The following is a 115,343-nucleotide window of genomic DNA, read 5'->3' on the forward strand; positions in this document are numbered from 1 at the left end:
GCGGGGTTGTTCGGGGACGTGATGCTGAGCCAGGCCGAAGGGCGTATCGGGGACCTGATCGTGGTTCCGACCGGGGCCGGCGGGATCATTCGCAGCGTGGAGGAGAAGCACCCCAGCCAGTGGCGCGGGCACCATGGGGCGTTGACGGACGCGGACCAGGTGGTGCCGCTGTTGATGTACTCAGGTTAGGGCCATCGCGGGCCAAGCCCGCTCCCACAGGTACCCCACTGCCCTTCAGAGCCGTGACATTCCTGTGGGAGCGGGCTTGACCCGCGATAGAACACCGCCGATCCGGGCCTAGCGCCGAACCAGCAGCACCCCGCTTTCCATATGGTGCGTATACGGGAACTGGTCAAACAGCGCACACCGCTCGATACGGTGCGTATCGCTCAACTGCTCGATGTTCGCCGCCAGTGTCTCGGGGTTGCACGAGATGTACAGGATGTTATCGAAGCGCCGGGTCAGCTCGCAGGTGTCCGGGTCCATGCCCGCGCGCGGCGGGTCGACGAACACGCTGCCAAAGGCATAGCTTTTCAGGTCGATGCCTTCCAGGCGCCGGAACGGCCGCACCTCGTTCAGGGCCTCGGTCAGCTCTTCGGCCGACAGGCGCACCAGGCGCACGTTATCCACGCCGTTGTCGTCCAGGTTGTGCAGCGCGGCGTTCACCGAGGTCTTGCTGATCTCGGTGGCCAGCACCTTGCGCACCCGCGTGGCCAGCGGCAGGGTGAAGTTGCCGTTGCCGCAGTACAGCTCCAGCAGGTCGTCCTCGCGCTCGCCCAGGGCCTCGTAGGCCCAGTTGAGCATCTTCTGGTTCACCGTGCCGTTGGGCTGGGTGAACGCGCCTTCTGGCTGGCGATAGCGGAAAGTGCGCCCGCCCACGGCCAGCTCTTCAACCGCATAGTCACGGCCGATCACCACGCGCTTGCCCTTGGAGCGCCCGATGATGCTCACGCCCAGGTCGGTCGCCAGTTGCCGGGCAGCGGCTTCCCAATGCTCGTCCAGTGGACGGTGGTAGCACAGGGTGATCATCGCGTCGCCCGCCAGGGTGGTCAGGAACTCCACCTGGAACAGTTTGAAGCTCAGCGCCGAACTGGCCTGCCACGCCGCCTTGAGCTGCGGCATCAACTGGTTGATGCGCTGGCTGGCGATGGGGAAGTCGTCGATCAGGATCGCCTGGTGCTTTTCACCCGGGGCGAACATCGCGTAGTGACGCTGCTCGTTCTCGCGCCACAGGCGAAACTCGGCGCGCAGGCGGTAATGCTCGCGCGGCGAGTCGAACACCGCCGGCTCCGGTGCGCCGAATGGCGCCAGCAGTGCGCGCAGGCGCTCGACCTTGGCCTCAAGCTGCGCGGTGTAGGTAGTCGGGTCGTAGACGGAACTCATGCGGCGTACCAGCCCAGCTTGATCACGAACAGGATGGAGAGCACCACCAGCGCCGAGTTCAGTTCATGCCGGCGGCCCGAGATCAGCTTGATCACGGTCCAGGAGATGAAGCCGAAGGCGATGCCGTTGGCAATCGAATAGGTCAGCGGCATGGCCAGCGCGGTGACCACCACCGGGGCGGCCTCGGTCACGTCGTCCCAGTTGATTTCCGCCAGCCCCGAGGCCATCAGCACGGCGACGAACAGCAGTGCAGGCGCGGTTGCGAAGGCCGGCACGCTGCCGGCCAGCGGGGCGAAGAACAGTGCCAGCAGGAACAGCCCAGCCACCACGATGGCGGTCAGCCCGGTGCGTCCGCCGGCACTCACGCCGGCCGCCGATTCGATATAGCTGGTGGTGGTCGAGGTGCCCAGCAGCGAGCCGGCCATGGCCGCGGTGCTGTCGGCGATCAGGGCGCGGCCCATCTTCGGCATGTGGCCGTCCTTGCCCATCAGCCCGGCGCGCTTGGCCACGCCGATCAGGGTGCCGGAGTTGTCGAACAGGTCGACGAACAGGAAGGCGAAGATCACGCTGATCAGGCCGACATCCAGTGCGCCCTTGATGTCCAGCTGCAGGAAGGTCGGGGCCAGCGAGGGCGGCATCGACACGATGCCGTTGAACGGGGTGTAGCCCAGGCCGATGGAGGCGACGGTGACCGCCAGGATGCCGATCAGCACGGCGCCGCGTACCTTCATCGCCTCGAGCGCGACGATCAGGAAGAAGCCCAGGGTGGCCAGTACCGGTGCCGGGTTGCGCAGGTCGCCCAGGCCCACCAGGGTGGCCGGGTTGTCGACCACGATGCCGGCGTTGTGCAGGGCGATCAGCGCCAGGAACAGGCCGATGCCGGCGGCAATTGCCGAACGCAGCGGCAGCGGAATGCTGTTGACGATCCATTCGCGGATGCGAAAGATCGACAGCAGGAAGAACAGCACCGCCGAAATGAATACCGCCCCCAGTGCCACCTGCCAGGTGTGGCCCATGTGCAGCACCACGGTGTAGGTGAAGAAGGCGTTCAGGCCCATGCCCGGCGCCAGCGCGATCGGGTAGTTGGCGATCAGCCCCATCACCGCCGAACCGATGGCGGCAGCCAGGCACGTGGCGACGAAGATCGCGCCCTTGTCCATGCCGGTCTCGCCGAGGATGCTCGGGTTGACGAACAGGATGTAGGCCATGGCCAGGAAGGTGGTGACCCCCGCCAGGATTTCGGTGCGCACGTTGGTATTGTGCGCTTTCAGTTGAAACAGCCTTTCCAGCATGCCAGCTCCCCGTGGCGCACTGCGGCGCCTTGAATGTTCGACCCCATCAGCAAAGCACAGACTGTACCGGACACGGGGTGCCGGACTGAGTGATTTTTGAATGGGCCGCAAAAAAGCCGCGCATCATATCAGCAAGACCGCCACTTTTGGACCAGGACCATGACCGTGCAGCTGATTCACTACGATGCGCTGACCCCGGCCCAGCGCGCAGGCCTGCCCGGCATCGAGGTGCTGGCGGCGCAGCGGGCGTTTTGCGGTGACATCGAGGGCGCGCTGCATACCCTGCTGAACCGGCCCGGCGACGATGTGCGCGGGCTGGCGCTGCTGGTGGGGGGCGTGCCGCAGGGCTTCCTGCTGCTCAAGCGTGGTGCACACCTGCCGCCGTGGGCCCGCCATGATGCGGCCACCTTGCATGCCCTGCAGGTGGACTGGCGGGCGCAGGGGCAGGGGCTTGGCCGCTGGTGCCTGGCGGCGCTGCCGGCGCGGGTGCGCGAAGTGTGGCCGCAGGTGCGTTGCCTGCAACTGTCGGTGGATACCGACAATCAGGCGGCGTTGAGGCTGTACCGCGCGGCGGGGTGGGTGGACAGCGGCGAGGGGTATCGCGGGCGGGTGGGGTATGAGCGGCAGATGACCCTGATGCTTTGATCTGGCTGGCCTCATTGCGGGTCAATCCCGCCCCCACAGATTCAGTGAGGCCCTTGTGGGAGCAAGCTTGACCCACGATTGGGTAAGCGCGGTCAGCCCTTTTTCTGGGTATGCATGTGATCGCGCCCCGCCAGCGTCGGGAACAGCTTGATCCACACGCCCGTCACCACCAGCGTGCCCACCCCGCCCAGCACCACCGCCGGCACGGTGCCGAACCAGTGCGCCGTGACCCCGGACTCGAACTCGCCCAGCTGGTTCGAGGCGCCGATGAACAACCCGTTCACCGCGCTTACCCGACCACGCATCTCGTCCGGCGTCTCCAGTTGCACGAACGCGCTGCGGATCACCATGCTGATCATGTCAGCCGCGCCCAGCACCGCCAGCACCGCCAGCGAGAACCAGAACGAGGTCGACAGGCCGAAGGCAATGGTCGCCGCGCCAAAGACCCCCACCGCCGTGAACATCACCCGCCCGACCTTGCGCTCGATGGGGAAGCGCGCCAGCCACACCGACATCAGCAGCGCCCCCACCGCCGGCGCCGAGCGCAACAGGCCCAGGCCCCACGGGCCGGTCAGCAGGATGTCCTTGGCGAACACCGGCAGCAACGCCGTGGCGCCGCCCAGCAGCACGGCGAACAGGTCCAGCGACACCGCGCCGAGCACGTCCGGGCGGCTGCGAATGAAGCGAATGCCCGCCAGCAGCGATTCCAGGCTCGCCCGGCCCCGGTTGGCCGGCTGGCGGGCGGCGCTCAGGCGCAAGGTCAGGCCGCAGGCGATCACGTACAGCACCACGGTCGGGCCATACACCCACACGCTGCCAAACGCATACAGAAAGCCCCCCAGCGCCGGCGCGACGATGGTCGCCGACTGCATGGCCGAGGCCGACGCGGCCACTGCCCGCGGGAACAGCGCCGAGGGCACCACGTTGGGTAGCAACGCCTGGGTGGCCGGCATCTCGAAAGAGCGCGCACTGCCCAGCAGGAACGCCAGCACGAAGATCAGTTCGCGGGTCACGCTGTGGGTGCTGCTGCCCACCACCAGCGCCAGGGCGATCAGCGCCTGGGCGAACTGGCACAGCGCTGCCACCCGGCGCCGGTCATAGCGGTCGGCCACATGCCCGGTGTGCAGCATGAACAGCACCCGCGGGGCGAATTCCACCAGGCCCACCAGGCCCAGGTCGAGCACGTTGCCGGTCAGCTGATAGAGGTGCCAGCCGATGGCCACGGTGAGCATCTGGAAGCCGCTGGCAGTGAAAATTCGCGCGCACCAGAACGCCAGGAAGGGGCGGTGATGGCGCAGCAGGAGCGGGGCATGGTCTGACATGTGCGATACAGAGCCTTTGCGGGGGCGGCGGGGCAGATTATCACCAGTTTGTAACAGCAGGTTGCGAAAGCCGTCATCCCCGTGCGGTAGGCGCACCGATTCGTGTGTGCGTAAAGGGGGTGAGGCAACCGGTCACGCGGCAAACCACCACACAACCATGCGGCCCGTTCAGGACTATGCTTTCAGGCAATCGTTGACCTGGATCAATTGTTGTTTTTGCAACTGTTTCAAATGCAACGATGTGGCCGGAGGGCCGAATTCCCTGCGATTGCAAGTTTTCAGAACAATTCCAACTCGCCGCACTCAATGACGTAGGGGCAGTTGGCGCCAAGGCCGTGACCCTGACGCCGGATAACCTGACAGAGGAAGCACTATGTTCGGATTAGAGGCTCTAGATCTCGCCCGAATCCAGTTTGCGTTTACGATCTCTTTCCACATCCTGTTCCCGGCCATCACCATCGGCCTGGCGAGTTACCTGGCGGTGCTCGAAGGCCTGTGGCTCAAGACCCACAACAGCGTCTACCGCGACCTGTACCACTTCTGGTCGAAGATCTTTGCCGTCAACTTCGGCATGGGCGTGGTCTCCGGCCTGGTCATGGCGTACCAGTTCGGCACCAACTGGAGCCGCTTCTCGGACTTCGCCGGCTCGATCACCGGTCCGTTGCTGACCTATGAGGTGCTCACCGCGTTCTTCCTCGAAGCGGGCTTTCTGGGTGTCATGCTGTTCGGCTGGAACAAGGTCGGGCGCGGCCTGCACTTCTTCGCCACCATCATGGTCGCCGTCGGCACGCTGATCTCCACCTTCTGGATCCTGGCGTCCAACAGCTGGATGCAGACCCCGCAAGGTTATGAAATCGTCAACGGCGTGGTGATCCCGGTCGACTGGTTCGCGGTGATCTTCAACCCGTCCTTCCCCTACCGCCTGGCGCACATGGCCACGGCAGCATTCGTGGCCACGGCCTTCTTCGTCGGCGCCTCGGCCGCCTGGCACCTGCTGCGCGGCAAGGACAACCCGGCGATTCGCAAGATGCTCTCGATGGCCATGTGGATGGCGCTGATCGTGGCGCCGGTGCAGGCGGTGATCGGTGATTTCCACGGGCTCAACACCCTCAAGCACCAGCCGGTGAAGATCGCCGCCATCGAAGGCCACTGGGAAAACGTCGGCGACGAGCCGACCCCGCTGATCCTGTTCGGCATCCCCGACATGAAGAACGAGACCACCCACTTCAAGCTGGAGATCCCGGCGCTGGGCAGCCTGATCCTGACCCACAGCCTGGACAAGCAGGTGCCGGCGATGAAGGAGTTCCCGCCTGAAGACCGGCCCAACTCCACCGTGGTGTTCTGGTCGTTCCGCATCATGGTCGGGCTGGGCATGCTGATGATCGCCGTGGGCCTGTGGAGCCTGTGGCTGCGCAAGCGCGGCACCCTGTACAGCTCGCGCCCGTTCCTCTACCTGACCCTGTGGATGGGCCCGTCCGGGCTGATCGCAATCCTGGCCGGCTGGTTCACCACCGAGGTCGGTCGCCAGCCGTGGGTGGTGTACGGGCTGATGCGTACCGCCGATGGCGTGTCCAACCACAGCTATGCGCAACTGGGCATCACCCTGGTGATGTTCGTGGTGGTGTACTTCGCGCTGTTCGGCGCGGGGCTCGGCTACATGATGCGTCTGGTGCGCAAGGGGCCGGAAACAGGCGAGGGCGACGAGCCGACCCATGGCGGGCCTGGCCAGCAACGCACCCCGGCGCGGCCGTTGTCGGCTGCCGACGACGACCATGCCGACGACCACGCCAGCCTGAGCAAGGGGAACTGACTCATGGGTATTGATCTTCCGCTTATCTGGGCCGTGATCATCATCTTCGGCATCATGATGTACGTGGTGATGGACGGCTTCGACCTGGGCATTGGCATCCTGTTTCCCTTCGTCAAGGGCGAGCGCGACCGCGATGTGATGATGAACACCGTCGCCCCGGTCTGGGACGGCAACGAGACCTGGCTGGTGCTGGGCGGGGCGGCGCTGTTCGGCGCCTTCCCGCTGGCCTATGCGGTGGTGCTCTCGGCGCTGTACCTGCCGTTGATGCTGATGCTGATGGGGCTGATCTTCCGTGGCGTGGCCTTCGAGTTCCGCTTCAAGGCCAAGGCCGACAAGCGCCACCTGTGGGACAAGGCGTTCATCGGCGGCTCGCTGGCCGCAACCTTCTTCCAGGGCGTGGCACTGGGCGCATTCATCGAAGGCTTCAAGGTGGTCGAACGCAACTACGCAGGCGGCTCGCTGGACTGGCTGACGCCGTTCAGCCTGTTCTGCGGGGTGGGGCTGATCGTGGCCTATGCCTTGCTAGGCTGCACCTGGCTGATCATGAAGACCGAAGGCCCGTTGCAGAGCAAGATGCATGACCTGGCGCGCCCACTGGCCTTCGTGCTGCTGGCCGTGACCGGTGTGGTGAGTATCTGGACGCCGCTGGCGCATCCGGACATCGCCACGCGCTGGTTCAGCCTGCCCAACCTGTTCTGGTTCCTGCCGGTGCCGATCCTGGTGCTGGTCACCCTGTACGGGCTGGTGCGGGCGGTGGCACGCCATGCCCACTACACCCCGTTCCTGCTGACGTTGGTGCTGATCTTCCTGGGCTACAGCGGGCTGGGCATCAGCCTGTGGCCGAACATCATCCCGCCGTCGATCTCGATCTGGGACGCCGCAGCGCCGCCGCAGAGCCAGGGCTTCATGCTGGTGGGCACGCTGTTCATCATCCCGTTCATCCTGGGCTACACCTTCTGGAGCTACTACGTGTTCCGCGGCAAGGTGACCCACGACGACGGCTATCACTAGGAGGGCCTGGCAATGACTGGCAAAGACACCTTCGAACCGGAGAAAAAGCCGCTGATGCAGCGCCTGGGCTGGCTGCTGCTGATCTGGGCAGTGAGCGTGGCAAGCCTGGCCGTGGTGGCCTGGCTGATGCGGATGTTCATGGCGGCGGCGGGCTTGAGTACCCACTGAGCCAAGGTATTTCCCATCCCGCCCTGGGCGGGTTTACACCCTGCGCCGCGTGAGCTGCGCAGGGTTTTTTTTGCCTGTCTCGGCCGCCTGGCGCAGGAGCCGCTTGCCGGCGAAGGTGTCGGCCCCGTACCCGGCCTACTTGCGCGCCTTGAGCACCACGAACTTCGGCGTGGCTGCCACCTGCTCCACTCCCCGGAACAATCGCGCCAGCTTGCTGTGATAGCCCAGGTGCCGATTGCCCACGATGTACAGCGCCCCGCCCACCAACAGTGCCTCGCGTGCCTGCTGGAACATGCGCCAGGCGAGAAAGTCCCCCACTACCTGCTGCTGGTGAAACGGCGGGTTGCACAGCACCACGTCCAGGGACTGCGGTGCCTGCCCGGCCAGCCCGTCGTCGGCGCGCACCGTCACGGCTCGCTCGCCCAGCGCCGCCTGCCAGTTCTGCTCGGCCGACTGCACCGCCATGTACGACTCGTCCACCAGGGTGTAGTGCGCCTGCGGGTTGGCCAGCGCGCTGACGATGCCCAGCACGCCGTTGCCGCAGCCAAGGTCGGCCACCCGCGCATCGCCCAGGTCGCGGGGCAGATGTGGCAGGAAGGCACGGGTACCGATATCCAGCCCTTCGCGGCAGAACACATTGGCGTGGTTCACCAGCTCCAGCGGTGGTTGCTCCAGCTGATAACGGGTGGGGTAGGGCGAGGCTGCCGCCGCCCTGGGCTCGGCCGTGGCGATCAGCAGGCGCGCCTTCTTGCGCGCCAGCGATGCCTGCACCGGGCCGATGTACTTCTCCAGCAGGTCGCCGGCTGCCCGTGGCAGGTGCTTGATCATCGCCCCGGCGATTACCTGCGCGCCGGGTGCCAACTGGCCCTGCAGCCGGATCAACTGCTCTTCGAGCAGCGCCAGGGTCTTGGGTACGCGCACCAGCACCCGGTCGAACGGCCCCTGCCAATGCTGGCTGGCGGCGATGAAGGGCACGCTGTCGAATGCCTGGCCATTGCGCACCAGGTTCTTCTCCAGTGCCAGCCGGGCCAGGTAGGAGTCGCCGCTGCCCAGCACCTGGGCATGGGCGCGCAGGCTGATGGCCAGCGCGCCGAAGCTGTCGTTGAGTACCAGTACCCGGCTCGTGGCAGGCAGCGCCTGCGCGGCCAGGTGTTCGAGCAGGTACTCGTCGGCCGCGTCGAAGGCCTGCAAGGGGTCGTTGGCGTATTCGGGCTGGCGAAGCAGCTCGAGCTCGGCGAAGGGGGTGATCAACAGGGGCATGGCGTAGGGCTCTGGGCTTTGGCGCGCGCGCTGGGGCTTGGCGCTGGACGGGCGCAGATTCTACAGCGTTTTTGCAGGTGGGGAGGGGGGTGTTGGCGAGCAGAACCTCAGATCAACCCGTACTGGGTGGCGATGGCGACCGCGCTGGTCTTGTTGGTGGTGTTGAGTTTGCTGGTGATGCTGCGGATATGAAAATTGACCGTGCTTCTGGACAGCGTGAGGATGCAACTGATGTCTTCGGCGGTCTTGCCGGCAGCGGTCCACTGCAGCACCTCGCGTTCCCGGGGCGAGAGTGCCTGCACGCGGGCCTTGGGCGGATGCAACTTGGCAACCATCAGGGTGTGCAGCAGGTTGCACAGCCACAGGGTCTGGGCCGACTTTTCGTACAGTTCCGCCATGCTCACTTCGCCCTGCCGGCGTGATACGCACAGCACGCTTTCGTTGCCGCGCAGGTCCTGGGTGCCCTGGCTCCAACCATGGCACAGGCCATGTTCGCACGCCGTCTGCCGCAACTCGGGGGCTTGCTTGTACAACTGCGGGGACCACAGCACCGGCATGTTCGAATGATGGCAATGCACAAGCACCGGGTCGATGCGCTCGTACTCGTTCTTCTTGTAGAGCTCGTTCCATTCGGCCGGGTAGTTGTTGAACATCATGACCTGCGGGCCTTCGGCGACCGTCCTGCCGTTCAGGCGGTATGCCAGAAACTCCATGTCCAGTTGCTCGGCCAGTGACAGTGCAGTGGCAAACATCTGTTGCTGGTTTTCCTCCTGCGTCAGTTGTTGCAACTGCTCCTGCTTCCAATATGGCATTTGAGCCTCCGTGCACCTTTGCAATTTAGTCACCCTGGATCGAGTGTAGGAAAAGTCGCACGTTGTTCTAGGTTTTTTTTGCTATAGAAATGTTCCAGTGCTCTACATAAAAATAGGGTTGTACAACCCGCGTTACATGTTTTGTTACGTGGTTGAAACACATGAGCGTAATGCCATTACATCGCGGCGGTGTTTATCCCGTCAGCTTTGCGCGACACTGTGTTTACCTGAATTGTGGAGCACACCATGACTGCCAGTGCGGAGAAGTTCACCCGCCAGACCCTGCTCGATGTCCAGCCGCTGACCCCCAACCTGTTCAGCCTGCGCGTAACCCGTGATCCCGGTTTTCGATTCCGGGCCGGCCAGTTTGCTCGCCTGGGCGTGACCCGTGCCGATGGCAGCGTGGTGTGGCGGGCGTACTCGATGGTCTCGTCGCCGTTCGACGAGTACCTGGACTTTTTCTCGATCGTCGTGCCCGGCGGCGAGTTCACCAGTGAGCTGAGCCGGCTGCGCGAGGGTGACCAACTGTTGATCGACCGCCAGGCGTTCGGTTTCCTGACCCTCGATCGCTTCGCCGACGGGCGGGACCTGTGGTTGCTGGCGACCGGTACCGGCATTGCACCCTTCATGTCGATACTGCAGGACTTCGAAGCCTGGGAGCGGTTCGACACCATCAAGCTGGTCTATTCGGTGCGCGAAGCCAGGGAGCTCGCCTATCAGCAGGAGATCGCCGGCCTGGAGCAGCGCGACTACCTGGCCGAACATGCGGGCAAGCTGCAGTTCATTCCGGTGGTCACCCGCGAGCAACACCCGGGTGCGCTGAACGGGCGTATCACCACCCTGATCGAGAACGGCGAACTGGAGCGTGCGGCCGGCCTGGCGCTGACCCCCGAACATTCGCGGGTGATGCTCTGCGGCAACCCGCAGATGATCGACGACACCCGCCAGGTGCTCAAGGCGCGTGATCTTCAACTGAGCCTCAGCCGCCGGCCGGGCCAGGTGGCGGTGGAAAACTACTGGTAGACAGCACAACGGCGCCCGAAGGCGCCGTTACGGTCAGGCAGGCCCGATTCAGGGCTGCTGGTTCTGCGCCTTGAGCAGGTCGCGAATTTCGCCCAGCAGTTCTTCTTCCTTGGTGGGTACCGGCGGCAGGGTCGGGGCCACCGCTTCTTCGCGCTTGAGGCGGTTGATCACCTTCACGCCCATGAAGATCGCGAAGGCCACGATCAGAAAGTCGATCACCGTCTGGATGAACTTGCCATAGGCCAGCACCACCGCCGGCGCGTCACCCTCGGCCGCCTTGAGCACCACCGCCAGATCACTGAAGTCCACTCCACCGATCAGCAGGCCCAGGGGTGGCATCACCACATCGCCAACAAACGATGAAACGATTTTGCCGAACGCGGCGCCGATGATGATACCGACGGCCATGTCGACCACGTTGCCCTTGACCGCGAAGGCCTTGAATTCACTGATCACGCCCATGGTTTATTCCCTGTAACAGATGAGATTGGTCATCGCAGTGTAAATCAGCTATGCGCTTCATGCTCCGCGTTGCAGTAAAAGACCCCGGCTATGCCGAATAGTTTTGTCGCCCAGGCGGCGCCCCGCAGCTGGGTCGGCTCGGCTATCATGGCCCCTTTTTCCAGGAGACTGCCCCATGGCCAAGGCCAAGCGCATGTACGGCTGCACCGAGTGCGGCGCGACCTTTCCCAAGTGGGCGGGCCAGTGCGGCGAATGCGGCGCGTGGAACACCCTGGTCGAGACCATGATCGAAAGTGGCGGCGCTGCGGCGCCTGCCGGGCGCACCGGCTGGGCCGGGCAACAGGCGCAGATCAAGACCCTGGCCGAGGTCAGTGTCGAGGAGATCCCGCGTTTCAGCACCGCCAGCGCCGAGCTGGACCGCGTGCTCGGTGGCGGCCTGGTCGATGGATCGGTGGTGCTGATTGGTGGTGACCCGGGCATCGGCAAGTCCACCATCCTGCTGCAGACCCTGTGCAACATTGCCACGCGCATGCCGGCGCTGTACGTCACCGGGGAAGAATCCCAGCAGCAGGTGGCCATGCGTGCCCGTCGCCTGGGCCTGCCGCAGGATCAGTTGCGGGTGATGACCGAGACCTGCATCGAAACCATCATTGCCACCGCGCGGGTCGAAAAGCCCAAGGTGATGGTGATCGACTCCATCCAGACCATCTTCACCGAACAGTTGCAGTCGGCGCCCGGTGGCGTGTCGCAGGTACGCGAGAGTGCCGCCTTGCTGGTGCGCTATGCCAAGCAGAGCGGCACGGCGATCTTCCTGGTCGGCCACGTGACCAAGGAGGGCGCGTTGGCCGGGCCGCGGGTACTGGAACACATGGTCGACACCGTGCTGTATTTCGAGGGCGAGTCCGACGGTCGCCTGCGCCTGCTGCGCGCGGTGAAGAACCGCTTTGGTGCGGTCAACGAGCTGGGCGTGTTCGGCATGACCGACCGCGGCCTCAAGGAAGTCTCCAACCCGTCGGCGATCTTCCTCACCCGTGCCCAGGAGGAAGTGCCGGGCAGCGTGGTGATGGCCACCTGGGAAGGTACCCGGCCGATGCTGGTGGAGGTGCAGGCGCTGGTGGATGAAAGCCACATGGCCAACCCGCGCCGTGTGACCCTGGGCCTGGACCAGAACCGCCTGGCCATGTTGCTGGCGGTGCTGCATCGCCATGGCGGCATCCCCACCCACGACCAGGATGTGTTCCTAAACGTGGTGGGCGGGGTCAAGGTACTGGAGACCGCGTCGGACCTGGCCTTGATGGCGGCGGTGATGTCGAGCTTGCGCAACCGCCCGCTGCCACACGACCTGCTGGTGTTCGGCGAGGTGGGCCTGTCTGGTGAAGTGCGCCCGGTGCCGAGCGGGCAGGAGCGCCTGAAGGAGGCCGCCAAGCACGGCTTCAAGCGCGCCATCGTGCCCAAGGGCAACGCGCCCAAGGAAGCGCCGCCGGGGCTGCAGGTGATTGCGGTGACGCGCCTGGAGCAGGCGCTGGATGCGTTGTTCGAGTAACACAAAAAAGGCCGGTGAAGATCACCGGCCTTTTCTCCTCGTGCTGTCTAGTGCTCGGCGGCAGTCTCTCGCCTCACCACCTTGCTCCCATGCTCATCCTTCTCCAGCAACGGAATCTCCTTGCCCTCGGCATCGAACAGCTTGCCGTCTTCGAAGTAGTCGCCGTCACGCAGCCCGGAAATGTCCGAGTAGTTCAGCGTGCGTTCGGAGGCGGCCACGAACACCGACTGATGATCGGAGTTGCCGGTCTTGAAGTGGTTGAACACCAGGTTCAGCAGAATCGCCATGATCGCCGACGAACTGATGCCGGAGTGGAAGATGGTCTCGAACCAGTTCGGGAACTGCGCGTAGAAGTTGGGCGCGGCAATCGGGATCATGCCGAAGCCCAGTGAGGCGGCCACGATGATCAGGTTCATGTTGTTGCGGTAGTCCACCTTGGACAGCGTGCGGATACCACTGGCCGCCACGGTGCCGAACAGTACGATCCCCGCGCCACCCAGTACCGAGGTCGGTACGGCGGCAATCACCCGGCCCATGATCGGCAGCAGGCCCAGCACCACCAGGATCACGCCACCGGTAGCCACCACGTAGCGGCTCTTCACCCCGGTCACGGCCACCAGGCCGACGTTCTGGGCGAATGCGCTCTGGGTGAACGAACCGAAGATCGGCGCCAGGATGCTCGAGGCCATGTCGGCACGCAGGCCATCGCCCAGGCGCTTGGAGTCGACCTTGGTGTCGATGATCTCACCTACCGCGAGGATGTCGGCCGAGGTTTCCACCAGGGTCACCATGATCACGATGCACATCGACAGGATGGCCGCGATATGGAAGGTCGGCATGCCGAAGTGGAACGGGGTAGGGAAGGCCACCAGTGGACCTTCGAGCACCTTGCTGAAATCAGCCATGCCCAGCGACCAGGCGATCAGGGTGCCGAACACCATCGCCAGCAGGATCGACAGCCGCGAGATCGCCGCGCTGCCCAGCTTGCTCAGTATCAGCACGATCAGGAAGGTCACCGCCGCCAGGCCGATGTTGGACATGCTGCCGAAGTCCGGTGCCTTGCTGTTGCCGCCCATGACCCAGCGCGCCGCGACCGGCATCAGGGTCAGGCCGATGGTGGTGATCACGATGCCGGTCACCAGTGGCGGGAAGAACTTGGTGATGCGCGAGAACACCGGGGTGATCAGAAACCCGATCAACGAGGCCGCCATCACCGCGCCCAGCACTCCCGGCAGGCCGCCGCCGCCCTCGCTGCTGAGAATCGCGCCCATGGTGGCCACGCCGGCAAACGAAACGCCCTGTACCAGCGGCAACTGGCAACCGAAGAACGGCAGGCCCAGGGTCTGCAGCAGGGTCGCCAGGCCACCGGCAAACAGCGATGCGGCAATCAGCAGGCCGATGTCGGCCGGGCCCAGGCCGGCCGCCTGGCCGAGAATCAGCGGTACCGCGACGATACCGCCGTACATGGTGAGTACGTGTTGCAGCCCGTACGCCAGGTTGGCGCCGAGCCCCAGGTTCTCGTCTTCAGGACGTGATGCCGTGGACGTGTCGGGGGAGGACGTAGTCATGGGAGCAGGTTCTCTGTTTTATTGTTGTGGCGCTACTGTAGACAACTCGTGCCATTCATTGCCAGAACAATTGTATACAATTTTTAGATTGGCACAGGAACAGTCAGGTCATTGGTTTGGGTGCAGGCGTGGATGCAGTTATCGTTCCAACACGCAGCACCAGGCCCGCCAGGGCTGGGTCCGGTGGCATGAACGGCTGTTTGAAAGCTGTCTGGGTGGACAGGAAGGCGGGGCGGAGTCAGGTCGGTAGCGGGCTAAAAGATTTCAAATGTCGATGAGTTGATGGAATTCGCGCTCCAGTTCGGTGCGATCGGCCAGGTTGAGCTCCACCAGGCGGCACAGGTGCTCCAGCGAATCGAGGTCGATGTGCTCGCAGATAAACCCCAGCTGGGTGTCGTCGACATGGCGCAGTTCCACCGTCATGGTGACAAACGCCTCTTCACCCAGGCGTATCTGCGCAGCGAACGGCCGCTCGAGGTCGGCGTCCCAGGCCTTGGGCGCCTCGATCAGCAGGCCCTTGAGCGACAGGTCGAGCAGGTTGACCGGCCAGCGTCGTTCGCCCTGGAGCAGTTCGGTCGGTGCATCGAAGGGTATGCGCTGGAAGCGCCGGCGTTCTGGGTGATCGCTCATGGTGGAGGCCCTTTGCAGTAGAACCTGGCTGGAACCTGACTGACTATAGCTCAGGGCTTGCCAGCATGATCGCGAACGCGCATAACGAGACTGTGGGCGGGGCTGCAGGCTCTAGACCAAAGCAAGTATGGCAATGCGCCAAGACTCGCCCTAGACTCGATGGGCGGTCTTTCATATCCACTAGCTGGAAGCAAACCATGAACAACAATAATAGCCTGCTACGCCATATACCGTGGCTGCTGCTGGCAGTCCTGGGGGCCTGTGCGCTGGGTGTGGTTGCCCTGCGCCGTGGCGAAGCGATCAACGCCTTGTGGATTGTGGTTGCCTCGGTAGCCCTCTACCTGGTCGCCTACCGTTACTACAGTCTGTTCATCGCCACCAAGGTGATGCAGCTGGACCCGCGCCGGGCCACCCCGGCGGTGCTCAACAACGATGGTCTGGACTACGTGCCGACCAACAAGCACATCCTGTTCGGTCACCACTTCGCGGCCATCGCCGGCGCCGGCCCGCTGGTGGGCCCGGTACTGGCTGCGCAGATGGGCTATCTGCCCGGTACGCTCTGGCTGATTGCCGGCGTGGTACTGGCCGGTGCAGTGCAGGACTTCATGATCCTGTTCCTGTCCACCCGCCGCAACGGTCGCTCGCTGGGCGACATGGTGCGTGAGGAAATGGGCCGCATTCCGGGCACCATCGCCCTGTTCGGCTGCTTCCTGATCATGATCATCATCCTTGCGGTGCTGGCGCTGATCGTGGTCAAGGCCCTGGCCGAAAGCCCTTGGGGCATGTTCACGGTGATGGCGACCATCCCCATCGCGATGTTCATGGGCGTGTACATGCGTTATATCCGCCCGGGCCGCATCGGCGAGATCTCGCTGATCGGTGTGGTGCTGCTGTTGCTGTCCATCTGGCTGGGGGGCCTGGTGGCCGCTGATCCGGTGTGGGGCCCGGCGTTCACTTTCACCGGCGTGCAGATCACCTGGATGCTGGTGGGCTATGGCTTCGTCGCCGCCGTGCTGCCGGTGTGGCTGGTGCTGGCGCCGCGTGACTACCTCTCCACCTTCCTCAAGATCGGTACCATCATTGCCCTGGCCATCGGCATCCTGGTGCTGGCGCCCGAGCTGAAGATGCCGGCGCTGACCCAGTTCACCGACGGCACCGGCCCGGTGTGGAAGGGCACCCTGTTCCCGTTCCTGTTCATTACCATCGCCTGTGGCGCGGTATCGGGCTTCCATGCGCTGATCTCCTCGGGCACCACGCCCAAGCTGCTGGACAACGAAGTCAACGCCCGCTACATCGGCTATGGCGGCATGCTGATGGAGTCGTTCGTCGCGATCATGGCCATGGTTGCCGCCTCGGTGATCGAGCCGGGCGTGTACTTCGCCATGAACAGCCCGGCCGCGGTGGTCGGTGCCGACGTGGTGTCGGTGGCGCAGACAGTCAGCAGTTGGGGCTTTGCCATCACCCCCGAGCAGCTCGAGGCGGTCGCCCGGGACATCGGCGAGCACACCGTGCTGGCCCGTGCCGGTGGTGCGCCGACCCTGGCGGTGGGTATCGCGCAGATCCTGCACCAGGTACTGCCGGGTGAAAACACCATGGCGTTCTGGTACCACTTCGCGATCCTGTTCGAAGCCCTGTTCATCCTCACTGCGGTAGACGCCGGTACGCGTGCCGGGCGCTTCATGCTGCAGGACCTGCTGGGCTCGTTCGTGCCGGCACTCAAGCGCACCGAGTCGTGGGGCGCCAACCTGCTCGCTACCGCCGGCTGTGTGGCGTTGTGGGGCTACCTGCTGTACCAGGGCGTGATCGACCCGCTGGGTGGCATCAACACCTTGTGGCCGCTGTTCGGCATCTCCAACCAGATGCTGGCCGGTATCGCGCTGATGCTCGGCACCGTGGTGCTGATCAAGATGAAGCGCCAGCAGTACATGTGGGTCACCCTGGTGCCGGCGGTATGGCTGCTGATCTGCACCACCACCGCAGGCTTCATCAAGCTGTTCGACCCGAACCCGGCGGTGGGCTTCCTGGCCCTGGCCAACAAGTACAGCGCGGCGCTGGACGCCGGTCAGGTACTGGCCCCGGCCAAGGACATCGCGCAGATGCAGCACGTGATCTTCAACGCGTACACCAACGCGACGCTGACCGCGCTGTTCCTGTTCGTGGTGTTCAGCATCCTGTTCTTCGCGCTCAAGGTCGGTATCCGCGCCTTGAACAAGAAAGAACGTACCGACAAGGAATCGCCGTTCCAGGCCTTGCCGGACGCGTAAACCAAGAGGATTGCAGACATGTTCAACGATCTCGGTCGACTGGGTAAGTACCTGGGGCAGGCAGCCCGCCTGATGGTCGGCATGCCCGACTACGACAATTACGTCGAGCATATGCAAACCCGGCACCCCGACCTGCCGCCGATGACCTACGAGGAGTTCTTCCGGGAACGCCAGGAGGCGCGCTACGGCGGCAAGGGCGGGCCCAAGTGCTGTTGAAAGACGGCACCGCCCGCGTGTGACAAACCTGTGGGAGCCCGGGCAGCCGGGCTCCCACAGTCATTTCAGTGTTCAGGAGATTTTCCGTGCAACCCATTCCCGTCACCGTGCTCAGCGGTTTTCTGGGGGCCGGCAAGACCACCTTGCTGCGCCACCTGCTCAAGGCCGAGCACGGCCTGAAAATCGCCGTGATCGAAAACGAGTTCAGCGACGCCGGCATCGACACCCAACTGCTGGGCGACGAACCGGTGCAGGTCATGACCCTGGCCAACGGCTGCGTGTGCTGCACCATCCACACCGACCTGACCAAGGCGCTGTTCCTGCTGCTGGAGCGTCTGGACAGCGGCGAAATCGCCTTCGACCGGCTGGTGATCGAGTGCACCGGCCTGGCCGACCCGGCACCGGTGGCGCAGACCTTCTTCATCGACGAAGAGCTGCGAGAGCGCTACATCCTCGACGGCATCATCACCCTGGTGGATGCCGCGCATGCCGACCTGCACCTGACCCAGACCATCGCCCAGGCTCAGGTCGGGTTTGCCGATCGCCTGCTGGTGAGCAAGACCGACCTGGTCGATGCGGCCGCGTTCGAGGCTTTGAGCCAGCGCCTGGCGCGGATCAACCGACGTGCGCCGATCCGTGTGGTGGACAACGGCAGGATCGACCTGGCCGAGATGCTGGATGTGCGCGGGTTCAACCTCAACGCCAGCCTCAACCTGCGGCCTGTTGTGGCGGCGGGCAACAGCCTGGACCGGATCTCCAGCATGGTGCTGCGTACTGATGTGCCGCTGGATATCGACCGGCTGAGCGAGTTCATGAACCAATTGCTGGAGGCGCATGGCAAACAGCTGTTGCGCTACAAGGGCGTATTGAACATTGCTGGCGAGGATCGGCGGCTGGTGTTTCAGGGCGTGCTGAAGCTCTATGGCTTCGACTGGGATACCGAGTGGGCCGAAGGCGAACAGCGCGAGAGTGTGATGGTGTTCATTGCCGATGACCTGCCCGAGGCGAAGATTCGCGAGGGGTTCGAGGCCTTGGGTCGCCCCTGAGGGCCCATCGCGGGTCAAGCCCGCTCCCACAGGTTTACTACCCATCTGGAGGGCTATGAAATCCTGTGGGAGCGGGCTTGACCCGCGATGCCACAAAAAAGCCCGGCTGGGAGCCGGGCTTTTTCACATCAGGTACCTGCGATCAGTTGCCGTACACCGGCAGCTTGGCGCAGATGGCCTTGACCTTCTCGCGAACGGCGTCGATCACCGCTTCGTTGTTCAGGTCGTCCAGGATGTCGCAGATCCAGCCCGCCAGTTCCTTGCACTCTGCTTCCTTGAAGCCGCGAGTGGTCACGGCCGGGGTGCCGAAGCGCAGGCCGGAAGTGACGAACGGGGAGCGTGGGTCGTTTGGCACGGAGTTCTTGTTGACGGTGATGAAGGCTTTGCCCAGGGCAGCGTCTGCGTCCTTGCCGGAGATTTCCTGCTTGATCAGCGACAGCAGGAACAGGTGGTTTTCAGTACCGCCCGACACCACGTCGAAGCCGCGCTCGATGAACACGCCGGCCATGGCCTGGGCGTTCTTCACCACTTGCTGCTGGTAGGCCTTGAACTCAGGCTGCAGCGCTTCCTTGAAGCAGATCGCCTTGGCCGCGATCACGTGCTCCAGCGGGCCGCCCTGGGCGCCCGGGAATACGGCGGAGTTCAGCTTCTTCTCGATGTCGGCGTTGGCACGGGCCAGGATCAGGCCGCCACGTGGACCGCGCAGGGTCTTGTGGGTGGTAGTGGTGACCACGTCGGCGAACGGTACCGGGTTCGGGTACACGCCAGCGGCGACCAGGCCAGCCACGTGGGCCATGTCGACGAACAGGTAGGCACCGACCTTGTCGGCGATTTCGCGGAAGCGCGGGAAGTCCAGCACCTGCGAGTAGGCCGAGAAACCGGCCACGATCATTTTCGGCTTGTGCTCGACCGCCAGGCGCTCGACTTCGTCGTAGTCGATCAGGCCGTTGGCGTCGATGCCGTACTGGATGGCGTTGTACAGCTTGCCCGAGGACGACACGGCAGCGCCGTGGGTCAGGTGGCCGCCGTGGGCCAGGCTCATGCCCAGGATGGTGTCACCGGCCGACAGCAGGGCCAGGTAGACGGCAGCGTTGGCCTGGGAGCCGGCGTGCGGCTGCACGTTGGCGTAGTCGGCGCCGAACAGCTGCTTGGCGCGGTCGATGGCCAGTTGCTCGACCACGTCGACGTATTCGCAGCCACCGTAGTAGCGCTTGCCCGGGTAGCCTTCGGCGTACTTGTTGGTCAGTACCGAGCCTTGAGCTTCCATCACCGCAGGGCTGGTGTAGTTTTCCGAAGCGATCAGCTCAATGTGCTCTTCCTGGCGCTGAGCTTCTTGCTCCATGGCGGCAAAGAGATCGGCGTCGTACTTGGCAATGGTCAAATCACGGCTGAACATGGCGGTCCTCAAGGATCGTGCTGAAATAGGCGGGCATTCTACCTCATCGGCTTTTGTCTGGCATATGAAAGGGCATCATGTCGCAGACAAGCGGGGCTCATTCAGGCTCGGTGTGAACTTATCGCGGGTCAAGCCCGCTCCCACAGGTCTGGTATCCGCTCTCGGGGGCCGAGAACATCCTGTGGGAGCGGGCTTGACCCGCGATGCGTCATTCGAACATGAACAACGTTTCGTTGCTGAACTGCGCCTCGAACTGGTTGGCCGGCATCGGCCGCCCGAACAGGTAGCCCTGCACCTCGTCGCAGCCGTGCTCGCGCAGAAACTCCAGTTGCTCATGGGTCTCCACACCCTCGGCAATCACCGCTAGGTTCAGGCTGTGGGCCATGGCGATGATGGCGCGGGCGATCTGCGCATCCTGCTCGCCCTCGGGCAGACCGTCGACGAAGGTGCGGTCGATCTTGAGCACGTCGATGGGGAACTGCTTGAGGTAGTTGAGCGACGAGTAGCCGGTGCCGAAGTCGTCCACCGCAATGCTCAGCCCCAGATTCTTCAGGCTGTCGAGGATCACCATCGCCTCGTTGACCTCGCGCATCAGGATGCTTTCGGTCAGTTCCAGCTCCAGGCACGCCGGCGGCAGCCCGGTATCGGCCAGGATGGTGGCGATGCGCGTGCCCAGTTGGCCATCGGAGAACTGGCGCGCCGAAATGTTCACCGACACCTTGGGCACTCGCACCTTGGCCTGGTGCCAGGCCTTGAGCTGGCGGCAGGCTTCGCTGATGACCCAGTCGCCCACGTCCACCACCAGCCCCAGTTCCTCGATCACCGGGATGAAGTCGCCCGGCGGCACCAGCCCGCGGCGCGGGTGGCGCCAGCGCAGCAGGGCCTCGGCACCGGTCAGACGCTTGCCGTCGCCGCTGAACTGCGGCTGGTAGTAGAGGATGAACTCGTTCTGCTCCAGCGCATGACGCAGGTCGCTTTCCAGCTCCAGGCGCTCCAGCGCACTGGCGTTCATGTCGGCCTGGTAGAACTGGAAGTTGTTCTTGCCGCGCTCCTTGGCGTGGTACATCGCGGTGTCGGCGTTCTTCATCAGCTGGCTCAGCTCGCTGCCGTCCTGCGGGCTGAGGGCGATGCCGATGCTGGCAGTGACGAAGAACTCGCGGTTCTCCAGCACGAACGGTCGCACCAGGCTGCCCAGGATCTGCTCGGCCACGTGGATCGCGCGGTTGAGCGCGATTTCGCGGGTGGCCTTGGGTTGCAGCAGCAAGGTGAATTCGTCGCCGCCCATGCGTGCCACGGTGTCGTCGTCGTGTACGCAGTCGAGCAGGCGTTCGGCCATGTCCTTGAGCATGCGATCGCCTGCGGCATGCCCCAGGGAGTCGTTGATCGGCTTGAAACGGTCCAGGTCCAGGAACATCAGCACCACCCAGGCCTTCTGCCGCTCGGCCTGCTGCAGCGCGGTGTGCAGGCGGTCCTGGAACAGCGTGCGGTTGGGCAGGTGGGTCAGGGCGTCGTAGTAGGCCAGGCGGTGAATGCGCTGTTCGCTGGCCTTGCGCTCGCTGATGTCGGTGAAGAAGCACACGTAGCTGGCCAGGTCACCCTCGTCGTCGAGCACCGCGGTGATGCCGACCCACGCCGGGTAGTGCTCGCCGCTGCGGCGCTTGAGCCAGACCTCGCCCTCCCAGGTGCCGCGCTGGTGCAGTTGCTTGAGCACGTAGTTGAGGTGGGCTTCCTGCTGTTCGTCGACGGTGAGCAGGCTCGGCAACTGGTCGAGCACGTCGCTCACCGCGTAGCCGCTGACCCGGCTGAAGGCTTCGTTGGCCTGCACGATGTAGCCGGCCGGGTCGGTGATCAGGATCGCCGAGGTGGAATGCTCGAACACCGTGGCGGCCATGCGCAGGTCTTTCTCGGCGCGGCGTTGCTGGCTGATGTCGCGGCCGACGCCCAGGATGCCCTCGAAATGGTTGTGCTCGTCCCACACCAGTACCACGCGCAGCTCGATCGGGATCTTGCGGCCGTCGGCGCGCAGACAGTCGAACAGGAACAGCTGGGTGGTCACCTCGGTGCGCAGGCGCTCCAGCGCGGCGGGTTCCTCGAGGGCCCGCTTGACCCGTTCGAACAGGGTGAACACGCCGGTCAGCTGCGCCGGGTTGGCAATGGTCGACTGCCAGCCGTTGGCGAAGATCCACGGCACGTCGTAGCCCAGTACCGTCTGCACCGAAGGGCTGACGTAGTTGAGCTGCAACTGCGGGTCGGTGGAGAAGATCACGTCGCTGATGCTCTCGGCGAGCATGCGGTAGCGCTGCTCGCTGTCGCGCAGCGACTCGCTCGCCTCGATCTGGTCGGTGACGTCCTTGCCCACCCCGATGATGCGCAGCACCGTACCGTCAGGGTCGCGGGTCAGGGCCTGTTCGCGAATGTCGTAGCGCCGCCAGCTCTGGTCGTGGTGAAGAAAACGCAGTTGGCAATGCAACTGCTCCACATAGCCGCTCTGGCGCTGCTGCTGGCGCATCTGGCGAAACAGCTCGGCGTCCTGCGGGTGCAGCAGCACTTCCCAGAAGTACTCGCCCATCTGCGCCAGCTCGCTGCGCGAATAGCCCAGGGTCTGGCCCAGGTGGCGGTTGCTGAAGATCATGCGCAGGCTGTGCACATCCTGCACGTACAGCTGGTCGGGCACGGTGCGCACCACGTCCGACCAGAAGCTTTCGCGCTCCAGCAGCGACAGCTCCACGCGCTTGCGGCTGGTGATATCGCTGATGCTCAGGATCACGGCCTGGTAGTCACGCCGTGCCTGGGGGAAGCGCACCATCAGCCACAGGTGCTGGTCCTGGCCCTGGGGGTCGCTGAGCCGCACTTCCAGCTCCAGCAGGCGCAGGTCCTGCACCACTGCCTCGACCAACTGCATGCCCACCCCTTCGGCGCCCGGCGAGTGGCCTTCGATCAGGCGCTGCCAGGCGCTCTCGCAGCAGCCGGCGCCCAGCAGTTGCAGGGCCACCTGATTGACTTCGGTAACCTTCAGCTCGCCCAGCAGGCTGTGGCGCAGCGATACATCCCGGGCCAGGCGCTGGGCCAGCTCGGCTGTGCTGCGCAGGCGCAGGCGTTCCAGCAGTTCGGTCAGCCCCGACAGGTCGAGTACGCACAAGGCCACGCCCGTGCCTTCGAAGATGTCCTGATAGCGTCGCCGACCTTCCTGCAGGGCGCGGTGACGGCGGCGCATGCTGATCAGCGCCAGCAGCGGGATCAGCGCGCACACCAGGCCCAGCACGCACTTGCCGATCAAGGCCGGCAGCAGTTGCTGGCGGCTGTAGGCGGCATCGAACAGGCCGCGCAGTTGCCAGTCGCTGTTGTTCAGGTACGCCAGCAGCACGCTTTGCGGCGGCTCGATGCTGGCCTCGCGCGCATCGAGCGGCGGCGCGTGGCGATCGATGACCTGTGCCGTGCGGCTGTTTTCCAGCAGCCACAGCGGTGGCGCGGCGTGCTCCAGGGGTTGGCTCAGTTGCTGGTAGTACTCCGGGGCCAGGCGCAGCAGCCAATAGCCACGGGTGTCGCTGTCGGGGTGCTGCAGCAGCAGGTAGACCAGGCTGTTGTCGTCGCTGTTGCTGAAGTAGTACGGGCGCTCCTGGCCCAGGTGCAGCAGCTCCTGGAGCGCCTTGCGGTCGGCACTGATGCCCGCGCTGTCGCGCAGCAACGCGCCCTGGGCGTCCACCCACACCAGGCTGCGCAGGGCGGGCAGGCGTGCGTGCAGGTGTTCGAGCAGCGGCGGCAGGTCGGTGACGGCCGGTGCGGCGGGGTAGGGTTGCAGCAGGGTGAGGGCTTTTTGCGCGTTCAATGCCAGGCTCAGGTTGAGCTGGCTGGCCAGTTCGGCACTTGCATCCAGGCTCTGCTGGCGGCGATCGGCCTGGGTATGGCGGAACTGTTCGAACACCTGCCAGAACAGCAGCGCGAGCAACAGCAGCACCAGGATGGCCAACGCGCCTTTGAGCGAGCCACGCAAGGGCGAACCGGACGCACTCGTGGCTTTGCGCGGGGATGAAGGCTGAGTCAGATTGGTCAAACGCTGTTCCTGCGTGAGGCTGTGGCAGGTGATCGCTACGCAGCGACAAGCGGCGCAGTGTGCGGTAGTCCTGTCGCATCCCGGTTCCAGGCGCGCACTATAAGCTGCACGCCCGAAGGGCGGCTAGCATGCCTTGAAGTGTGGCAAAGTGCCAGTCCTGTTCGTCAGCGGAATGGTTTCCTGCTTTTTGATACAAATTGCACACGCTGTGTTGATTGCAATGTGCCATTTCCCTATCTAGGATGTGCCCCCTCACTTAAGGCAGCGAACCCACGGATGGGTGTTTGACGCTGTTTTGGTAGGCCCCGTGCCGCCTGGGCTTTTTCGGTCGGCGCGGGGCCTGCAGTCCAACTACAGGCCAAGGATGTCCTACTCAAGCAAGTTGCACGCTCGTTACCACGAGGTTGCCCGGCAGGCTGTATCACCAGACTGTTTTGCGGGCGAGGACGTGCGTTTTTCCAGTGAGTACGAAGCACTGGAAGGCGAGTTGAACAAGGCTCAGTCCGTTCACGAGAGCGGCCAGATCGACTGGCTCCGCGTGCTCGAGAACAGCGAGACGCTGCTGCGCACACAGTCCAAGGACCTGCGGGTTGCCGCCTGGTTGACGTGGGCGTTGTATCAACGCGAATCCTTCCCGGGCCTGCTGGCCGGCGTGGGGCTGTTGCAGCACCTGTGCGAGCAGCACTGGGCGCAGGTGCACCCGGCCAAGCCACGCACGCGGGCCGCGGCCATCGGCTGGCTGGTGCCGCGCCTGGAGCAGGTACTGGGTGAAAACGTCGCGATCAAGGAGCAACTGGCGCTGTTCCGCCGCCTGGTCGACAGCCTGCAGGCGCTCGATGCAGCCCTGACCACGCACCTGGGCGATGAGGCGCCGCTGTTGCTGCCGTTGTGCCGACGCCTGTCGAGCATGGTGCAACGTGCTGCCGACAATCAGCCCGAACCTGGGGCCGTGGGCGCGGTCGTGGCCCAGGTCAAGCAGGCCGCCACCCAGTTGCTCACCCCCGGCGCCCCCGTCGACAGCGAAAAAGACGCGCACAAGGTGTTACGCACCCTGCAGGATGGCGCTCGACCGTTATCGAACTGGTGGCTCAAGCAGAAGGCCACCGACGTGCGCGCCTTGCGCCTCAACCGCACGCTGCTGTGGTTGCAGATCGACGCGGTGCCCGAGCGCAATGCCGAACAGGTGACCGTGCTGCGCGGGTTGCCGGTCGACCGCCTGAAGATCTACCAGGAACGCTTTGCCAACGGCCAGTACGCCGACCTGCTGATGGAGCTCGAGGCCAGCCTGGCCAAGTCGCCGTTCTGGTTCGACGGCCAGCGCATGGTCTGGGAGTGCCTGCTGGAGCTCAACGCCGAGCAGGGCATGCGCGAGGTGGAGTTCCACTTCGCGCAACTGCTGCAGCGCCTGCCCGGGGTGGTGGAGCTGCGCTTTCATGACGGCACGCCGTTTGCCGACCCGGCGACGCGGGGCTGGATCAACGCCAGCGTCATGCCGCACCTGCAGAGCACCAGCGCACCGCGCAAGGTCGAGACCGACCTCGCGACCAGCCTGCCACCCTGGGAGCTGGCCCTGGAGGCGGTGCTGCCCGTGCTGCGCAAGGACGGCCTCAAGCCTGCCGTGCAGATACTCAAGCAGGGCAGGCAGGCGGCTCAAGGCGGGCGTGTGCGCTTTTTCTGGCAGCTCAGCCAGGCGCGGCTGTGCTTTCTGGCCAAGAAGTACGAACTGGCCAAGACCCAGCTCGAAGCCCTCGATCACGAACTGCAACAGGCCGGCCTGCATCAGTGGGAGCCGGACCTGGCACTGGAAGTACTGCGTCTGCTGCACAGCTGTTGTGAGCTGCTGCCGCAGAACCACGCCGTGCGCGAACGCAAGGATGAGGTTTATCGCAGGCTGTGCCACCTCGACCTCGAAGTGGTACTCGACTAGGCCCCCGGGCCGCAAACGCAAGGAGAAAAGCCATGGCCAAAGAAGGCTCGGTAGCCCCCAAGGAACGCATCAACGTCACGTTCAAACCTGCCACGGGCGGTGCCCAGGAAGAAATCGAACTGCCCTTGAAGCTGCTCGCGATCGGTGACTACACCCAGCGTCCGGACGAACGCAAGGTAGAGGACCGCAAGCCCATCAGCATCGACAAGATGACGTTTGACGAAGTGCTCGCCAAGCAGGAGTTGAGCCTGACCCTCAGCGTGCCCAACCGCTTGCAGGACGACGAAAGCGCCAGCGATGAGCTGGGCATCAGCCTGCGGGTCAACTCCATGAAGGACTTCAACCCGGCCAGCCTGGTCGAGCAGGTGCCAGAGCTCAAGAAGCTGATGGAACTGCGCGATGCGCTGGTGGCACTCAAGGGCCCGCTGGGCAACGCACCGGCTTTTCGCAAGGCCATCGAAGGCGTGCTCGCCGACGATGAGTCGCGCACCCGCGTACTCGGCGAACTGGGCCTGAGCGCCACGCCGACCACCGACGCTTGAGCCTCCCCCGTCAAGGAAGAACACCATGAGCACCAGCGCAGCACAGCAAACCAGCAGCACCGATGGCGAGTACAGCATTCTCGACAACATCATCGCGCAAACCCGCCTGACGCCCGACGATGAAGCCTATGACATTGCCAAGCGCGGCGTGTCGGCCTTCATCGAAGAGCTGCTCAAGCCGCACAACGACGGCGAACCGGTCAAGAAGGCCATGGTCGACCGCATGATCGCCGAGATCGATGCCAAGCTCAGCCGCCAGATGGACGCGATTCTCCACCACCCCGACTTCCAGTCGTTGGAGTCGGCCTGGCGTGGCCTGCAGTTGCTGGTCGACCGCACCAACTTTCGCGAAAACATCAAGATAGAAATTCTCAACGTCTCCAAGCAGGACCTGCTGGACGACTTCGAGGACTCGCCCGAAGTCATGCAGGCCGGTCTCTACAAGCACATCTATACCGCAGAGTACGGCCAGTTCGGTGGCCAGCCGGTGGGCGCGATCATCGCCAACTACTTCATGTCGCCCAGCTCCCCCGACGTCAAGCTGATGCAGTACGTCTCCAGCGTTGCGTGCATGTCCCATGCGCCGTTCATCGCCGCTGCCGGTCCGAAGTTCTTCGGCCTCGAAAGCTTCACCGGCCTGCCGGACCTCAAGGATCTCAAGGACCACTTCGAAGGCCCGCAGTTTGCCAAGTGGCAGAGCTTTCGCCAGTCCGAGGACGCGCGCTACATCGGCCTCACCGTGCCGCGCTTCCTGCTGCGCAACCCTTATGACCCGGAGGAAAACCCGGTCAAGTCGTTCGTCTACAAGGAAACCGTGGCCAACAGCCACGAGCACTACCTGTGGGGCAACACCGCCTATGCGTTCGGCACCAAGCTGACCGACAGCTTCGCCAAGTTCCGCTGGTGCCCGAACATCATCGGCCCGCAGAGCGGTGGCGCGGTGGAAGACCTGCCGCTGCACCACTTCGAAAGCATGGGCGAGATCGAGACCAAGATCCCCACCGAAGTGCTGGTGTCGGACCGCCGCGAGTACGAGCTGGCCGAGGAAGGCTTCATTTCCCTGACCATGCGCAAGGGCAGTGACAACGCCGCGTTCTTCTCCGCCAGTTCGGTGCAGAAACCCAAGTTCTTCGGCATCAGCGCCGAGGGCAAGGCCGCCGAGCTGAACTACAAGCTCGGTACCCAGCTGCCGTACATGATGATCGTCAACCGCCTGGCCCACTACCTCAAGGTACTGCAGCGCGAGCAGCTGGGCTCGTGGAAGGAGCGCACCGACCTGGAGCTGGAACTCAACAAGTGGATCCGCCAGTACGTGGCCGACCAGGAGAACCCGAGCGCCGAGGTGCGTGGGCGTCGTCCGCTGCGCGCGGCCCAGATCATCGTCAGCGATGTGGAAGGGGAGCCGGGTTGGTACCGGGTCAGCCTCAACGTGCGCCCGCACTTCAAGTACATGGGCGCCGACTTCACCCTGTCGCTGGTCGGCAAGCTGGATAAAGAGTAAGCGGGGGCGCGTACATGAGCGGATATGGCAGCCTTTTCGAGCGTCTGGGCGGCGAAGCCGACAAGCGTCGCGGCTGGAGCCGCGAGAGGGCTGCCATGGCCTCGGTGGCGGTGCACCTGGGCAAGATGCTCAGTACCCGTGCGGGCAGCGTGCAGACGCTGCCCGATTACGGGCTGGCAGACCTCAATGACATGCGCCTGAGCCTGCATGACGCGCTGAGCCAGGCGCGTCAGGCCATCGAGCAGTTCATCGAAGCCTACGAACCGCGCCTGACCAATGTGCGCGTGGTGTCGCTGCCGCGTGATCACGATCAGCTCAAGCTGGCTTTCAGCATCGAAGGCCTGCTTGAGCTGGACGGGATCAAGCGTCAGGTCAGTTTTTCCGCGCGCCTGGAGGGCGGCGGGCAGGTGCAGGTCAACTGAGACGCGCACCGCGCTGTCGTCTCGCGAACAGGACGTTCCTGAGCATGCAAAACAGGTAACCGAGCATGTCCTTCAATCATTACTACCAGAGCGAGCTCACCGCGTTGCGCCAGCTGGGGCGACGCTTTGCCGAGCGCAGCCCGGCCCTGGCGCCGTTTCTGGGGCAGGCCGGGCGCGACCCGGACGTGGAGCGGCTGCTCGAGGGCTTTGCCTTCCTCACCGGGCGCCTGCGCCAGAAGCTCGATGACGAACTGCCCGAGCTGAGCCATTCGCTGATGCAGCTGCTGTGGCCCAACTACATGCGCCCGCTGCCGGCGTTCAGCATCCTGCAGTTCGACCCGCTGGGCCAGTCCGGCCCGCCCTTGCGGGTGGCGCGCGATACACCGGTCGAGAGCCAGCCGATCGATGAGGTGCGCTGCCGTTTTCGCACCTGCTACCCCACCGATGTCATGGCCCTGGACCTCACCGCGCTCAATTACTCGGTAAAGGGTGATGGGGCGCTGCTCAGCCTGCGCCTGGAGATGAGCTGCGACGGGCATGTCGGCGAGCTGGAACTGAGCCGCCTGCGCCTGCACCTGGCAGGCGAGCGCTACATCAGCCAGATGCTCTACCTGTGCCTGCTGCGCAACGTGGAAGGCATCGAGCTGGTGCCGCTGGGGGGCGATGGCAAGCCGCTGGTGCGCGCCAGTGGCGAGAACGTGACAGTGCGCCTGGCTGGCAACCGTATCCAGCCGGTCGGCTTCGCCGAGGAAGAAGCGCTGATTCCCTACCCGCTGAACACCTTTCGCGGTTACCGCTACCTGCAGGAGTACTTCGCCTTCCAGGACAAGTTCCTGTTCGTCGACCTCGACGGCCTGGAGGCACTCAAGTCCCTGGGCACGGAAACCCTCAAGCAGATGCGTGGGCTGGAGATACGTTTCGACATCCGCAGGGGCGGTATCCAGCGCATGCGCCCCACGCTGGACAACGTCAAGCTGTACTGCACCCCTATCGCCAACCTGTTCCAGCACGATGCCCTGCCGATTCGCCTGGATGGCAAGCAGGACGAATACCTGCTGCTGCCCGCCGAGTACGACCTGGAGAACTGCGGGGTGTTCTCGGTGCACAGCGTGACCGGCTGGAAGCCCGGCGGCGTGGGCTACCAGGCCTATGTGCCATTCGAGTCGTTCGAGCACGACCCCAGTTTCGACGTGCCGCAGACCAGCCCGCACTACAGCATTCGCCAGCGCTCCTCGCTGTTGCATGACGGCCTGGACACCTACCTGAGCTTCGGAATACGCGATACCCGCACCCACGAGACGCTGTCCATCGAGCTCACCTGCACCAACCAGAACCTGCCGCGCCGGCTCAAGCTGGGTGATATCGACCAGCCGTCCGAGCAGACCCCGGAGTTTCTCACCTTCCGCAACATCACCCCGGTCACGGCCAGCTACGCACCGCCCCTGAACCGGGATTTCCTGTGGAAGCTGATCAGCAACATGTCGCTCAACTACCTGTCGCTGGCCAACGTCGATGCGCTCAAGGTGATCCTGGAAACCTACGACTTGCCGCGCTACTACGACCAACATGCCGAGAAGGTCAGCAAGCGCCTGCTCGGCGGGCTCAAGTCGATCCGTCACGAGCATGTCGACCGACTGCACCGCGGCCTGCCCCTGCGCGGGCTGCGCACCGAACTGACCATCGACCCGCAAGGCTACATCGGCGAAGGCGACCTGTTCGTGTTCGCCTCGGTGCTCAACGAGTTCTTTGCCCTTTATGCCAGCCTCAACTCGTACCACGAGTTGCGGGTCAGAAGTACCCAGGGAGAGGTGTACCAATGGACACCACGTATGGGCCTGCAGCCCCTGCTTTGAGCGGGCTGAGCCACGCAATACGCGAATATTCGCTGTTTCAGGCCGTGCTGCTGGTCATCGACCGGCTGCGCGAGTTCCATCCGCACCTGAGCGAAGAGGAGCTGTACGACCAGCTGGAGTTCCAGGCCAATCCGAGCCTGGGCTTTCCGGGCAGCGACGTCGATCGCGTCGAGTTCTTCGACGACCGCGGGCAGATGCGTGCACGCCTGCGTTTCAACCTGATCGGCCTGTGCGGCGCCAGCTCGCCGCTGCCGGCGTTCTACGTGGAGCAGGCGCTGGGCGATGGCGAGGACGGCAACACGACCCGGCAGTTTCTCGACGTGTTCCACCATCGGCTACAGCGCCTGATGCTGCCCATCTGGCGCAAGTACCGTTATCGCGCACGCTTCCAGAGCGGGGCGATGGACCCATTCTCGGCGCAGCTGTTCGCCCTGATCGGGCTGGGTGGCGAGCACATTCGCGAGGCCCGCGAACTGAACTGGAAGCGCCTGTTGCCCTACCTGGGCCTGCTGAGCCTGCGTGCCCACTCGGCGGCATTGATCGAGGCGGTGCTGCGCTACTACTTCAAGCATGCGCAGCTGGTCATCGAGCAGTGCATCGAACGTCGCGTGGTCATCCTGCAGGAGCAGTGCAATCGCCTGGGGCGCGCCAACAGCCTGCTGGGCGAGGACGTGGTGCTGGGCGAGCGGGTGCGTGATCGCAACGGCAAGTTCCGCATCCACATCACCCAGCTCGACTGGCAGCGCTTTCACGAGTTCCTGCCGATCGGCTTCGGCTATCAGCCGCTGTGTGCCCTGGTGCGTTTCACCCTGCGCGACCCGCTGGACTACGACATCCGCCTGGTGCTGCGCCAGGAAGAGATTCGCGAGCTGCGTATCGGCCAGGACAACGCCTGCCGTCTGGGATGGACGAGTTGGCTCGGTCACGAACGCGCCGATGGCGTGGTGACCCTGGGAAGCAAAATTCATTAAGGACCGATGAACATGATCACCGTAGACCTGCAACAACTCATCCAGGCGCTGGACGCCGACACCCGTCGTGACCTGGAGCGCTGCGCCGAACGTTGCGTGGCACGTGGCGGCAGCAGGATCCTGGTCGAGGACCTGCTGCTGGAATTGCTCGATCGCCCCGAAGGCCTTCTTGAACGGGCCTTGCACGACGCCGACGTGGCGCCGGGCGAACTGCGCGCCACCTTGCAGGTGCAGCTTGAACACAGCGCTTCGCGCAACCCGGTGTTCGCCCCCGAACTGGTGCAGTGGCTGCAGGATGCGCTGCTGGTGGCCAACCTCGAACTGGGCAGCAGCCAGGTCGAACAGGCTGCGCTGATCCTGGCGCTGCTGCGCAACCCCGTGCGCTATGCCGGCAGCCATTACCAGCCGCTGCTGGCCCGCCTGAACATCGAGCGCCTCAAGGGCTTCGCCCTGGCGTCCCGGCCGGTTGCAGCGCAGGGTACCGCGGGCGGCCAGGGCGAGTCGATGCTGCAGCGCTTTACCCACAACCTCACCCAGCAGGCCCGCGACGGCCGACTCGACCCGGTACTGTGCCGCGATCAAGCGCTGCGCCAGATGATCGACATCCTTGCCCGGCGGCGCAAGAACAACCCCATCGTGGTGGGTGAGGCCGGTGTGGGCAAGACCGCCATCGTCGAGGGCCTGGCGCTGCGCATTGCCGCCGCCGAAGTGCCGCCGGCACTGCGCGGGGTAGAGCTGCTGGCGCTGGACATGGGCCTGCTGCAGGCCGGCGCCAGCGTCAAGGGCGAGTTCGAGCGACGCCTCAAGGGCGTGATCGACGAGGTCAAGGCCGCGCCCCGACCGGTCATCCTGTTTATCGATGAAGCCCACACCCTGATCGGTGCGGGCGGCAACGCCGGCGGTTCGGATGCGGCCAACCTGCTCAAGCCTGCACTGGCGCGGGGCGAGCTGCGCACCATCGCCGCCACCACCTGGAGCGAGTACAAGAAGTACTTCGAGAAGGACCCGGCCCTGGCCCGGCGCTTTCAGCCGGTACAACTGCACGAGCCGACAGCGGACGAGGCGGTGACCATCCTGCGCGGCCTGGCCCAGGTGTATGAGAAGAGTCACGGTATCTACCTGCGCGATGATGCGGTGGTGGCGGCGGCGCACATGTCGGCGCGCTACCTGGCCGGGCGACAGTTGCCGGACAAGGCGGTCGATGTGCTCGACACCGCCTGTGCCCGGGTGCGCATCAGCCTGGCCGCCGCGCCGCAACGCCTGGAACGCCTGCGTGCCTCGCTGGCCGAGGGCGAGCGGCAGGTGCAGGCGCAGCAGCGCGACGCCGAAGCCGGCGTGGGCATCGACCAAGAGGCGCTGCACCTGTTGCAGGCGCAACTGCGCAGCGACCAGGCCGACCAGCAGGCCGTGCAGGCGCGCTGGGAACAGCAGCGCGCGCTGGCCGAGCAGGTGCTGGACCTGCGCCGGCAGTTGGCCGAAGCCCGCGAGCAGGGCAATGCACGGGATGACGTGGCCGTACTGCAGGCCAGCCTGGAGACCACCCGCAGCCTGCTGGAAGCGGCGCAGGCCGAAGAGCGCCTGGTCAGCTTCGAAGTGTGCCCGCGCCTGGTGGCCGAAGTGATCAGTGCCTGGACCGGCGTGCCGCTGGAGCAACTGGCCCGCGAGCACAACGCCAGGATCATGCGCTTTGCCGAAGACCTGCGTGCGCGCATCCGTGGTCAGGAGCAGGCCGTGCAGGCACTGGACCGGTCGATGCGGGCCAACGCAGCCGGCCTGGCAAAGCCCGATGCGCCGGTCGGGGTGTTCCTGCTGGTGGGGCCCAGTGGCGTGGGCAAGACCGAAACGGCCCTGGCCCTGGCCGACCTGCTGTATGGCGGCGAGCGCTTCATCACCACCATCAACATGTCCGAGTTCCAGGAGAAGCACACCGTGTCGCGGCTGATCGGCGCGCCGCCCGGTTACGTCGGCTATGGCGAGGGCGGCATGCTCACCGAGGCGGTGCGCCAGAAGCCCTATTCCGTGGTGCTGCTGGATGAGGTCGAGAAGGCCGACCCGGACGTGCTGAACCTGTTCTACCAGATCTTCGACAAGGGCGTGGCCAACGACGGCGAGGGGCGCGAAATCGACTTTCGCAACACCCTGATCCTGATGACCTCCAACCTGGCCAGCGAGCAGATCGCGAGCCTTTGCCAAGGCGCCGAACGGCCCTCTGCCGAGCAACTGGAACAGGCCATACGGCCCGCCTTGAGCAGGCATTTCAAACCGGCCTTGCTGGCGCGCATGCGTGTGGTGCCGTATTACCCGGTGAGCGGCCCGGTGCTGCGCGAGCTGGTCGAGATCAAGCTGCAGCGCTTTGGCCAGCGGCTGCTGCGCCGGCAACTGGGTTTCACCTATGCCCCGGCGCTGGTCGAGCACCTGGCCGAGCGTTGCACCCAGGGCGACAGCGGCGCGCGGCTGATCGACCACCTGCTCGACCTGCACCTGATGCCGCAGGTGGCTGACCGGCTGCTGGCAGCGATGGCGGCCGGGGAGTCGTTGCAGCAGGTGCATGCCACGCTCGATGGCGATGCGGGCGTGAGGTGCGAGTTTGCCTGAGGTGGGGGTGATGTTCACCCACGTGCCGCAGCCCTTGCGCTATGCCGAAGCCCTGTTGACGCACTTCGCCAGCCTGTCGCGTACGGGCCGGGAACCCGCGCTGCAGGAGCGCTTCGTGCAGGCGGTGGCCGAGCTCAGCGGTTGCGAGCTCAGTCAGCTGTACCTGCTCGATGCCACCCACACTTCGCTGAGCCTTGCCGCCGAATGGCTGGGCGGGGCCTTGCAGCCGCGTGCTGCCGCCAGCGTGCCGGTGGATTACAACGGCGAGCAACTGCTGCAGTTCGCGCTGTGCCAGAACCGTTCGGTAAGCCTTGCCGACCTGCCCGCCAGCCTGCTCGACACCAGTTTCCTGCCGGTGCTGCACAGCCCCTGGCAGTCGCTGCTGTGCGTACCGCTGCTCAACCCGCACCAGGCCATCGCCGGCCTGCTGCTGTGTGCCAGCCGTACCAGCGTCGACCTGGGCGGCTTTGCCCAGTCGCTGGGACAGCTGGGGGCGTTCGTGCTGGTGCAAATGGAGTTGCTGCAACGCCTGCACCAGCCCGAGGTGGCGCCGGCGCCGCTGCCCGCCACGCGCGCCGGCGCCACCGACTACGGGCTGATCGGCAACAGCGCCGCGATGCGCCAGGCCTACCAGCTGATCAGCAAGGTGCTGCACAGCCCCTACACCGTCCTGCTGCTGGGCGAGACCGGCACCGGCAAGGAGGTCGTGGCCCGGGCGATTCACGACTACGGCCCGCGCGGTACCCGGCCGTTCGTGGTGCAGAACTGTGCGGCCCTGCCGGAGAACCTGCTGGAGAGCGAACTGTTCGGGTATCGCCGGGGCGCCTTCACCGGCGCATTGCGCGACCGCCCTGGCCTGTTCGATGCCGCCCACGGCGGCACCCTGCTGCTCGACGAGATCGGCGACATGCCGCTGTCGCTGCAGGCCAAGCTGCTGCGCGTGCTGCAGGAGGGCGAGATCCGCCCGCTGGGTTCCAACGACACCCACACCATCGATGTGCGCATCATCGCCGCCACCCACCGCGACCTGGCGGTGCTGGTCAGCGAAGGGCGCTTTCGCGAAGACCTGTACTACCGCCTGGCGCAGTTCCCCATCGAGTTGCCGGCCCTGCGTCAGCGCGGCGGCGACGTGCCAGTGCTGGCCCGGCATTTCTCTGCCAAGGCCTGCGAGTTTCTGGGGCGCAAGCCCCTGCAGTGGTCGCCGGCGGCACTGGCCTACCTCGACGGGCTCGCCTGGCCGGGCAACGTGCGTGAACTCAAGGGCCTGGTGGAGCGCGCGGTGTTGCTGTGCGACGGCGAGTGCCTGCTGCCTGAGCATGTTGCCCCGGCCAGCGAAGTACCGTCGGGGGACAGCGGGCTGAACCTGCGTGACCGCCTTGAAAACGTGGAGCGCCACTGGCTGCTCGACTGCCTGCGCAAGAACGCCGGCAACCAGACCCTGGCCGCACGCGAGCTGGGCCTGCCGCGGCGCACCCTGCTGTACCGCCTGGGGCGGCTGAACATCAACCTTGGCGAGTTCGAAGGTTGAGCGGCCATGGCGAGCAATGCTGCATTTTCCCTTACAACCGTGCGCTGCCCCCGGCGGGCGGCGCCCCGTGCAATGCCCACCGATGGAGATCTGCAAATGTCTGTTCGTCAATGGCCCGCCTTGCTGCTGGCGCTGATCGTGCTCAGCGGCCTGGGCGGCTGTAGCGGCAATTACAAATTCAACGACGACACCTATCGCCCGCTGGGCGATCCGCAGGCAGCCAACCGCGGCAAGTGAGTGCAAGGAGCATCAACATGGAACTGGTTCTTGAAACGCAGGGACGCAGCAAGACCTTCACCCGTGCAGGCGGCGTGATCGGGCGCGACGAGGCGTGCGACTGGGTCATCAGCGACCCGCAGCGGCATGTCTCCAAGCGACATGCGCTGGTCACCTGTCAGGAGGGCGTGTTCTTCCTCACCGACATCAGCAGCAACGGCACCCGCGACGGACGCAGCGGTGCGCAGCTGCGCAAGGGGCAGGCGCAGCGAATCGAGCAGGACAGCGTGTACCTGCTGGGCGGTTTCGAGGTGCGCGCGCGCCTGGTCACCCGCGCCGCAGCCGATGTCGAGGTCGGCCTGCCCAGCGCCGCGGGCAGCATCATCCCTGACGACGCCTTTCTTGAGCTGGACCCGTTCCATGCCCTGGACCAGCAGGACGTCGAGCCTTCGCCCCTCGACGCACTGAGTGCACTCGACACGGTTGCACCGGTGGCCCGCCAGCGCCCCGACTACGCGCGCATAGACATGGAAAGCCTGCTGGTACCCAACCTGGTGGCGCAGCCCGAACCCGACGATGAACCACAGGCGCCGCCGGCACCTGCATGTAACGAACGGTTCTGGGCAGCCTTTGGTACCGCCCTCGGGGTCGATCTGGGCGGGCTCGACCCTGGCGCCCGTGAAGCCCTGGCGATCAAGGCGGCCGGCCTGCTCAAGCAGAGCATCGGCGGCGTGCAGCAAAGCCTGCGCACCCGCAGCGAACTGAAGAACGAGTTGCGCCTGGCCCTGACCACCTCCCACCGCGCCAGCCACAACCCGTTGAAGTCGAGCGCCGATGCCGGCCAGGCGCTGGGCCTGTTGCTGCACCCGGCCGCGCCCGGCCAGCTCCCTGCGAGCCAGGCACTGACCCAGGCCTACCGCGACCTGCAGGCGCATCAGGTGGCGATGCTGACGGCCTGTCGCGCTGCGCTGCAGGGTGTGCTTGAGCACTTTTCGCCACGCCAGCTGGGCCTGCAGTTCGAGCGCGGCCGGGCACCGCTGCTGCGGACTGCCGGCAGCCAGTGGCGCGCCTACGTGCGCTACCACCAGGCCCTTGGCCAGGACGATGAATGGAGCGAGCGCCTGCTGGCGCGCGACTTCGCCCAGGCCTACGCCGAACAGGTTCGCCTGATCGGTACCCTTCACACCGACGCTCAAGGATGATCCCCATGCTGCGCTGCAAGACCTTTCTCTCCACCGGCCTGATGGCGCTGGCGCTGTTGCTGGCCGGTTGCTCCGCGCTGTCGCCGTACTCGGAACTGACCAAGCTGCAACTGACCCTCGACGCCGGTGACCAGCTCAACCCGGACCTCAATGGCCGGCCCTCGCCGATCGTGGTGCGCCTGTTCGAACTCAAGCACCCGGTGGCCTTCGAGCATGCCGACTTCTTCAGCCTGTACGAGCGGGCCAAGGAATCCCTGGCGCCAGACCTGGTGGTCAGCGAAGAGCTGGAGCTGCGCCCCGGTGAGCACGTGACGCTGCGCCTGAGCGTGGAACCTGGCAGCCGCTACGTCGGCGTGCTGGCGGCCTACCGCGACCTGGAGCAGACCCAGTGGCGCTACGTGGTCCAGATCACCCCGCAGGCACTCAACAGCGCCAGCCTGACGCTGGACCAGGCCGGCATTCGCAACAGCAACGCCACACTGGCCCGGACGGAAAACTGATCATGCATGTGCACAAAGTCATTTGGCAGGAAGGCATGCTGCTGCGTCCGCAGCACTTCCAGCACAACGATCGCTACTACGACTACCAGATGAAAACCCGCACCCAGCTGCTGGGCAGCTACAACTGGGGTTTTCTCAGCCTGGAGATCGACCAGCAGTTCCTGAGCATGGGCAAGCTGGTGGTCAGCCAGGCCAGCGGCGTGCTGCCCGACGGCAGCCTGTTCGAGCTCAGCAGCAACATCGAGCCGCTGGCCCTGGACATACCGCCCAACACCGGCAACACGCCGGTGTACCTGGCACTGCCGCTGGTGACCGGCAACCACATCGAGACCCGGCGACTGGAGCAGTCCGATGTGCTGGCGCGCTATATCGCCTACGAAACCCCGGTCAGCGACTCCAACGCCGGTGACGACATCAACAGCGACATCAGCTGTGCACGGCCGGACTTTCGCCTGCTGCTGGGCGAGCAGCAGGGCGATCAGGCCTACGTCAAGCTCAAGCTGTGCGCCGTGCTCGACACCACCCCGGACGGCGTGATCAGCCTGGACCCCGAGTTCGTGCCGACCTTCATCCACACCCACGCTTCAAGCTACCTGCTGTCGTGCCTCAAGGAGGTGATCAGCATGCTCGGCCACCGTGGCGACACCATTGCCGAGCGCATCCGTTCCAACGGCAAGGTCGGCGGCGCGGAGGTGGGCGACTTCATGATGCTGCAACTGATCAATCGTACCGAACTGCTGCTGCGTCACTACCTGGGCCTGGACCAGCTGCACCCCGAGGAGCTGTACCGCACCCTGCTGACCATGCTGGGGGACCTGGCGACCTTTGCCAGCGACACCAAGCGCCCGCGTACCGACAGCCGTTATCAGCACAGCGACCAGGGCGCGAGCTTTCGCCGGCTGATGGACGGCATACGCGAGGTGCTGTCAATGGTGCTGGAACAGCACGCCATCGAACTGGACCTGCAAACCCGCCAGTACGGCATCCTGGTGGCCGCCGTGCACGACCAGACGCTGCTCGCCTCGGCCTCGTTCGTACTGGCCGCCAGCGCCAACTGCGACAGCGAGACCCTGCGCACGCGCCTGCCCTCGCACCTCAAGGTCGGCCCGGTGGAACGTATCCGGCAACTGGTCAACCTGCACCTGCCTGGCATCAAGGTGGTGCCGTTGCCGGTGGCGCCGCGGCAGATCCCGTTCCATTCCAACAAGACCTACTTCCTGCTCGAATTCAACGCCGAAGACCAGGCCCTGCTGGAGCGCTCCGGTGGTTTTGCCTTCCACGTCTCGGGCGAGTTCGCCGAGCTCGAACTGAAATTCTGGGCCATCAGGAACTGACCGCATGCACAAGGACATCGAACACCGTCAGGACGACAAGACCGTGCTGGTGGACCGCCAGGGCCAGGCGCCCAGGCAGGTTCCGCTGACCGATGGGTTGGCCACGCCGCGCCTGGAGCAACTGGAAGACCGGATGATCTACTCGGCTCGCCTGGGCCCGGCCGAGGCCATCAACATCAGCCTCAACACCCTGGTGGCAGCCGCCTCGGACCTGCTCTCGCACGTGGTGCGGCTCAAGCACAGCGACAGCCGCGAAGACCTCGACGCCCTCAACCAGACCCTCACCCATGGCATCAAGCTGTTCGAGGCCCATGCGCTGCACAACGGCGCCGAGCCCAGCCAGGTGATGACCGCGCGCTACGTGCTGTGCTCGGTGCTTGACGAGGCCGTGGTCACCACCTCCTGGGGCAACGAGAGCGAGTGGGCGCAGATGAGCCTGCTCAGCACCTTTCACAACGAGACCTTCGGTGGCGAGAAGTTCTTCCAGCTGCTCGATCGTCTGTCGAAGAACCCGGTCAAGCACCTGCCGATGCTGGAGCTCATGTACCTGTGCCTGTCGCTGGGGTTCGAGGGCAAGTACCGCGTGATGGTACGCGGCATGCTCGAACTCGAAGGGATTCGCGACGCCTTGTTCCGCCAGGTGCGGCAACTGCGCGGGGATGCTCCGCGCGAACTTTCGCCGCAGTGGGAAGGGCTCAACGACCAGCGTCGCAGCCTGGTGCGGGTGGTGCCGTGGTGGATGGTCACGCTGTTCGCGCTGATCTGCCTGGTGGTGATGTATTCGGGGTTCGCCTGGGTGTTGGGCGAGCAGCGCGAGGCCGTGCTGCAACCTTTTCAGCAGCTTGACCCGGAAACGGTCCAGGCGCAGCAGTAGAACAGGGACGTGTGATGAAAAACTTCTTCAAGAAAGTCGGCGATTTTTTGCGCAAGACGTGGGTATGGACGCTGTTGCTGGTGCTGTCGCTGGTACTGCTGGTGTGGTTCGTGGGGCCGCTGCTGGCAGTCGACGACCACCGCTTCTGGGCCTCGGCCACCTCGCGTCTGCTGACCATCAGTGCGCTGTTCCTGTGCTGGGGGCTGGGCATGGTGTTCGCCAGCTGGCGCGCCGGGGTGCAGAAAAAGGCTGTCGAAGAGAGCGAGGACGGCCAGGAACGCCTGCGCCGTGAAGCGCGCATCGACGAGGACCACAAGGAACTGCGCAGCCGCTTCAGCGAGGCGTTGCGTACGCTCAAGGGCTCGAGCCTGTATGGCGGGCGCAGCGAGCGCTGGCGCAACGACCTGCCCTGGTATTTGCTGATCGGCCCCCAGGGCAGTGGCAAGACCAGCCTGCTGGACTTTTCCGGCCTGGAGTTTCCGCTCAACAAACTGGACCGCCAACTCACCCGCGACACCCGCGGTACGCGCCATTGCGACTGGTATTTTGCCGACCACGCGGTGTTGATCGACACCGCCGGACGCTACCTGACCCAGGAAACCGCCGAGGTCGACGCCAGTGCCTGGCGTACCCTGCTCAACCTGCTGCGTCGACGCAGCCGCAGCCGGCCGCTCAACGGCGTGCTGGTCAGCGTGCCGGTCGAGCTGCTGCGCAGTGGCGACGAGAAGGGCCTGGAAAACCTGGCGCGCCAGGTCCATGCGCGACTGCAGGAAATCCAGCAGACCCTGCATGTCCAGGTGCCGGTGTACCTGGTGCTGAGCAAGGCCGACCAGTTGCAGGGCTTCGACGATTTCTTCGACCAGCTCAGCCGTGAAGAAAGCGACCAGGTACTGGGCAGCACCTTCACCAAGGCGCAGAACGGCACCGATGTGGCCGTGCTGCGCCAGGCCTTCGAGGCGCTGCTGCGGCGCCTCAACAGCCAGGTGATCATGCGCATGCACCACGAGCGCGATACACAGCGGCGCGCGCGCATCCTCGACTTCCCGCACCAGCTGGCGCAGATCGGCGAGCAGCTGTGCCTGTTCGTCGACATCGCCTTCACCGGCAATCGCTACCAGCGCGCCAGCCAGCTTCGCGGGTTCTACCTCACCAGTGCGCCGCACCTTGTCCAGCAGTTGGACCCGGACACCGCCAGCATCGGGGCCAGCCTGGGCCTGCCCAGCACGGTGCTACCCACCTTGCGCAGCGGGCGTTCGCGGTTCATCCATCACCTGCTCAGCCGGGTCATCTTCCCCGAGGCCGACCTGGCCGGCCTCGACCAGCGCGAGCGGCGACGCATCGACTGGGGGCAGCGCGCACTGTATGTCGGCGCGCTGGGCGTACTGGTGTGCTGCGGGTTGCTGTGGGCGGGCGGTTTCAGTGCCAACCACGACCGCCTCGAGCAACTGCGCGGGCTCGGTCAGGTGTGGGCCGGGCAGCGTGCAGCGCTGACCCCGCAAAGCGATGCCATGGCCGCGCTCAAGCCGCTGGACAGCAGCTATGCCGCGACCCAGGTATTCCCGCCTTCGGGTGATGCGTCACTGCATGAGCGCCTGGGCCTGTACCAGGGCGAGCAGAGCAATCCGTTGCTTCGCAGTGCCTACGAACAGGACCTGCACACCCAACTGCTGCCACGGGTGGCCAAACAGCTCGAAGGGCAGATTCGTGGCAACCTGCGCGACCGTGAGCGCCTGCTCAACAGCCTGCGTGCCTACTTGATGCTGAGCATGCCCGACCGCCGCGAAGCCGCCTGGCTGCAGGAGTGGGTAGCCGCTGACTGGTCGCGCCGCTACGCGGGCAACACGGCGGTGCAAAACGGGCTCAACGGGCATTTCGAACGCCTGCTGCAACTGCCATTCAGCTACCCGCTGGACCCGCAACTGGTGGCCCAGGCACGCAAGGTGCTGCGCAGCGAATCGCTGGTCAACGTGGTGTACCGGGTACTGCGCGAGCAGGCCAGCAGCCTGCCCGACTACCGCCTCAGCCAGCACCTGGGCCCCCAGGGCGGGCTGTTTTTCGGCACCGACTACGTGATTCCGGGGTTTTACACCCAGCAGGGCTACGAGCAGTATTTCTCGGTACAGGGCTCGACCCTGGTCAGCGAACTGCTGCGTGACAACTGGGTCCTGGGTGAGGGCAGCGGCATCAGCGACATGGACATGCGCCGCCTGCTGGTAGGATTGGAACAGCTGTACTTTCGCGACTACGCCAACCACTGGAGCGAAGCTGTCGGCCAGGTCGGCCTGCAACCGTTCGGCGATGCCGGCGAGGGCGCCGATCAGCTCGCCGGGCTCACCTCGGCCAACTCGCCGGTACTTCAACTGCTGGTGCAGGTGCGCGACAACACCCGTTTCGAGCCCGTGCCGGGCAGCACCGATGAGCCCGCCGAGGCACCGGCCAGCGACCCGGCCCAGGGGGTCAAGCTGGGCAAGAAGGCCAACACGGCGGTCGCCGTGGCCGGCAAGGTCCAGGGCGCCCTGGCGAGCAAGCCCGCCGTGGCGGCCAAGCCGCTGCCCGACACCGCGAAGAAGTCCCTGCAGCGGCGTTTCGAATCCCTGCATCGGCTGCTGGACGAAAACAATGGCCCCTCCGCCGACTTCACCCCGGCGCTGCAGGCGCTCAACGACCTGCAACTGCAGATGGCCGGCCTCGCGCGCGCCAGCCAGCCGGAGCAGATGGCCTTCGAACTGGCCAAGACCCGCATGGGGGGCCAGCGCGATGCGCTCAGCGCCCTGCGCAACGCCTCCGGGCGTCTGCCGCGACCGCTCAATGGCTGGTTCAACCTGTTGGCCGAAGACAGCTGGCGGCTGGTACTCAACGATGCCTACCAGTACGTCAACGAGCGCTACCAGAGCGAGCTGTACGGCTTCTACGGTGAGTCGATCCAGCAGCGCTACCCGTTCGATGCCCACAGCACCAGTGACGTGGCGATCAACGACTTTCGCGAGTTCTTCAAGGCCCAGGGCATCGCCGAGCGCTTCTTCGACACCTACCTGCGCCCGTTCATCAGCGGCGACCCGGGCAGCTACCGCCTGCGCAGCATCGACGGCCAGAGCCTGCCGATCTCGCGGGTCTACCTGGACCAGATGGCCAGGACCCAGACGATTCGCCAGAGCTTCTTCGCCGAGAACCCGGCGCAGCCGCAGGTGCAGTTCAGGCTCGAGCCCTACACCCTGGACTCGGCGGTGAGCCGCGCCGAGTTCCGCTTTGGCGATCGGCAGCTGGACTATCGCCACGGCCCGGTGGTGCCCATGACCTTCAACTGGCCGACCGATGCCCAGGACGGTCGCGCAAGCCTGGTGCTCGAACGCATGGTCGAGCGCCCGATCGGCATCGAGAAGAACACCGGGCCGTGGTCGCTGTTCCGCCTGTTCGACCTGATGCAGACCGAGTACCTCAAGGGCCGCGACGTGCTGGTGCTCAAGGCCGAAGTGGGCGGGCTGCGGGCCAACTACCTGCTCAGCAGCCAGCGTGCGCCCAACCCTTTCGACGTTGGCGTGTTACGCGGCTTTCGTCTGCCGGGGTCGCTCTAGATGCAGGTGGGAGCACGCTGGCGCAGCGCGGCGCGCACGGATGCTGGCAAGGTGCGCATGCGCAACGAGGACGCCTTTCTGGAGTGCCCGGCGCAGGGCCTGTGGGCGGTGGCCGATGGCATGGGCGGCTACCGCGGTGGCGACCTGGCCAGCCAGCTGATCGTCGCCAGCCTGGCCGAGTTGCCGGCCCATGGCAGTTTTGACGAGCGCCTGGAAGGGGTGCGCGGGTGCCTGCATTGGATCAACCGGCGCCTTGGCCAGGAACTGACCGTCACGGATGCACACCACGACAGCATCATGGGCAGCACGGTGGTGGCGCTGCTGCTCGAGGGCGAGCGTGCGGCGTGCATCTGGGCCGGCGACAGCCGCTGCTACCTGTGGCGCCAGCAGCGTCTTTACCAGCTGTCACGCGACCATTCGTTGCAGCAGCAGTTGATCGACCAGCGTCAGATGAGCGCGGAGCAGGCGCGGGCGCAACCGGGTGCTCGCGCCCTGACCCGTGCCCTTGGCGCCAGCGAGCAGCTGACCCTGGAGGTGCTGGAGCTGCAGGTATACCCGGGCGATGCGTTCCTGCTGTGCAGCGACGGCCTGTATCAGGAACTGAGCAGCGATGCTCTGGGCAAGGCATTGAGCCTGGCGTCGGCGCAGGTCGCGCTGGAGCGTCTGTTCGAAGGGGCATTGCGCGGCGCGGCGGGGGACAACCTGACCGCAGTGGTGATTCGCCAATGAGCAGACACCAGCCCGACCTCGGTGCCTTGCTGGCCACCGAATCCCGCGACGCCAACCTCACCTATTTCGCCTTCGTCAACGGCCAGTTGGCCGCCCCGGCGCCCGCTGCGGCCAAGCGCAAGGGGCGCCGCGCAGGCAAGAAAAAGCCGGCGCCGACACCGCCGCTGGTGCCGCTGCCGCAGGTGCTGGCCGGGCGTTATCGGCTCGAACGCCTGCTCGGTGCCGGCGGCATGGGCATGGTCTATCGCGCCCGCGATCTGCTGCGCGAGCAGTTCGGTGACCCGCAGCCCTGTGTGGCGATCAAGCTCATGAGCGAGGCGCTGGCCGCCTCGCCGGATGCCAACGCGCTGCTGTTCAGCGAGTTTGCCCTGACCCGGCACGTGGCGCACCCGCAGGTGGTCAACCTGTACAGCTTCGAGATCGACCCGCCGAGCCAGCGCGCCTTCATCACCCTGGAGCTGCTGCGTGGGCCGGCACTGGACAAACTGCTGTGCGAGCAACCGCTGGGCCTGCACGGGCAGGCGTTGAGCGCGATCGTGTTGCCGCTGCTGGAAGCCCTGGCCTGCTGCCATGCCCGGGGCGTGTTTCACGGTGACCTCAAGCCGAGCAACGTGATGCTCGGCGAAGACGGCGTGCGCCTGTTCGATTTTGGTCTTGGCCAGGCCGACGCCGGTGTGCTTTCGGGGCTGGCCCACCTCAGCCGCGAGCGCTTCAACGCCTGGACGCCTGGCTACGCTGCACCGGAACTGCTGGAACACGGCACGCTGGGTGCGGCGGCGGATATGTATGCGGTGGCCTGCCTGATCTACGAGCTGGCCAGCGGCAAGCATCCCTATCGGCGCCTGCCTTCAACTCAGGCCCGCGCCGAGCAGCTCGATCGCACGCTGACGCGCCCGTCGAACCTGCCCGCGCACTGCTGGCCTGCGCTGAAAATTGCGCTGGCATTCGACCCTGCCCAGCGCACGATCAGTGCGCGGCAACTGCAGGAGGCGCTGGCGTCGAAAGGGGGCTGTTGGGGGCGTGTTTTTTCGCTTTTCAAGCGCTGAAAACCTACCCTGCCGTTTTTACCAACTGCGCAACTTCTTGCGCACTCAAATGTGGATAACCCTGTGCATACATTTCCCTAGGCCTTTGGGATAAAGGCCTACAGACGAGTGCGCAACTTCTTGCACAGTACTGCGCAAGAAGTTGCGCACTTTTTCGGGTTTTCTCGCGTAAAAGTGCTCAAAAAACGTACAGTAAAAACACAAGCTACTGATTAACAACAACTAAATTTCAGTTGGCACGCGTCTTGAAGTGTCTCCTTGCAGCCGCACGGCATTTTTCGCCTGTTCGGCTTCACTTTTTGCAAGGAGCAAACCCCCATGGCAACACCTGCCTACATGTCCGTCACCGGCACCAAACAAGGCCTGATCACCGCCGGTGCCTTCACCGCCGATTCGGTCGGCAACACCTACCAGGAAGGCCACGAAGACCAGGTCATGGTCCAGGGCTTCAACCACGAAGTGATCATCCCGCGCGACCCGCAGTCCGGTCAGCCGACCGGCCAGCGCGTGCACAAGCCGGTGGTCATCACCAAGGTCTTCGACAAGGCGTCGCCCCTGCTGCTGGCCGCGCTGACCTCCGGCGAGCGCCTGACCGAAATCGTCATCCACTGGTACCGCACCTCGGCGGCCGGCACCCAGGAGCACTACTTCACCACCAAGCTCGAAGACGCGATCATCGTCGACATCAAGGACTACATGCACAACTGCCAGGACCCGGCCAACGCGCACTTCACCCACCTTGAAGACGTGCACTTCACCTACCGCAAGATCACCTGGACCCACGAAGTGTCCGGTACCTCCGGCTCGGACGACTGGCGCACCCCGGTCGCCGGCTAAGCCTGCGTTAGTTCACTGCCCCGGCCAGCCAGCATGGCCGGCCGGGGCAGCCTGTCACCCCAGTTTTTGCAGCGGGAGGAACATCGGATGTTCTCAGCGGCCAACCAGCCCCATTTCACCCTGACCCTGGACGGGGTCGACAGCGACTTTCAGGTGCTGTCGTTCAGCGGGCGCGAAGCGCTCAGCCAGCCGTTCGAATTCGAACTGGAGCTGGTCAGTGAACGGGCGTCGCTGAACCTCGAATCCCTCCTGCACACGCTCGCCTTCCTGCAGCTGTCGCCCAGCGGCAGCGGCATTCACGGGCTGGTCTACAGCGCCGCGCAGGGCGAGGCGGGGCGGCGCCTGTCGCGCTACCGGCTGGTGCTGCGCCCGCAGCTGGCGTACCTGGCACACCGCATCAACCAGCGCATCTTCCAGCACAAGACGGTGCCGCAGATCATCGCCCAGGTGCTCGAAGAGCACGGCATCCTCGCCAGCGACCACCGCTTCGTGCTTGGCGCGGTGTACCCCGAGCGGGTGTACTGCGTGCAGTACGACGAGTCCGACCTGCACTTCATCCAGCGCCTGTGCGAGGAGGAGGGCATCCACTACCACTTCCAGCACAGCCCGCAGGGCCATGCGCTGGTGTTCGGCGACGACCAGACCGTATTCCCCACGCTGGCCCCGGTGGCCTACCAGCAGGACACCGGGCTGGTGGCCGACGTGCCGGTGATCAAGCGCTTCGGCCTGCGCCTGGCCACGCGCACCAGTCGCACCACGCGGCGCGACTACGACTTCACCAAACCGCGCATCCAGCTTGAAAGCGACGCCGACAGCGGCGCCGCGCCGGACCTGGAAGACTACGACTACCCGGCCCGCTTCAGCGACCGCGCGCGCGGCAAGCACCTGGCCACCCGCGCGCTGGAGCGCCACCGCAGCGACTACCGCCTGGCCGAGGGCCGCAGCGACCAGCCGAGCCTGGTCAGCGGGCATTTTCTGAGCCTGACCGAGCATGCCAACCCGGCCTGGAACGACCTGTGGCTGCTCACCGAAATCATCCACGAAGGCAAGCAGCCGCAAGTGCTCGAAGAGGTGATCAGCAGCGACGTCACCGACCTCAAGGACGACTTCCACCAGGGCTATCGCAACCGCTTCTGCGCCACGCCGTGGGACGTGCCCTACCGTCCGCCGCTGAGGCATCCCAAGCCCAAAGTGCTGGGTGCGCAACGTGCGGTAGTGACCGGCCCCGAGGGCGAGGAGATCTATTGCGACGAGTACGGCCGGGTCAAGGTGCAGTTCTTCTGGGACCGCGAAGGCCAGTCGGACGACAAGACCACCTGCTGGATGCGCGTGGCCTCCAACTGGGCCAGCCAGAGCAGCTTCGGCGCCATCTCGCTGCCGCGTGTGGGCATGGAGGTGCTGATCACCTTTCTGGAAGGCGACCCCGACCAGCCGCTGATCACCGGGTGCCTGTACCACGGCGCCAACCTGCCGCCGTACCGATTGCCCGACTTCAAGACCCTGGCCACGGTCAAGAGCAAGGAATACAAGGGCAGCCGCAGCAACGAGCTGCGCATCGACGACACCACCAGCGAGATCAGCATCGCGTTGCGCAGCGACCATGGCGCCAGTGCGATCAACCTGGGCTACCTGACCCACCCGCGCCCCTCGGGCGGCCAGCCGCGGGGCGAGGGTTTCGAGCTGCGTACCGACCGGCATGGCGCCGTGCGTGCGGCGGCGGGTTTGCTGCTGACCACCGAGCCCCGGCATCACGAAGCCAAGCACCACAAGGACCTGCCCGAAACCGCCGAACGCCTGGCCACCGCCAGCGAGCAGCAGGACGGCTTTGGCCAGCAGGCGCGTGAGGTGCAGGCGCAGGAGGCGGGCGATCAGGACGAGGTGGCCAAGGCCCTGCATGCGCAGCACCAGGGCATCGTCGGCAGCGGCCCGACCAACCAGAGCGCCAACGAATTTCCCGAGTTCAGCGAACCGCACCTGGTGCTGGCCAGCCCGGCGGGCATCGCCCTGACCACGCCGCGCTCGACGCATGTCGCGACCGGTGAACACCTGGCGTTGAGCAGCACCGGGCATACGAGCCTGTCGATCGGCAAGCGGCTGTTGGCCAGTGCCAGCCAGGGCATGCGGTTGTTCGTGCAGAACATGGGCTGGCGGTTGGTGGCGGCGTCGGGCGATATCGATATCAAAGCGCTGAAAGACAGCATCAACCTGTTGGCCAAGCTCGACATCAACGCCAATGCCGACCGCATCACCCTCACCGCCAAGACCGAACTGGTGGTGCAGGGCGGCGGCAGTGCCACCACCTACAACGCCAGTGGCATCACCCACGTGACCACCGGGCCGTACACCGCGCACGCGGCGAACTTCGCCCATGTGGGGCCCAAGAGCCTGGCCGGGACCTTCCCCGAGCCGCCGAAACCGGGCAAGGGCGATCTGGAGTTGCTGTACCAGTACGCCAACAGCAAAGGCGTGAAAACCGGCGACTACAACGTGACCGACGCACTGGGCAAATCGATCAAGGGCACGCTCGACGCCGACGGCTTCAACCTCGCCAGCGGTGCCGCCCTCGGCCCGCTGTGGGCCGACTTCGGCCTGGACCCGGCTGACACCTGGGCCGAAGCCAGCCACTTTGGCGCCAGCACGTGGCCGCTCAGCCCCTCACTCGACGATATCGCACCCGGCCAGCAATCAGTGGTCGGCGAGGTGCTGGGCGCGGCCAGGGATGGCCTGAAGAACGGCAAGGCACTGGTGCAGCAAGGCATGGACAAGGGCAAAGGACTGGTACAGGACGTTATGGCACAAGGAAAGACAATGGCCCAGGGCCTCATGGGCCCCGGTGGCTCTGCAGTGATGGACGATGGCAAGGCGCTTGCGGGCAGCGGGCTGCAACTGGCCAGAAGTGGCCAGGCGGCCTTGCAGCAGGCACAGCAGGTGGGCGCTGCACTCAAGGGCGAGCCTGCCGCGATGGCCGGCCTGGCCAGTAGCGTGGTGCCCGGCGCAGCGGCGTCGCTGGAAGCGGCAAGGGCGCTCAACACCTTGCCCGGTCTGGCCCAGCCGACCTTGCCGAGCAGCCCGGCCAAGGCTCTGGCCAGCCGCGAGGTGCTGGCATGAGCGAGTCCGCCAAACCCCGCGAACCCCAGGTCGCGGTCGCCCCGCTCAACACCATCGACGCCAAGGACGTGGGCCGCGGCGCCGCCGAATTCGACGCCTGGCTGCAATCGATCAGTGGTGGCACCGTCACCCTGGAACGCATCAAGTCCGTGGCCGGCGCCTTGCCGGTGGTGGGCAACATCATGGCCCTGGTGGATGCACTGGGGGACGTGGTCACCCTGGTCAAGAGCAAGCAGCGCGAGGTACTGGACTGGGTCAGCCTGGGCATCAACCTGATCGGCGTACTGCCGGCACCGCCGACCATGGCGGCCGCGCGCATGAGCCTGCGCCCGACGTTGTTTCTGGTGCGCCAGGAGCTGCGCAACAGCGCCAAGATGCTGCTGGGCGACTCGCTTATCCAGGTGCTGATAGGGCACCTGAACGCCACCATCGCCGGCACTATCGACGACTTCGTCACCCAGGCCAAGCCCAGGCTGGCCGAGATTCTTGACGCAGCGGGTGCGAAGGGCACCCAGATGCTCGGCGAAATCGCCGATGGCCTGGACGCCGTGGCCACCGGCCAGCTCGATGCCAGGAGCGACCGCACGGCGATGAGCCAGCAGTTGTCTGCGGCTGGCGACCAGCTCACGCACAGCCCCAGGGCGGCGATCAGGAATATCTTCGGTGCGATGCACAGTGCCTGCAAGGCTGCGGGCAAGGGGGTGGTGAACAGCGCCGTGAGCAAGCTGGTGTCGGATGACATCAAGGCTCAGGTACTGGCCCAGACCGGGCAGTTGCGCAAGCTGGGGCCGGAGTTGGCGCGCCAGTTGAACAGGCTGGCGGACCCGTCGCTGGCGATGAGCATCGGTTCGATGCTCAATGTGCTGGACGGCGCCGTGAAGGGCTTTCGAAAGCGCAACAAGAACGGGCAGTCGGGCGTGAGCAAGCCGGGCACCGTGACCCAGGTGGAACGGGAGAAACCCAAGGGGGAGCTGGGGGCGACGGCCAGGCAGCATGAGGCGACGTCTACTCCCAGCCCCACGCGCCGCAGGTGTCCTCCGGAACCGAAAAGCCACTCGAACCACGCGATCAGTTTTTCGTTGGGCTCCGAGTTCATCATTCATACCGACTTTGTTCTGCCGGGTGCCTTCCCCATCGAGTGGCAGCGTATCTACCACTCACGCCTGGCCGAGTACGATCAGGGCAGCCTGGGTGCGCGATGGATCACTGAGTTCACCACACGTATCGATGTGGTCGACATGGGCCTGCTGTTTCATGACCACGATGGCCGCAGCCACGCGTTCGACCTGCCCAAGGTCGAGAAGTCGAAGTACAACGCCATCGAGGACCTGCTGCTGGTACGCAGTCGTGAAGACGAGCTGGTGATCTGCCGCGGTTTTGATCGCAAGGAGTATTACCTGCGCGTGGGCGAGCGCTATTACTTGCAGAAGATCCTGCTGCAGAACGACGCCGGTTGCATGCTGCATTACGAGCACCGCCACGATGGGCGCCCGGTGCTGTCCGACATCATCACCTTTCAGGGCGACATGAGTGACGTGCACCGTCACCTGGGCACCCTGATCGATGACCACGGCCACCTCACCGGCCTGTGGGAAATGCACGACGGGCAACCGCTGCGCCAGCTGTGCGCCTACCACTACGATGACCACGGCGACCTGATTGCCGCGCAGGACGAGCACGCCGCCACCTGGCACTACCAGTACCAGAACCACCTGGTAACCCGTTACACCGACCGTACCGGTCGGGGCATGAACCTGGAGTGGAATGGCAGTACGTTCGATGCCAAGGCCATCCACGAGTGGGCCGATGACGGTAGCTACGACACGCGTCTGGAATGGGACGAAAACATTCGGCTCACCTACGTCACCGACGCCTATGGCCAGGAGACCTGGTACTACTACGACATCCTCGGCCACTTGTACCGCATTCGTCACCCCGACGAACGTTCGCAATGGCTGTTCCGTGATGAACGCAAGAACCTTCTGCGCCACGTCCATCCGGATGGTAGCGAGGATCGCTACGACTACGACGAGCAAGGCAGCGTGGTGCGGCATATCCGTGCCGACCACAGCCAGGTTCACTTTGCCTACGACGACCGCCGTCGCCCGATCAGGATCCGCGACGCCGAGGCCGGTGTGTGGGAACGCCAGTACGACCTCAAGGGCAACCTCAGCGAAACCGTCGACCCGCTGGGCAACAAGACCGAGTTCGCCTACACACCCTCCGGTCTGGTCAAGGCGATCAAGGACGCCAACGGCAACGAAAAGGCGCTGGTGTACAACGACGCCGGGCAACTGGTCGAGTACACCGACTGCTCGGGCAAGACCAGCAAATGGGCCTATGACGATATCGGACAGTTGGTGCAGTTCACCGATGCCGCCGGCAACAAGACCCAGTACACGTACAAGGCCGGCCAGCTCGCCCTGGTCATCCATCCGGACAAGACCGAAGAGCGCTTCGAGCGCGATGCCGAGAGTCGCCTGCTGGCCCACGTCGATGCCCTCGACCGCTGCACCACCTGGACCTACACCGTCGCCGGGTTGCTCGCCGAGCGGGTCGACGCGGCCGAAAACACCCTGCGTTACCGCTGGGACAAACTGGGCCGCCTCACGGGTCTGGAAAACGAAAACGAAAGCCACGCCAGTTTCCGCTACGACCCGGTCGGCCGTCTGCTGGAAGAGAGCGGCTTCGACGGCCTCACCACGCGCTACCAGTACGACACGAACACTGGGCGCCTGACCTCCACCCACGTCGGGCAACGCCGCCTCGACGTCACCTTCGATCCCGTCGGCCGTCTCATTTCCCGCGTGGCCAGCCAGGGTGACCAGCGCGAGGAAGAAACCTTTGCCTACGACGGCAACGGCAGGCTGATCCAGGCCATCAACGCCGCGAGCAAACTGCAGTGGTTCCATGACGAGGCCGGCAACCTCGTTCGTGAACACCAGCACTACCTGGCCACCGGCACCCCGATGGTCGCGGTGTGGCAGCACGAGTACGACGCCCTCAACCTGCGTACCTCCACCACTCGTCCGGACGGGCACAAGGTCAGCTGGCTGACCTACGGTAGCGGTCATCTGTTGGGCATGACGGTCGATCAGCATGAACTGCTGGCCTACGAGCGCGATGACCTGCACCGCGAGGTTGTGCGGCATCAGGGCAACAGGTTGAGCCAGACTCAGGCGTGGGACCCGGCGGGGCGCCTGCAGGAACAGCTGCTGGGCAGCCAGAACGGCAAATCGACCCTGCTCAAGCGTGAGTATCAGTACGACGCGGTAGGCCAGCTGACCGACATCCACGACACCCGTCGTGGTCATCTGGCCTACCAGTACGACCCGATTGGCCGCCTGTTACAGGCCACCAGCCGCCTGGGCGTGGAGACCTTCGCCTTCGACCCGGCCGGCAACCTGCTGGATGACAAGCACCACGAGCCGACGCGGCCGCTGGAGCGCACGCCAAAGCGCAACCGTTTGATGGACAACCTGCTGCGCGAGTATGCGGGCACGCATTACACCTATGACGAGCGGGGCAACCTGAGCCACCGGTTGCACAACGGTGTGCAGTCCCGGTTCACCTGGGACCTGTTCGACCGTTTGCAGGCTTACAGCGACGAGAAGCTCAAGGTCGAGTACAGCTATGACGCCCTCGGGCGACGGTTGCACAAGCACTCGACGGCGCATTACTGGAACAAACCTGAAGCCGGTACTGGCTGGAACCAGCTGGAGCGAGCCAAGCGCCAGCGCGAGCTGAACTGCGGCTTCACCCTGTTCGGCTGGGACGGCGACACCCTCGCCTGGGAAAGCTCGCCTGCGCAGGATGAAGGTGACACCGGGCGCACGGTGCATTACCTGTACGAGCCGGGCAGCTTCGTGCCGGTGGCACAGGCTCTGCGCAAAGCCCCGATACGGTTGTACAAGGAGCCGGACTGGAGCAACCGCCCCTACGATATCGACCAGGACCCGCTCTGGCAGCAAGCGGCCTCGCCACAACCCTTTGATGCGATTGCGTGGTACCAGTGTGACCACCTGGGTACGCCGATGGAGCTGACCGACCACAACGGCGACGTGGCGTGGTCGGCGCAGTACAAGGCGTGGGGCGAGGCGAAACAAGAACGTTCGGCCTGGGCGAAACAGGTGGGGTTGAACAACCCGATCCGCTTTCAGGGCCAGTATCACGACCATGAGACGGGTCTGCACTACAACCGGTATCGGTACTATGATCCGGCGGTTGGGCGGTTTGTTGGGCAGGATCCGATTGGATATGCGGGCGGGTTGAACCTGTTTGCGTATACGCCGAATCCGGTTTATTGGGTGGATACACTGGGGCTGACGCCAACGCCTCTAGATGCTCCTGGCTACGCTGTTTATGGGCTCTATAATCCAGGGGAAAAGAAACCCTTCTATGTGGGGCATACAGTTCAGAAAAAAGAAGTTCGCGAGCAGCAACATAAACAAACAACTAGATTGGGGAGCGGTGAGCTGCGAGTGATTGAAAGCGATTTGACATATACTCAGGCAAAAGGTAAGGAGCAGTACTATGTTGAAGCCTACGATACTAAGAAAGGATTTCCAGGGAATGTGATTCAACCAATTGATAAAGCTCGTACAGATGAACGAGGCTTGTCTCATTTGGCTGAATATGAGAAGGCAAAAAGTAATGCTGTCATTTGCGAGATCTAGGGGTGTTATGAGAAAAATTGATAAAAACATCAGGCCGGGAGACCTGTTTTATATTCCGGCTATGAGCCCGGAGAATGAGGTGGGCGTTGTCGTTGCTAGATACATCGAAGACGTCCCAGGGAATGTTGGAGCATTAATTGAGGTTTTCAAGAAGTTCTACTTGGCTTTCCCGGTCGGCAAAGATGAAGTTGATATGAGTGAGCGTTTATTTAGACCAGTGTTATGCTCGTTTTGTTTTTCAGAAGTGCCAAGGTGGCGAATATTTGCCCATGATAGTGATTATGATAAGTCGGCGTCTGCGTATAGTGAGATTGTGTTTGAGTTTGTTCCGTATTTTTGGGTCGGCGGAATCAAAGTTGGGAAGGGGGAACTGAATGGTGGTGATGAGTTTGAAAAATCAATTTGTTGGAGGACGCTGCATCTGATATTCAGGGTGAATGCCCACTTGGCTGGCTATTTTAGTGCGAGTGATGCCTATGATTATCATAAGCTCCCGGTCTCCGAGCGTGTCGATAATAAGGAAGCAATTGCTAGAGTAATAGAACTCGCTGAGACGGTAGAGGCCAAGCTTAAGTCAGTCTCCAGTGCTAAAATTAAAAAGAAGTAGAGCGGTTCGGTTAGCATGAATAGCGAACTGCAAGAATGGATGACATGGGCTAGTAATGGTTGGCTTTAGCAAGGCAGCATTCAGTGGTCGAAGAGTTATATGTACCAAATTCATATAGGGTGCGCAGTGCTCTCGTTAAGTGCAGCGCACAAAGCCAGGGTGTTTTGGGGGATTAGAGGAGCGCCCGCAGCTACGACGATCAGGATCCGCTGTGGCAGGAGGCGAAAAAGCCACAGCCGTTCGACGCGATCATCTGGTACTAGAGCGACCACCTGGCACATCGATGGAGCTGACCGACCACAACGGATAGGTGGCGTGGGCGCGCAGTACAAGGCGTGGGGCGAGGTTAAACAGAGCGCTCGGCTTGGGCGAAGCAGCTAGGTTTTGTACAAAAAGTGTAGTCATCCAACGTTGTGAGAGCGGGCTTGCTCCGCGATCTTCCTCAACGCGGCAGCAAAGCCTCAATTCGCGGCGTCTTTGACACTATTTGATATCGAATACGGGAGCGCTTCGCACTCCATCGCGGGGCAAGCCCGCTCCCAAAGAATTTTTCGTAGAGAGCCTAGGGGTGAACAACCCGATCCGCTTCCAGGGGCAGTATCACGATGATGAGACTGGGCTGCACTACAACCGGTATCGGTACTATGATCCGTCGCTTGGGCGGTTTGTTGGGCAGGATCCGATCAGTTATGCGGGTGGGTTGAATCTGTTTGCGTATACGCCGAATCCGGTTGGCTGGATCGATCCATTAGGTCTTGCCGGAAATCCAGCCTATGCGACGCACGTTACATATCAGGGGACTGATGCCGCAACTGGGAAGCCACATGTAGGGTGTGTGAGTATGCCCGGGAAAAGAATCGATCAGGCTGTAATAAAATACAGATATAACGGTAATTACGATCTGTTTGGAGGGAATGCGCCAACTCCGTTATATCAAGGGTACGGGCAAGATGGAAAAGATACTGATCGAGGTTTGGAGCAGCATTACTTTAAACAAAATGATGGACTGCAAGGTACAGCAAATCGTCAAAATCCAGTTGGACAGAAAAATAAGAGGCGGCAAGAGAGTATGAGACGCCGCTGATCGGCACCTGAAATCTAAGGCGGCCAGCGATTCAATAATTTGTGAATTATGAAGGGGCAACTTTTTGGGTAAAAGAATAGTATGGAAATCAGGGCATTTTATCGTGCTTAAAGTTCGTGATGATTTGTATTCTGTAGCTCGTATGGTTGGTGAGGCTCAACTATGTATTTACGATATTTTTCATAATACCGACGAATGGGATAGCGCTGAGTGGTCAAAGGTGCGTCCTCTTTTTCACGTGCTTGTAGGTTCTGCAGTGCAGAAGAGGTTAGGTGTTAGGAAGATATCTATAGATGGCATGCCAGCAGAGTGCTTGTTGTCACAACGCTTCTGGATTTACCCTTACTCTTCTTTAGATGTTTCCCATTTTAAGGGGGGGCAAGGACACTTATGCGTCTTACGGTGGCCGATTAATAGACGTTGGAGAAAGTGAGGTTTTTTCCATTTATGGAGCTCCAGTTCTTAAGCACGATCTGTCGGTTCTAGACGATCGAGAGACTATTGAATCTCTAGAACTTACCAATATGTGGGGTGATCTTGACCTCTCCGACAGGTTAGCCCGCTATTACGATACGGGTGTCAATCGAGACGACCTTAAGTTTGAGGTTTTTCCAGGGCTCTGGGACGATCGTGAAAAGTTGCGGCCCCTGACACGTCGATTGCCCGTTCCATTGAGGTGACGAGTCCAGACACCTCGTTGATTCATCCGGCCCAGAACGTGCTGACCCGCGAGGTGCTGGCATGAGCGAGTCCGCCAAACCCCGCGAACCCTAGGTCGCGGTCGCCCCGCTCAACACCATCGACGCCAAGGACGTGGGCCGCGGCTCCGCCGAATTCGACGCCTGGCTGCAATCGATCAGTGGTGGCACCGTCACCCCGGTGTGTCAGCACAGCTTACCTAGAGTTTGTTTGATCGGCTGCACAGCTAAAACGACGACAAGCTCAAGCTCAAGGTCGAGTACAGCTATGACGCCCTCGGGCGAAGGTTGCACAAGCACTCGACGGCGCATTACTGGAACAAACCTGAAGCCGGTACTGGCTGGAACCAGCTTGAGCGAGCAAAGCGCCAGCGCGAGCTGAACTGCGGCTTCACCCTGTTCGGCTGGGACGGCGACACCCTCGCCTGGGAAAGCTCGCCTGCGCAGGATGAAGGTGACACCGGGCGCACGGTGCACTACCTGTACGAACCCGGCAGCTTTGTGCCGGTGGCGCAGGCTCTGCGCAAGGCCCCGATACGGTTGTACAAGGAGCCGGACTGGAGCAACCGCCCCTACGACATCGATCAGGACCCGCTCTGGCAGCAAGCGGCCTCGCCACAACCCTTTGATGCGATTGCCTGGTACCAGTGTGACCACCTGGGCACGCCGATGGAGCTGACTGACCACAACGGCGACGTGGCGTGGTCGGCGCAGTACAAGGCGTGGGGCGAGGCGAAACAAGAACGTTCGGCCTGGGCGAAACAGGTGGGGTTGAACAACCCGATCCGCTTCCAGGGCCAGTATCACGACCATGAGACTGGACTGCATTACAACCGGTATCGGTACTATGATCCGGCGGTTGGGCGGTTTGTTGGGCAGGATCCGATCAGTTACTTTGGTGGGTTGAACCTGTTCATATATGCGCCGAATCCGATTGACTGGATAGATCCATTTGGGCTGGCTAAACGGGGACCTAAGACCAATGGTGAAGGGCCGCATAACCAAGTCATTCATGCTTGGGGGCGAGAGGTTCAAGCATCAGGGGGTACCGTTCTAGCTGGAGGTGGCGTTGAAAAAGAGAATTTAATTAAAACTCCTGGAGGTAATAAAGAGGGACGCCGGCCGGACATTATCTATAGAGATGCTGATGGAAAAGTTGTCTATGGGAATGTAGGGAAAGTCAAAGCTGATGAGAGCACACCAGTCCCGCGCGAGCAAAAAGCTATGGAAGACTTACGTACCAAAACTTTAGGTGTCGATAGACCATCTGATGTTCAATTTCGACCTTATAATAAAAATTGTCCGTCGAGGTGAGTCATGGAAAAAACAGTTTTTATGGATTTTCAAGAGTACATTGGAGTGGTTAATGAATTGAGGGATGAAACTGGGTTTGGAGTGTATATCTCATACCGAATGAATGAACCATTTCTACTTGTAAAAGATAGGGGCTTTGTAAGGCTCGATTCATTTGAGATCTTTCCTCAGATGAAAATAATAATGGGCTCAGATCGCGACTTCTCCTTCAAGGGTAAAGCCCAGATTGAAGTTGACAGGAAGGATAAAGTTGGTTTTGTTCGTGCTTGCTATGGGGGGGAAGACGAATATGCTATTGGAGCAACAATTTTTAGTGGTGATAAATCTGAGTCTGAAAAAGTTATTGATCGTGTACTGACAAGAATTTTGAAGAAAATAGCACGCAAAGGTGTTAAGGACTCAGGGGGGAATGTTAGTTATGTTACCGATCGATATTACTGGACCGAAGGAGCGTTTGTTTCAGGGAAGAACTGGCATTTGTTCCTTGGGCGGGGAGTGGATAGGCCGAAAAACTCTTGTCCTGGATACTTTCCGAAGTAGCAAGTTTTTGGGGTTACTTGACTTTATGGTCGCGTAGGCTTGCTTTTTAAGATTGGTTCCTCTCTATCCGTCCGGGAATCTCAGCCGCCAACTGCACAGGAGTGCGCAGGTAGGTCACTTAGTACCCATTTGGCTGTTTAAAAAGATGCGGCGACGGCAACCACAAGGCCGAGTTCATCTATAACGCCCTTGGGCGGCACTTGCACAAGCATTCGGCGGCGCATTACTGGAACAAACCTGAAGCCGGTACTGGCTGGAACCAGCTGGAGCGAGCCAAGCGCCAGCGCGAGCTGAACTGCGGCTTCACCCTGTTCGGCTGGGACGGCGACACCCTCGCCTGGGAAAGCTCGCCTGCGCAGGATGAAGGTGACACCGGGCGCACGGTGCACTACCTGTACGAACCCGGCAGCTTTGTGCCGGTGGCGCAGGCTCTGCGCAAGGCCCCTATACGGTTGTACAAGGAGCCGGACTGGAGCAACCGCCCCTACGACATCGATCAGGACCCGCTCTGGCAGCAAGCGGCCTCGCCACAACCCTTTGATGCGATTGCCTGGTACCAGTGTGACCACCTGGGTACGCCGATGGAACTGACCGACCACAACGGCGACGTGGCGTGGTCGGCGCAGTACAAGGCGTGGGGTGAGGTGAAACAAGAACGTTCGGCCTGGGCGAAACAGGTGGGGTTGAACAACCCGATCCGCTTTCAGGGCCAGTATCACGACCATGAGACGGGACTGCACTACAACCGGTATCGGTACTATGATCCGGCGGTTGGGCGGTTTGTTGGGCAGGATCCGATTGGATATGCGGGCGGGTTGAACCTGTTTGCGTATACGCCGAATCCGGTTTACTGGATCGATCCATTAGGTCTTGCCGGAAATCCAGCAACGGCGACGCATGTTACGTATCAAGCAATTGATCAGCAGACAGGTAAGCCGTATATAGGTTATGCAAGTATGCCTGGGGATAGAGTCGGTGTGGATGTTGTAAAGTATCGATATGGCGGAAATTATGAGCGCTTTGGGGGGACCGCGCCGGAGGTTGTATATCGTGGGTATGGTCAGGGTGGAAAGGACACTGCCAGAGGACTAGAGCAGCATTATTTCGTGGAAAACGATGGGCTAGACGGAACTGCAAACAAACAGAATCCGGTTGGGAAGAATAACAAAAGGCGTCAAGAATATACTGATGCCGCTAATCGACATTTGGATTCTCAAGGCTTCGGCGGGTCTGTAGTATGCGAGCTCTAACTAAGGGGTGGGTGATTTGAAAAAAAGAATCGTATGGAAATCTGGCCATTTCATTGTAATCAAGGTTAGGGAGAATCTTTATACCGTCGCTAGAATGACTGGGAAGACCGTTCTTTGTATCTATGATGTTTTTCGAGAGGATGATTACTGGGATGACATCGATTGGAGTGGGGTTGAAGCGCTTTTTCAGGTCTTTGTTGGGGCTGTGGTACAAAAAAATTTAGGTGTGCGTAAAATTTCTGTGGAGGGAATTCAATCTCGATTCCTCAAACTTCAGCGCTACTGGCTAAAGCCGTATACGTCATTGGATGGGGCGCACTTTAAAGGTGGTCGAGAAACGTTTTCTTTTTATGGTGGAAGACTTATAGACGTAGGAGAGGTTGAGAATCCAGAAACATATGGGGCTCCGGTAATAAAACACGATCTGTCGGTTTATGGTGATCGAGAGATTATTGAAACGTATGAGCTTACAAATATGTGGGGTGATCTTGATCTTTCCGACAGATTGGCTCGCTATTACGATACAGGTGTAAATAGAGACGATCTTAAGTTTGAAGTTTTTCCGGGGCTCTGGAAGGATCGTGAAAAGCTTCGGCCTCTCACGCGCCGATTGCCGGTTCCATTGCGGTGACGAATTCGGGCAAAAACCTGCCGACACCTCACGCTCTGAAATGACCGGGTCGGCTATGCTCCGGGAGGCTCAAACGGTGGGCGCGGCGCTCACGTTATCTCGACCCCGTTAGGCGCTTCACCTCCCGCATCCCCAGCCGGGGCGAACAGCGCGAGGAAGAAACCTTCGCCTACGACGGCAGGCTGGTCCAGGTCATCAACGCCGCGAGCAAACTGCAGTGGTTGCATGACGAGGCCGGCAACCTCGTTCGTGACACCAACACTACCTGGCCACCGGCACCCCGATGGTCGCGGTGTGGCAGCACGAGTACGACGCCCTCAACCTGCGTACCTCCACCACTCGTCCGGACGGGCACAAGGTCAGCTGGCTGACCTACGGTAGCGGTCATCTGTTGGGCATGACGGTCGATCAGCATGAACTGCTGGCCCCAACCTGCTGAACGACAAGCACCACGAACCGACCCGTCCGCTGGAGCGTGCGCCCAGGCGTAACCGGTTGATGGACAACCTGCTGCGTGAGTATGCGGGCACGCATTACACCTATGACGAGCGGGGCAACCTGAGCCACCGGTTGCACAACGGTGTGCAGGTCCGAAAGCAGTTACTGGCATGTGAACGAAAATACAAGCGACCTCATGCGGCGTGATCGACCAGGCCATAGCGTGCCAAGGAGTTGGATCTCAAATTCTGTTACATGATGGAGCCGTTTCAGGGTGTTACCGATCTGGCATATTCGCAGGACAGCGCAGTGTCCTCAGACGTTTTGAAAACCTGCTTGAATCACTACTTGCTGCACGATGATCCTCTGGACGTGAGTCAGGGCCACCAATACAGTGCTCAACGCGGGATTCTTGTAGCCTCCAGTGATGGATTTCGAAACCGAATGTCAAAAACGCGTGTCATCGGCACAACGCTTTCTGCAATCGCTTCTGCAGAGAAGGAACTGAACAGAACGTTCCCCACATCCTTTTCCCGCTGGCTGCTTGCCAACAATGGACGGTCACTGGGTGGCCTGGTGGTGTTCCCCGTGTTCGACAGCCGAGACCCGAGGAAGACCTGGGACTCGATCGTCCGAAATTACACCGCAGGGTGGCAGACGTGGCTGGAAAATTTCTCGCAATCGCCTGAGCGTTTTGCACCGCTGTTGCCCTTCGCAGAGTTTGGAACAGGTGATTATTATTGCTTCGATTATGACGCGCAAGGCGCCTCAGGCGAGCCTGCCGTGGTGTTGTGGGATCATGAAACGGGCAGTGCCCGCCGTGTTGCGGATGACTTTGAGCAGTGGCTGAGTAGCGTTGATCCTGCTCCTTAACGATCATCAGTAGCCCTGGATGGCTTGAATGTATGACAGCGGCTATGAGTATCTGGGCAGCCCAGCGTGATACCCGCTCGATGACGCCCGCGTTCCCACGACATGCAACGGCATGTTGATGTTCAGCCCTCTTCCAATCAGGCACCATCGGACGTGAGTGCAAAGGCCTGCACCTCCACACGTAATACATCCCATCACACAAGGACGGACCCACCTCATGAAAGACATTGTTCGCCTGGGCGATGCCACCACCCACGGTGGCGTGGTACTCGAAGCCTTTTCCAACACCAACCTCAATGGCAAGCCGATTGCCGGGGTAGGGCACAGCGTCAGTTGCCCCCTGTGCAAAGGGGTATTTCCCATTGCCGAGGGCAGCAGCACCTACAGCGTCGGCGGTACGCCCGTGGCGCTGGATGGCATGAAGACCGCCTGCGGCGCCGCGCTGATCGCCAGTGGCCCCAAGGGCGCAGTCATCAGCTAGGCATTGCCCGCAACGTGCACTTTCCCCCCCGGCCGCACCGCCAGTCGCGACGATGGCCGGGGTACCCAATTGTGTCTACAATCAGCTCCTTTGATTGACCTACTTACTGGAGCTCACGTTTTGGCTCAATACGTCTACACCATGCATCGGCTGAGCAAAGTTGTGCCGCCGAAGCGGGAAATCCTCAAGAACATTTCGCTGTCCTTTTTCCCCGGCGCCAAGATCGGCGTGCTCGGCCTCAACGGTTCGGGTAAATCCACCCTGCTGAAAATCATGGCCGGCGTCGACACCGAGTTCGACGGCGAAGCGCGTCCGATGCCCGATCTGAATGTCGGCTACCTGCCGCAAGAGCCGCAACTGGACCCCACCAAGACCGTGCGTGAAGTGGTCGAAGAGGCCGTCAGCGTGATCAAGGACGCCCAGGCCCGCCTGGACGAGGTCTACGCCGCCTATGCCGATCCGGACGCCGACTTCGACAAGCTGGCCGCCGAACAGGCCAAGCTGGAAGCGATCCTGCAGGCCAGCGACGGTCACAACCTCGAGCGCCAGCTGGAAGTCGCCGCCGACGCGCTGCGCCTGCCGGCCTGGGACGCCAAGGTCGAACACCTGTCCGGTGGAGAGAAGCGCCGCGTGGCCCTGTGCCGCCTGCTGCTGTCGGCCCCCGACATGCTGCTGCTCGACGAACCGACCAACCACCTGGATGCCGACTCGGTCGCCTGGCTGGAGCACTTCCTGCACGACTTCCCGGGCACCGTGGTCGCTATTACCCACGACCGTTACTTCCTGGACAACGTCGCCGGCTGGATTCTGGAACTCGACCGCGGCGCCGGTATTCCTTACGAGGGCAACTATTCGGGTTGGCTGGAAGCCAAGTCGGACCGCCTGGCCCAGGAGTCCAAGCAGCAGTCGGCCCATGAAAAGGCCATGAAGGAAGAACTGGAATGGGTGCGCAAAGGCGCCAAGGCCCGCCAGTCCAAATCCAAGGCGCGTCTGCAACGCTTCGAAGAAATGCAGTCGCAGGAATTCCAGAAGCGCAGCGAAACCAACGAGATCTACATCCCGGCCGGCCCGCGTCTGGGTGACAAGGTCATCGAGTTCAAGAACGTCACCAAGGGCTACGGCGACCGCGTTCTGATCGACAACCTGTCGTTCAGCATGCCAAAAGGCGCCATTGTCGGTGTGATCGGCGGTAACGGCGCCGGTAAATCGACCCTGTTCCGCATGCTGATGGGCAAGGAGCAACCGGACTCGGGCAGCATCGAGATCGGTGAAACCGTGCAACTGGCCTGCGTCGATCAGAGCCGCGAAGACCTGGACGGCGGCAAGACCGTGTTCCAGCAGATCTCCGACGGTTCCGACCAGATCCGCATCGGCAACTACGAGATTCCGGCGCGTACCTACGTGGGGCGCTTCAACTTCAAGGGCGGCGACCAGCAGAAGTTCGTCAAGGACCTCTCCGGTGGTGAGCGTGGCCGCCTGCACCTGGCGTTGACGCTCAAAGAGGGCGGCAACGTGCTGCTGCTCGACGAACCGTCCAACGACCTCGACGTCGAAACCCTGCGTTCGCTGGAGGAAGCCCTGCTGGACTTCCCGGGCGCCGCTATCGTGATCTCTCACGATCGGTGGTTCCTTGACCGTGTGGCTACCCACATCCTGGCCTACGAAGACGATTCGCAGGCGGTGTTCTTCGAAGGCAACTACACCGAGTACGAAGCCGATCGCAAGAAGCGCCTGGGTGAAGCCGCTGCCCAGCCGCACCGGGTACGGCACAAGAAACTGGCATGACCTTCACGGTCTTGCACTGAAACGGGGCCTTCGGGCCCCGTTTTTTTTGCCTGGAATCCGGGTGAATCCTTCGCCGGCAAGGCCGGCTCCTACAGGGTTGTGCGGCCTGCTGTAGGAGCAGGCTTTGCCGGCGAAGGTGTATACATTTATAGAAATGCACCATTTATTTCCATAAAAACGACATTTTGCCCTGTTGCGGTGCGAGTGGTTCTTGGTAAAGTCCTGAAAAAACTAATAAGTCCAACTCTATCTGGTGAATGTCTAAATGATCGAATCCGTCGAAGACTTCCTCGCACGCCTGCAAAAACGCGACCCTGCCCAGCCCGAGTTCCATCAGGCCGTGGAAGAGGTACTGCGCAGCCTGTGGCCCTTCCTCGAAGCCAACCCGCACTACCTGCAGGCCGGTATTCTCGAACGCATGGTCGAGCCGGAGCGGGCCATTCTGTTCCGTGTATCGTGGGTCGACGACAAGGGCAGGGTGCGTGTCAACCGCGGCTACCGCATCCAGATGAGCAGCGCCATCGGCCCATACAAGGGCGGCCTGCGTTTCCACCCTTCGGTGAACCTCGGCGTGCTGAAGTTCCTGGCCTTCGAACAGGTACTCAAGAATTCCCTCACCTCGCTGCCCATGGGCGGCGGCAAGGGCGGCTCGGACTTCGACCCCAAGGGCAAGAGCGACGCCGAAGTCATGCGCTTCTGCCAGGCATTCATGAGCGAGCTGTACCGCCACATCGGCGCCGACCTCGACGTGCCGGCCGGTGACATCGGCGTAGGTGGTCGCGAAATCGGCTTCCTGTTCGGCCAGTACAAGCGCCTGGCCAACCAGTTCACCTCGGTGCTGACCGGCAAGGGCATGAACTACGGCGGCAGCCTGATTCGCCCCGAAGCCACCGGCTACGGCTGCGTGTACTTCGCCGAAGAAATGCTCAAGCGCGACGGCCTGCGCATCGACGGTCGCCGTGTGGCCATCTCCGGCTCCGGCAACGTGGCGCAATATGCCGCGCGCAAGGTCATGGACCTGGGCGGCAAGGTCATCTCGCTGTCCGACTCCGAGGGTACCCTGTACTGCGAAGCCGGCCTGAACGATGCGCAGTGGGATGCGCTGATGGAGCTCAAGAACGTCAAGCGCGGCCGCCTGAGCGAGCTGGGCGGCGAGTTCGGCCTGGAGTTCCGCGCCGGCCAGCGCCCATGGAGCCTGGCCTGCGACATCGCCCTGCCGTGCGCCACCCAGAACGAGCTGGACGCCGAAGACGCCCGCACCCTGCTGCGTAACGGCTGCATCTGCGTGGCCGAAGGCGCCAACATGCCGACCACCCTGGACGCCGTGGACCTCTTCATCGAGGCCGGCATCCTGTTCGCCCCGGGCAAGGCCTCCAACGCCGGCGGCGTGGCCGTCAGCGGCCTGGAGATGTCGCAGAACGCCATGCGCCTGCTGTGGACGGCCGGCGAGGTGGACAGCAAGCTGCACAACATCATGCAGTCGATCCACCATGCCTGCGTGTACTACGGCGAAGAGAACGGCCGCATCAACTACGTCAAGGGCGCCAACATCGCCGGCTTTGTCAAGGTTGCCGACGCCATGCTGGCCCAGGGCGTGGTCTAGGCCTGCGGCTCGATGGCGACGACCTCGATCAGTTGATCACCCGCCGGTCGTCGCCACAGCACCTCGTCACCGGGCGCTGCCCCCAGCAGTGCCCGGCCCAGGGGTGACCCCCAGTTGATCAGGCCACTGGCGGCATAGGCCTGGTCTTCGCCGACCAGTTGCACTTCATGCTGGCGGCCTTCTTCATCGACAAACACCACCCGGCTACCGATCTGCACCTTGCTCTGCGAGGTGGCGGGTGCGGCCACCTGGGCGCTCTGCACGCGGGCGCTGAAGTAGCGCAGGTCGCGCTCGACCTCGGCCAGGCGTTGTTTGTCGGGGTCGCCCAGCAGCGTGCTGCGCAGGGTCTCCAGTTCGCTGACCCGCTGCTTGAGCAGGGTCAGGCCCTGGGCGGTGACGTGGTTGGGTTGTTCGCTGATGCGCCGCTCTACCGGTTGATTGGCCTGATCGGCGGCCTGGTCTTCGTTGACGAATGCTCGGCTCATGGTTGGCCTCCTTTGTAGGAAGACCATGATGCGCGGTCACCGGTTGCATCGAATGTTCGAGGGCGACCTATTGGCGTCGATAGGCGCGGGCGGCGTCGCGGTCCTTTTCCTGCTGCCACTGCTGATCGCGCTCGTCCCAGTGGCGGCTGCGGTAGGTGTCCTGGTCCTGGCTCTGCTGCATGGCCTGGCACTGGCGAAAGCCGTCGTCCCAGCCGGTCTCGTACTGGCGGTCGTGCAGATAGCGCGGCACGTCCTTGCGAAACTCGCCCATCATCACGCCTGCGGCCTGGTGGCCGCTGCTGCAACCGGCCTGGAAGCCGTCGGCGTAGGGGGCAGGGTAGCCTTGCTCGATCAGTTGATCGTGGGTGCTGGCGCAACCGCCCAGCATCATTGCCACCAGTACCCAGTGCCCGCGCATGTTCGAACTCTCCACCTGTTGGGGGGAAGTCTAGGTGCTGGTGTGTGCAAGAGAGGTCAAAAAGATGTCAGACAATTGGATCGCATCGCGGGTCAAGCCCGCTCCCACAAGGTTTCTCACTGCCCTTGTGGGAGCGGGCTTGACCCGCGATGACTTCAGTAGTTGTACCACTTCACCTCGAGCATCACCTCGTTCTGCGCCGTCGCCAGCTGGCTGAACTCGCGCCTGGCACTCAGGCGCAGGCCCAGGTTGCGCGACAGTTCCCACTGCTGGTTGAGGCTCAGGCTGCGGCGGACCTCGCCATTGGTGAAGTAGTCGCCCTTGGCCTCCAGGCTCAGGTTGCCCAGCCCGTTGCGCCACAGCACGCCGGTGTTGAACCCTGCCGCGGGTGCGATGAACCCGGCAAAGTCATTGTTGTGCTCCACCCGCACCGTGCCCAGGGCAAACCCGATCATGTCCTCGCCCAATTGCCAGGTGCCCCCGGCGCCGCCATTCACATGGCTGACCAGCACCTCGTTCTCATGCTTGCCCAGCACCCGTTCCAACCCGCCGGCCACCTGCCACGACCACGGCTTGAGCAGGTCGTTGCGCGGCGTCAGCGAGCGGATCGTGGCCAGGTCCAGGCGCTGCACCTGCCAGTCGTTGTGTTCGTACTGGCGCACCTTCAGTTGCAGGATCTCGATCTGCGCCCCCAGCGGGAAGCCGTAGGCGTTGTCGTTGAGGTCGTGATAGGCCATGCGCAGCCCGTACTCGGCAAAGGCCCGGTCTTCTCGGGTACCCACGCCCAGCTGCCAGGTGCGCGACTCGTGGCCGTCCTCCGGCAGCCCGGGGCGTTCGATCTGCAACGGCGGTGGCGGGTTGCGGTTGATCGCGCGCAGCAGCTCGAAGCTACGCCTGGCCCGCTCCGGGTCGCGCTCCAGGCCATTGGCGCGGTAGCGCTCCAAGCGATAGGCGGCGTCCTGCACCAGCGCCTGGCGCTCGCGCGGCAGCTCGGTGAAGGCGGGGCTCTGCAGTTGCGCGGTGTCGGCGCTCACGGCCAGCACCTGCTGCTGTTCGGCATGGTCCAGCGGTTTGGCCCGCTCCAGCAGCTCGCGCTCGCGCGATGGGCGGTAGTCGGTACGCGCCACCAGCCCGGACTGTTTCACCGCCTTGACCGTGTCGGTGGGGATCGCCGTGAGCGGGAACTGCGAGGTCAGGTCCAGGCTCGGCCGTGCCACCTGCAGCAGTTCGAGCAGGCGATACGAGCAGTTTTCGTCGAAGAAGAAATAGTCGAACTGGATCTGCTTGAGTTCCCAGATGTGCTCGACCATGCGCCCGGTTTCCTCGGGCGTGAGGTTCAGCCGGTATTCCCACAGGTCGCGGTTTTCCAGGCTGCGGTATTCGGACAGCTTCTCCTGGTAGGGCACCAGCGCGAACAGGCCGGGGTAGCCGCCCATCAGGCCCTTCCAGGCATACAGGATGCTGTTGTCGTTGCCCTCGATGTAGGCGCCGAAGTTGATCGCGTAGCTCAGCAGTGCGGTGTTGTCGCTCTGCACGTCGGCCTGGTCGATACGCAGCAGCGTGTGCCCGAACATCGACGAGGGGCTGTTCAGGTAGGCGGCCGGGAAGATCATCACCGCGCTGTGCGGCGACACGTCCGAGTACCACTGGGTGTAGGCCGTGCAGTCCGGCGCCGGCAGGTCGGTGAGCTGCAACTGCTCGCGCAGCCAGCGGGTGCGCGCCGGGAATACGCATTGCGCGTGCTGATCGCCCAGGCTGGCCGGGGCGTACAGCGCCTCATAGGTGGCGCGCAGTTCCTGGTCAGGGTGGTGCGCACCGTCCTTGGCCAGGAAGAATTTGGGGTCGTCCACGTAGCTGCGCCATCCGCCGAGCTTGGCGGTTTCGTAATGGCCCAGGGAGATCCAGTAGCGGTCGTTGGCCAGTGCGTGCAGACGAGCATCGTCCAGCACGGTGGCAGCGTGCAGCGGGGCGCAGGCACAGAGCGCCAGGTAGGCAAGGCGTTTGAGCATGTCGGGCAACTACGTCTGAATGATGCCGATAGAGGCGGGCAAACAAACCCGCCCCGTGGTCGGGGCGGGTGTGCCGAGCTTAGGCCGGGGTTGCGTATTTGGCCAGACGGGCGTCGCTTTTCAGGACGGCGAGGGTGTTGGTGTGAACATCTTCAGCGGTAGCGTCGGCTGTGGTGAAGATCTCCTGGAAGTGCTGGTGGGTCACGGCCGCGAAGTGCGCACGGTCTTCCGGTGCGACGCCCAGTACCACCGCGTAGGTGGTCAGTGCTTCGCCCTGGCCTTGCGCCATGTCTTCGGACAGCTCGTTCATCATGCCATTCATGGCGAACCAGGATTTGCCGCCATAGGTCAGCGACGCATTGGTGGAGCAGCCGTTGGTGCCCGAGGTCATGCCGAAGGTGGCGTTGCCCGAGGTACCGTTGGTGGTGGATGCGAGGAAGTGAGCCGGCGTGCCGCGTTGGCCCTCGAACAGCATGTTGCCCCAGCCGCAGTCCGGGCCGCCTGGCGCCTGGGCCATGGCGTTGAGCGAAACCGCGGTGAACAGAGTACCCAGAAGAATCCGTTTCATAGCATTGTTCTCTTTCTGATGTTCAAACCAAAGGTCAGGGTTATCTGGCATGTCTGTAGGACTAGTTGCCAGGACGGGTCGGTTGTTTACCCAGCCGCGCAGTTTGGAGTTTAGGCACGATCTAAGGGTTCCGTGATTAATTGCAAAAGATTGCTTGAAATAATTGACGCGGAGCAGGTTTTCGACCCTGCGCGCTAAAGCGTTGAAGAGCCTTGCAAGCCGGGCGCAGGCGGCGCCAGAATGCCGTCATCCGCCCCGCCGAAGTAAGGAAGCCCGATGCCCGATCCTGTTGCTGCGAGCCTGCGTCTTGCGCCCGAAGCCCTGACCCGGCCGTTTTCCGCTGAACAGTTCGATTTTTCCACCACCAATGATCTGGAGCCCTTTCGCGGTGTGCTAGGCCAGGAACGTGCAGTCGAAGCCTTGCAGTTCGGCGTCGCCATGCCACGCCCCGGTTACAACGTGTTTGTCATGGGCGAGCCGGGCACCGGCCGCTTCTCGTTCGTCAAGCGCTACCTCAAGGCAGAAGGCAAGCGCCTGCAGACGCCGTCCGACTGGCTGTACGTCAACAACTTCGACGAGCCCCGCGAGCCCAAGGCGTTCGAGCTGCCGGCCGGCAGTGCCGGGGCCTTCATCGCCGATATCGGGGGCCTGATCGACAACCTGCTGGCGACCTTTCCGGCGGTGTTCGAGCACCCGTCCTATCAGCAGAAGAAAAGCGCCATCGACCGCGCCTTCAACCAGCGCTACGACCGTGCCCTGGATGTGATCGAGCGCGCCTCGCTGGAAAAGGACGTGGCCCTGTACCGCGACAGCAGCAACGTCGCCTTCACCCCCATGGCCGATGGCAAGGCGCTGGACGAGGCCGAGTTCGCCCAGTTGCCTGAGGCCGAGCGCGAGCGTTTCCACGAGGACATCGCCGCGCTGGAAGAGCGCCTCAACGAAGAGCTCGCCAGCCTGCCGCAGTGGAAGCGCGAGTCGAACAACCAGCTGCGCCAGCTCAACGAAGAAACCATCACCCTGGCCCTGCAGCCCTTGCTGGCCCCGCTGTCGGAGAAATACGCCGAGAACGCCGCGGTGTGCGCCTACCTGCAGGCCATGCAGGTCAACCTGCTGCGCACCGTGGTCGAGCAACTGGTCGACGACAGCAAGACCGACGCGGTGGCGCGCAAGATGCTCGAAGAGCAGTACGCCCCCAGCCTGGTGGTCGGCCATCACGCCAGCGGCGGCGCGCCCGTGGTGTTCGAGCCGCACCCTACCTACGACAACCTGTTCGGCCGCATCGAATACGGCAACGACCAGGGCGCGCTGTACACCACCTATCGCCAGTTGCGCCCGGGGGCGCTGCACCGCGCCAATGGCGGGTTCCTGATTCTGGAAGCCGAGAAGATGCTCGGCGAGCCGTTCGTGTGGGATGCGCTCAAGCGCGCCCTGCAATCGCGCAAGCTGAAGATGGAGTCGCCGCTGGGCGAGTTCGGTCGCCTGGCCACCGTGACCCTCACCCCGCAGATGATCCCGCTGCAGGTCAAGGTGATCATCATCGGCGCCCGCCAGCTGTACTACGCGCTGCAGGACCACGACCCGGACTTCCAGGAGATGTTCCGGGTGCTGGTGGACTTCGACGAAGACATTCCCATGGTCGAGGAGAGCCTGGAGCAGTTCGCCCAGCTGCTCAAGACCCGCACCAGCGAGGAGGGCATGGCCCCGCTGACCGCCGATGCGGTGGCGCGCCTGGCCACCTACAGCGCCCGCCTGGCCGAGCACCAGGGGCGCCTGTCGGCGCGCATCGGCGACCTGTTCCAGCTGGTCAGCGAGGCGGATTTCATTCGCCACCTGGCCAACGACGAGATGACCGACGCCGGGCACATCGAGCGGGCGCTCAAGGCCAAGGCCACGCGTACCGGGCGGGTATCGGCGCGGATTCTCGACGACATGCTGGCCGGGATCATCCTGATCGACACCGAAGGCGCGGCGGTGGGCAAGTGCAACGGCCTGACCGTGCTGGAGGTGGGCGATTCGGCGTTCGGCGTGCCGGCGCGGATTTCCGCCACGGTGTACCCGGGCGGCAGCGGCATCGTGGATATCGAGCGTGAGGTCAACCTGGGCCAGCCGATCCACTCCAAGGGCGTGATGATCCTCACCGGGTACCTGGGCAGCCGCTATGCCCAGGAGTTCCCCCTGGCGATTTCGGCCAGCATCGCGCTGGAGCAGTCCTACGGCTATGTGGATGGCGACAGCGCATCGCTGGGCGAGGCCTGCACGCTGATCTCGGCCCTGTCGAAAACCCCGCTCAAGCAGTGCTTTGCGATCACCGGCTCGATCAACCAGTTCGGTGAAGTGCAGGCGGTGGGCGGGGTCAACGAGAAGATCGAGGGCTTCTTCCGCCTGTGCGAGGCTCGTGGCCTGACCGGTGAGCAGGGCGCGATCATCCCGCGGGCCAACGTGGCCACGCTGATGCTCGACGAGCGCGTGCTGCAGGCGGTGCGCGCCGGGCAATTCCATGTGTACGCAGTCAGTCAGGCCGACGAGGCCCTGAGCCTGCTGGTGGGCGAGCCGGCCGGGCAGCCGAACGAGGAGGGCGAGTTCCCCGAGGGCAGCATCAATGCGCGGGTGGTCGAGCGGTTGCGGGTGATTGCCGAGATGATCAGCGAAGAGGACCTCAAGGAAGCCGAGAAGGAGCAGGCCGAAGAGGCGCTGGCGCAGGTGAAGCCTTCCTGACCGCGGTGGGTTCTTCGCCGGCAATGCCGGCTCCTACATGTGGGAGTCGGCATTGCCGGCGAAGGGGGCAGTTCGGCGCACGGTACATGACCGCTCGGCGCCGACCGCTTGTCGCCGGCGGATTTCTTCTATCCTCAAGGCATGGACCGTCGTGCGCAAAAGGATCGAAACCAGCCTGGCCACAGGCTACGCAACGCCTCACCGAGGACCGTCGCCATGCCGCGTACCCTCAGCCTTACCCGTCAATGCCTGGGCCTGGTGACCCGCATTGAGTGCCGTATCCGCCCGCTGGCCGGTGACACCGGCATGTGGACACTGCTGTTCGCCGCCGGCATGGCCGGCGAGCAACCCTCCGCGATCAAGGCCCAGGGGCCGTTTCACGGGCCGTTCGTGGCCGAGTCGGTGCTCAGCGCGATTGTCGACAGCCTGACCCTGCACGGCTACCAGGTGGCCGACGACCCGCAGATCTGGTGCGTGCACCTGCAGGCGCAGCTGCGTCGCATCAACGGCGAGCGGGTTCATCATGTGGGTGACCTGCAGTCCAACCCCGACACCTGAGCCGACCGGATCATCCACTGGCCTGTGGCAGCGTGTCGCGGGCTTTTCCTGTCACAGGTGGCTGCTATACTCGCGCTCGTTTTTTTCCAGCCACCTGGTGATCTGCTCAATGGAACGCTTTATCGAAAATGCGATGTACGCCTCGCGCTGGCTGCTCGCACCCATCTATTTTGGCCTGTCCCTGGGGCTGCTGGCGTTGGCGCTGAAGTTCTTTCAGGAGATCTTCCATGTGCTGCCCAACGTCTTCTCGCTGGCCGAGTCCGACCTCATCCTGGTACTGCTGTCGCTGATCGACATGGCCCTGGTGGGCGGCCTGCTGGTGATGGTGATGATCTCCGGCTACGAGAACTTCGTCTCGCAGCTGGATATCGCCGAAGGCACCGAAAAGCTCAACTGGCTGGGCAAGATGGACTCTTCCTCGCTGAAGATGAAGGTGGCCGCCTCGATCGTGGCGATCTCCTCCATCCACCTGCTGCGGGTGTTCATGGACGCGCGCAACATCGAGACCCAGTACCTGATGTGGTACGTGATCATCCACATGACCTTCGTGGTCTCGGCGTTCGCCATGGGCTACCTGGACAAGATGACCAAGCACTGACCTGCGGGGTATCACGCCTTGTCAGCCGCCCGTCCGTTGCATAACGGACGGGCGGTTGCGTTTCTGGCTTGTGCTTTGGTCGATGCTGTACAAAAAATGAACGGCCTGTGGAATGTTCCAGTAGCGAGGTATCGCAATGAACCTGCATGAACTGAACAGCGAGGCCAGGGCCGGCCGGGTGGACGAACTGAACCTGATCGCCATCGAAGGGGGGGACTTCGTGCTCGAGGCCCGGGTCAAGGGCAAGGCGCACCCGTTGCTGGATGCCAAGGGGGTACGTCTCAAGGTGCACTCGGTGGTCGATGGCCAGCGCCTGCTCAATGGCTTGCCCGCCGTGCCGTTGCACCTGGTGCACTGGTCGGTGCAGGACGAGATGTGCGGCCTGCACGGCACCCCCGAAGAAGACCTCAAGGTGCCGATGCCGCGACGTACTGCCTGGTAGCTGAACTGCTTTGCCGCAGTGTGCTAGGCTGCTTGCCCTTTTCACAGCGGGCGCGGCTTTTGTGCGCCCTGTAGCGGAGCAGAAACATGTCCGAACTCAACCTGTCCACCGACGAAACCCGCGTCAGCTACGGCATTGGCCGTCAGCTGGGTGGCCAGCTGCGTGACAACCCGCCACCGGGCGTCAACCTGGACGCGATCCTGGCCGGTCTGACCGACGCCTTCAATGGCCAGGCCAGCCGCGTCAGCGAAGAAGACCTGTCGGCCAGCTTCAAGGTCATCCGTGAAATCATGCAGGCCGAAGCGGCTGCCAAGGCCGAAGCGGCCGCTGGCGAAGGCAAGGCCTTCCTGGCCGAGAACGCCAAGCGTGACGGCATCACCACCCTGGCCTCGGGCCTGCAGTTCGAAGTACTGACTGCCGGTGAAGGCGCCAAGCCAAGCCGTGAAGACAGCGTGCGCACCCACTACCACGGCACCCTGATCGACGGCACCGTGTTCGACAGCTCCTACGAGCGTGGCCAGCCGGCAGAATTCCCGGTCGGCGGCGTGATCGCTGGCTGGACCGAGGCCCTGCAACTGATGAACGCGGGCAGCAAATGGCGCCTGTACGTACCGAGCGAGCTGGCTTACGGCGCCCAGGGCGTTGGCAGCATCCCGCCGCACAGCGTGCTGGTGTTCGACGTCGAGCTGCTGGACGTACTGTAATACCTCTTCGCCGGCAAGGCCGGCTCCTACAGGGTCAGCGCGTACCCGTGTAGGAGCCGGCCTTGCCGGCGAAGCGTTTTCAGTTCCACTGCGCGCCACCCCCAGGGCGCAACGCCCGGGCATAGCAGAACAGGAACAGATTCCTCACCAGCTCCTTGAGCACCACAGGCTCGCTCGAATTCAACCCGTGAAGATCCAGGTCGCCCTGGTCGCGCAGTTCGCCCAGCGCGTCTTCTTCGAGCACGGCGCATACCTCGCCGGTTTCGCGGTGCAGGATGCGCAGGTACGGATGGGGGCGGTCAAGCCAGGCGTCTATCAGATAAGTCATGGCTATTCTCCTTGAAAGCGTTCAATGAGAATAATTCTTATTATCAAAATAGCAAGTGACTATTGGATTTTTCTTGCGATTACCGTCGGGCGGTAGGGTCGAGGCTGCGAGTGCAGCCCCGGGCAGGCAGGGGTCAGACCTTGCGCACGAATTCCGATTTCAGCTTCATCGGGCCGATGCCGTCGATCTTGCAGTCGATGTCGTGGTCGCCGTCGCACAGGCGGATGTTCTTGACCTTGGTGCCGACCTTGACCACCAGCGAGGTGCCCTTGACCTTGAGGTCCTTGATCACGGTGATGGTGTCGCCGTCCTGCAGGACGTTGCCCACCGAATCCTTCTTCACCGCTTCGTCGCTGGCCGCTTCGGCTTCACCGCTGGCCGACCACTCGTGGGCGCACTCGGGGCAGATCAGCTGGCTGGCGTCTTCGTAGGTGTATTCGGAGTTGCATTTGGGGCAGGGTGGCAAAGTGCTCACTACGGTTCCTCAGGACTACGTGCAGAAAACCCACATTGTATAGGGTTTTGCCGGCCAGAGGAAAAGCAGGCCCATCGAGCGATGGGCCGGGCAGGGGATCAGTGCGTGCGGGCGACGGCGAATTCGCTGAGTTCGACCAGCGCATCGCGGTATTCGCTGGCCGGCAGCACGTCCAGGCAGGCAATGGCACGGGCCACGTAGTCACGCGCCATCTGTGCGGTGTACTCCAGCGCGCCGGCGGCCTCCACTGCGTTGCGGATGCTCTCCAGGTCTTCAAGGCCACCTTTCTGGATGGCCTGGCGCACCAGCGCAGCCTGCTCGGGGGTGCCTTCGCGCATGGTGTAGATCAGCGGCAGGGTCGGCTTGCCTTCGGCCAGGTCGTCACCGACGTTCTTGCCCAGGGTCTCGGCGTCGCCCTTGTAGTCGAGCAGGTCGTCGACCAGCTGGAAGGCCACGCCCAGGTGGTCGCCGAAGGTACGCAGGGCTTCGCGCTGTTCATCGCTGGCGCCGGCCAGTGCGGCGGCGCTGTGGGTGGAGGCTTCGAACAGCATGGCGGTCTTGCCGCGGATGACGTCCATGTAGACTTCCTCGGTGGTGCTGGCGTCGCGAATGCGCGACAGCTGCAGCACTTCACCCTCGGCAATCACGCGGGTGGCCTTGGAGAGGATCTGCATGACCGGCATCGAGCCCAGCTCGACCATCATCTCGAACGAGCGCGAGTACAGGAAGTCGCCCACCAGCACGCTTGGCGCGTTGCCCCACAGGGCATTGGCGGTGGAGCGGCCACGGCGCATGCCCGACATGTCGACCACGTCGTCATGCAGCAGGGTGGCGGTGTGCAGGAACTCGATGGTGGCTGCCAGCAGGCGCAGGTCGTCGCCTTCGCGGCCCAGTGCCTTGCCGCACAGCAACACCAGCAGCGGGCGCAGACGCTTGCCCCCAGCCGAGGTAATATAGTCGCCGATTTTCGATACCAGCGGCACACGTGAAGTCAGCTGCTTCTTGATGATCTCGTCAACGGCGCTGAAGTCGTCCGCTACCGCACGGTAGAAAGCTTGGGGTTGCATCGGCCACAGGTGCTCCATAAGGGTTGCGCGGCATGCTAGGTTGCGGGTCCCGGCGTGTCAAGGCGCACTGCCCGTGGGGTCAATGGCCACACTTGCAAGGCAAAGCTGGCTTGCGTACAATCGCGCACCCTGAACTTCCTGGGCAGCACCTGCCTTACGCAATTGCACTGGGCCGTTCCAGCCCTATGCAGCCATGCCAGCCAATACTCTTCCTATAAAGAGCTGGGTGAGCAGGATTATCGGAGAAATACCCATGTACGCAGTAATTGTTACCGGTGGCAAGCAGTACAAAGTCGCCGAAGGTGAATACCTGAAAATCGAAAAACTGGAAGTCGCCACTGGCGAATCCGTGACTTTCGACCGCGTTCTGTTGGTTGCCAATGGCGACGACGTGAACATCGGCGCTCCAGTCGTTGCTGGTGCCAAGGTTGTTGCTGAAGTGATCTCGCAAGGTCGTCACGACAAAGTGCGCATCATCAAGTTCCGCCGCCGTAAGCACCACATGAAGCGTATGGGCCACCGCCAGTGGTTCACCGAAATCAAGATCACCGGTATTTCGGCTTAATCGCCCAAATCCCCATTTCTGGAGAATTGAACCATGGCACACAAAAAAGCTGGTGGTAGTACCCGTAACGGTCGCGACTCAGAAGCCAAACGCCTTGGCGTGAAGATGTATGGCGGCCAGGCTATCATCCCGGGCAACATCATCGTGCGTCAGCGCGGCACCCAATTCCACGCTGGCTACGGCGTTGGCATGGGCAAGGATCACACCCTGTTCGCCAAGATCGCGGGTAAGATCAAGTTCGAAGTAAAAGGCGCCTTCGGTCGTCGTTACGTGAGCGTCGTTGCCGAGTAATCGCGCGATCGCTGGAAAAGCCCTGTCTCGCGACGGGGCTTTTTCGTTTGTGGGGTGAGTCTCTTGCAAAGCTGTTTGTATGGGCTGCCGGCGCTGGTGTTCTGGCCGTATCGGGGCCGCCGCGCTCACTTTTGCAAGAGCCTTATGTCTTTGTGTCACTCAGCTCGTCCAACTGACGAGAGGCGGTTTTTATGAAGTTTGTTGACGAAGTATCGATCAAGGTCAAGGCCGGTGACGGCGGTAACGGTTGCATGAGCTTCCGCCGCGAGAAGTTCATCGAGAACGGTGGCCCCAACGGTGGCGATGGTGGCGACGGCGGCTCGGTGTACATGGTTGCCGACGAAAACCTCAACACCCTGGTCGACTACCGCTACACCCGTCACTTCGAGGCCCAGCGCGGCTCCAATGGCGGCAGCACCGACTGCACCGGCAAGAAGGGCGACGACCTGATCCTGCGCGTGCCGGTCGGCACCACCGTGATCGACGCGGGCACCCAGGAAGTGATCGGCGACCTGGTCAAGGCCGGGCAGAAACTGATGGTGGTGCAGGGCGGCTGGCACGGCCTGGGCAACACCCGTTTCAAGTCCAGCACCAACCGTGCGCCACGCCAGACCACCCCGGGCAAGCCCGGCGAGCAGCGTGACCTGAAACTGGAAATGAAAGTGCTGGCCGACGTCGGCCTGCTGGGCTTGCCCAATGCCGGCAAATCCACCTTCATCCGTTCGGTGTCGGCCGCCAAGCCGAAAGTCGCCGACTACCCGTTCACCACCCTGGTGCCGAACCTGGGCGTGGTCAGCGTCGACCGCTGGAAGAGCTTCGTCATCGCCGACATCCCCGGCCTGATCGAAGGCGCTTCGGAAGGCGCCGGCCTGGGTATCCGCTTCCTCAAGCACCTGGCGCGTACCCGCCTGCTGCTGCACCTCGTCGACCTGGCCCCGCTGGATGAAAGCAGCAGCGCCGACGCCGCCGAAGTCATCGTCAACGAGCTGACCCGCTTCAGCCCGTCGCTGGCCGAGCGTGACCGCTGGCTGGTGCTGAACAAGACCGACATGCTGATGGACGACGAGCGCGACGAGCGCGTCAAGGAAGTGGTCGAGCGCCTGCAGTGGGAAGGCCCGGTGTACGTGATCTCGGCGATCTCCAAGCAGGGCACCGAGCAGCTCAGCCGCGACATCATGCGCTACCTCGAAGACCGTGCCGACCGCCTGGCGGCCGACCCGGCCTACCGCGACGAGCTGGCCGACCTCGACCAGCGCATCGAAGACGAGGCCCGTGCCCAGCTGCAGGCCCTGGACGACGCGCGCGCCCTGCGCCGTACCGGCGTCAAGAGCGTGCACGACATCGGCGACGATGATGACGATGACGACTGGGAAGACGACGAAGACGGCCCGGAAATCATTTACGTGCGCGACTGATTCGTTGCAGTACACTAAACGCCGCTTTTTCAAGCGGCGTTTTGGTATCTAAAGATCTCTATAGGTTGGAAGAAGATGCGGAGCAAGGTGACGGGTGCGCAGCGCTGGGTCGTGAAAATCGGCAGCGCGTTGCTGACGGCGGATGGCAAGGGCCTGGACCGCGCGGCGATGGGCGTGTGGGTCGAGCAGATGGTGGCCCTGCATGAGGCAGGGGTCGAGTTGGTGCTGGTCTCTTCGGGGGCCGTGGCTGCCGGCATGAGCCGCCTGGGCTGGAGCAAGCGACCGAGTGCGATGAACGAGCTGCAGGCTGCCGCCTCCATCGGCCAGATGGGCCTGGTGCAGGCCTGGGAGTCGAGCTTTGCCGAGCATGGCCGGCACACCGCGCAGATCCTGCTGACCCACGACGACCTCTCCGACCGCAAGCGTTACCTCAACGCCCGCAGCACCCTGCGTACCCTGGTGGAGCTGGGCGTGGTACCGGTGATCAACGAGAACGACACCGTGGTCACCGACGAGATCCGCTTCGGCGACAACGACACCCTGGCCGCACTGGTGGCCAACCTGGTGGAAGCCGACCTGCTGGTGATCCTCACCGACCGCGACGGTATGTTCGATGCCGACCCGCGCAACAACCCCGAAGCCCAGCTGATCTACGAGGCGCGCGCCGATGACCCGGCGCTGGACGCCGTGGCCGGCGGCACCGGTGGCGCACTGGGGCGTGGCGGCATGCAGACCAAGCTGCGTGCGGCGCGCCTGGCCGCGCGGTCGGGGGCGCACACCATCATCGTCGGCGGTCGCATCGAGCGCGTGCTCGACCGCCTCAAGGCCGGCGAGCGCCTGGGCACCTTGCTCTCGCCCGAGCGCGGCATGCTCGCGGCACGCAAGCAATGGCTGGCCGGGCACCTGCAGACCCGCGGCACCCTGGTGCTGGACGCCGGTGCGGTGCAGGCCTTGCGCCAGGCCAACAAGAGCCTGCTGCCGGTGGGCGTCAAGACCGTGCAGGGCAGTTTCCGGCGTGGCGAGATGGTCGTGTGCGTAGGGCCGGACGGCCTTGAAGTGGCCCGCGGCCTGGCCAACTACAGCGCGCTGGAAGCACAGAAGATCATCGGCCAGTCATCCGAGGCCATCGAGGCCGTGCTGGGCTACAGCGCCGAGCCGGAACTGGTGCACCGCGACAACCTGATTCTGGTATGAGGAAATGAGCGTGATCAAAGGGATTTTTGCAGCCGCCTTGCTGGCCTTGCCGATGCTGGCCGGTGCCGAGGAAATCGGCCAGGTGTCGACGGTGTTCAAGTTCGTCGGGCCCAACGACCGCATCGTGGTCGAGGCGTTCGACGACCCCAAGGTGGAGGGCGTGACCTGCTACCTGTCGCGCGCCAAGACCGGCGGCGTGAAGGGTGGGCTGGGGTTGGCCGAAGACCGTGCCGAGGCGTCGATCGCCTGCCGTCAGGTGGGGCCGATCCGCTTCAAGGGCGAGCTCAAGGATGGCGATGAAGTGTTCAAGGAGCGCACCTCGCTGGTGTTCAAGACCATGCAGGTTGTGCGCTTTCTGGACAAGAAGCGCAACACGCTGGTGTACCTGGTGTACAGCGACCGCCTGATCGAAGGCAGCCCGCAGAACGCGGTGACGGCGATTCCGATTCTGCCTTGGGCAGAATAAGACCGCGTTTAATCCATCGCGGGTCGAGCCCGCTCCCACAGGTTCAATGGTGCCCTCTGTGGGAGCGGGCTTGACCCGCGATGGGGCCCAAAGGGCCCCCAAGGCCGTCAGATCGACGCCGGCTCAACCTCCACTTCCCGCACCTCGACCTTCACCTGATCGCGACGGCTGATGTACTTCCAGTCCGCCTCGTCGATGTAGATCCCGTTCGGCCCGCTACCGCCCTCCAGGTCGATTGCAACGTGCGCCGATACCTGCGGCTTCACGCTCGCCAGAATCGGCACGAAGCCCAACTGCAGGCTGGTCTCCAGCAATGCCGCCTGGTTGCGTTCGTCGATGTCGGCCGCCTCGTCCAGGTAGTACGGCAGGCGCACGCGCCCGGCCTGGTCGCGGTCCATCAGGTGCAGCAACAGGTACATGTTGGTCAGCGCCTTGATGGTCATGGTGGTGCCGTTGGAGGCCGCGCCATCGATGTCGGTATGGATGATCGGCTGGCCGCCCACCTTGGTGATCTCGAACGCCAGCTCGAACAGGTCCTTCAGGCCCAGCTGGTTGTGGTTGGCTGCCACCAGCCGCGCCAGGTACTCCTTGGCCTCTTCGTTCTTGTTGTCCTGCTCGGCGCTCTGGCTCAGGTCGAACACCGACAGGGTCTCGCCTTCCTCGTACTGGCCGGCACTGTGGATGATCTGGTCGATGTGCTTGAGCGCTTCCTTGTTCGGCGCCAGCACGATGCGAAAGCTCTGCAGGTTGGATACCTGGCGCTTGTTGATCTCGCGGTTGAACAGTGCCAGCTGGTGCTCGAGGCTGTCGTAGTCGCTGCGGATGTTGCGCAGGGTACGCGCGATGTCGGTCACAGCCGCGCGCCGCGCCTTGCCCAGGGTCAGGGCTTCGTCGGTACGGTGCGCATAGGCGTTGATCAGCAGCTGCAGGCGGCGCTCCATGTCGTCTTCGCTGTCGAACTTGGCCACGCCCTTGAGGCGTACCTGGGCGTACAGCGCCTCGATCTGGCCATCCACCCGCAGCAGGCCCTGCCAGCTGTCCTGGTAGTCGTTGAGCAGCGGCAGCAGGTTGTCCATGGAGTCGTCGACCGGGTCCATGAACGGCGTGCCGAACGGCAGGTCGGCCGGCAGCAGCTGGCGACGGCGCAGGGCGTCGTCGAGGGTGCGCTGCTTGGCCTCCATGTCGGCGATCTGGCGACCGACCAGTTGCAGCTTGGCCGACAGTTGCTGCACGCGCTCGGTGAACGCGTCGCTGGAGCGCTTGAGCTCGTCCTGGGCCGCCTCCATCTGCGCCAGCTGCTCCAGCTTGTCCCCTTCCTCGGCCGACAGGGTCTGGGTACGGCGGTAGTCTTCCAGGGCCTTTTGCGCATCCAGCACCTGCTGGTACAGCGCTTCGGTCTGGGTCTTGCTCGCGGCGCGGTCGGCGGCCACGGCCTGCTGGGTCTTGAGCTGCTTGAGCTCTTTTTCCAGGCGCTCCTTCTGGTCGCGCAGCGCGGCGCGGTCGGCCAGGGCCTGCAAGGCCGGCGGCTCGATATGGCTGAGGTCGATGGACAGCCCCGGCGCCTCGAAGCGCTCGCCCTTGAAGCCGTCGAGTACCGCTTCCAGAGACTTGACCCACACGTCGCTGTCATCCAGCTCAATGCCGCGCTCGCCCAGCGGCAGGCTGAACAGCGCACCGTTGAACAGGCGCATCAGGCGCTCGACGTCCTGCTGCGAGAACTCTTCGCGCAGGCGTGCATAGCTGTTGTTGTCGGCATGGTCGAGCTGCTGCTTGACCGACTTCAGGCGTTTCTCCAGGTCGCGCAGGCGCTCTTCCAGGTCCTCGGCGCTGAACTGGCGCGACTGCGCCAGGGCACCGGCCAGTTCGTCGTGGGCGTCCTTGGCGGCCAGCAGCTGCTGCTCCAGCACCTTGACGTCATCCACCAGTGCGAAGCGGTGCTTGAGCACCGACAGTTCGCCCAGCCAGCGCTGGATACCGGTCATTTCTCGCTCCAGGCGCATCAGCTCCTGGGTGCCGCCGCGCTGGTTGTTCTGCAGCGCGTCCTGCTCGTGGCTGTAGTGCTCGGCCTGCAGCACCAGCTCTTCCTTGCGTGCGCCGGCGTAGTCCTGCCAGGTGCCGAGCAACTGGTCGAGCAGCGGTGACAGGCGGTGCAGCTTGCCGCGCAGGATGTCGCGCTGGGCCACGCCATTGGCCAGGGCCTCGACCAGCGGGCCGGCGGCTACCAGCGAGTTGTAGTCCTGTTCCATGCGCCGCACGTCGCGGAAGGCTTCTTCGCAGGCGGCGATGTAGTCGACGCTGCCCGAGCGCAGGCTGTGCTCGAACGCATCGAGGAACAGCTGCTTGAGCTTGGCCGCGGTAATCTCGCGCATGTGCAGCAGGTTGATGAACAGGGCGCGGAAGGTCTTCAGGCTCTGCTCGCTGGTGGAGCGCAGCGGAATCAGGGTCAGGTCCAGCGGCACCGAGGTGTGCCCGCCCACCAGCAGCCGGCGCAGTTCGTCGGGCTTGAGCTCGTAGGCTTTCAGGCCGTTGCGCTCCAGGTTGGTGAACAGCTCCTTCTGGCGCAGGCAGGTGTCGTTCTTCTGGTAGTGGCCCAGGTCCAGCTCGCCGGCATAGGCGAAGAACTGGTGGCCGAAGCCTCCGCCAGGGCCGCGCCCGACCACGCCGATCACGTGCGGGCCGTGGGGCAGGTTGACCTCGCAGAGGATGTAGCTGGTGTCGCTGGCGAAGTAGAAGCGGCGTGACTGCTCCAGGCTGTACTTGCCGAAGCTCATGTCCGACATGCGCGCCAGGATCGGGAACTGCAGGGCGTTGATCGACGCACTCTTGCCCAGGTTGTTGGCGCCGTACACCGACAGCGGGTGCTCCAGCGGGAACAGGCCCAGGCTGTAGCCGGCGGTGTTGAGCAATGCAAAGCGGCGAATGCCGTAGCGGTCCTGGCTCATGCGTCAATCTCCTGCTGCTCTTGGGCAATGGCACGGGCCAAGGCGTCTTCTTCGCTTTCCTCGAACGGGCTCAGGTCGAGCGGGTCGTCGGTCCTGTTCAGCTCTTCAGGGGTTTCTTCCACCACCAGCACCGGGGTCGGCAGCGGTAGGGCACTGTGCAGGCTGGCGGCCAGGTCGCGGTCCTGCTGCACCGACAGGCACACGTCGAGGAAGCGATGCATCGGCGGCAGGAAGCGGTAGATGCCGTTGTCTTCGCTGGCAAAGCCGAGCTGGGTCATGCGGCGCATGATCTTCTCTTCCAGCTCGTCGGGGGTCTGCACCTCGGCCTGCAGGAACAGGTCGCGGTACTTTTCCAGCAGCGAGGGCAGCTCGTCGCGCCCCAGGCTGCCGCCGTCGAGCACCGACATCGGGTCGCGGCCCTGGTCGGCCAGGTGCTCCACCAGGATGAAGGTGAACAGCGACAGGCGCTGGGCGGTCTTGTTGACCTGGGCAGCAGCCAGTTCCGGCACGAAATAGTAGAAGCCACGGGTGTCGCACACCAGTTCGAAGCCCAGGGCCTTGAACAGGCCGCGGTACTGGTCCTGGAAGTTCGACAGCTGGGCATACAGCTCCGGGTCGCGCCGGCTGATGTGGAAGCCCTTGAACAGCTCGCGGAAGATCGGTGCGAGCTGGGACAGTTCGGAAAGATCAAGATGCATGGGTAGGGCTCGCAGTAGGCTCGGGCGACGGTTCGCGGCTTGAAGTCAGGGCGAACGAGCGCAGGCTGACCAGGTGTTCCTGAGTGGTGTACTCGCGGCGCTCCAGGCGCGCGCGGGTAAAGCGTTTTTCCCGCGACAGGCGCGAGAACCAGTACAGCAGTTCGTCGGTGGCGCCTTCGGGCTCCTGCTCCAGCAGCCACACCATCAGGTCGGGCAGCGGCAGGGCGTCTTCGCAGCGCTCGAGCATTTCCTTGACCGTGCGCGGTGCACGCGGCGCGGCGCCCTTGTGGCTCTTGTGCGCCTTGGGGAACTGCGCCGGCTTGGCTTCGAAGCGGGCCAGGGCATACACGTAGGCCTCGACCTGGCTGGCGCTGCCGAGGAAGGTGCTCTGCGGGCGGGTGAACAGCGGCATGGCCGCCTGCGGCACGGCGTCGATGCCCTTGCGCCGGATCACCGACAGCGCCAGTGCGGCGCCACGGGTCACGGCGTTGTGCCGGCGCGCCTCTTCACGCAGCGGCAGCAGCAGCTCGCGGGCGTGGCGCAGGGTCAGCTGGGCGCTGGTCTGCATCTCGAGGATGCGCGCGTGGGTGCGCAGCAGCATGTCGTCATCGACCAGGTGGCCCAGTCGCGCCTGCTCGCCCAGCAGGCGCAGCAGCACGGTCTCGACCTTGCGCACGCCCTGTTCGAAGGCGCCGTCGGCGTTCACCAGCTGGATCATCGGCTCGACGTATTCGTCCCAGGTGGCCAGCACTTCGGCGTAGCGCTGGCGCAGCGGGATCTGCCGGTCGCTGGTCTTGGCCCGCTCGGCCACCGCCACCAGCGCCTGCTCGTCGTTGTCGAGTTTTTTCAGCACGTCACGCACGCGCATGTCGAGCAGACGCAGCTGGCGCGCCAGGTCGTTGCCGTCGCGGATGTCGAAGGCGTCCTGGATATGCCCGGCCAGTCGCTCGAGGTGGCGCAGGTAGGCTTCGATCTCCAGGCACAGGCCCAGGCGGTGCTCGCGCCGCAGGTAGGCCAGGAAGTCGTGGATCTGGGCGTTGAGCTCGAAGCGGTTCGGGCTCTTGGCCACCGGGACCAGGATGTCCAGGCGAATCCACACGTCCAGCAGGTTGGTGATGTCCTGGGGCGTACTGTCGAGCTGTTGTGCGGCCAGTTGCCCGCGCAGCTCGGCCAGGCTCAGGGTGCCCCCGTCGAAGCGCTCGCACAACGGCTCGAGCAGGGCCCAGTGTTCGGCTAGGGCGCGCAGGACGCGCTTGGGTTCGATCATTGGCGGGTCGACTCGCTGCCAAGTAAAAGCGCCGATTGTACTGCATCAGGGGGGGATCGATTCACCCCCTGATCGTTTGCCGGTGTTGTCGGGCGGTTTTGTGCCTGCAACGGCGGCGTAACGGCGGTAGAATGCTCGCCCCGACTTATCCACAGATGGCCGCCCTTTGCTTACCGAGTCCCGCCGCCGCGCCTACCTGAACGCCATGCAAGTGGTGCACTGGCTGCCGCGCGCCGAACTGCCGTTCGCCGCGCCATCGCGCCCCGAGCTGCTGCGGGTACCCGAACCGCTGGTCGAGGCGCCGGTGGTGCTGCCGGCAGTGGTGGCCAAGGCGTCTGCACCGGCTGCCAAGCCGGCCGAGCGGCCAAAAATCGAGATTCCGCGACCGACGGTCAGCGCCAAGCCGGCCAGCAAGCCGGTGCTCGATGCCGAAGAAACCGCCGCCGTGGTCAAGCCGGTGCTGGTACCGCCGCCCCGCTTTGCCTTGCAGTTGCTGCGTGCCGGCGATTGCCTGGTGCTGGTGGAGCTGGTTACCGGTCAGCCGTTCCAGAGCCGCGACCCGTCCTACCTGCTGCTCAAGGACATGCTGCGCGCCGCCGGCCTGCCCGACAGCCCGCAGATCATCGGCGAGCCGGTACGCTGGCCGTTGCTGGTGCGCGGCACTCTCGACCAGGGCCCGCTGGCGGCGCGTGATTTTGTCCAGGGTTTCATCCAGGCCCGCCTTGAAGAGGCGCCCTGCAGCTGCCTGTGGCTGGTCGGCCTGCCGGCGGTGCGCTTTGCCGGTGAAGCCGACGAGCAGGCGTACTACCGCGAATTGCCGGTGGAGGGCCTGGGCAACTGCTGGGCCTTGCCTGGCCTTGAACTGTTGATGGACGAGCCCGCCCGCAAGGCGCACGTCTGGCAAGCCATGCGCCGGCTGATGGCGCGCTGGAAACCACGCAATGAGTGACAACATCAGTTTTCGCCGCATGACCGAGGCGGATCTGGATGCCGTGCTGAAGATCGAATACGCCGCCTTCAGCCACCCGTGGACCCGGGGGATCTTTCTCGACGGGCTGAAGAACTACGAAATCTGGCTGATGTTCGAAGGCCAGCAGCAGGTGGGCCACGGCGTGATCAACGTGATCATCGACGAGGCGCACCTGCTCAACATCACCGTCAAGCCCGAAAGCCAGGGCCGTGGCCTGGGCCTGCGCCTGCTCGAAGAGCTGATGAAGCGCGCCTACGCCAGCAACGGCCGCGAGTGCTTCCTCGAAGTGCGCGCCAGCAACCAGTCGGCGTATCGCCTGTACGAGCGCTTCGGCTTCAACGAGATCGGCCGACGACGCGACTACTACCCGGTGGCGGGTGGCCGCGAAGATGCGCTGGTGATGGCCTGCACGCTGTTCGAAGAATAACCCTTCAGCGCTCGCGCTTGCCGTCCAGCGGGTCGCGGCGCGCCAGTTCGGCCTCGTCCAGGCCGTTGCCGCCGCCAATGTCATCTTCGTCGACTACGCTCAGGTCCCAGTCGGCCGGGTGGTCGCCGCCGACTTCATCGGCTGAGCGGGCGCCGTCTTCGGGGATCAGGGTTTCGGGCGTCAGGTCATCGTCGCTGGGGTCGTAGTGCGTGTCGGTCACCGGTGGGTCTTGATCGAAGTCCAGCGGCTGCACCGAGCCCATCTGGTCCTCGATGGTATCGATCGGTGCGGGTTCCGGGGCATGCGGCGGGCGATGTGATTCGGTCATGTCTATTCTCCTGCGGGTGGCCTGTAAGGGGTGGACCGGCCACTGGCGGGAAGATTCAAAGGCGTGACCCGAACGGGGTGGCGCCAGTCACACATGCGCATTCCCATGAGGCTTGACCATGCACGATCTACAAGAACTGATTGATAACAACGCGCGCTGGGCCGATGCGATCAAGCAGGAAGATCCGGACTTCTTCGCCAAGCTGGCGCGTCAGCAGACTCCGGAATTCCTCTGGATCGGCTGTTCGGATGCGCGGGTGCCGGCCAACGAGATCGTCGGCATGCTGCCGGGCGACCTGTTCGTGCACCGCAACGTGGCGAACGTGGTGCTGCACACCGACCTCAACTGCCTGTCGGTGATCCAGTACGCGGTGGACGTACTCAAGGTCAAGCACATCCTGGTGACCGGGCACTACGGTTGCGGCGGCGTGCGGGCCTCGATGCAGGACCGTCAGCTGGGCCTGATCGACGGCTGGCTTCGTGCGATTCGCGACGTGTACTACGAGCATCGTGTGGAATTGTCCAAGCTGGCGACCGAGGAAGAGCAGGTCGACCGCCTGTGCGAGCTGAACGTGATCCAGCAGGTGGCGAACGTGGGGCACACCAGCATCGTGCAGAACGCCTGGCATCGCGGGCAGAGCCTGTCGATCCATGGGTGCATCTACGGGATCAAGGACGGCCTGTGGAAAAGCCTGAACACCACCATCAGCGGGTTCGAGCAGCTGCCGCCGCAGTACCGGTTGCGTCCGCAGGACTGACCGCCCATTGGCTGTTGCAGGAGCCAGCCTGGCTGGCGAAGGCCGCGCTACCTGTCCGTGGTGCGGCCTTCGCCGGCAAAGCCGGCTCCTACAGGTTGCGTAACGCCCGCGTCATTACCCCCGTATTGCACTTGGCATGGGCCTGCTCCGGCGTCATCTGGCGTACCGTGCGGAAAAACAGCCCGCAGGTCTGCTTCTTCTCCTTCACTTGCCATTTTTGCGTGCATGCCCCTAGCGTGGCACTTGCATCAGCCTTCGGGTTGCGCCCCATTCCCGCCTGCCAGCACGCCGCGCTCAAGTCCTGCCCCATCATCCGCAAACCCGCCGCATCGGCCTTGTCCGGGTCGTTGTCGTTGTTCTTCGGGTCGGCGGCGTACCAGATCGCGCTCGGGTGATTTGCGCCCAGCACCGGCACGTTGCGCCCAGGCACCGGGCTGATGCTCACCAGCCCCAGTACCTTCACCTCTGGCCCGTACTGCTGCTGCACCCAACTGCGCACCGGCGCACCGAACGCCACCATCGGCAGGCTGGCGCCGTCAGCGGCCGCGGTCATGTCCCTGACCATGCGCACCTGGTAGTCGGTGAAATACCCGTACACCCCTTCAAGGTCCTTGCCGGCACTGGCTGGCGCGGCAATCGGCGCGATGTCCACGATGGTCTGGTAGGCCGGGGTGTGTTGCGCCGGCACGCCGTTGAAGGTCAGCAGCTGGGCCCAGCGGTCGGTGGTGTTGGAGCGCAGGTAGTCCTGGGCCTGGGTCAGCGAGTAGTCCGGCGGAAAGTGCAGCAGCTCGATGCTGCGCCGGTTCTCCAGGGCCATGCCCAACGGCAGGAACAACGCCCAGTTGTACGCCCACTTGCCCTCGCGATTGAGCCGGTCGGCACCTGCATAGGCCAGTTCGCCGCTGTCGAGCAGGGCCTTGAGCGGGGCCGCGTAGGTGGTCGGTACGCCGCTGATGTCGGCATGCAACTGGTCGTGCTCGCGACGCACCGTCACCGTGGCGGTCGGGTAGCCATCGCGCTGCACGCTCTGGGTCAGGTAGTGCTCCACGGTGCGCTCCAGCGACCAGTCGCGAAAGCAGATCACCCCGCAGTTGTTGGGGTAGGCGAATAGGCGGGTCACGCGCTGCGCATCGCCCAGCGGTACGCGGGCGTCGGCCAGCACGGCGCTGCTGGCGGCAAGGGCGATCAGGCCCAGGGCAAAAGGTGTACGCATGTTCAACTCCTTGTCGATGAACTCCCGATGTGCGGAAGGCTTGCCATACTGGGGTAGTTCTCAGGACGAGGGGAAGGGGGCAGGACCATGAAGGGGTATCCGGGCATTGCACTGTTCGCCGGGCTGTTGAGCGTGTTGCCGGCCCACGCCGACGAGCGCGACCTGTGGTCGTTCGCGCAGTGGACGGGTAGCCACGATACGCGCGCGTTTCGCGAAATGCTGGTGCAGGCGCGGCTGTATGGGGTAGTGCCGTTGTACCAGCTGCTGCGCTCGGCCAGCGACTGGCGCCTGTGCAACGCCGAGCCGTTCGCCGTGGCGCCGCCCGACCAGTGGCCGGCGGTACGCTCGACCCTGCACTTGCTCAAGACCCTGGGCGAGCAGCAGCGCCTGAAAACCTACGAAGTGGTCTCGGCCTATCGCAACCCCACCCTCAACCGCTGCGCCGGTGGTGCCCGCGACAGTGCGCATACCCGCGCCTTCGCGGTCGACCTGCTGCTGCCGGCGTGGGCCGATCCGCGACCATTGTGCGAGTTCTGGCAGACCCAGGGCCAGGCCTGGAACATGGGGCTTGGCCGCTACCCGTCGGGGCGCATCCATATCGACACCGCCGGCTACCGCACCTGGGGCGGCGACCTGAGTGCCGACTCGTCGTTTTGCCCGCGCCTGGCGCCCAGCTCCTGAACAGCTCGGCGATGGCGGGGCAAGGAACTCCTGGGCCCCGCAAGGTACGGAAGTAGTTCACCCCCTGCACATCAACCCGCCCCGAGGAATCTCCCCATGCTCGAATCGACCTGGACTGCGCTCAAGCATCATCAGCGTGTGCGCGAGATTGTCGTGGTGCTGGCCAACTTCGGCGCCCAGGACGTGCTGTTCCGCCTGGGGCTGGGCAGGCTGCTGGGGGAGGCCGAAACGGTGGCCGGCCTGCCCGCCGACGAAGGCACCCCGCAACGCGTGCGGCGGGCGCTGGAGGCGCTGGGCCCGACCTTCGTCAAGCTCGGGCAGATCCTCTCCAGCCGCAGCGACATTTTGCCGGCGGCATGGATCGACGAGTTGCAGGCCCTGCACAGCAGCGCCGCTACCTTGCCCTGGGCGCAGCTGCAGGCCCAGGTGCTCGAAGACCTGGGCGCCGAACTGGACCAGGTATTCGCCGAGTTCGACACCACCCCGCTGGCGGCGGCGTCCATGGCCCAGGTGTATCGGGCACGCCTGCTCGGGGGCGAGGAGGTGGTGGTCAAGGTTCAGCGTCCGGGGCTGCGGCGCAAGATGACCGCCGACCTGCAACTGCTCGAAAGCGTTGCGCAACTGGTCGAGCAAAACACCGCCCTGGCCGACTACCAGCCGCGCAAGATGGTGCGGCAACTGGCCCGGGCCATGCTCGAAGAGCTGGACTTCACCCAGGAAGGCAGCCACTGCGACGCGGTGGCGGCCAATTTCGCCAGCCAGCCGCACATCGTCATTCCGCGCATCTACTGGGCCCACAGCAGCGAGCGGCTGCTGGTGCAGCAGTACCTGCCCAGCCATACCCCGCTGGAGCGCGAGGCGCTGATCGAGCAGGGCCTGGACCCGAGCCTGCTAGCCAGCCGCGGCGCCGCCGCGTTCATCAAGATGCTGCTGGAGGACGGGCTGTTCCATGGCGACCCGCACCCGGGCAACCTCAAGGCCATGGACGACAACCGCGTGGGCTTCATCGACTTCGGCATGGTCGGGCGCCTTGGCGAGCGCCGTCGGCTGGAGGTGATGACGTTCATGCGCGCCCTGACAGAGGGCAACAGCGATGCACTGGTGACGGTGCTGGTGGACTGGAACGACGACGGCGTGCGCAACATGCCCGCCATCGAGCAGGCGGCCGGCGAGTACATGGCGCGTCACGGCGGCAAGGCGCTGAAGATGGGCGCGCTGATCGAGGATTTTCTGGGGCTGATGCGCGAATACCGCCTGCTGCTGCCGCCCGACCTGCTGGTGCTGTTCAAGGCCCTGGTGACCGCCGACGGCGTACTGACCCGGCTGGACCCGCAACTGGACCTGGTGGCCACCGCCAGACCGGCGATCAGGGCTCAGCTCAAGGCGCAGCTGAGCTGGAAGATTGCCAGGCGCCTGGGGCTCGATGGCCTGGAACTGGGACGCGGCCTGCTCGGCGAATTGCCGCAGCTGACGCGGCTGCTGGTGAACCGCTTCAAGCATGGTGTGCTGGAGATGCGCGTCGATGTGCCGGGGCTGGAGCGCCTGGAGCGTTCGTTGCGCCTGGCCTCGACGCGGCTGTCGCTGGCGTTGCTGATCAGTGCGCTGGTGATTGCCTTCGGCCCGCAGATCGCCGCTGCCGGTCCGGTGTGGCTGGGCTTGCCCGCCGTCAGCTGGCTGGCGGCGATCGCCACCCTGGGCGGCTTGCTGGCGTTTTTGCGCAGCCTGTTCAAGAGCCCGTGAGCCAGTCGGCAAAGCGCCGCTGCGCCGTGCCGGCAGCGAAGGGCTCGGGGCTCAGCAGGTAGTAGGCCGAACCGTCCTCGGTGAACCCGTAGGGTGCCACCAACTGCCCGCTGTCGAGCTCGTCCTGCACCATCATGCGCGAGGCCAGCGCCACGCCCAGCCCGGCCAGGGCGGCCTGGATGCACAGGTAGAAGTGTTCGTAGCCGGCGCGGCTGCTGCCCCTGGCCGACTGGCCGCTCAGGCGCAGCCAGTGCTTCCAGGCGTCGGGACGGGTGGCGCTGTGCAGCAGGCGGGTACCGGCAAAGCCCTTGTCGGGCAGTGCCAGGTCGGCGCGACACACCGGCCCTACTGCCTCGTTGCAGAGCTTGAGGCTGTGCAGGCTGGCATCCCAGTGGAAGTCGTCGCGGCGCAGCGCCAGGTCGATGCCGCTGCGGGCAAAGTCCACCGGCCCGCCGGCGGCCACCAGGTGCAGCTGGATGTCCGGGTGCGCGGCATGGAACGCCGGCAGCCGCGGGATCAGCCACTTCATCGCGATGGTCGGCTCGCATGACAGCACCAGCACGTTGTCGCGGGCCTGCTGCAGGCGTTGCACGCTGGCGTGCAGCTGCTCGAACACCGACAGGGTGGTGTCGTGCAGGGCGCGCCCGGCCGGCGTGAGGAAAATGGCGCGGTTGCGCCGCTCGAACAACTGCACCCCCAGGGATTCTTCCAGCAGACGCACCTGACGGCTCACCGCACCGTGGGTGACGTTGAGCTGTTGGGCGGCGCGCACGAAGCTTTCGGTCTGGGCGGCGACGTCGAAATAGCGAAAGGCGGCGAGGGCGGGCAGTTTCATATGTGTGAGGAAAACTAGCGGATTTGCGCCACTATAAATCGCTTTTTTGCCGTGCTGAAGCTTTCGATAATGGCGCTGCGCAGAATCATCTGCGTCATTTCATGGAGTATCGACGGTGGGTGAATTGCTGGCGGTGGCCTTGATTACCGTGTTGGCGGTGATCAGCCCGGGGGCGGACTTTGCCATGGTGACACGCAGCAGCTATGCGTTTGGCAGGCGCAGCGGATTGCTCGCCGCCCTGAGGATTGCCTGCGGCGTGCAGGTGCATGTGGTGTACACGGTGCTGGGGGTGGCAGTGCTGATCAGCCAGTCGCCGGGGCTGTTCATGGCCATGAAGGTGGTGGGAGCAGGGTACCTGATCTACCTGGGGTATCGGTCGCTGCGCACTCGTGCGCCGGTGGCCCTGGAGGGCGCGGTGGGGGTGACGGGGCGCGGTGCATGGGGGGCGTTCGCATCGGGCTTTCTGACCAATGCGCTGAACCCCAAGACCATGCTGTTCGTGGTCAGCGCCTACAGCCAGGTGGTGCAGCCGGGGGCATCGCTGGGGCTCAACTTTGCCTATGGGGCGTTCATGTCGCTGGCGCATTGGGTGTGGTTCAGCCTGGTGGCGCTGTTCTTTTCGCGGGAGGCGTTGCGCCAGGCGATGCTGCGCCGCCAGCGCATGGTGGACCGGGTGATCGGGGTGGCGTTGATCGGCCTGGGGGTGGCGGTGGTGTTCGTGAATGTGCGCTGAGCGGCTGGCCGCTGCGCTGGCTTGCCAGCGAAAGGCGCACCACCGATCCCGCCATTGCATCTCCCACCAGCGGCGCCATAAGATATAACCATTCTCATTTAGTGCCGCCGACATGAAAGCCACCCCACCCGCCGACAGTCTCGCTTCGTTGTACAAGGGCTACCACGGCTGGCTGCTGGTGTGGCTGCGCCAACGCCTGGACTGCCCGCACAACGCTGCCGACACGGCCCAGGACACTTTCATGCGCCTGCTCAGCGCCGGCAGCTATGTGGCCCCGCGCGAGCCGCGGGCGTTCCTGGCTACCGTGGCGCGGCGTCTGCTGATCGACCGCGGGCGCCGGCAGAAGCTCGAACAGGCCTACCGCGAAGCGCTCGCCCGGCACGTCGAGTACCTCGACCAGGCACCTTCTCCCGAGCAGATGCTGGCCGCGCTCCAGGCCCTGGAGCACATCGCCCGTGCCCTCGACCTGATGAGCGTGCGCGCCCGCGAAGTGTTCATCCTGCGTCACCTCGAAGGGCTCAGCCATGCCGAGATCGCCGCACGCCTGAACGTCTCGACCAAGACGGTGCAGAACCACCTGGTGCAGGCCCTGCTGCACTGCCACGCTGCCACAGATCCTGCCCTGTGAACCTGCCTGCGGCCACGCTGCGCAAGGCTGCCGAATGGCTGGTGCGCCTGGACGACAGCGCCAGTGCCGGCGACCAGCAGGCCTTCGAGGCATGGCTGGCCAGCGACCCGCAGCACCTGGAGGCCGTGCGCCAGTTGCAGGGCAGCCTCGCGCCACTGCGTGAACTGCCCCGTGCGCCGGCCCGCGCGGCGCTCAAGCGCATTGCGCCGCAACCCCGTGGCAAGCGCGCGCTCAAGGCGCTGGCAATCAGCCTGGGCCTGCTGCTGCCGGCCGGCCTGGTGCTGCAGCACTATCCGCCGGCTTATCTGATGGCCGATATCCGTACCGGCAGCGGCCAGTGGACTACACAGCAATTGCCGGACGGCAGCCGCATCAGCCTGGATGGCCGGTCGGCGGTCGACCTGCAGTTCGACGCCCAATCGCGCACCCTGCGCCTGCTCAGTGGCGAGATCCTGCTGGATGTGGCCAAGGACGCCAGTCGCCCGTTCCGCGTGGTCACCGAACACGGCAGCATCCGTGCCCTGGGCACCCGCTTCATGGTCGAGCGCAGCGAGCACAGCACACGCCTGGCCATGCTCGAGTCGAGCACCGAGGTCAAGAGCGCCGGCAGCAGCCGCACGGTCAGCGCCGGCCAGCAGGTGCGCTTCGACGCCACTGGCATCCAGCCACTCCAGGCGGTCGACGCCGCCGGGCTGGAGCAGGCCTGGGCCAGCCACCAGATGATGGTCAAGGAGCAGCCGCTGGGCGAGGTGCTGGAGCGCCTGGCACGCAACCACGGCGGCTACCTGCTGTTCGATGCCAAGGCGCTGGCGCACCTGAACGTGACCGCCGTGTTGCCCGCCGACGACAGCGAGCGGGCGTTGCGCCTGCTGGCGCGCAGCTTCCCGATCCGGGTGCAGCACTACACCCCGTGGGTCACGCGAGTCACTCTTGAATAGAAATCCTTATCAAACGCTTCCAGTTCCCGTTACCTGTGCGTCCTTGTATTAGCCAATACATCGGAGAGTCGGGAACATGCCTTCACACAAGCCCCTCAAGCCCAGCCGCGCCCTGGCGCTGGCGGTTCATCTAGCCCTCGGCACGCTGCCGCTGCTGGCCCTGCAGCCGGCGCATGCGCAACAGCAGGTGCAGCGCTATGCCATCCCGGCCGGGGCGCTGGGCGACGTGCTGAGCCGTTATGCCCGCGAGTCGGGGGTGGCCATTTCGTTCAATGCCGGCCAGGTCGCCAACCTGTCCAGCGCCGGGCTGCAGGGCAACTATGCCCTGCAGGACGGCTTCGCCGCGCTGCTGTACGGCCACGGCCTGCAGGCCCAGGCCAGCAGCGACGGCTACGTGCTGGTGGCGCTGCCGGCGGCCAACGGCGCGGTGGAGCTGGGCGCCACCAGTATCAACGGGCAGGTGCTGGGGAGCACCACCGAGGGTACCGGCTCCTACACCACCGGGCCGATGCAGACGGCCACCAAGCTGCCCCTGAGCATCCGCGAAACCCCGCAGTCGGTGAGTGTGATCACCCGCCAGCGCATGGACGACCAGGACATGCAGAGCCTGGAAGATGTGCTCAAGAACACCCCCGGCATGTCCATGACCAAGGACGGCCCGCAGCGCCCGACCTTCTATGCTCGCGGCTTCACCGTCGAGAACCTGATGAACGACGGGCTCTCCAACGACCTGTCGCATTACCTCTCGCGGGACATGAACTCCACGCCCGACATGGCGATCTACGACCACGTCGAGGTGGTGCGCGGCGCCACCGGCCTGATGCAGGGCTCGGGCACGCCGTCGGCGGCGATCAACATGGTGCGCAAGCGCCCCACGGCCGACCCGCGCCTGAGCATCACCGGCAGTGCCGGCAGCTGGGACAACTACCGTACCGAGGTCGACGGCTCCGGCGCGCTCAACGACAGCGGCACCCTGCGCGGCCGGATGGTCACCGCCTACCAGACCCGCAACAGCTTCCAGGACGTGGCCGATACCGAGCGCTCGGTGTTCTATGCCATCGGCGAGGCCGACCTGAGCGACAACAGCACCTTCACCCTGGGGCTGTCGAACCAGAGCGTCAACAACACCTCCACCTGGGGCGGCCTGCCCACTGGCATCGACGGCAGCGACCTGCACCTTTCGCGCTCCACCTACCTGGGCAACGACTGGGAATACTGGGACCAGGACAACACCACCCTGTTCAGCCGCCTGGACTATCGCCTGGACAACGACTGGAAGCTGCTGCTGGCGGCCAGCCGCACCTGGTCGAAGCTCAAGATGCTCGGCAGCATGACCGAGCGCATGGGCGATGAGGGCGAGGTGTTCGGCCAGTACCTGGGGCAGTACCACTACGACGACGAGCAGAGCAGCTATGATGCCTATGCCACCGGGCCGTACCAGTTGCTGGGGCGTACACACGAACTGGTGGTGGGGGCCAGCCGCCGCGAGCTGACCTTCGAGGGCAAGGGCAACTACAGCGACGACCTGATCGGCATGAACATCCATGCCTGGGACCCCGGCAGCCTGCCCAAGCGTCGCCTGGACCTGAACTACTGGCACCAGGACCGCGAAACCTCGCAGACCGGCACCTACGTCACGTCGCGCTTCAACCTGGCCGACGACCTGAAGCTGATCGTGGGCGGGCGCCTGGACTGGTACGACAGCGAATCCCAGACCCGCAACGGCACGCGCCTGGGCAAGCCTGTCAACGTGAGCGTCACGCGCAACCTGACCCGCTACGCCGGGGTGATCTACGACCTGGATGCGCAGCATTCGGTGTACGTGAGCTACACCGACATCTTCAAGCCGCAGTCCGAGCAGGACGCCAGCGGCAGCGAACTCAAGCCGATCGAGGGCAAGAACTACGAGGTGGGGATCAAGGGCGAGTACTTCGACGGCGCATTGAATGCCAGTGCCGCGGTGTTTCGCATCGACCAGGAGAATCGCGCCAAGACCCTGGAGCGCTACCAGTGCTCCGACCTGGTGCCCAGCTGCTCCGAGGCGGCGGGCAAGCTGCGCAGCGAGGGTATCGAGCTGGAAGTGAACGGCACCGTGCTGCCGGGCTGGGAACTGGGCGCGGGCTACACCTTCGCCCAGGTCAAGTACGTGAAGGACGGCGACCCGGCCAACGAGGGACGGCTGTTCGACACCGACATCCCGCGGCACGTGTTCAAGGCGTTCACCACCTACCAGCTGCCGGGCGAGCTCGAGCGCTGGAAGGTCGGCGGCGGGGTGTACCGGCAGAATGCGATCTACAACAAGGGTGACAACTGGTACGCCACCGACAGCACCTACCGCATCGAGCAGGATGCCTACACCTTGGTCGACCTGATGCTCAGCTACAAGGCCTCCGAGCACCTGGACGTGCGCCTGAACGTGAACAACGTGTTCGACACCAGGTACTACCAGAGCATTGCCACCAACACGGTGTATGGCGGCAACTTCTACGGTGACCCCCGCAATGCGATGCTGACGTTGCGCTGGTCGCTCTGAAAGGATCAGGCCGGCTCCTGCGGGCGTGCAGGGGCCGGCCTTGCCGGCGAAGCGGCCGGCACTTTTCTTCAGACATGAAAAAAGGGCCTACCTTTCGGTAAGCCCTTTTTAGTACTTGGTGGCTACACAGGGACTTGAACCCCGGACCCCAGCATTATGAATGCTATGCTCTAACCAACTGAGCTATGTAGCCAAGTGGCGCGCATTATTCGCTCGAAACGATGTTGTGTCAACACCCAATTTCAAAAAATTTAACGCCCGATCAACCGCTTAGCCAAAAACCCCTCAGAACCTGTAGGTGAAGTTGGTCATCACGTTGCGTGGTGCGCCGTAGGTGCCGTACAGGCCGGCCATGCTGTAGTACTCGCGGTCGAACAGGTTGTTCAGGTTCACCGAGGCTTCCAGGTGCTCGTTGATGTCGTAGCGCGCCATCAGGTTGGCGATGGCATAGCTGCCCTGGGTGAAGGTGTGCAGGTCGTTGCCCACCTTGCTCTGCCAGTTCACGCCACCGCCCACGGTCACCTTGTCCAGCACCCCGGGCAGGCGATAGCTGGTGAAGGTCTTGAGGCTGTGACGCGGCAGCACGGTGTTGATGCGCTCGTCCTGGTTGTCGGTGGTCAGGGTATAGGCATACCCCGCCGACGCCTGCCAACCCTCGGCCAGTTCGCCGTTGATCTCCATCTCGATGCCTTTGGAGGTGGTGTCCTGCTTGGCCTCGTACACGTTGTCGTGCTGCCAGATCGCCAGGTTGTCCTGTTCGAGCTTGAACACCGCCACGCTGGAGTTCAGCTTGCCGTCGAAGTGGCTGCCCTTGATGCCCATCTCGTAGCCGATGCCCTGCATCGGGTCGATGGGCTTGAATTGCGCGTCCTGCACCCACGACCCCTGCGGGTTGAAGATCTTGGTGTAGCTGGCATACAGCGACCAGGTGTCGTTCAGGTCGTACACCACCCCGGCATAGGGGATGAACACGCCGGTTTCCTTGCGGTCGGTGTTGCTGCTGGCCGCGCCATAGGGGCGGTCCTCGGTCTTGCGCTCCCAGTCGATCAGGCGGCTGCCCAGGATCAGGTTCAGGTCGTCGCTCAGGTGCAGGCGGGTTGTGAGGTAGGCGGCGTACTGGTTTTCTTCCTGTGACGACTTGCCGCTTTCGGTAAACGCCGGCTTGGGCTGCTTGCCGTCCCAGTCGAAGATGTTGTCGATCGACGCATCCGGGGTGGCGTTGTAGTCGTAGCGCCAGCCGCCCCACTCGGGCACGCTCTGGCTGAACTGCGACAGGGTCACGCCGCCAATTAGTTCGTGCTCGCGCTCGAACAGGCTGAACGGGCCGGTCACGTACAGGTCCAGGTTGTCCTGGCGCGGGGTGCCCGAGAAGCGCACCGGCAGCTGGCTCATGCCGCTGCCGTCCGGGTTCAGATCGCCCATGACGAAGCCGAACAGCTCATCGAACTTGTTTTCCGAGTGGCTGTACTCGAGCTTGCCGCTCCAGCCGTTGCCCAGTTGCTGCTCCACCGAGGCGAAGTAGCTGGTCTGTTCGTGGTCGTTGTACGACCAGGTGGGTGCGCTGTTGATCGAGCGGCTGAGGTTGCTGCGCTCACCGTTGCTGAACCGGGTGGGCAGGCCGCTGCGCAGCGGCGAGTCGACGTCGGTGCGCAGGTAGCTCAAGCCCAGGGTCAGCAGGGTGTCTTCGCTCAGGTCGAATTCGGTGATGCCGTACAGCAGCTGGGTGTCCTGCTTGTAGCGGTCGACCCAGGCCTTTTCGGTCTTGTAGTCGGCCACCAGGCGGCCGCGCACGTTGCCGCTTTCGGTCAGCGGGCCGGACACGTCGAAGCCGCTGCCGTAGCGGTCCCAGGTGCCGGCCGAGCCGGTGATGCTGGCCTGGCCCTCGTAGGTGGGGCGCTTGCGGATCAGGTTGATGGTCGCCGACGGGCTGCCCATGCCGCTGATCAGGCCGCTGGCGCCGCGCACGATCTCCACCCGGTCGTACATCGCCATGCTTTGGGTGTAGTTGTCCATGCGCGTGGTGGTAGGCACGCCGTCCACTTCGTAGTTCTGGATCACGAAGCCGCGCGAATAGTAGCTGTCGCTCTCGGCGCCCAGGCCGTCACGGGTGACGATGATGCCCGGGGTGGCTTCCAGGGTGTCGGTCAGGGTGCTCAGGCGCTGGTCGTCCAGGCGCTGGCGGGTCATCACGGTCAGCGCCTGCGGGGTTTCCCTGGGCGTGAGGTTCAGGCGCGTCGAACTGCTGGAGGAGTAGGTGGTGTACAGCCCGGTGCCTTCGGTGGTCGAGCCTGGCGCCTTGCCCGAAATGCTCACGGCATCCAGTTGCAGGCCGCTGCCCAGATCCACCGGCAGCTCGATCAGGAAGCTGTTGGGGTTGGGCTGGCTCAGCCGTGCGCTGCTGCCGGTGAGGGTGCGCAGCGCCTGTTCGGCGGTGTACTGGCCCTGCACCTCGGGGGACACGATGCCCGCTACCTGGTTGGCGTCATAGATCACCTGGTAGCCGCTTTGCGCGCTGAACAGCTCGATGGCATCGACCAGCGACTGCGTCGAGATATGGAAATCGATGCGTTGCGTCTGGGCCTGAGTGGCCTCGGCGGCCTGCACGGCGGCGCCTGGCAGCAACGCCAGCAAGCTGGCGGCCAGGATCGCGCTGGCCAAGGGTCGACGGGTGAATGCGACGTCACGTGGGTACTGCATGGTTCCTCCCCCAAGAAGGTGCAAATGGTAATGCTTCTTATGTTGGGGGTGTGACGCAGCAGAAACGGGAATTACCGCGCCATCGGCAAAATATTTTCAGCGCACGATCAGCCAGTGCCCCAACACGGCATCGGCACGCAGTTTCTGGCTGCTGAGCAGGGCATCGAGGGCGCTGTCGGCCTGGTCCAGGTTGAAGCTGCCGCTGACCCGTCGCTGGCCGGCGGCCTCGTTGAGCAGCACCAGGCGGGTGCCCTTGTAGGTGGCCAGCTGTTCGAGCACCTGCTGCAACGGCACATCGCGCACCCGCAGCTGACCGTCGCGCCAGGCCAGCAGGCGTTCGGCATCCACCGTCTGCGGCGCATCGAGCCGTTCGCCGTGCAGGGTCAGGCGCTGGCCGGGGCTCAGGCGCTGGCGCTGGCTGGCGGTGCTGACCTCGACGCTGCCGCTGAGCAGCACCACGTCATCGTGCTCGCCACGGCTGACCGAAAAGCGCGTGCCCAGCACCTGCACCCGGGCCTGGTCGACCTCCACCACGAAGGGCCTGCCGTCGTGCACCACGTCGGCGAACACCCGGCCCTGGCGCAGGCGCACGGTGCGGGTGTCGCCGTCGAGGTCGATGTCCACCGCGCTGGCGCTGTCCAGGCGCAGGCGCGAACCGTCGGCCAGTTGCACCTCGCGGCGCTCGCCGGCGGCGGTGGCGTAGTCGCTGCCCAGGGTGTGCAGCGAGGGCACCAGCAACCCGCTCAGGCCGGCGCCCAGCAGCAGGCTGGCGGCGGCCGCATACAGCGGCCAACGGCTTTTCTTGGCGCGGTGCCGGTCGGCCTTGCGCACCCGGTGGGCGGGCAGCTCTAGGGTCTGCCAGAGCTGTTCGACGGCGGCCAGCGCGGCGGCGTTCTGTGCGTCGTGCACCCAGGCGTCGAAGGCGTCGCGTTCGGTGGGCGTGAGGTCATCGGCACGGCGCCGGGTAAACCAGTGCAAGGCCTGCTGTTCGCGTTCAGCGCTGGGGGAGTGATCGGGCGTCATTCGGCTTCGTTCGGCTGGCGCGCGTGCAGGGCGGCGGCCGCGCAGTGGCTCAGGGCTTTGTTCAGGTGGCGCTCCACGGCGCGGGGCTCCAGGCCCAGGCGTGCGGCGATGTCCTTGTAGCTCATTTGCTCGACCCGGGCCAGCAGAAACACCTCGCGGGTGGGCGAGGGCAGGCCGTCGATCAGGCGCTCCAGATGGTCGAGGGTATTGCCGGCCACGGCGCTGCGCTCGGGGCTGGTGTCGGTGAGCAACTGGTCGAGGGCCTGCTCGTCGCTGACCCCGCGCACCTGGTTGCGGCGCGCGTGGTCGATGCTCAGGTTGCTGGCGATGCGGTAGAGGAAGGCGCGCAGGTTGCCGACCTCGCTGCGCTCGCTGTGCATCAGGCGCACGAAGGCGTCCTGCAAGAGGTCGCGCGCGGTCTCCCGGCAGCGCACCCGACGGGTGAGAAAGGCCAGCAGCTCGTTGCGGTGACGCTGGTAGAGCAGCGTCAGGCTTCGGTCTTCCTGATTGTCGGGCATGGAGTGGTCGGGGCTCGCTATGGGTGTGGGAGCGGGCTTGACCCGCGATGCAGTCACCGCGCATGTGCCTGGCTCTGCGGCGATGCAATCGCGGGTCAAGCCCGCTCCCACAAGTGCTCGCGATGCTAGCGTTACTGAGAATTACTAACAAGTAGCCCACTTACTGAAAAGAATAGTGCGCTTGCTAACGAATTCTGGATAATTGGATCCCGACCACCCGATGGACGTTTTCCCATGGCCTTGAGCACCGCCCCGTCAAGTACGCCCGCCAGCACCGCCGCGCCCAGCCAGAGCAGCCCGCTGGTGATGCGCATCATCGCTGCCTGTGCGCTGGCGCACCTGATCAACGACCTCATCCAGGCGGTGCTGCCGTCGATCTACCCGCTGCTCAAGGCCAACTACGGGCTGAGCTTCACCCAGGTGGGGCTGATTACCCTGACCTTCCAGATCACCGCATCGCTGCTGCAACCGGCCGTCGGTTTCTATACCGACCGCAAGCCGATGCCCAACCTGCTGCCCCTGGGCACCCTGTGCACCCTGGTGGGCATCGTGATGCTGGCGTATGTCGGCAGCTTCCCGATGATTCTGCTGGCTGCGGCACTGGTGGGCATCGGCTCCTCGACCTTCCACCCGGAAACCTCGCGCATCGCGCGCCTGGCCTCGGGCGGGCGCTTCGGCCTGGCGCAGTCGACCTTCCAGGTCGGCGGCAATGCCGGCTCGGCGTTCGGGCCGCTGCTGGCTGCCGCCATCATCATCCCGTTCGGCCAGGGCAACGTGGTGTGGTTCGGCCTGTTCGCGCTGTTTGCAGTCATCGTCACCTACGGCCTGAGCCGCTGGTACCGCGGCCACCTGGCGCTGTTCAAGGCCAAGGCCGGCCAGGCCGCCACCCACGGCCTGAGCCGCAACCGGGTGATCGGCGCGCTGGTGGTGCTGGGCCTGCTGGTGTTCTCCAAGTACTTCTACATGGCCAGCCTGACCAGCTACTTCACCTTCTACCTGATCGAGAAGTTCGACCTGTCGGTGGCCAGTTCGCAGCTGTACCTGTTCCTGTTCCTGGGGGCGGTGGCTGCCGGGACCTTCTTCGGCGGGCCGATCGGCGATCGCATCGGGCGCAAGGCGGTGATCTGGTTCTCGATTCTGGGCGTGGCGCCGTTCACCCTGGCGCTGCCGTATGCCGACCTGTTCTGGACCAGCGTGCTCAGCGTGATCATCGGCTTCATCCTGGCTTCGGCGTTCTCGGCCATCGTGGTGTACGCGCAGGAGCTGGTGCCGGGCAACGTGGGCATGATCGCGGGGATCTTCTTCGGCCTGATGTTCGGCTTTGGCGGTATCGGCGCGGCGCTGCTGGGCTACCTGGCAGACATTCACGGCATCGAGTACGTGTACACGTTGTGTTCGTACCTGCCGCTGTTCGGGCTGCTGGCGATTCTGCTGCCGTCCACGCGCAAGCGCTGACAGCGCGCCGGCCAGGCGTCGATGCGATTGACGCCTGGCCGGGGTTTCACCTAGAGTGCCGGCCTTCCTTTTCCTGTAGTCGACCCATGAAACGTTTCTCCCGTCCTTGCGCAGCAAAGCCGCCGGTAGTCCAGGCCCTGCTGTGCGACTGGCCGTGCGATACGGTGCTCAAGCGTCGGCGCAGCGTCCTGTTCGCCTTCACCTTTTCTCCTCCGCGCGCCTGAACTGACCGTCGCTTTCAGAACACAGTCATGTTGATGCCTGCGCGCATGTGCGCGTCGGCGGGTTTCGGAGTTGTAGATGAACACGCGTTTGCTGGCGGGCCTTCTGTTCGCCGTTTCGATCGTAGGGTTGAGCCTGGGCGCCACCCTGCCACTGGTTTCCCTGCGCCTGCTCGATGCCGGGGCCAGCACCCTGCACATCGGCATCCTGTCGGCCGCGCCCGCTGCCGGCATGATGCTCTCGGCGTTCCTGGTGGACGCCTGCTGCCGCCACCTCACCCGGCGCACCATCTACCTGCTCAGCTTCGGCCTGTGCGCCCTGAGCGTGGGGCTGATCGAGTGGGCGTTCGACTCCACCTGGCTGCTCGGCCTGCTGCGCCTGGGCATGGGCGTGGGCATGGGGATCGCGATCATCCTGGGCGAATCCTGGGTCAACGAACTGAGCGAAGAGCACAACCGCGGCAAGGTCATGGCGCTGTACGCCACCGCCTTCACCGGTTGCCAGATGCTCGGCCCGACCATGCTTGCGCTGTTCGGCACCCATAGCCCTTGGGTGATCATCGTGGTCAGCGGCTGCTATGCCCTGGCCCTGGCGAGCATCGTGTGGACAGTGCCCAACGACTATGTGGAGCACGGTGACGACGGCGAGAAGAGCTTTACGCTGGGCGGCTTCTTTCGTGTGGCACCGGCCCTGTGCATGGGCGTGCTGTTCTTCTCGTTCTTCGATGCGGTGATTCTCTCGCTGCTGCCGGTGTACGCCACCAACCACGCCTATGCGGTGGGCGTGGCAGCGCTGATGGTCACGGTGATCCTGACCGGCGACATGCTGTTCCAGTTGCCGCTGGGCTGGCTGGCCGACCGCTGCGAGCGCACCACGGTGCACCTGGTGTGCGGCGTGGTGGCGATGCTGATCGGCCTGGCGCTGCCGTGGCTGATCCAGGTGCAGTGGCTGCTGTGGCCGGCGCTGGTGCTGCTGGGGGCGGTGGCGGGCGGGGTGTATACCCTGGCGCTGGTGCTGATCGGCCAGCAGTTCAAGGGCCAGGACCTGGTCACGGCCAATGCCAGCGTCGGCCTGTTGTGGGGTGTGGGCAGCCTGGTGGGGCCGCTCGTCAGTGGCGCGGCCATGGACGTCGCCCCCCATGGCCTGCCGATGGCACTGGCGGCGATGGCCGCGCTGTTCGTGTGCTTTGCCCGCAGCTCGCGGCGCAAGGCCTATGCGGCCCGCACCGCGCAGTAGCGGCCGGCCTCAGAAGCTTGCGCGCAGGGTCAGCGAGACGTTGCGCGGGTCGCCGTAGTAGTACCCCGTGGCCGTGGCGCCCACCTTCTTGTAGTAGTGCTTGTCGAACAGGTTGTTGGCGTTGAGCTGCAGCGAATAGTGCTGGTTGAAGCGGTAGCCCAGCAGCGCGCTGTACACCGCATAGCCGCTTTGCGAGGCCACGGCACTGCCGTTGCGCGAGTAGATGTCGCTTTGCGCACTGACCCCGCCACCCACGGTCCAGGCGTCGTATGCCCCCGGCAGGCGGTAGCTGGTGAACAGCTTCAACTGGCGCTTGGGGTCGGTGGGGCGCAGCACGTTGCCGGTATTGCTGAGGGTGTCCTTGAGGTACTCGGTGGTGGTGTAGGTGTAGCCGCCCGAGACCTGCCAGCCGGGCAGCACTTCGCCGGTCACTTCCAGTTCGAACCCTTCGCTACGGTTCTTGCCGGCGGCCACCTTGCAGTGGCCGCTGGTGTAGTTGGGCAGGCACGGGTCGGGGCTGCCCAGGTCATCCAGGGCGTTGCCCACCTGGTAGATGCGGAACACCGCCAGCGAGGTGTTGAGCCTGCCATCGTAGAACTCGCCCTTTATGCCCAGCTCGTAGGCTTCGCCAGTGACCGGGTCGAGCACCGCGTTGGACGCATCGGTGGCGCTTTGCGGGTTGAAGATCTCGGTGTAGCTGCCGTACAGGCTCAGGTTGTTGTTCAGGTCGTAGATCAGCGCCGCATACGGCACGATCTCGCGGTCGACGCTGTACTTGCCTGAGGTCTTGAGGTTGTTTTCCTGCTCGTAGTCGTACCAGTTGATGCGCGCGCCGATCACCGCGGTCAACGGGTCGGCCAGCGAGATGCGCCAGGTGGCGTGCGCCGCCTGCTGGGTGGTGCGGGTCATCACCGGCTTTGCGCTGATGTTGATCGACGGCTCGGGCAGGCTGGTCTTGGGGTCCCATTCGCGAATGTCGAACACCCCGGAGGCCGTGAAGTTGGTGGCCGAGGCAGTGGAGTCGTTGCGGATGCGCTCCACGCCCACCATCAGTTCGTGCTCGCGGCCCAGCAGCTGGAAGGGGCCGTTGAGGGTGGCGCTGAGGTTGGTCTGCTCGCTTTCGCCGCCGTCGCCCTCGGTCACCTGGTAGTTCATCAGGTAGGGGTTGGTGGTGCTGGCGCGGGTGAAGTAGGTCTGCTTGAAGCCGTGGTCGTCGAGGCGAAACTGCGTGCGGGTGCCCGATACCTTGAGCGTCCAGTCGTTGTCGAACACATGCTCGAGTTCGGCGAAGGTCTGCAGGTTGCTGCGGTTCCAGCGGTTCCAGTCGGCGCCCAGGTAGGTGCTGCGCGAGAGCTTCAGCGGCGAGCCATCGAAGTTGGCCGGCAGGCCGCCCCACGAGCCGGTGGCCTCCAGCTCGGTGTATTCGATGCCACCGGTGAGTGTGGTGCGTTCGCCCAGGTCGGCGGCCAGCACGCCGTAGAACACGTTCTTGCGCTCCATGCGGCTGTCCTGGAACGAGTCCTTGTCATCGTGCACGGCGATCATGCGGCCTCGGATCGCGCCGTTGTCGGTCAACGCGCCCGACAGGTCGGCCACGTAGCGCTGCGCATCCCAGGAGCCGGCAGTGACGCTGGCCGAGGCCTGGAAGTCCCGGGTAGGGCGCTTGCGCACCAGGTTGACGGTGCCCGAGGGGTTGCCCGCGCCGCGCAGCATGCCGGTGGCGCCGCGCAGGATCTCGGCGCGGTCGATGATCGCCGAGTCACTCTGGATGAACGAGCCGCCGCCACTGCCTTGCACCACGGTGGCGCCGTCATACTGGATGGCGTCGATCTGGTAGCCGCGCGAGTAGTAGGTGACGCGCTCGCTGTCGACGTAGTCGACCACCACACCCGGGGTCTGCTCCATCAGGGTGGTGAGGTTGGTGATGTTCTGGTCGTCCAGGCGCTGGCGGGTCAGCACCGACACCGATTGCGGCGTGTGGCGCAGGGTCTGGGGCATCTTGCCGATGGTCACCGCACCGGTGGTGTACGAGCCGCTGTGCTCGGTGGTTTCGCCCAGGCGGTCGCTGGAGATGCTGGTGGCACCCAGCTCCAGGGCGTCGCCGATGTCCACCGCCGGCAGCAGCAGGAAGCTGTTGGCCGACTTCTGCTGCACCTGCACGCCGCTGCCCTGCAACAGCAGCGCCAGGGCCTGGGCGTTGTCGTGGCTGCCGGACACGCCGGCGGTGGTCTTGCCCTGCAGGCTGGCGGCGTCATACGACAGGTTCAGCCCACCCTGGCGGGCCATCTGCTCAAGTGCTGCGTCCAGGTTCCCTGCGGGAATGTTCCAGCGTTGCACCTGCTGGGTGGCCGCAGGTGCGGCAGCGCCCAGCAACGGCGCAGCGGCGGCGCTCAGGGCCAGGCCGAGCAAGGCGCCACGCACGGCGCGCTGAAGGGGATCGGGGCGGGCAACACTGGGGTGGATCATTCGGGGCTCCTGAGAAGAGACAGACGTTTCGCCTTTATCCCTACAGGCCGAAGCTGAATGAGAAACCACCTCATTTATTTTTCAAACAGATTCAAGCCGGGCTGACACTGACCCAGTAGCGGGTGCGGTAGTCGATGCGAATCGGCAGTGCTTCGGCCACCAGCGCCAGGATCTGGTCGGTGTCGGCCAGCTGATAGGTGCCGAACACCTTCAACCCGGCCACCGCCTCGGCGCAGCGCAGCACGCCGGGGCGGTAGCGCGACAGCTCGGCGATGAACTCGCCCAGGGGCATCCGCTGCACGCTGAGCACGCCTTCGCGCCAGCCCCACGGGTCGGCGTGAGTCACGGCCGGGCCGACCTGGCCGTTGGCGCTGTACAGCAGTTGCTCGCCGGGGCGGGCGATGCGCGGCGCGGTGCCGTTGCCGGGGTACAGCGTCACACTGCCCTGGCGCACCGCCAGCAGGGTGCCGTCGGTACGTTCGCGTACCAGCAATTGCGAGCCTTGCGTTTGCAGTACACCGTCACGGGTGGTCACGCGCAGTGGGCGTGGGTCGTTGCCGGTATCGATGGACACCTCGCCCTGGATCAGGCTCAGCGCGCGCAGGTCGGCCGCGAAGCGCAGGTCGATGGCGCTGGCGGTGTTGAGCTGGATCACGCTGCCGTCGTTGTTGTGGAAGGTGCGCCGCTCACCGGTGGCGGTGTGTTTGTCGGCCAGCAGGGTGGGCAGCCCGAGCGGCTCGCGACCGACCCAGCCCAGGGTGCCGGCGGCGCCGAGCAGGCCCAGCAGTTTGAGGCTGTCGCGCCGGCTGATGCTGCGTCGCTGCGTGCCCTCCAGGGTGCGCCGACTGAGCTCGCGGGGCAGGCTGCTGAACTCCTCGCTCATGGCCTGGACCTGGGCCCAGGCCAGGGCGTTGTGCGGGTGCTGGTCGAGCCAGCGACCAAAGGCCTGTTCGGCCTGTACGGTGGGCGTGTTGTAGCGCAGTTGCACCAGCCATTCGATGGCCTGCTCGACGTGGGCCTGGCCCGGTGCTGGCTCAGCCCCGGGCATGGCGCAACCGATAGCAGACGCCCATGGCCTTGGCCAGGTCGCGCTCCACCGTGGCGCGGGACACACCCAGCTGTTCGGCGATTTTCGGGCAGCTCATGTCGTCCAGTTGCGCGTGCAGAAACACCTGGCGCACCCGTGGCTTGAGCTGCATCAGCAGGCGGTCGAGGCGTTGCAGGGTATCGAGGATCATCCAGCGCTGTTCTTCGCTGGGCGCGTGCGCGGCGGGCAGGTGGGCCAGGCTTTCGAGGTAGGCCTGTTCCAGCGCGCGGCGGCGGAACTGGTCGATCATCAGGCCGCGGGCGATGCTGCTCAGGTAGGCACGCGGCTGCTTGAGCGGGTGCGCGTGGCGAGCCTTGAGCAGGCGCACGAAGGTGTCCTGGGCCAGGTCGGCGGCGTGGGCGTGACAGCCAACGCGGCGCTGCAGCCAGGTGTTGAGCCAGGAGTGGTGGGTACGGTAGAGCAGGTCGACCTCGGACGGAGGGAGCGTGTCGCTGGTGGGCATCGTCGGTCGGGGCCTGCGCGCAAGAAGTGATTGTGAATCGTTCGCATTCTATGCGGGGAGCAGGGCGCGATGCAATTGGTGGGCGTGCGGGCCTCTTCGCCAGCCGTTCTTCAGCCAGCCACCCGCAATCCCGAGCTCGCCCGCACCTGCAACTGCGGCGCCAGAATGATCGACTCCACCGCTTCACCCTTGATGCGCTTGAGCAGCAACTCCACCGCATGCCGACCCATCTCGGCCAGCGGCAGGCGCACGCTGGTCAGCGGCACGATCAGTTCGTTGGCCAATGGTGTGTCGTTGAAACCCACCACGGCGATGTCCTTGCCCGGCTCCAGGCCCTTGTCCCGCGCGGCGCCCATCAGGCCGATGGCCAGAAAGTCGTTCACCGCGAAAAACGCCTGGGGGCGCGGGTTCAACCCCAGCAGGTACTCGCCCTGCTTGTGCCCGGTGAGGCTGTCGAACGGGCCATTGAGCGTCCATTCCGGGCGCAGGGTAATGCCCTGTTCGCGGTAGTACCGGGTAAAGCCGCGGGTGCGGTCGGCACCGGTGGAGGCGTGCCGCTCGCCCGCCAGGATCGCCACGTCGCGACAGCCCAGGCGGTACAGGTGCTCGGCCGCCAGCCAGCCGCCCAACTCGTCATCGCTGCCCGCCGTGAGGTGCCCGGCAATCTGCCGGCTGACCAGCACGTAGGGGATGTGCTTGCGCCCCAGCAGCTCCAGCAATGGCTGCTGCTCGCCCACATGCGAGTCGCCCACGATCAACCCCGCCACCGAGCGGCGCAGGGCATGCTCGGCCCGCGCCAGCTGGCGGGGTTGCTGATCGTCGGTATTGGACACGAAGGTCAGGTAGCCAGCCTGTTCGGCGGCGGCGTCGATGCTGTCGTAGATGGTCGCCATCACCAAGTCGGTAAGGCGCGGCATGAGCACGCAGATCTCCTGGCTTTTGCGCAACTTCAGGTTGGATGCCTGCGTGTTCGGCCGATAATCCAGCTCTTTCGCCAACGCGCGAATACGCGCCACCACCTCGGCCGATGCCGCGCGCTCGACCCCGGCAGGGTCGCCATTGAGCACCCGCGACACGGTGGAAACGTGCACCCCGAGGGCGGTTGCCATGGACTTCAAGGTGGCAGGGCGTGATGGAGTGGGCATGTTCGAGGGGCTTCCAACCGTGGCTGATTTCGGGGCGCGATTCTAACCCAATCGACGGCTTGTCTCGGCAAACAACCTTTACCCAAACGATTGACTAAATGTTTTTGTGTGAATACATTCGCTCAACCCAAACGTTTGGGCAACACAATAAAAATACGCCGGACGCGGCCGCATTTTTGACTTCTGCCATCACTTGAAGAGTCAGATCCCTATGAACAACCCACCCGTTCCGCGCTTTCGCTACCAGATTTTCTTCCTGATCATGCTGATGGCGCTGCTCAACTACATCGATCGTGGTGCCATTTCGTATGCCTCGGCCAGCATTCTCCCCGAGTACGGTTTCGACAAGGCCGACTGGGGCAACGTGCTGGGCTATTTCGGCTACGGCTACATCGTCGGTGCGTTGATCGGCGGCATCCTGGCCGACCGTTTCGGCGCCAAGCGCGTATGGCTGATCGCCGGCGGCACCTGGTCGATCTTCGAGATCGCCACTGCCTTTGCCGGCGACATGGGCCTGGCCTTCATGGGCGGTTCGGCCATGGCCGGCTTTGCCACCATCCGCGTGCTGTTCGGCTTTGCCGAAGGCCCGGCGTACTCGGTGATCAACAAGAGCGTGGCCAACTGGGCCACGCCCAAGGAACGCGGCTTCGTGGTCTCGGTGGGCCTGCTCAGCACACCGCTGGGCGCCTTGCTCACCGCCCCGGTGGCGGTCGGCCTGCAGACCCTGACCGGCGACTGGCGCAGCATGTTCGTGGTACTGGGCGTGGTCAGCCTGGCGCTGCTGATCTTCTTCATGACCCGCTTCACCAACACCCCGGATGAAAACCCGCGGGTGTCCGAGGCCGAGCGCGAGTTCCTGCGCCAGGAGCGCGCCGCTGCCGCCAACGCCAGCACCCCGACCACCAGCGTCGCGCCGATCTGGCACTTCTTCAAGAACAAGGACCTGCTGCTCAATGCGGTGGGCTACTTCTCGTTCGTGTACGTCACCTTCCTGCTGCTGACCTGGACCCCCAAGTACCTGCAGGACGAGTTCCACTACAACCTGTCGTCGCTGTGGTACATGGGCATGATCCCGTGGACCGGCGCCTGCTTCACCGTGCTGCTGGGCGGCAAGATCTCCGACCTGCTGCTGCGTCGCACCGGCAACCTGAAGGTGGCGCGCAGCTGGCTGGCCGCAACCTGCCTGCTGCTGACCACGCTGTGTTTCATGCTGGTGTCGCAGGCCCAGACCGTATGGGGCGTGATCGCCCTGATGACCCTGGCCAACGCCCTCAACGCGCTGCCCAACTCGGTCTACTGGGCCGTGGTGATCGACACCGCGCCATCCAACCGCGTCGGTGCCTACAGCGGCATGACCCACTTCATCGCCAACACCGCCTCGTTCATCGCGCCGATGCTCACCGGCTACCTGACCGTGCGCTATGGCTACTCGTCGATGTTCGTGGCCGCCGCCGTGGCCACGGCCCTGGGCATGAGCGCGATGCTGATGGTGCGCCCCGGCAGCCGGCAGGTTGTCCCTTCCCCTACACCTGCAACGGTTTGATGGAGTTGCCTGTATGAACCTGGCCAAGCCAACCCACACTGGATACTTTTTTGGCCTGTCGGTCGGCGACCTGGCGCGGCGCCTGCGCGCCGGCAGCCTGACGAGTGTCGAGCTGACCCAGGCCGCGCTCGACAGCATCGAGCGCCTGAACCCGGCACTGAATGCCTTTGTCGCCGTGGATGCCGAGGTGTCGCTGGCGCAGGCGCGCAAGGCCGACGAACTGTTTGCCCAGGGCCTGGACCTGGGCCCGCTGCACGGCATACCGGTAGCGATCAAAGACAACATCGACACCTTCGACCACGTGACCACCTATGGTTCGGCGCACTTCGAAGGCTTTCGCCCCACGCAGGACGCCCTGTGCGTGCAGCGCCTGCGCGAGGGCGGCGCGGTAATCGTGGGCAAGACCCTGACCCACGAGTTTGCCTATGGCCCCACCGGCGACCGCTCGCTGCAGGGCGCGGCGCGCAACCCGTGGGATGCGCGCTGCATCACCGGCGGTTCGAGCGCCGGCAGTGCAGCGGCGGTGGCCAGCGGCATGGTGCCGCTGGCGCTGGGTACCGACACCGGCGGCTCGATCCGCATTCCGGCGGCGTTGTGCGGCGCGGTCGGCTTCAAGCCGTCGTTCGCTGCCGTGCCGCTGGACGGGGTGTTCCCGCTGTCGTCGAGCCTCGACCACGTGGGCCCGATTGCCAACCATGTGGACGATGCCCGGGTAGTGTTCGAAGTGATCGCCGCGCGTACCTGCGCGCCGGCCACGCTGCGTCGCCCGCTGCGTGTAGGCTGGATCGAGCCGGGCACTTTCGGGCCATTGGACGCCGACGTTCAGGGGCAGGTGTACCAGGCTGCGCAGCAGCTGTTTGGCGATGCACTGGAGCAGACCGGCGAGCTGGAGCCGTTGGTGGCGCAGCTCAAGGACACCTTGCTCACCCTGCAGCGCGCCGAGGCCTACGACGTGCATGCCGAGCGCATGCAGACGGCGCCGCAGCTGTTCGAGCAGGAGGTGCGCGAACGCCTTGAGCTGTCACGCGAGGTCAGGGGCTGGCAGTACATTCGCGCCCAGGCCGGCCAGGCTCGGCTCAAGGCGGCGATGGCGCGGCTGTTCGAGCGTTATGACTTCCTGGTCTCGGCCAGCGTGCCGATCACCGCGACGCCGGTGGATGCACGCGAGGTACAGGTGGGTGAGCAACGTATCGACGTGCGTGCTGCAGTGCTCAGTTACACCAGTGCCTGGAACCTCACCGGCCTGCCGGCCATCAGCCTGCCGGCAGGGCAGGTGCGGGGCATGCCGGTGGGGCTGCAGGTGATCGGTGCGGCGGGTGCCGACGATCAGCTGCTGCAGTTGCTGGCGCAGCGCTACGTTCGCACTTGATGCAGCCTCAGAACGTCCACTTGGCATTCACCATGGCATTGCGCGGTTCGCCGTAGGAGCCTGAGTTGAAGGTGCCCAGGCCGTCGTAGTAATGGGTGTCGAACAGGTTGTTGAGGTTCAGGCCGACCGTGAGGTGTTCATCCACCGCATAGTTGGCCAGCAACCCGACCCCCCCGTAGTCACCCTGGTGTGCCTTGGTGCCGTAGGTGCCGTTGACCGCGTAGATGTCGCTCTGCCAGACCAGGTTGCCGCCCACGGTCAGGCGGTTCAGCTGCCCCGGCAGGCGGTAGGTGGTGCCGAGCTTGAACAGGTTCATCGGCTGGTTGGTTTCGACCCGATTGCCGTCCTTGTCGTGGGATTCACGGTAGGTATAGCCGCCGATGATGTTCCAGCCCGGCAGCACTTCGCCGGACACTTCGGTTTCGATGCCGCGCGTGGTGGTACCGGCAATGGCCCGGTAGATTTCGCGCCCTTGGGGCGACTCGCCAACGTACTGCGGGGTGTTCTTCTGCTGCACTTCGAACAGCGCCAGGCTCGCATTCAGCGCACCGTCGTAGAACTCGCCCTTGATGCCCAGTTCGTAGTTGTCGCCTTGCAGCGGCTCCAGCGAGGTGTTGCTGGCAGTCTTGTAGTAGGTCTGCGGCTGGAAGATGTTGGTGTAGCTGGCGTACACCGAGAAGGTGTCGTTCAGGTCCAGCACCACACCGGCATACGGGGTGACCACGCCGGATTTTCTGGTACGGTCGCGGCTGGTGCTGGCGCCGGTCAGTTCGTCGCTGCTGTCGTCTTTCTGATCCCACCAACTGACCCGGGTGCCGAGGATGATCGACAGCGGGTCATAGGGTTTGAGGCGCAGGGCCGTGTAGGTGCCCGACTGGCTCAGGCGGGTCAGGCTTTCTTCGGTCTTGGACAGGTGCGGCTTGCCGCCCGGGTTGCCATCCCACTGGTTGATATCGTCGACCGCCGGGTTGGCACGTTGATAGGTCGGGTAGTTGAGGTGGGTGTAGGCGATGTTGGCACCCACCACCAGTTCATGCTCGCGCCCACCCAGCTCGAACGGGCCGCTGGCGTACAGGTCGGCGTTGTCCTGGGTCTGGTAGCTGTCCAGGCGGTTGATGTACATCGACACGCCGGCGCCGGTCTGCGGGTCGGGCGCCCCGGCACTGGCCGAACCGGTCACGCCGCGGCGGTAGGCGTACTGGTGGCTGTAGGACGCCTTGAGGCTCCAGTCGTTGGCGAGTTTCTGCTCCAGCACGCTGGTGAAGTTGTACTGGGTGTTGTCCAGGTAGCTCCAGCGGGCTCCGGGGTTGAACGAGCGGGAAAAGTTCGTCGCGCTGCCATTGTTGTTGAACAGCGGAATGTGCCCGAAGCTGACCCCGTCGGAGTTGTTGTTCTGGTAGTCCAGGCTCACGCGCAGCAGGGTGCTTTCGCTCAGGTCGAAATCCAGTGCGCCGTAGATCACGCGCTTGTCGGTCTTGTACCAGTCGACGAACGAGTTGGCGGTTTCATAGGCGCTGACCAGGCGGCCGCGCACCGTACCCGAGTCGGTCAGCGGGCCGGCGACGTCGAATTCGCCCCGGTAGCGGTCCCAGGCCCCGGCTTCTCCCGAGACGTAGCCCTGGAAGTCGGCCGTGGGCCGCTTGCGCACCAGGTTCAGGGTGGCCGAGGGCGAGCCCGCACCGCTGAGCAGGCCGGTGGCACCGCGCACCACTTCGACACGGTCGTAGATCGCCATGTCCGACAGGGTGCTGGTGAATTGCTGCGACTCGTTGGCCACCTGGGTCGGGATGCCGTCGTACTGTATGTTCTGGATCTGGAAACCGCGCGAGTAGAAGGTATAGCGGTCGCTGTCGCGGTGGTTGCTCGACAGGCCGGGGGTGAACTTGACCACATCGTCGAGCGAGGCAAGCTTGTGGTCGTCCAGTACCTGGCGCGGGATCACGGTGACCGACTGCGGGGTTTGGCGCAATGACAGGCCGAGCTTGGTGGCGGTGCGGGTCTGGCCGGTGGTGTAGGCGCCGGTGTTCTCGGTGGTCTCGCCCAGGCCTGCGCCGTTGATGCTGGTGGCGCCCAGTTCCACGGCGTTGCCGGTGGGGGCGGTGATCAGCTGGTAGCGGTTTTCGCCAGTGCGCACCACGCTCAGGCCCGTGCCGGCAAGCATGCCGTGCAGGGCCTGCTCAGGGGTACTTGCACCGGTCACGGGCCGGCTCTGTTTGCCGGCGGTCAGGGCGGCGTCGCTGGCCAGGTAGATACCGGCCTGGCTTGCCAGCTGGTTCAACTGGCTGGCCAGGGGGCCGGCGGGGATGTCCAGTGGCGCGGCGGTGGCGGCGCCGCTGGCGAGTGCAATGAGCAGGGCCAGGGGGCGTTTCAACAGGGCAGGGGCAGAGGCGAGTGGCATGCAGAATCCTTCGGGCGCGCAGGGGTGAAAGGGTGTTCTCCTCTAATTCGAATGAGCCGCAAAAACCGGAAGCACCTGACGCTTTTTATTTTTCGGCAGGCTCCAGGGTCACCCACCAGTCGAAGCGTCGCGACACTCGCACCGGCAAGGCGCTTTCGAGCATGGCAAGCACCTGGTCGGTATCGTTGAGCGGGTAGGTGCCCATGACCCTTAACGATGCGATCAGCGGGTTCACCGCCAGGTGCCCGCGTCGATGGTCGGCCAGCTCTGCAATGAAATCCCCCAGTGGCATGTCCTGCGCCACCAGCAGGCCTTGGCTCCAGGCCTGGCGTTGGGCGCAGGCCGGCGTGGTGGCGGCCATGGTGCTGGCATCGAAGCCCAGGCCCTGGCCCGCATTGGCCACCCGCTGAATTGCGCTGGCGGCACAGGTGGCGCGTACCGCGCCGTCGTACACGTTGAGCAGGGTGCGGGCGCCCTGCTGGCGCACACTGAAGCGCGTACCCAGGGGCACCAGGCTGCCGGCCCGGGTCTGCACCTGGAAGGGCCGCGCCTCAGCGGCGGTCTCGATCAGCACTTCACCGCTGTACAGGGTCAGCAGCCGGCGCTGCCCGTCCAGTTGTACATCCAGGGCGGTGGCGCTGTTGAGCCACAGGAGGGTGCCGTCGGCCAGCACCTGGCGACGTACCTCGCCCACTGCGGTGGTGGTGCCGGCAGTGAGCGCTTGCAGGTCGTCCACCCAGTGGCGTTGCCAGCCCAGCCAGCCCAGCGTTGCCCCACCGCTGAGCACGCACAGGCTGCTTAGCACCTGGCGGCGGGAGCGTTGCGTACGCCGCAGGCTGGCGAGCGTCTGATGCGCCGCCCCGGCTTGCGGTTGCAGGCTGTCGAAGCGCTGGCTGATGCGCTCCACGTAGGTCCAGGCGATACGATGCTGTTCCTGTTGTTCCAGCCACTGTTGCCACTGGCCCCGCAAGGCCGCATCGGCTGGCGCGGCGCGCAGGCGTGCGAACCAGTCGGCGGCCTGCTCCAGGGTGGCAGAGTCCAGGGCCGCGCTCACAGCAAGGCCCCGTCCAGCTCCACTTCCAGCAGCAGGCACTGGAGCATGGCCTGGGCCATGTACTTGGTGACCGTGCGTTCGCTTACACCCAGCTGCGTGGCGATCTGGCGATAGTTCAGGCCCTGCAGTTGCGCCAGGCAAAAGGCTTCGGCCACAGGTGCCGGCAAGCGTTCGAGCATGGCCTGCAATTGGCCCAGGGTCTCCAGGATCAACGCCTGGTGCTCTTCGGAGGGGGCGATGCGTTGCGGCTGGTTGGCCAGCGTCTGCTGCCACGCACGCTCGACCTGCTTGCGGCGCTGGAAATCCACATACAGGTGTTTGGACACCGTACTCAGGTAGGCCCGCGCATGCCCGTCGCTACTGAACTCGCGCGGTTGCGCGAGCAGGCGCAGGAATACGTCGTGGGCCAGCTCTGCGGCATCGTGCACGTTGCCCAGACGCCGCGCCAGCCACTGCTGGATCCAGCCGTGATTGTCGCTGTAGAGGCTGGCCACGTTGGTACGGTAGCCGCAAGGAGGGGAGGTCATCGTGTGGCGCCCGTACCGAATGAGAATAGTTATCAAGTATATTCAGCCGGCGGGCATTGAGCAATCAGCGCAAGCAAGGGGCTGGCTTGCGCTGATGGGGGTCAGATACGTGCGAGTGCCTGGGCCAGGTCTGCGCGCAGGTCATCGAGGTCTTCCACGCCTACCGACAGGCGCACCAGAGCGTCGCCAATGCCCAGTTGCGCGCGCGTCTGCTCGGGGATGGTGGCATGGGTCATGATCGCCGGGTGCTCGATCAGGCTTTCCACACCGCCCAGGCTTTCGGCCAAGGCAAAGATCTGTACCTGCTCCAGGAAGCGTCGGGCACCGGCCAGGTCGGTAGCCAGGTCGAGCGAGATCATCCCGCCAAAACCGTGCATCTGCTGGCGCGCCAGGGCGTGCTGCGGGTGCGAGGGCAAGCCGGGGTAGTACACACGCGCCACCTGCGGTTGCTGTTCGAGCCACTGCGCCAGTGCCAGGGCATTGCTGCAGTGGCGCTCCATGCGCAGGGCCAGG

Annotated in this window: 94 protein-coding genes, 1 tRNA gene and 3 pseudogenes (2 of these 98 only partly in view); 63 read left to right on the top strand and 35 right to left on the bottom strand. The window is 64.3% G+C overall.

Annotation, left to right across the window (positions count from 1 at the left end):
- Positions 1-189, top strand: the final stretch of a protein-coding gene (locus N0B28_RS03325; protein ID WP_104572305.1) for an alkaline phosphatase family protein. Its footprint begins 978 nt before the window's first position; only the last 189 of its 1,167 coding nucleotides appear in the window; its start codon lies off the left edge, out of view; it ends in the stop codon at positions 187-189.
- A gap of 108 nt (positions 190-297) precedes the next feature.
- Here the strand turns inward: N0B28_RS03325 and trmA are convergent, their stop codons facing one another.
- A complete protein-coding gene (gene trmA, locus N0B28_RS03330) occupies positions 298-1,383 on the bottom strand; it encodes a tRNA (uridine(54)-C5)-methyltransferase TrmA (protein WP_043860686.1) in 1,086 nt (361 codons plus the stop codon).
- Positions 1,380-2,675 (bottom strand): NCS2 family permease, encoded by a 1,296-nt coding sequence (locus N0B28_RS03335; RefSeq protein ID WP_043860685.1) that lies wholly within the window; start codon positions 2,673-2,675, stop codon positions 1,380-1,382. The genes trmA and N0B28_RS03335 overlap by 4 nt, the downstream gene beginning before the upstream one ends.
- 159 nt (positions 2,676-2,834) lie before the next feature.
- Here N0B28_RS03335 and N0B28_RS03340 point away from each other — a divergent pair, with 159 nt between their 5' ends.
- A complete protein-coding gene (locus tag N0B28_RS03340; RefSeq protein WP_054916561.1) occupies positions 2,835-3,320 on the top strand; it encodes a GNAT family N-acetyltransferase in 486 nt (161 codons plus the stop codon).
- A gap of 92 nt (positions 3,321-3,412) precedes the next feature.
- Here N0B28_RS03340 and N0B28_RS03345 read toward each other — a convergent pair whose 3' ends face one another.
- Positions 3,413-4,642 carry an MFS transporter gene (locus N0B28_RS03345; protein ID WP_275730333.1) on the bottom strand — a complete coding sequence of 410 codons (1,230 nt, stop codon included), beginning with the start codon at positions 4,640-4,642 and terminating at the stop codon, positions 3,413-3,415.
- 373 nt (positions 4,643-5,015) lie between these two features.
- On the opposite strand from N0B28_RS03345, the gene N0B28_RS03350 reads away from it, so the two are divergent.
- From N0B28_RS03350 to N0B28_RS03360, 3 genes are read left to right on the top strand one after another with little or no spacing between them, the layout of a single operon-like run.
- On the top strand, positions 5,016-6,452 hold the full coding sequence (locus tag N0B28_RS03350; RefSeq protein WP_043860578.1) for a cytochrome ubiquinol oxidase subunit I: 1,437 nt from the start codon (positions 5,016-5,018) through the stop codon (positions 6,450-6,452).
- A gap of 3 nt (positions 6,453-6,455) precedes the next feature.
- The gene (gene cydB / locus N0B28_RS03355; protein ID WP_043860577.1) at positions 6,456-7,463 is read left to right on the top strand and encodes a cytochrome d ubiquinol oxidase subunit II; all 1,008 of its coding nucleotides are present in this window, start codon (positions 6,456-6,458) and stop codon (positions 7,461-7,463) included.
- Between the two features lie 12 nt (positions 7,464-7,475).
- Complete coding sequence (locus N0B28_RS03360; RefSeq protein WP_043860576.1) at positions 7,476-7,631, top strand: DUF2474 domain-containing protein; 156 nt, start codon at positions 7,476-7,478, stop codon at positions 7,629-7,631.
- 135 nt (positions 7,632-7,766) lie between these two features.
- Here the strand turns inward: N0B28_RS03360 and N0B28_RS03365 are convergent, their stop codons facing one another.
- Together N0B28_RS03365 and N0B28_RS03370 are read right to left on the bottom strand one after the other, a co-directional pair.
- The gene (locus N0B28_RS03365; RefSeq protein WP_275730337.1) at positions 7,767-8,891 is read right to left on the bottom strand and encodes a methyltransferase; all 1,125 of its coding nucleotides are present in this window, start codon (positions 8,889-8,891) and stop codon (positions 7,767-7,769) included.
- A gap of 107 nt (positions 8,892-8,998) precedes the next feature.
- Positions 8,999-9,703 carry an autoinducer binding domain-containing protein gene (locus N0B28_RS03370; RefSeq protein WP_078481820.1) on the bottom strand — a complete coding sequence of 235 codons (705 nt, stop codon included), beginning with the start codon at positions 9,701-9,703 and terminating at the stop codon, positions 8,999-9,001.
- Positions 9,704-9,949: 246 nt separating this feature from the next.
- On the opposite strand from N0B28_RS03370, the gene N0B28_RS03375 reads away from it, so the two are divergent.
- Complete coding sequence (locus tag N0B28_RS03375; RefSeq protein WP_043860573.1) at positions 9,950-10,726, top strand: ferredoxin--NADP reductase; 777 nt, start codon at positions 9,950-9,952, stop codon at positions 10,724-10,726.
- Positions 10,727-10,774: 48 nt separating this feature from the next.
- Here N0B28_RS03375 and mscL read toward each other — a convergent pair whose 3' ends face one another.
- Positions 10,775-11,188 (bottom strand): large-conductance mechanosensitive channel protein MscL, encoded by a 414-nt coding sequence (gene mscL, locus N0B28_RS03380; RefSeq protein WP_054916565.1) that lies wholly within the window; start codon positions 11,186-11,188, stop codon positions 10,775-10,777.
- Between the two features lie 175 nt (positions 11,189-11,363).
- On the opposite strand from mscL, the gene radA reads away from it, so the two are divergent.
- A complete protein-coding gene (gene radA / locus N0B28_RS03385) occupies positions 11,364-12,731 on the top strand; it encodes a DNA repair protein RadA (protein ID WP_054916566.1) in 1,368 nt (455 codons plus the stop codon).
- A gap of 47 nt (positions 12,732-12,778) precedes the next feature.
- On the opposite strand, the gene N0B28_RS03390 is transcribed toward radA, so the two are convergent.
- Positions 12,779-14,299: a nucleobase:cation symporter-2 family protein gene (locus N0B28_RS03390; RefSeq protein ID WP_210015157.1), complete on the bottom strand. Its 1,521-nt coding sequence runs from the start codon at positions 14,297-14,299 to the stop codon at positions 12,779-12,781.
- Between the two features lie 264 nt (positions 14,300-14,563).
- Positions 14,564-14,929, bottom strand: coding sequence for a PilZ domain-containing protein (locus tag N0B28_RS03395; protein WP_058540734.1), 366 nt, complete (start codon positions 14,927-14,929; stop codon positions 14,564-14,566).
- 197 nt (positions 14,930-15,126) lie between these two features.
- Here N0B28_RS03395 and N0B28_RS03400 point away from each other — a divergent pair, with 197 nt between their 5' ends.
- The 3 genes from N0B28_RS03400 (at position 15,127) to yjiA (ending at position 18,455) form a co-directional block, all read left to right on the top strand.
- Positions 15,127-17,193, top strand: a complete 2,067-nt coding sequence (locus tag N0B28_RS03400) for a carbon starvation CstA family protein (RefSeq protein WP_043860566.1) — start codon at positions 15,127-15,129, stop codon at positions 17,191-17,193.
- An 18-nt stretch (positions 17,194-17,211) separates the two neighbouring features.
- Positions 17,212-17,409: a YbdD/YjiX family protein gene (locus tag N0B28_RS03405; RefSeq protein WP_043860565.1), complete on the top strand. Its 198-nt coding sequence runs from the start codon at positions 17,212-17,214 to the stop codon at positions 17,407-17,409.
- Positions 17,410-17,495: 86 nt separating this feature from the next.
- Positions 17,496-18,455, top strand: a complete 960-nt coding sequence (gene yjiA / locus N0B28_RS03410) for a GTPase (protein WP_043860564.1) — start codon at positions 17,496-17,498, stop codon at positions 18,453-18,455.
- A 142-nt stretch (positions 18,456-18,597) separates the two neighbouring features.
- On the opposite strand, the gene glyA is transcribed toward yjiA, so the two are convergent.
- Together glyA and N0B28_RS03420 are read right to left on the bottom strand one after the other, a co-directional pair.
- A complete protein-coding gene (gene glyA, locus N0B28_RS03415; protein WP_043860563.1) occupies positions 18,598-19,851 on the bottom strand; it encodes a serine hydroxymethyltransferase in 1,254 nt (417 codons plus the stop codon).
- 208 nt (positions 19,852-20,059) lie between these two features.
- Positions 20,060-23,902, bottom strand: coding sequence for a bifunctional diguanylate cyclase/phosphodiesterase (locus tag N0B28_RS03420; RefSeq protein WP_275730346.1), 3,843 nt, complete (start codon positions 23,900-23,902; stop codon positions 20,060-20,062).
- Positions 23,903-24,266: 364 nt separating this feature from the next.
- On the opposite strand from N0B28_RS03420, the gene tssA reads away from it, so the two are divergent.
- The 30 genes and pseudogenes from tssA (at position 24,267) to gdhA (ending at position 64,639) form a co-directional block, all read left to right on the top strand.
- A complete protein-coding gene (gene tssA, locus N0B28_RS03425) occupies positions 24,267-25,829 on the top strand; it encodes a type VI secretion system protein TssA (protein WP_275730349.1) in 1,563 nt (520 codons plus the stop codon).
- A gap of 32 nt (positions 25,830-25,861) precedes the next feature.
- Positions 25,862-26,371, top strand: coding sequence for a type VI secretion system contractile sheath small subunit (gene tssB, locus N0B28_RS03430; RefSeq protein WP_043860560.1), 510 nt, complete (start codon positions 25,862-25,864; stop codon positions 26,369-26,371).
- 25 nt (positions 26,372-26,396) lie between these two features.
- The gene (tssC, locus tag N0B28_RS03435; RefSeq protein ID WP_043860559.1) at positions 26,397-27,872 is read left to right on the top strand and encodes a type VI secretion system contractile sheath large subunit; all 1,476 of its coding nucleotides are present in this window, start codon (positions 26,397-26,399) and stop codon (positions 27,870-27,872) included.
- A gap of 14 nt (positions 27,873-27,886) precedes the next feature.
- Positions 27,887-28,294, top strand: coding sequence for a type VI secretion system baseplate subunit TssE (tssE, locus tag N0B28_RS03440; protein ID WP_043860558.1), 408 nt, complete (start codon positions 27,887-27,889; stop codon positions 28,292-28,294).
- A 65-nt stretch (positions 28,295-28,359) separates the two neighbouring features.
- Complete coding sequence (tssF, locus tag N0B28_RS03445) at positions 28,360-30,147, top strand: type VI secretion system baseplate subunit TssF (protein WP_054916573.1); 1,788 nt, start codon at positions 28,360-28,362, stop codon at positions 30,145-30,147.
- The gene (gene tssG / locus N0B28_RS03450; RefSeq protein ID WP_043860556.1) at positions 30,111-31,118 is read left to right on the top strand and encodes a type VI secretion system baseplate subunit TssG; all 1,008 of its coding nucleotides are present in this window, start codon (positions 30,111-30,113) and stop codon (positions 31,116-31,118) included. The genes tssF and tssG overlap by 37 nt, the downstream gene beginning before the upstream one ends.
- A gap of 6 nt (positions 31,119-31,124) precedes the next feature.
- On the top strand, positions 31,125-33,713 hold the full coding sequence (gene tssH, locus N0B28_RS03455) for a type VI secretion system ATPase TssH (protein WP_275730355.1): 2,589 nt from the start codon (positions 31,125-31,127) through the stop codon (positions 33,711-33,713).
- A gap of 10 nt (positions 33,714-33,723) precedes the next feature.
- The gene (locus N0B28_RS03460) at positions 33,724-35,241 is read left to right on the top strand and encodes a sigma 54-interacting transcriptional regulator (RefSeq protein ID WP_213606887.1); all 1,518 of its coding nucleotides are present in this window, start codon (positions 33,724-33,726) and stop codon (positions 35,239-35,241) included.
- A gap of 96 nt (positions 35,242-35,337) precedes the next feature.
- Entirely contained in the window at positions 35,338-35,478 is a 141-nt protein-coding gene (locus tag N0B28_RS03465) for a hypothetical protein (protein WP_043860553.1), read from the top strand.
- A 17-nt stretch (positions 35,479-35,495) separates the two neighbouring features.
- Positions 35,496-36,659 carry a type VI secretion system-associated FHA domain protein TagH gene (gene tagH, locus N0B28_RS03470; RefSeq protein ID WP_058540726.1) on the top strand — a complete coding sequence of 388 codons (1,164 nt, stop codon included), beginning with the start codon at positions 35,496-35,498 and terminating at the stop codon, positions 36,657-36,659.
- Between the two features lie 5 nt (positions 36,660-36,664).
- The gene (tssJ, locus tag N0B28_RS03475; RefSeq protein WP_043860551.1) at positions 36,665-37,159 is read left to right on the top strand and encodes a type VI secretion system lipoprotein TssJ; all 495 of its coding nucleotides are present in this window, start codon (positions 36,665-36,667) and stop codon (positions 37,157-37,159) included.
- Between the two features lie 2 nt (positions 37,160-37,161).
- On the top strand, positions 37,162-38,493 hold the full coding sequence (tssK, locus tag N0B28_RS03480; RefSeq protein WP_054916577.1) for a type VI secretion system baseplate subunit TssK: 1,332 nt from the start codon (positions 37,162-37,164) through the stop codon (positions 38,491-38,493).
- A 4-nt stretch (positions 38,494-38,497) separates the two neighbouring features.
- Complete coding sequence (icmH, locus tag N0B28_RS03485) at positions 38,498-39,367, top strand: type IVB secretion system protein IcmH/DotU (RefSeq protein WP_058540725.1); 870 nt, start codon at positions 38,498-38,500, stop codon at positions 39,365-39,367.
- Between the two features lie 14 nt (positions 39,368-39,381).
- The gene (gene tssM / locus N0B28_RS03490; protein ID WP_275730362.1) at positions 39,382-42,939 is read left to right on the top strand and encodes a type VI secretion system membrane subunit TssM; all 3,558 of its coding nucleotides are present in this window, start codon (positions 39,382-39,384) and stop codon (positions 42,937-42,939) included.
- Entirely contained in the window at positions 42,940-43,668 is a 729-nt protein-coding gene (locus N0B28_RS03495) for a PP2C family serine/threonine-protein phosphatase (RefSeq protein WP_043860549.1), read from the top strand.
- Complete coding sequence (locus N0B28_RS03500) at positions 43,665-44,714, top strand: serine/threonine-protein kinase (protein WP_196933169.1); 1,050 nt, start codon at positions 43,665-43,667, stop codon at positions 44,712-44,714. Before N0B28_RS03495 ends, N0B28_RS03500 begins: the two co-directional genes overlap by 4 nt.
- A gap of 318 nt (positions 44,715-45,032) precedes the next feature.
- Complete coding sequence (locus N0B28_RS03505) at positions 45,033-45,551, top strand: Hcp family type VI secretion system effector (RefSeq protein WP_043859617.1); 519 nt, start codon at positions 45,033-45,035, stop codon at positions 45,549-45,551.
- Between the two features lie 87 nt (positions 45,552-45,638).
- Entirely contained in the window at positions 45,639-48,659 is a 3,021-nt protein-coding gene (gene tssI / locus N0B28_RS03510) for a type VI secretion system tip protein TssI/VgrG (RefSeq protein WP_275730365.1), read from the top strand.
- A complete protein-coding gene (locus N0B28_RS03515) occupies positions 48,656-53,335 on the top strand; it encodes an RHS repeat-associated core domain-containing protein (protein ID WP_275730367.1) in 4,680 nt (1,559 codons plus the stop codon). The genes tssI and N0B28_RS03515 overlap by 4 nt, the downstream gene beginning before the upstream one ends.
- Positions 53,336-53,342: 7 nt before the next feature.
- Positions 53,343-53,942, top strand: coding sequence for a hypothetical protein (locus tag N0B28_RS03520; RefSeq protein WP_275730370.1), 600 nt, complete (start codon positions 53,343-53,345; stop codon positions 53,940-53,942).
- Positions 53,943-54,510: 568 nt separating this feature from the next.
- Entirely contained in the window at positions 54,511-55,026 is a 516-nt protein-coding gene (locus tag N0B28_RS03525; protein ID WP_275730372.1) for an RHS repeat-associated core domain-containing protein, read from the top strand.
- A gap of 905 nt (positions 55,027-55,931) precedes the next feature.
- Positions 55,932-56,687, top strand: a pseudogene (locus N0B28_RS03530) (RHS repeat-associated core domain-containing protein); the annotation flags it as partial.
- Between the two features lie 354 nt (positions 56,688-57,041).
- Positions 57,042-57,578, top strand: coding sequence for a hypothetical protein (locus N0B28_RS03535; RefSeq protein ID WP_275730373.1), 537 nt, complete (start codon positions 57,042-57,044; stop codon positions 57,576-57,578).
- A 170-nt stretch (positions 57,579-57,748) separates the two neighbouring features.
- Positions 57,749-58,450, top strand: a pseudogene (locus N0B28_RS03540) (RHS repeat-associated core domain-containing protein); the annotation flags it as partial.
- A gap of 394 nt (positions 58,451-58,844) precedes the next feature.
- Positions 58,845-59,459 (top strand): hypothetical protein, encoded by a 615-nt coding sequence (locus N0B28_RS03545; protein ID WP_275730375.1) that lies wholly within the window; start codon positions 58,845-58,847, stop codon positions 59,457-59,459.
- A 140-nt stretch (positions 59,460-59,599) separates the two neighbouring features.
- Positions 59,600-60,041: pseudogene (locus tag N0B28_RS03550) on the top strand (hypothetical protein); the annotation flags it as partial.
- A gap of 90 nt (positions 60,042-60,131) precedes the next feature.
- Positions 60,132-60,770 (top strand): SMI1/KNR4 family protein, encoded by a 639-nt coding sequence (locus N0B28_RS03555; protein ID WP_275730377.1) that lies wholly within the window; start codon positions 60,132-60,134, stop codon positions 60,768-60,770.
- A gap of 217 nt (positions 60,771-60,987) precedes the next feature.
- Entirely contained in the window at positions 60,988-61,251 is a 264-nt protein-coding gene (locus tag N0B28_RS03560) for a PAAR domain-containing protein (protein ID WP_054916267.1), read from the top strand.
- Positions 61,252-61,371: 120 nt separating this feature from the next.
- Positions 61,372-63,036 carry an energy-dependent translational throttle protein EttA gene (ettA, locus tag N0B28_RS03565; RefSeq protein ID WP_043860207.1) on the top strand — a complete coding sequence of 555 codons (1,665 nt, stop codon included), beginning with the start codon at positions 61,372-61,374 and terminating at the stop codon, positions 63,034-63,036.
- 265 nt (positions 63,037-63,301) lie between these two features.
- The gene (gdhA, locus tag N0B28_RS03570; RefSeq protein ID WP_043860208.1) at positions 63,302-64,639 is read left to right on the top strand and encodes an NADP-specific glutamate dehydrogenase; all 1,338 of its coding nucleotides are present in this window, start codon (positions 63,302-63,304) and stop codon (positions 64,637-64,639) included.
- Here gdhA and N0B28_RS03575 read toward each other — a convergent pair.
- The 4 genes from N0B28_RS03575 to N0B28_RS03590 form a co-directional block, all read right to left on the bottom strand.
- A complete protein-coding gene (locus tag N0B28_RS03575; protein WP_054916265.1) occupies positions 64,636-65,124 on the bottom strand; it encodes a GreA/GreB family elongation factor in 489 nt (162 codons plus the stop codon). The two genes, gdhA and N0B28_RS03575, sit on opposite strands and share 4 nt — an antisense overlap.
- A 67-nt stretch (positions 65,125-65,191) precedes the next feature.
- Positions 65,192-65,542, bottom strand: coding sequence for a hypothetical protein (locus N0B28_RS03580; protein ID WP_043860210.1), 351 nt, complete (start codon positions 65,540-65,542; stop codon positions 65,192-65,194).
- Positions 65,543-65,697: 155 nt separating this feature from the next.
- A complete protein-coding gene (locus N0B28_RS03585) occupies positions 65,698-67,551 on the bottom strand; it encodes a DUF4105 domain-containing protein (RefSeq protein WP_275730383.1) in 1,854 nt (617 codons plus the stop codon).
- Between the two features lie 79 nt (positions 67,552-67,630).
- Positions 67,631-68,119 carry a DUF3015 domain-containing protein gene (locus N0B28_RS03590; RefSeq protein WP_043860212.1) on the bottom strand — a complete coding sequence of 163 codons (489 nt, stop codon included), beginning with the start codon at positions 68,117-68,119 and terminating at the stop codon, positions 67,631-67,633.
- Positions 68,120-68,395: 276 nt separating this feature from the next.
- On the opposite strand from N0B28_RS03590, the gene N0B28_RS03595 reads away from it, so the two are divergent.
- The 5 genes from N0B28_RS03595 (at position 68,396) to N0B28_RS03615 (ending at position 73,136) form a co-directional block, all read left to right on the top strand.
- Complete coding sequence (locus N0B28_RS03595) at positions 68,396-70,834, top strand: ATP-binding protein (protein ID WP_043860213.1); 2,439 nt, start codon at positions 68,396-68,398, stop codon at positions 70,832-70,834.
- Between the two features lie 216 nt (positions 70,835-71,050).
- On the top strand, positions 71,051-71,392 hold the full coding sequence (locus N0B28_RS03600; RefSeq protein WP_043860214.1) for a hypothetical protein: 342 nt from the start codon (positions 71,051-71,053) through the stop codon (positions 71,390-71,392).
- Between the two features lie 109 nt (positions 71,393-71,501).
- Complete coding sequence (locus tag N0B28_RS03605; RefSeq protein WP_043860215.1) at positions 71,502-71,990, top strand: TIGR00645 family protein; 489 nt, start codon at positions 71,502-71,504, stop codon at positions 71,988-71,990.
- Positions 71,991-72,126: 136 nt separating this feature from the next.
- A complete protein-coding gene (locus N0B28_RS03610) occupies positions 72,127-72,432 on the top strand; it encodes a DUF6482 family protein (RefSeq protein WP_043860216.1) in 306 nt (101 codons plus the stop codon).
- 86 nt (positions 72,433-72,518) lie between these two features.
- The gene (locus tag N0B28_RS03615; protein ID WP_043860217.1) at positions 72,519-73,136 is read left to right on the top strand and encodes an FKBP-type peptidyl-prolyl cis-trans isomerase; all 618 of its coding nucleotides are present in this window, start codon (positions 72,519-72,521) and stop codon (positions 73,134-73,136) included.
- 79 nt (positions 73,137-73,215) lie between these two features.
- Here N0B28_RS03615 and N0B28_RS03620 read toward each other — a convergent pair whose 3' ends face one another.
- The 3 genes from N0B28_RS03620 to N0B28_RS03630 all read right to left on the bottom strand — a co-directional run bounded on the left by N0B28_RS03620 (position 73,216) and on the right by N0B28_RS03630 (position 75,006).
- Positions 73,216-73,464, bottom strand: coding sequence for a hypothetical protein (locus tag N0B28_RS03620; protein WP_043860218.1), 249 nt, complete (start codon positions 73,462-73,464; stop codon positions 73,216-73,218).
- A 133-nt stretch (positions 73,465-73,597) separates the two neighbouring features.
- On the bottom strand, positions 73,598-73,939 hold the full coding sequence (locus tag N0B28_RS03625) for a zinc ribbon domain-containing protein YjdM (RefSeq protein ID WP_043860219.1): 342 nt from the start codon (positions 73,937-73,939) through the stop codon (positions 73,598-73,600).
- A 98-nt stretch (positions 73,940-74,037) separates the two neighbouring features.
- Entirely contained in the window at positions 74,038-75,006 is a 969-nt protein-coding gene (locus N0B28_RS03630) for a polyprenyl synthetase family protein (protein WP_054916263.1), read from the bottom strand.
- Between the two features lie 253 nt (positions 75,007-75,259).
- Here N0B28_RS03630 and rplU point away from each other — a divergent pair, with 253 nt between their 5' ends.
- From rplU to N0B28_RS03655, 5 genes are all read left to right on the top strand, one after another.
- Positions 75,260-75,571, top strand: coding sequence for a 50S ribosomal protein L21 (gene rplU / locus N0B28_RS03635; RefSeq protein ID WP_038614793.1), 312 nt, complete (start codon positions 75,260-75,262; stop codon positions 75,569-75,571).
- Between the two features lie 33 nt (positions 75,572-75,604).
- Positions 75,605-75,862 carry a 50S ribosomal protein L27 gene (gene rpmA, locus N0B28_RS03640; RefSeq protein ID WP_010225698.1) on the top strand — a complete coding sequence of 86 codons (258 nt, stop codon included), beginning with the start codon at positions 75,605-75,607 and terminating at the stop codon, positions 75,860-75,862.
- A gap of 191 nt (positions 75,863-76,053) precedes the next feature.
- Positions 76,054-77,277: an Obg family GTPase CgtA gene (gene cgtA / locus N0B28_RS03645; RefSeq protein WP_043860221.1), complete on the top strand. Its 1,224-nt coding sequence runs from the start codon at positions 76,054-76,056 to the stop codon at positions 77,275-77,277.
- Positions 77,278-77,352: 75 nt separating this feature from the next.
- Entirely contained in the window at positions 77,353-78,471 is a 1,119-nt protein-coding gene (gene proB / locus N0B28_RS03650; RefSeq protein ID WP_043860222.1) for a glutamate 5-kinase, read from the top strand.
- Positions 78,472-78,475: 4 nt separating this feature from the next.
- A complete protein-coding gene (locus N0B28_RS03655) occupies positions 78,476-78,937 on the top strand; it encodes a CreA family protein (protein ID WP_043860223.1) in 462 nt (153 codons plus the stop codon).
- 107 nt (positions 78,938-79,044) lie between these two features.
- On the opposite strand, the gene mksF is transcribed toward N0B28_RS03655, so the two are convergent.
- The 3 genes from mksF to mksB are packed head-to-tail and all read right to left on the bottom strand — an operon-like array spanning position 79,045 to position 83,844.
- Positions 79,045-81,879: an Mks condensin complex protein MksF gene (mksF, locus tag N0B28_RS03660; protein ID WP_054916262.1), complete on the bottom strand. Its 2,835-nt coding sequence runs from the start codon at positions 81,877-81,879 to the stop codon at positions 79,045-79,047.
- Positions 81,876-82,577 carry an Mks condensin complex protein MksE gene (mksE, locus tag N0B28_RS03665; protein ID WP_043859813.1) on the bottom strand — a complete coding sequence of 234 codons (702 nt, stop codon included), beginning with the start codon at positions 82,575-82,577 and terminating at the stop codon, positions 81,876-81,878. The genes mksF and mksE overlap by 4 nt, the downstream gene beginning before the upstream one ends.
- Positions 82,567-83,844, bottom strand: coding sequence for an Mks condensin complex protein MksB (gene mksB, locus N0B28_RS03670; protein ID WP_043859814.1), 1,278 nt, complete (start codon positions 83,842-83,844; stop codon positions 82,567-82,569). Before mksB ends, mksE begins: the two co-directional genes overlap by 11 nt.
- Before the next feature lie 166 nt (positions 83,845-84,010).
- Here mksB and N0B28_RS03675 point away from each other — a divergent pair, with 166 nt between their 5' ends.
- Both N0B28_RS03675 and rimI read left to right on the top strand, forming a co-directional pair.
- On the top strand, positions 84,011-84,793 hold the full coding sequence (locus tag N0B28_RS03675; protein ID WP_054916261.1) for a hypothetical protein: 783 nt from the start codon (positions 84,011-84,013) through the stop codon (positions 84,791-84,793).
- Complete coding sequence (gene rimI, locus N0B28_RS03680) at positions 84,786-85,241, top strand: ribosomal protein S18-alanine N-acetyltransferase (RefSeq protein WP_043859816.1); 456 nt, start codon at positions 84,786-84,788, stop codon at positions 85,239-85,241. Before N0B28_RS03675 ends, rimI begins: the two co-directional genes overlap by 8 nt.
- Before the next feature lie 4 nt (positions 85,242-85,245).
- Here the strand turns inward: rimI and N0B28_RS03685 are convergent, their stop codons facing one another.
- On the bottom strand, positions 85,246-85,569 hold the full coding sequence (locus N0B28_RS03685) for a hypothetical protein (protein ID WP_054916260.1): 324 nt from the start codon (positions 85,567-85,569) through the stop codon (positions 85,246-85,248).
- Between the two features lie 118 nt (positions 85,570-85,687).
- On the opposite strand from N0B28_RS03685, the gene can reads away from it, so the two are divergent.
- On the top strand, positions 85,688-86,326 hold the full coding sequence (can, locus tag N0B28_RS03690; protein WP_043859818.1) for a carbonate dehydratase: 639 nt from the start codon (positions 85,688-85,690) through the stop codon (positions 86,324-86,326).
- Between the two features lie 88 nt (positions 86,327-86,414).
- Here can and N0B28_RS03695 read toward each other — a convergent pair whose 3' ends face one another.
- Positions 86,415-87,539 carry a hypothetical protein gene (locus tag N0B28_RS03695; RefSeq protein ID WP_043859819.1) on the bottom strand — a complete coding sequence of 375 codons (1,125 nt, stop codon included), beginning with the start codon at positions 87,537-87,539 and terminating at the stop codon, positions 86,415-86,417.
- Positions 87,540-87,626: 87 nt separating this feature from the next.
- Between N0B28_RS03695 and N0B28_RS03700 the strand changes: the two genes are divergently transcribed.
- Both N0B28_RS03700 and N0B28_RS03705 read left to right on the top strand, forming a co-directional pair.
- On the top strand, positions 87,627-88,220 hold the full coding sequence (locus tag N0B28_RS03700) for a D-Ala-D-Ala carboxypeptidase family metallohydrolase (protein WP_054916259.1): 594 nt from the start codon (positions 87,627-87,629) through the stop codon (positions 88,218-88,220).
- Between the two features lie 96 nt (positions 88,221-88,316).
- Complete coding sequence (locus N0B28_RS03705; RefSeq protein ID WP_078481778.1) at positions 88,317-89,960, top strand: AarF/UbiB family protein; 1,644 nt, start codon at positions 88,317-88,319, stop codon at positions 89,958-89,960.
- Here the strand turns inward: N0B28_RS03705 and N0B28_RS03710 are convergent.
- A complete protein-coding gene (locus N0B28_RS03710; RefSeq protein ID WP_043859822.1) occupies positions 89,947-90,795 on the bottom strand; it encodes a LysR substrate-binding domain-containing protein in 849 nt (282 codons plus the stop codon). The genes N0B28_RS03705 and N0B28_RS03710 overlap by 14 nt on opposite strands.
- Positions 90,796-90,910: 115 nt before the next feature.
- On the opposite strand from N0B28_RS03710, the gene N0B28_RS03715 reads away from it, so the two are divergent.
- From N0B28_RS03715 to N0B28_RS03730, 4 genes are all read left to right on the top strand, one after another.
- Positions 90,911-91,528 carry a LysE family translocator gene (locus N0B28_RS03715; RefSeq protein ID WP_275730400.1) on the top strand — a complete coding sequence of 206 codons (618 nt, stop codon included), beginning with the start codon at positions 90,911-90,913 and terminating at the stop codon, positions 91,526-91,528.
- A gap of 112 nt (positions 91,529-91,640) precedes the next feature.
- Complete coding sequence (locus tag N0B28_RS03720; protein WP_043864306.1) at positions 91,641-92,156, top strand: sigma-70 family RNA polymerase sigma factor; 516 nt, start codon at positions 91,641-91,643, stop codon at positions 92,154-92,156.
- Positions 92,153-93,094: a FecR family protein gene (locus tag N0B28_RS03725; protein WP_052504321.1), complete on the top strand. Its 942-nt coding sequence runs from the start codon at positions 92,153-92,155 to the stop codon at positions 93,092-93,094. Before N0B28_RS03720 ends, N0B28_RS03725 begins: the two co-directional genes overlap by 4 nt.
- A 76-nt stretch (positions 93,095-93,170) precedes the next feature.
- Positions 93,171-95,627 (top strand): TonB-dependent receptor, encoded by a 2,457-nt coding sequence (locus tag N0B28_RS03730; protein WP_058540622.1) that lies wholly within the window; start codon positions 93,171-93,173, stop codon positions 95,625-95,627.
- Positions 95,628-95,743: 116 nt separating this feature from the next.
- Here the strand turns inward: N0B28_RS03730 and N0B28_RS03735 are convergent.
- The 4 genes from N0B28_RS03735 to N0B28_RS03750 all read right to left on the bottom strand — a co-directional run bounded on the left by N0B28_RS03735 (position 95,744) and on the right by N0B28_RS03750 (position 99,865).
- Positions 95,744-95,820 (bottom strand) — tRNA-Met (locus N0B28_RS03735).
- Between the two features lie 92 nt (positions 95,821-95,912).
- Positions 95,913-98,324, bottom strand: coding sequence for a TonB-dependent receptor (locus N0B28_RS03740; RefSeq protein ID WP_275730407.1), 2,412 nt, complete (start codon positions 98,322-98,324; stop codon positions 95,913-95,915).
- A gap of 96 nt (positions 98,325-98,420) precedes the next feature.
- Positions 98,421-99,347: a FecR domain-containing protein gene (locus tag N0B28_RS03745; protein ID WP_058540624.1), complete on the bottom strand. Its 927-nt coding sequence runs from the start codon at positions 99,345-99,347 to the stop codon at positions 98,421-98,423.
- Positions 99,344-99,865, bottom strand: a complete 522-nt coding sequence (locus tag N0B28_RS03750) for a sigma-70 family RNA polymerase sigma factor (protein WP_054916253.1) — start codon at positions 99,863-99,865, stop codon at positions 99,344-99,346. The genes N0B28_RS03745 and N0B28_RS03750 overlap by 4 nt, the downstream gene beginning before the upstream one ends.
- Before the next feature lie 234 nt (positions 99,866-100,099).
- Between N0B28_RS03750 and N0B28_RS03755 the strand changes: the two genes are divergently transcribed.
- Positions 100,100-101,320, top strand: coding sequence for an MFS transporter (locus N0B28_RS03755; RefSeq protein ID WP_088515261.1), 1,221 nt, complete (start codon positions 100,100-100,102; stop codon positions 101,318-101,320).
- Between the two features lie 300 nt (positions 101,321-101,620).
- Positions 101,621-102,778 (top strand): MFS transporter, encoded by a 1,158-nt coding sequence (locus N0B28_RS03760; RefSeq protein ID WP_043864312.1) that lies wholly within the window; start codon positions 101,621-101,623, stop codon positions 102,776-102,778.
- Positions 102,779-102,787: 9 nt separating this feature from the next.
- On the opposite strand, the gene N0B28_RS03765 is transcribed toward N0B28_RS03760, so the two are convergent.
- The 4 genes from N0B28_RS03765 to N0B28_RS03780 form a co-directional block, all read right to left on the bottom strand.
- Entirely contained in the window at positions 102,788-105,244 is a 2,457-nt protein-coding gene (locus N0B28_RS03765) for a TonB-dependent receptor (protein WP_275730411.1), read from the bottom strand.
- A 91-nt stretch (positions 105,245-105,335) separates the two neighbouring features.
- Complete coding sequence (locus N0B28_RS03770) at positions 105,336-106,292, bottom strand: FecR domain-containing protein (protein WP_058540627.1); 957 nt, start codon at positions 106,290-106,292, stop codon at positions 105,336-105,338.
- Positions 106,279-106,794: a sigma-70 family RNA polymerase sigma factor gene (locus N0B28_RS03775; protein WP_043864315.1), complete on the bottom strand. Its 516-nt coding sequence runs from the start codon at positions 106,792-106,794 to the stop codon at positions 106,279-106,281. The genes N0B28_RS03770 and N0B28_RS03775 overlap by 14 nt, the downstream gene beginning before the upstream one ends.
- Positions 106,795-106,904: 110 nt before the next feature.
- Entirely contained in the window at positions 106,905-107,903 is a 999-nt protein-coding gene (locus N0B28_RS03780) for a LacI family DNA-binding transcriptional regulator (protein ID WP_229589130.1), read from the bottom strand.
- A 247-nt stretch (positions 107,904-108,150) separates the two neighbouring features.
- Between N0B28_RS03780 and N0B28_RS03785 the strand changes: the two genes are divergently transcribed.
- A complete protein-coding gene (locus N0B28_RS03785) occupies positions 108,151-109,482 on the top strand; it encodes an MFS transporter (RefSeq protein ID WP_043864317.1) in 1,332 nt (443 codons plus the stop codon).
- A 13-nt stretch (positions 109,483-109,495) separates the two neighbouring features.
- Positions 109,496-110,851 carry an amidase gene (locus N0B28_RS03790; protein ID WP_054916250.1) on the top strand — a complete coding sequence of 452 codons (1,356 nt, stop codon included), beginning with the start codon at positions 109,496-109,498 and terminating at the stop codon, positions 110,849-110,851.
- Between the two features lie 7 nt (positions 110,852-110,858).
- Here the strand turns inward: N0B28_RS03790 and N0B28_RS03795 are convergent, their stop codons facing one another.
- The 4 genes from N0B28_RS03795 to N0B28_RS03810 form a co-directional block, all read right to left on the bottom strand.
- Positions 110,859-113,249: a TonB-dependent receptor gene (locus tag N0B28_RS03795; RefSeq protein WP_275730415.1), complete on the bottom strand. Its 2,391-nt coding sequence runs from the start codon at positions 113,247-113,249 to the stop codon at positions 110,859-110,861.
- Between the two features lie 85 nt (positions 113,250-113,334).
- Entirely contained in the window at positions 113,335-114,303 is a 969-nt protein-coding gene (locus N0B28_RS03800) for a FecR domain-containing protein (protein WP_238596461.1), read from the bottom strand.
- The gene (locus tag N0B28_RS03805; RefSeq protein WP_043864320.1) at positions 114,300-114,830 is read right to left on the bottom strand and encodes a sigma-70 family RNA polymerase sigma factor; all 531 of its coding nucleotides are present in this window, start codon (positions 114,828-114,830) and stop codon (positions 114,300-114,302) included. The genes N0B28_RS03800 and N0B28_RS03805 overlap by 4 nt, the downstream gene beginning before the upstream one ends.
- A gap of 101 nt (positions 114,831-114,931) precedes the next feature.
- Positions 114,932-115,343, bottom strand: the end of a protein-coding gene (locus N0B28_RS03810; protein ID WP_275730418.1) for a PLP-dependent aspartate aminotransferase family protein. 755 nt of this gene lie beyond the right edge of the window; the window shows 412 of its 1,167 coding nt (coding positions 756-1,167); its start codon lies off the right edge, out of view; the stop codon is at positions 114,932-114,934.

The sequence above is a fragment of the Pseudomonas sp. SD17-1 genome, from assembly GCF_029201585.1.
Lineage (GTDB): Bacteria > Pseudomonadota > Gammaproteobacteria > Pseudomonadales > Pseudomonadaceae > Aquipseudomonas > Aquipseudomonas palmensis.

Coding starts and splice junctions, on each gene's coding strand:
- N0B28_RS03500 (WP_196933169.1), top strand. CDS start 43,665: ATGAGCAGACACCAGCCCGACCTCGGTGCCTTGCTGGCCACCGAATCC.
- N0B28_RS03520 (WP_275730370.1), top strand. CDS start 53,343: ATGAGAAAAATTGATAAAAACATCAGGCCGGGAGACCTGTTTTATATT.
- mksE (WP_043859813.1), bottom strand. CDS start 82,577: ATGCATCTTGATCTTTCCGAACTGTCCCAGCTCGCACCGATCTTCCGC.
- proB (WP_043860222.1), top strand. CDS start 77,353: ATGCGGAGCAAGGTGACGGGTGCGCAGCGCTGGGTCGTGAAAATCGGC.
- rimI (WP_043859816.1), top strand. CDS start 84,786: ATGAGTGACAACATCAGTTTTCGCCGCATGACCGAGGCGGATCTGGAT.
- tssG (WP_043860556.1), top strand. CDS start 30,111: ATGGACACCACGTATGGGCCTGCAGCCCCTGCTTTGAGCGGGCTGAGC.
- N0B28_RS03755 (WP_088515261.1), top strand. CDS start 100,100: ATGGCCTTGAGCACCGCCCCGTCAAGTACGCCCGCCAGCACCGCCGCG.
- N0B28_RS03785 (WP_043864317.1), top strand. CDS start 108,151: ATGAACAACCCACCCGTTCCGCGCTTTCGCTACCAGATTTTCTTCCTG.
- tssM (WP_275730362.1), top strand. CDS start 39,382: ATGAAAAACTTCTTCAAGAAAGTCGGCGATTTTTTGCGCAAGACGTGG.
- tssI (WP_275730365.1), top strand. CDS start 45,639: ATGTTCTCAGCGGCCAACCAGCCCCATTTCACCCTGACCCTGGACGGG.
- tssE (WP_043860558.1), top strand. CDS start 27,887: ATGAGCGGATATGGCAGCCTTTTCGAGCGTCTGGGCGGCGAAGCCGAC.
- N0B28_RS03710 (WP_043859822.1), bottom strand. CDS start 90,795: ATGAAACTGCCCGCCCTCGCCGCCTTTCGCTATTTCGACGTCGCCGCC.
- tssJ (WP_043860551.1), top strand. CDS start 36,665: ATGCTGCGCTGCAAGACCTTTCTCTCCACCGGCCTGATGGCGCTGGCG.
- N0B28_RS03560 (WP_054916267.1), top strand. CDS start 60,988: ATGAAAGACATTGTTCGCCTGGGCGATGCCACCACCCACGGTGGCGTG.
- N0B28_RS03515 (WP_275730367.1), top strand. CDS start 48,656: ATGAGCGAGTCCGCCAAACCCCGCGAACCCCAGGTCGCGGTCGCCCCG.
- N0B28_RS03400 (WP_043860566.1), top strand. CDS start 15,127: ATGAACAACAATAATAGCCTGCTACGCCATATACCGTGGCTGCTGCTG.
- N0B28_RS03465 (WP_043860553.1), top strand. CDS start 35,338: ATGTCTGTTCGTCAATGGCCCGCCTTGCTGCTGGCGCTGATCGTGCTC.
- N0B28_RS03775 (WP_043864315.1), bottom strand. CDS start 106,794: ATGCCCACCAGCGACACGCTCCCTCCGTCCGAGGTCGACCTGCTCTAC.
- N0B28_RS03365 (WP_275730337.1), bottom strand. CDS start 8,891: ATGCCCCTGTTGATCACCCCCTTCGCCGAGCTCGAGCTGCTTCGCCAG.
- N0B28_RS03580 (WP_043860210.1), bottom strand. CDS start 65,542: ATGCGCGGGCACTGGGTACTGGTGGCAATGATGCTGGGCGGTTGCGCC.
- N0B28_RS03780 (WP_229589130.1), bottom strand. CDS start 107,903: ATGGCAACCGCCCTCGGGGTGCACGTTTCCACCGTGTCGCGGGTGCTC.
- N0B28_RS03495 (WP_043860549.1), top strand. CDS start 42,940: ATGCAGGTGGGAGCACGCTGGCGCAGCGCGGCGCGCACGGATGCTGGC.
- rplU (WP_038614793.1), top strand. CDS start 75,260: ATGTACGCAGTAATTGTTACCGGTGGCAAGCAGTACAAAGTCGCCGAA.
- rpmA (WP_010225698.1), top strand. CDS start 75,605: ATGGCACACAAAAAAGCTGGTGGTAGTACCCGTAACGGTCGCGACTCA.
- N0B28_RS03615 (WP_043860217.1), top strand. CDS start 72,519: ATGTCCGAACTCAACCTGTCCACCGACGAAACCCGCGTCAGCTACGGC.
- N0B28_RS03750 (WP_054916253.1), bottom strand. CDS start 99,865: ATGCCCGACAATCAGGAAGACCGAAGCCTGACGCTGCTCTACCAGCGT.
- N0B28_RS03795 (WP_275730415.1), bottom strand. CDS start 113,249: ATGCCACTCGCCTCTGCCCCTGCCCTGTTGAAACGCCCCCTGGCCCTG.
- N0B28_RS03620 (WP_043860218.1), bottom strand. CDS start 73,464: ATGACTTATCTGATAGACGCCTGGCTTGACCGCCCCCATCCGTACCTG.
- tssA (WP_275730349.1), top strand. CDS start 24,267: ATGTCCTACTCAAGCAAGTTGCACGCTCGTTACCACGAGGTTGCCCGG.
- N0B28_RS03395 (WP_058540734.1), bottom strand. CDS start 14,929: ATGAGCGATCACCCAGAACGCCGGCGCTTCCAGCGCATACCCTTCGAT.
- N0B28_RS03700 (WP_054916259.1), top strand. CDS start 87,627: ATGAAGGGGTATCCGGGCATTGCACTGTTCGCCGGGCTGTTGAGCGTG.
- N0B28_RS03390 (WP_210015157.1), bottom strand. CDS start 14,299: ATGACTACGTCCTCCCCCGACACGTCCACGGCATCACGTCCTGAAGAC.
- N0B28_RS03345 (WP_275730333.1), bottom strand. CDS start 4,642: ATGTCAGACCATGCCCCGCTCCTGCTGCGCCATCACCGCCCCTTCCTG.
- N0B28_RS03805 (WP_043864320.1), bottom strand. CDS start 114,830: ATGACCTCCCCTCCTTGCGGCTACCGTACCAACGTGGCCAGCCTCTAC.
- cydB (WP_043860577.1), top strand. CDS start 6,456: ATGGGTATTGATCTTCCGCTTATCTGGGCCGTGATCATCATCTTCGGC.
- N0B28_RS03760 (WP_043864312.1), top strand. CDS start 101,621: ATGAACACGCGTTTGCTGGCGGGCCTTCTGTTCGCCGTTTCGATCGTA.
- icmH (WP_058540725.1), top strand. CDS start 38,498: ATGCACAAGGACATCGAACACCGTCAGGACGACAAGACCGTGCTGGTG.
- tssF (WP_054916573.1), top strand. CDS start 28,360: ATGTCCTTCAATCATTACTACCAGAGCGAGCTCACCGCGTTGCGCCAG.
- N0B28_RS03575 (WP_054916265.1), bottom strand. CDS start 65,124: ATGAGCCGAGCATTCGTCAACGAAGACCAGGCCGCCGATCAGGCCAAT.
- tssH (WP_275730355.1), top strand. CDS start 31,125: ATGAACATGATCACCGTAGACCTGCAACAACTCATCCAGGCGCTGGAC.
- N0B28_RS03720 (WP_043864306.1), top strand. CDS start 91,641: ATGAAAGCCACCCCACCCGCCGACAGTCTCGCTTCGTTGTACAAGGGC.
- can (WP_043859818.1), top strand. CDS start 85,688: ATGCACGATCTACAAGAACTGATTGATAACAACGCGCGCTGGGCCGAT.
- tssK (WP_054916577.1), top strand. CDS start 37,162: ATGCATGTGCACAAAGTCATTTGGCAGGAAGGCATGCTGCTGCGTCCG.
- N0B28_RS03590 (WP_043860212.1), bottom strand. CDS start 68,119: ATGAAACGGATTCTTCTGGGTACTCTGTTCACCGCGGTTTCGCTCAAC.
- cgtA (WP_043860221.1), top strand. CDS start 76,054: ATGAAGTTTGTTGACGAAGTATCGATCAAGGTCAAGGCCGGTGACGGC.
- N0B28_RS03765 (WP_275730411.1), bottom strand. CDS start 105,244: ATGATCCACCCCAGTGTTGCCCGCCCCGATCCCCTTCAGCGCGCCGTG.
- N0B28_RS03340 (WP_054916561.1), top strand. CDS start 2,835: ATGACCGTGCAGCTGATTCACTACGATGCGCTGACCCCGGCCCAGCGC.
- gdhA (WP_043860208.1), top strand. CDS start 63,302: ATGATCGAATCCGTCGAAGACTTCCTCGCACGCCTGCAAAAACGCGAC.
- N0B28_RS03770 (WP_058540627.1), bottom strand. CDS start 106,292: ATGCCCGGGGCTGAGCCAGCACCGGGCCAGGCCCACGTCGAGCAGGCC.
- mscL (WP_054916565.1), bottom strand. CDS start 11,188: ATGGGCGTGATCAGTGAATTCAAGGCCTTCGCGGTCAAGGGCAACGTG.
- glyA (WP_043860563.1), bottom strand. CDS start 19,851: ATGTTCAGCCGTGATTTGACCATTGCCAAGTACGACGCCGATCTCTTT.
- N0B28_RS03745 (WP_058540624.1), bottom strand. CDS start 99,347: ATGACGCCCGATCACTCCCCCAGCGCTGAACGCGAACAGCAGGCCTTG.
- tssB (WP_043860560.1), top strand. CDS start 25,862: ATGGCCAAAGAAGGCTCGGTAGCCCCCAAGGAACGCATCAACGTCACG.
- N0B28_RS03655 (WP_043860223.1), top strand. CDS start 78,476: ATGAGCGTGATCAAAGGGATTTTTGCAGCCGCCTTGCTGGCCTTGCCG.
- N0B28_RS03505 (WP_043859617.1), top strand. CDS start 45,033: ATGGCAACACCTGCCTACATGTCCGTCACCGGCACCAAACAAGGCCTG.
- N0B28_RS03610 (WP_043860216.1), top strand. CDS start 72,127: ATGAACCTGCATGAACTGAACAGCGAGGCCAGGGCCGGCCGGGTGGAC.
- mksF (WP_054916262.1), bottom strand. CDS start 81,879: ATGAGCCAGGACCGCTACGGCATTCGCCGCTTTGCATTGCTCAACACC.
- trmA (WP_043860686.1), bottom strand. CDS start 1,383: ATGAGTTCCGTCTACGACCCGACTACCTACACCGCGCAGCTTGAGGCC.
- tssC (WP_043860559.1), top strand. CDS start 26,397: ATGAGCACCAGCGCAGCACAGCAAACCAGCAGCACCGATGGCGAGTAC.
- N0B28_RS03730 (WP_058540622.1), top strand. CDS start 93,171: ATGCCTTCACACAAGCCCCTCAAGCCCAGCCGCGCCCTGGCGCTGGCG.
- N0B28_RS03585 (WP_275730383.1), bottom strand. CDS start 67,551: ATGCTCAAACGCCTTGCCTACCTGGCGCTCTGTGCCTGCGCCCCGCTG.
- N0B28_RS03350 (WP_043860578.1), top strand. CDS start 5,016: ATGTTCGGATTAGAGGCTCTAGATCTCGCCCGAATCCAGTTTGCGTTT.
- N0B28_RS03405 (WP_043860565.1), top strand. CDS start 17,212: ATGTTCAACGATCTCGGTCGACTGGGTAAGTACCTGGGGCAGGCAGCC.
- N0B28_RS03790 (WP_054916250.1), top strand. CDS start 109,496: ATGAACCTGGCCAAGCCAACCCACACTGGATACTTTTTTGGCCTGTCG.
- N0B28_RS03370 (WP_078481820.1), bottom strand. CDS start 9,703: ATGCCATATTGGAAGCAGGAGCAGTTGCAACAACTGACGCAGGAGGAA.
- N0B28_RS03600 (WP_043860214.1), top strand. CDS start 71,051: ATGCCGCGTACCCTCAGCCTTACCCGTCAATGCCTGGGCCTGGTGACC.
- N0B28_RS03360 (WP_043860576.1), top strand. CDS start 7,476: ATGACTGGCAAAGACACCTTCGAACCGGAGAAAAAGCCGCTGATGCAG.
- N0B28_RS03375 (WP_043860573.1), top strand. CDS start 9,950: ATGACTGCCAGTGCGGAGAAGTTCACCCGCCAGACCCTGCTCGATGTC.
- tagH (WP_058540726.1), top strand. CDS start 35,496: ATGGAACTGGTTCTTGAAACGCAGGGACGCAGCAAGACCTTCACCCGT.
- N0B28_RS03595 (WP_043860213.1), top strand. CDS start 68,396: ATGCCCGATCCTGTTGCTGCGAGCCTGCGTCTTGCGCCCGAAGCCCTG.
- N0B28_RS03605 (WP_043860215.1), top strand. CDS start 71,502: ATGGAACGCTTTATCGAAAATGCGATGTACGCCTCGCGCTGGCTGCTC.
- radA (WP_054916566.1), top strand. CDS start 11,364: ATGGCCAAGGCCAAGCGCATGTACGGCTGCACCGAGTGCGGCGCGACC.
- N0B28_RS03460 (WP_213606887.1), top strand. CDS start 33,724: ATGTTCACCCACGTGCCGCAGCCCTTGCGCTATGCCGAAGCCCTGTTG.
- N0B28_RS03695 (WP_043859819.1), bottom strand. CDS start 87,539: ATGCGTACACCTTTTGCCCTGGGCCTGATCGCCCTTGCCGCCAGCAGC.
- N0B28_RS03740 (WP_275730407.1), bottom strand. CDS start 98,324: ATGCAGTACCCACGTGACGTCGCATTCACCCGTCGACCCTTGGCCAGC.
- N0B28_RS03705 (WP_078481778.1), top strand. CDS start 88,317: ATGCTCGAATCGACCTGGACTGCGCTCAAGCATCATCAGCGTGTGCGC.
- N0B28_RS03535 (WP_275730373.1), top strand. CDS start 57,042: ATGGAAAAAACAGTTTTTATGGATTTTCAAGAGTACATTGGAGTGGTT.
- mksB (WP_043859814.1), bottom strand. CDS start 83,844: ATGATCGAACCCAAGCGCGTCCTGCGCGCCCTAGCCGAACACTGGGCC.
- N0B28_RS03685 (WP_054916260.1), bottom strand. CDS start 85,569: ATGACCGAATCACATCGCCCGCCGCATGCCCCGGAACCCGCACCGATC.
- N0B28_RS03630 (WP_054916263.1), bottom strand. CDS start 75,006: ATGCAACCCCAAGCTTTCTACCGTGCGGTAGCGGACGACTTCAGCGCC.
- N0B28_RS03335 (WP_043860685.1), bottom strand. CDS start 2,675: ATGCTGGAAAGGCTGTTTCAACTGAAAGCGCACAATACCAACGTGCGC.